This is a genomic window from Dyadobacter sp. CY261 (assembly GCF_021440085.1).
Lineage (GTDB): Bacteria > Bacteroidota > Bacteroidia > Cytophagales > Spirosomataceae > Dyadobacter.
This window is the reverse complement of sequence record NZ_JAKCPW010000009.1, coordinates 57,672-173,014: the sequence shown is the minus strand read 5'-3', so window position 1 is coordinate 173,014 and position 115,343 is coordinate 57,672. Positions and strand designations below refer to the sequence as shown.

Genomic DNA, 115,343 nt, shown 5'->3' with positions numbered 1-115,343 from the left:
TGAAATATCGACCACATGCATCAGAATGTCGGCCTCGCGAACCTCGTCCAATGTCGATTTAAATGACTCGATGAGTGTCGTTGGCAGTTTGCGTATAAAACCAACAGTGTCGGTCAGCAGGAAAGGGATGTTCTCCATGTTAACCTTGCGGACCGTAGAATCGACGGTCGCGAATAGCTTGTTTTCCGCAAAAACGTCGGCCTTAGACAGGTGCTGCATCAATGTCGATTTACCTACGTTGGTATAACCCACAATGGCGACGCGCACCAGCCGATCTCGTTCTTTCCGGCGGGTAGTACTCTGTTTATCGACTTTTTCGAGCTTTTCTTTCAGGAACGCAATCCGGTCTTTGACAATCCGGCGGTCAGTTTCGAGTTCCGTTTCACCCGGGCCACGCATCCCTACGCCAGCACCCGACTGGCGGCTAAGGTGTGTCCACAAGCGTGTTAGCCGCGGGTACATATATTGGTACTGCGCAAGTTCTACCTGCAATTTCGCCTGTGCCGTTTGGGCGCGCATAGCGAAAATGGAGAGGATGAGCAAGCTTCGGTCGATGACCTTGATGTCCTTGAAAACGGCTTCGAGGTTACGCACCTGCGAAGGCGAAAGGTCATCGTCATAAATGATCATGTCCACTGGATTGGCAGTGACGTAGATCATGATTTCTTCGAGCTTTCCTTTGCCGGTATAAGTGCGGATATCCGCCCGTTCAAGGTTCTGAGTGAAAGTCTGGACAGTTTCCACGCCCAGTGTTGTCGCCAGAAATGCGAGTTCATCCAGGTATTCCTTCGTTTTATCGGTCGATTGTTTCTGGGTGCTTACAGCTACCAGTACGGCAGTTTCCTGTTTGGCAGCTGTGGAATATAATTTTTTCTTATCAATCATGCATTGGTGTTTTATGACGCGTTCCGGCTAAAATCCTGCAAAAAGCATACCCGCGCGCCGGAAAAGGGGCAGAGTTGCAACGGTTGGCCGACAGCAAAAGTTCATAACAGGATTCGTGAAATTACATTTACCATTTAACAAATCCTTTTTTTTATTTGATTGTTCGAAAAAGTCTTTTGTATCTTTGCCGAAATTCTTTAAGCCTATGTTGGTGCTCATCTTCGGCTAATACTTAGCCACAATTCATTCTCCGCCTTTTAACAGGCAACTTTTTGCAGCCCTCGCTGGCTGTGCAAATTTCTATTTATCCATTATTGCAAATTTTTATTATCCATGAAAAAGTGGTTTCAACTACTTCGTCAGGCTATTCGTGGCTCCGAAGAAAGTTTTACCGAAGGCAGCATCAACCGCGCTATTTTCCTTTTGTCTGTACCCATGATCCTCGAAATGGTCATGGAGTCACTTTTCGCGGTTGTTGACATTTTCTTTGTTTCCAAAGTAAGCACCGAAGCCGTCGCTACGGTAGGGCTTACCGAATCCGTTATCACGCTGGTCTATTCCCTCGCAATCGGTCTGAGCACGGCGGCCACGGCCACTATTGCCCGCCGAACAGGCGAAGGCAATATGGACCAGGCACGTCACGCCGTCGGTCAGGTTATATTTATTTCGCTTGCGATTTCCTCTGTTACCGCACTGCTGGGATTCTGGCTGGCCAGCGATATTCTTCGGGCAATGGGCGCCGACCCCAAAGTAATCGAAACAGGTACCAATTTTGCGCGTATCCAGTTTTTGAGCAGTCCGGTAGTTGTGTTGCTTTACTCGCTGAGCGGTGCATTACGTGGTGCCGGCGCTGCCGCCACGGCCATGCGTTCATTGATGATCGCGAATGGTTTCAATATGATTTTAGGGCCAATCCTGATCTTCGGTGTTGGACCATTTCCTGAACTGGGCGTGACCGGCGCTGCATTGGCGACGGCGACGGGGCGCTCGATAGGTGTTGGTTATCAGCTGTTTTCGCTGGCAAAAGGCGACCGTGCATTAGGATTACGCTGGGCGGATCTTCGGCCGGATATGGAAATGATCACTGCGATTATCAAGGTCGCAACCGGTGGTACTGTCCAGTTCCTGATCGGTTCGGCGAGCTGGATTTTTCTGACACGCATTCTCTCTGAATTTGGAAGCGATGTTGTTGCAGGCTACACCATCGCCATCCGCGTGATCATGTTCACTTTGCTTCCTGCTTGGGGTTTGGCAAATGCAGCGGCTACCTTGGTAGGGCAAAACCTGGGTGCCGAAAAGCCTGAAAGGGCAGAAGCTTCGGTGTGGAAATGCGCTTCATTTAACTTGATATTCCTGTTGGGGCTTTCGGTGTTCATGTTTATCGGCGCGGGAGATCTTATCGGCTTTTTCAGCTCGGAGAAGGAGGTGGTCGAAACCGGTACACTGGCACTGCGTGTGCTGTGTCTGGGATATGGGTTCTATGCTTATGGTATGGTGGTGATCCAGTCGTTGAATGGCGCTGGCGACACCAAAACGCCAATGGTTTTGAACCTGATCGGATTCTGGGGTATCCAGATTCCCGTTGCGTATGTACTGGCCGTTATCCTGAGTTTCGGACCGGTCGGGGTTTTTGCCGCAGTACCCATTGCAGAAGCTGTATTGGCCATCATGGGCATATGGCGGTTCCGTCTTGGGGGATGGAAAGTTGTAAAAGTGTAAATATGCCGACATTTATCCGAGGTGGTCATGTTTTGATTGCATTGGTCAGGCACTGTCTGGTCGTGGTAAGGTATTGCCTTGCCGCGACCCAGCGGTTCCGCCGATGATCGCTCGAAACGAAAAGATATTTATCTTGGTTAACCATTACATATTTCACCCACAATCCGCATGAAAATAGAACAGATATATACCGGATGCCTTGCGCAGGGCGCTTATTTTATTGTTTCAAACGGTGAAGCCGCCGTCATAGACCCTTTGCGTGAGGTGGTTCCCTACATTCAGAAAGCAGAGAAGGTCGGAGCCCGGATCAAGTATGTATTTGAGACGCATTTTCATGCGGACTTTGTTTCTGGTCACATCGACCTTGCAGAAAAAACCGGAGCGGAGATCGTGTACGGCCCTGGTGCTCAAACCGGTTTCAAAGCATATATTGCCGAAGATGGTGAGGATTTCAAACTTGGCGATGTTACTATTCGCGCATTGCATACACCGGGGCACACATTGGAATCGACAAGTTATCTGCTGCTCGATATGTCGGCTAAACCCGTCGCATTGTTTAGTGGCGATACCTTGTTTATAGGTGATGTCGGTCGTCCAGACCTGGCGCAGAAGGGTGATCTGACGATGGAAGACCTTGCGGGTATCCTTTACGACAGTTTGCGTTCGAAGATTATGCCGTTACCCGATGACGTGATCGTGTATCCCGCACACGGGGCTGGTTCTGCCTGTGGTAAGAACATGAGCAAGGAAACCTCCGACACGCTGGGTAATCAGAAACTTTTCAACTATGCGTTGCGTGCGGATATGACAAAGGAAGAGTTTATCCAGGAGGTTACAGCAGGCCTCCCCGAGCCGCCGCAATACTTCCCGGGAAACGTTAAAATGAACCGCGACGGTTATGAAAGCATCGACGACGTGCTCGAACGCGGTGATGAGGCATTATCGCCGGAGGCATTTGAAGCAAAAGCCAATAACACCGGGGCATTGATCCTCGATACGCGCAAGCCGGAGCTATTTGCTCAGGGTTTTATACCCAATTGCATCAATATCGGCATCGACGGCAGTTTCGCTCCCTGGGTAGGTGCATTGATACCTGATTTGAAGCAGTTGCTTTTGATCGTAACAGAGCCAGGTAAAGAAGAGGAAGTAGTTACAAGACTTGCAAGAGTTGGGTACGACTATACGATCGGCTATTTAAATGGCGGTTTTGAAGCCTGGAAAGAGGCAGGGAAGGAAATCGATATGGTAGAATCTGTTGATGCCCGGCAGTTCGCGGACCGTTTCGAGTCCGATGGTTTGGAAGTAATTGATGTGAGGAAGCCGGATGAATTTGCTTCCGGTCACATTGAAGGAGCGCGAAACCTGCCGCTGGACTACATTAATGACCTTATGCCTGAATTTCCAAAGGACAAAAAGCTATACATTCATTGCGCCGGAGGTTACCGCTCCATGGTCGCCGCCTCGATCCTCAAATCCCGTGGCATCGACGACGTCGTAAACATCGAAGGAGGCTTTGGGGCAGTGTCCAAAACGAATGTTCCAGTTTTGACAGAGGCATGATTATTTGACTGAGCTTATTATTTATGCTACACCCTGTTTGAAATTTTAGTATATAAAATCGATATAATTAATATTTTAGAATGGACATCATCGAATATCTAAGAAAACCCTGGCCCTGGTACGTCGCAGGTCCGCTAATCGGCTTAACAGTCCCGATTTTGCTTTTGCTCGGCAATAAGTCTTTTGGAATTTCATCTTCGTTCAGGCACATCTGCGCGGCGGTAATTCCGGCTAATTTGCCTTTTTTTAAATACAACTGGCGGAAGGAAGTTTGGAACCTGTTTTTTGTAGCGGGAATCGTGATTGGAGGTTTCGTCGGGAATTTTGTTTTGGGAAATCCCGAGGCGATTGTAGTTGCGGATGATACGCGGCAAAGTCTGGCCGCCTTGGGCGTCACAGATTTTTCGGGACTGATGCCGAATGATATTTTCGCATTCAGTAACGTATTTTCCTTAAAGGGATTGATATTCTTCGTATTAGGAGGTTTTCTCGTTGGATTCGGGACTCGTTATGCGGGCGGATGTACTTCGGGACACGCAATAATGGGGCTGTCCAACTTACAATGGCCGTCACTGGTAGCGACGGTCAGTTTTATGGTCGGCGGCTTTGCGAGTACGCATTTGTTACTTCCGTTTTTGGTGGATCTGGTTAAGTAACCGGAAAAAGCATCCCAAATCATTCTATTTAACTCAACAATGGAAAAGTCATTTCAAAATAGCGGCCTCGCGGGGCAGCACGTTGCCGAGCCGGATGCCATTCAAATGGACGGTTGCGATGGCGCAAACGGCCAAAAAAAGGCGGAAGGATTTACCGGAAACGTAAAATACCTGCTTGTAGGCGTCGTTTTCGGGATCGTTTTTGTGAAGGCGGAGATCGTTTCCTGGTTCCGGATTCAGGAAATGTTCCGGCTGGATTCGTTTCACATGTACGGCGTGATAGGCTCGGCAGTGGTGGTAGGTTTGCTCTCTATCTGGTTGATCAGGAGGTTCAATATCAAAACATTATCCGGCGAACAGGTCAGTATTGCCGATAAAGTTTTTGACAAAGGTCAGATTTACGGCGGTGTGCTGTTTGGTATCGGCTGGGCCATTACCGGAGCTTGCCCCGGGCCATTGTTTGCACAGATTGGTGCAGGTTATGCGGCGGTGGCGGTTACGCTGCTGAGCGCCATTGCAGGAACCTGGGTTTACGGGTTGATCCGGGCGCGCCTTCCACATTGATCATTGCTTGCGCGCCACAAGGTATAATTGTTCGTCGCCCAGCATAAAAGGATCCGCTTCAAGGTTGCCGAATGTGCCGACTACGAGCAAACCAGCTTGTTCAAACATGTAAGTAAGCTCTCCTAATGTGTAAATGTGCTGGCGGACATTGTGCCTCACCTTTTCGGAGCCGGAAATAAATGTTTGTTCTGCTTCGATATAGCCTCCTTCTGCCCGGTAATCGTTTTCGGCCAGGTAAATAATGTCGTTCTGCACGGGCATCCAGTTGCGTGTCTGGAAATTCGGAAAAATACTTTCGGCCAGGTTTTCGGTGTGAATGGCCGCGTGTGCACCGGCTTTCAATGCTGCGGCTATCTGATTGATAAATTGCTGCATTTCCGTCCGCGGGAAAAAGCTGAAACTGTTTCCAAAGCAGTATGCGGCGTCGAACTGTGCTGCCGGCAACTGATAGTTCAGTACATCGGCACAGATCACTTCGATGGATAGCTGCTGTTCGCTGCTGACGGTTTGCAATTCTTCACAATATTCCTGGGAAATATCGATGCAAGTTAACGCAGTGCCCTTTTCCGCGAGCGGGATGGCGTGCCTGCCGTAGCCTGCGAGCACATCCAGTACCTTACTTTCTGATGTAATTTCAAGTACGTCCCGCAGGAAATCGACTTCATAATCGGTATATTCTTCGTCCTGATTCAGTTTCCAGGCGCGTTGCGGAAGTCCTTTGAAATAGGTATGGTACCAGGCCACGGCTATGATTTTGTTTGGGTTAAAATCTAAAACTACTAAAAAAGGGCGCTCACATACGCATCAGTCCGGGCGTAACACGAAGATAAACCTGTGCGGATAGCGGCGTTTTGCCGTAAAGGTCTTCGAGGTCGCTATTTACCTTATATAAACTGAGCTGCCCGCCAGCCTGTAATAACGTATTTCCGAAAGAAGCGATCTGACGATTCGCGCCGAGCGAAAACATGGAAACAGGTAGTTTTATTGGGACGCCTTCGTAAGTAGATAAACCCAACTCCCCGGAGCTTTTCTGGACCCATTCATACCGGCCATAAAATGCCCATTTATCGAATTGCAGGTTGGTTTCTGCCAGCGCCGAGTTTTCCTTGTGATGCTTACCGGCGTCGTTTAGTCCCCAGGCGATCGTCGAAGATACCCATCTATTTTTTCCACCTAAATTACCCGAATGCTGCACGGAGGCCGTGGTACGGTTCACGTCTTCATCGGGTTCTCGGGGCTCGGGGCTTTTGATAAAACCTCTCGACACCTGTAATGCCCAGTTGGCCGACGGGTTAAAGAGCAGCCGGTAGCTGTAAGAATCGAAGCGGGGTTTATCAAAATCAAACCTGTTTTCATCGGGTTCGCGGCCGGTGAATGACGAGCCCTCCAATTTGAATTTGCCATAACGAACGCCAGCCGTGACCACGCCAAATGTAATATGGGTAGCGTCCTGCCAGTGGTGCCCGAGCACGGCATCGGGATTGTTGAATGCCGACATCCGATGCATAAATGCGGTAGGGCCCAGCGCAGGTTCGCCGGGGTATCCGGCATATATTGTCAGGTCGACTTTCTCATTGATCCGTTGTGTATAACCTATCGAAAGTTCAGAGAAAAGGTCATGCGGATGCTGGCGGTCGATCAGCGGCTGGCCTTTCCAGCTCTCGCCCGATTGGAAAAGGAGCGGATAACCTGCGCCGCCATCCAAAATCCGGTCGAGCGAAACCATTGCACGGAGGTTGAGCAAGCCATTTTTCCCGACTTGCCGTTGCGCCATTCCCATAAACCAGTTGGGTACGCTGAATTTAGAATTGGAGCCTTTTTTGCCGTCGTTATTGAAGTTTTGGCTTGTGTAGCGCAGGTAAATGCTTCCATGCAGCATGTAATTCCATTTGCTGCCGTGCTTCATGTAGGCGTACATAGGCGTAGCATCCGGTTGCCAGCCTGTACCGGATCCGTTGCGTGTCATCGGCAGGCTCAATGAAAAACTGTGGGTCATGTGCGCCGGGCCATTGTGGCCCATTTTAGCATGATCCATGCTTTTCATGTCATGCATTTCGTGGCTAACAGTGTCTTTCGCAGGCTCGTGGTGCTCGTGCTGGGCAAATGCGGGGCTGACGACGGCCACCGGAATGGTGGCTGTCATCAAAATAAGTTTGTTGAGAAGCATGATGATGTGATTTCCTGACTAATGCGCCGCGGCGGTTTTGCGGCAGCAGCTAGGGAGTTTGTCGTGCGCTTTCTGGCTGGCAGGCAGCTCGTCAGCATCGTAGCCGATATTGATAATCGTCGCTTTAATGGCTTCCGGCGTGGTTTTTTCCGGATTGTATTTCACGGTTACCACTTTGTTGGATAGATCGAGATTGGACTCTTTCACCCCTTTCGAAAGCCCGAGGTTGCGTTCGATGCGCGCTTTACACATTTCGCAAATGGCCGAGGTTTTGATCTTTACCTCTTTGCTGCCGTCAGCAAGGGCGATGTTGAGCCCCAGGAGCAGGACGGTTACGAAACTTAAAATCGTTGTTTTCATGATGTTATCAGATTAAGATCATTGTTAATGAGCTGGTGAATCCGTTTCGACCAGCGCTACTTCTTCCAATTCCATTTTGCAAACCGGGCATTTGCCCGCTTCTGCGTAAGTTTTTTCGCCTTCGCATTTCATAGGACAAGCATACTTCTTATCGCTCACGGCATGCGTTTCGGTCGTCTCCGCTTCTTTTTCGGATTTGTTTCCGGTACAGGCCACGGAAAGGAAAAGCAGGGAAGCAATAATGACTTTGTTCATACAGTTGAAGTTTAGTAAATTCCTGATAATGTATTATTTATATTAATTTAATGACTAATGCAAATGACCGACCTGGTCGAGTGCGGTCCGCTGTAATGCACCTTTTTTAAATTCGCCGGGCGTCATACCGGTCACTTTTTTGAACTGGTTGCTCAAATGCGCCGTGCTGCTGTAAGAAAGCCGCCATGCGATTTCGCTTAATGTCAGTTCGTTGTAAGAAAGCCATTCTTTCACTTTCTCCACTTTCTGGGCAATGATATATTGCTCAATCGTCTGTCCGGTTTCGGAAGAGAAAAGGTTGCTTAAGTAAGAATACTCATAACCGATCTTCTCCGACAAATAGTCCGAGAAATTCATCTGCGCCGGTTTATTCCCTTTCAGATTCTGCACCTCGTCGATCACGAGTGTTTTAATATGCTCCACCATCGCCAGCCGACGGTCATCCAGCAACTCAAATCCATTTGCTTCTAGCACCGTTTTGACTTCCGTCAATTTATCGGCATCTACTTCCGCCACCGTCTCCACCTCGCCCAATTCCACGAAAGTCAAGTCAATGCCCAGCCCGTTCAATTCTTCCCGCACCACCCGCTTGCAGCGGTCACAAACCATATTTTTGATATATAATTTCATAATCTAAAAGTCTAAGCCCTTTCCTCCTTCCTCCATTCTCCTATCTAATAATCTTATAACGCATTCCCGCATAAATCATTCGTCCTACCACCGGCCCCCAAGCCATTCCTGCATCGAAATGCTGCCCGAAAGGTTCACTGGCACCCATGATCGGGTCTTTCTGGCGGAAGTTGGCGAGATTTTCGCCGCCCAGGTAAATGTCCCATTTCGGGAATGTACGCGTGATTTGTGCATTAAAGTTATAAAACGATGGTGCCATCGTAGAGCCAAGGTTGTCCGGCACGTGGTGATCGGGGACGTGGCCCATGTAGGGAAGGCGTTTTTTGCCATTCCATTGCACCGTGGCATCGAACTTCCATTTGTCGTAAGGCAATGCATAACCCGCATTAAAAAGCACCCTGTCGCGGCTCACCATCATTCTCGGTAGCAGCACATTGTCGTCATACACATTGCGGATACTCTGCTTTACATCGAACAGGCGATAGGCCAGTTTCAGGTCGAAGCGTTTGATGGGCGTGAGGTTCGCCTCGGCCTGGAAGCTGTTCGCATAAGCTGTCCCTTCCAGGTTATAAAAGCGGATATAGCGTGGATCTTCCATATCGGCCACCAGTTGGTTTTCAGAATCAGTACGGTAGAAATCCAGGATAAAATTACCGCTCATTTCCCCGATTTTAAATTCCTGCGTCACGCTGGCTCCGTAGTTCCACGAAACTTCGGGACGAATAGCCTCACGGAACATCACACTACGCGAGCTCACAAGGTTGCCATAATATTCAGCCAATGGGTTGGCGACTCTAAAACCACGTCCTGCGGAAGCCCGCAAGGTTGTTTGGCCGGTAAGGCTGTATTTCAAATGAAGGCGGGGCGTCCATTGCGTGCCGTAGAGATTATGGAAATCGACACGGCCGCCGGCCACCATTACGAATTTGTCGAGGTGGTTGTAGGTGTATTCAAAGAATGCTCCGGGGACGGATTCATTGCGTTTTAGGCGGATGTCCTTATATAGTTCATCATAATGATCGAGTATGTAGCTCACACCGGCTTTATAGTTATGATTGGTATTGCCGATGATCGACTGGTAGATGAGGTTCCCGTATAATGTCTTTTGCGTTCCGTCGTAGTTATTCAGTCCAAAATAGGATTTGGAATCATGCAGAGACGCATTCAGGATTAGCCCTAGCCCTTTGTAAGGCTGGTCGGGAAACAAGCGTGCGATTTTGGAGAAAAATTCGTAGCGGTTCACCCTCGCACCAAAGCCGTAAGCTTGGGTTGTGCCTTTCATTTCGCGCTCAAAGTCCTTCTGGCCGCCGAGACGATCTTCATATAACGCTTTTATGCCGAACTGCGCCATGAGCTTGTCGCCCTGGTATTTCCAACGGTTAATGGCATTATATTGGGTGTAAAGCGGCAGGTCGAGGAAGCCGTCGCCATTTTTATCGATGCGGTTGCGCAATGTGCTTCCGTGTGTAAGCAGACCGGTGCTCCATTTGTCGCTGAGCTTATGCGCCAGGTTCAGGTTCACTTCCCCGCGACCGAAATTGTTGACGTAGGTATTCAGGTAAAGTTTCTCCTGCGTATCCGGTTTTTGTAGTTCTACGTTAATCTGCCCCGTCATCGATTCGTAACCATTCACCACCGAACCGGCGCCTTTACCTACGTCGATCGATTGAATCCAGGTGCCTGGAACGAAATTCAGCCCGAACGTCGATGCAAGTCCGCGGATGGAGGGAATATTTTCAACGTTCGTCTGAATGTAAGTCCCGTTCAACCCGAGCATCTGAATTTGTTTGGAACCTGTCACGGCGTCGCTGTACGAAACGGATACAGAGGCATTGGTTTCGAAACTTTCGGAAAGATTACAGCAGGCTGCTTTGGCCAATGCGCGGGTAGTAATGATTTCGGTTTGATGCGGAGAAAGGCGGTCAATGGACGTGTTACCGGCGCGTACCGTCACCTCTTCGAGCGTCTGATCGCTTTGCAGAACCACTTGTAACTCGCTTTCCTGTCCGATTTTAATGGTATCGTTCTGGAATCCTACAAAGCTGACGACGAGCAGTGCCGATTGTGCCGATCTCGGAATGCTGAACCGCCCATTCCCGTCGGTAGCTGTTGCATTAGCAGTGCCTGCCCAGTATACGTTAGCACCCGTAATGGGTTTCAAGCTCTTCGTTTGCGGTTCCTGTTCATTGACCGAACCGGTTATACGTTGTGCGTAAATGCAGGAGGATATCAGCAGAAATAAACCTCCCAAAAGGTATTTGTTCATGATTTCATGGATTCATTGGAATAAGAGATGCATTATCAAAATCGCGACCAATTCGTGCGGTTTTGCATTAAATGACTGTTATTCAATAATATCAAATCAGGAACGACTGGATAAATGAGAGCATGCTTCGCCCATGGAAGCGGGAGGAGAAGGAGACGTCGGGAGAATTCGGGGATGAAGGTAGTAGCCATTCCGCCTGAATAAACTGGAAGCTGGTCACTGTCCAGGTAAGACCCATTGCCACCGATTTGAGTAGTTTGGCCAACACATGCGAATTCGCCGAAGCGACGTCGAGCTTTTCGAGTTTCTGGCTTTCCTTACAGCAGGCGGTTTTTTTGAGGGATGTACCCTTGGCCATTTTCATCGCAGCACTTTTCGCACAGCAGGAAGAAACGACTTTCGGTTTGCAGGAATTGTCTTTGGGTTGGCCCACCAACTGCATCGATTTGCCCGCCATCATCGCGCAATGGCGCTCTGTAAGCACGAATCCGGTGCTGCTCAGCAGAACCAGAAGGGCCATCAGGATGGTGATCGATCGATGTAGTTTGTTTTTCATTTGAATGCGTTTGGCAATGGACTTCAACCAATTGGCTTGGCCCGAAAGCTGGCTTCCGGGCCAAAAGTACTAATTATCAGGCGATTTCTTCTGCTACGTAACCAGCCTTTTTGATCAGTTGCTGGATTTCTTCCGGAGAATGGCTTGTATCAACTTTTAGCACGCGATCCGCACTTTCCAGGTCCACCGACCATTTTTCAACATTTTCATCAGCATTCAGAAAGGGAGTGACAGTAGCGACACATCCGCCGCATTTGATATTGGTTTTGAATTGCAAAGTTTCCATGATTACTAATCAGGGGCAGTCGCCCGGTGTTATGTGTTAATTGTTTTACAAATATCGGTTGTTGTTGCCGGGCAAATGTTACAGAATTGTGGGGAGGTGTTACAGAGTTTTTGGGAGATGGCGGATTCTACAAGCCGTGACCAACTCGAAATTGTAGCGTATCAACGGGTGGAACTTAAACCCAAAAGCACCCATGGACGCAGCAATATCCTCACCACGTGGCGAAATTTTTCTTTATGAATCGGAAGAAGGCAAAATGACGATTCAAGTACAACTTCAAAATGACACTGTCTGGCTCACGCAGGCGCAAATGGCGGAACTGTTTGGCAAGGAAAGGTCGGTGATTTCAAAACACATTTCCAATGTGTTCAAAGAGGGAGAATTGGACGCAAATACAAATGTGCAAAAAATGCACAATTGGCAATCCGTGAAACCAACCGCGATTTTTAGCCTCGATACAGTCATTTCAGTGGGTTATCGTGTCAAGTCGGCACAGGGCACTAAGTTCAGGATTTGGGCTAACCGAATTTTGAAAGAGTACCTGATCAAAGGCTTTGCGACGCAGGAAAAATTGAAATTAAATCAGCTGCAAAGTTTGAAGAAAACCGTTGCGTTGCTCGCGAACGTCATCCAAAATAAAGAACTGACCGCTGGTGAAGCTACCGGGCTTATTCAGGTGGTTACGGATTATGCCTATGCCCTTGATATCCTCGACCGATACGATCATCAGACCCTACCCATTGATGGCGTCTCTGAAAAGGAGCTTTTCGTAATTAGCTACGAAGAAGCCATGTCAGCAATCCAGGGCTTGCGAGATAAATTTGGCGGACACAGGTTCTTCGGAAATGAAAAGGATGAATCCTTTAAAAGTTCCATTAATACGATTTACCAGACATTTGATGGAATTGAACTCTATCCCAGCGTTGAAGAAAAGGCTGCTCAGTTACTCTACTTTATCATCAAGAACCACTCGTTTACGGATGGTAACAAGCGGATAGCGGCATTAATGTTTGTTTGGTTCATGGAACGGAACGGTATTCTCTACAGATCTGATGGTTCCAAACGGCTTGCAGATAACGCATTGGTAGCACTCACGTTGATGATCGCGGAAAGTAACACGTCCGAAAAGGAAATAATGGTAAGGGTAGTAGTGAGCCTAATTAATCAGAAGAACTAGATTAGCTTTTACAACCGCGCACGCTTCAACCTCAAACTATTCATCACCACCGAAACCGAACTCAGTGCCATCGCAGCACCTGCGATCATCGGATCAAGGAGGAATCCATTGATGGGATAGAGCACACCGGCGGCGATGGGGATGCCGATCATGTTGTAAATGAATGCCCAGAACAGGTTTTGCTTGATGGTCATCACGGTTTTGTGCGATAGGTTCAATGCTTTGGGTAAAGCAAGAAGATCGGAAGTAATTAATGTCATTTTCGCGACATCCATGGCAATGTCGGAACCTTTGCCCATGGCTACGCTCACATCCGCCTGGGCGAGCGCCTGGGAATCGTTGATGCCGTCGCCGACCATCGCTACGGTTTTGCCTGCGGCTTGGAGATTTTTGACAAACTGCATTTTGTCGTCTGGTTTCACCTCCGCCTGGTAGCTGTCGATCCCAACTTGCGACGCAACGGCCGCGGCGGTTTGGGCATTGTCACCAGTGAGCATATGTACTTCAATGCCTCGCTCGCGCAATTTTTCGACGGCCTCTCGGGACGTCGGTTTCAACTGGTCGGCAATGGCCACAAGCCCTGCGTGCTGGCCGTTGATGGAAATGCCGATAACGGTTTTGGCCTGTGTAGTGAGGACGTCGTAGGCAGGCTGCATTTCATCTGCGATTTGGATGCCTTCATTTTCAAGGAATTTAAATGTCCCGACGATGTACTCGTTGCCATCGACAAGGCCTCTTATGCCGCTTCCCGTTAATGATTTGAATTCCGAAACTTCGGCTTTGCTATCATCTACAATAAACTGAACGATAGCAGCAGCCAACGGATGCTCCGAACGCGCTTCGAGGGCCTTTATGGCCGCTAAATGGTTGCTCACATTTTCAAGGGACGTTACCCATTTCCAGTCGGTTACTTCCGGACGGCCTTCGGTAAGCGTACCGGTTTTGTCGAGGATAACGACATCCACTTTGTAGGCTTTTTCGAGGCTTTCGGCATCGCGGATCAGAATGTTGTTTTCAGCCCCTTTTCCTACACCTACCATCATGGCCGTGGGCGTAGCCAGTCCCAGTGCACATGGACAGGCGATCACGAGTACGGATACTGCCGTGAGCATGGCATGTGTAAAAGCATTTTCGGAGCCCAATACGATCCAGGTTGCAAATGTCAGGATAGCGATACCGATCACGACCGGAACAAAGATCCCGGCGATCTGGTCGGCAAGCCGTTGTACCGGGGCTTTGCTGCCCTGCGCTGCCTGCACGGTTTTGATGATTTGAGCCAGCACGGTTTGTTTACCCACCTTTTCAGCGGTGAATGTAAAGCTGCCGGTCTGATTGATCGTTCCGGCAAACACATTGTCCCCTGCTTTTTTCTCTGCGGGAAGCGGCTCGCCGGTCATCAGACTTTCGTCCACAAAAGAGCTGCCGCTTACCACTTTTCCATCTACGGGAATTTTTTCACCTGAGCGGATGATCACCTCATCGCCTAACCGCACTTCGCGCACCGGAATTTCCATTTCATTGCCTTCGCGATATACTCTTACAATTTTAGGTTGCAGGCCGATCAGTTTTTTCAATGCATCCGAGGTGTTCGACTTGGCGCGTTCTTCCAACAGTTTGCCCAGCAAAATAAAAAAGATAATAACAGCCGAAGCTTCGAAGTAGACATGTGGATGCAAGCCCCGCTCATGCCAGAATTGCGGATAAAATGTGTTGAATGTGCTGAAAAGAAATGCGACCCCGGTACTAAGCGCCACCAGCGTATCCATATTAGCTTTGCGATGGCTGGCTTGCTTCCATGCATTGACAAAGAAATCCTTCCCCAAAACAAACAGAACCGGGATTGTGAGCGCGAACATGATGTAATTGGCATAGGCCCAATCCATCAGGAACATACCCAATATTACGACCGGTACCGTCAATATTCCGGTGTAAATAGCCTTGTTTTTCAGTTGTTGGTAATGTTCGAGCTGGATTTTTTCCTGTTCGGCGATCGCGTCTTCCTCATTTTCTTCAATAATGAGCCCGTAGCCGATACTTTGCAGCACGCGGTCCATTTCGGGAAGGTCTACAAGGTCGGGGTCGTAAGTGACGGATACCGACTGGTTGGCGTAGTTGACGCCTGCATTCACGACGCCTTTAGTGTGGCCGAGCATCGATTCCACGCTCACTGCGCATGCCGCACACGACATACCAGTGACCGGAAGTATTATATTTTTTGTATCAGTGACAGTTTCCATCATCTTTCAAATTAGTATGCAAAGATAAAATCCCAGCATGCTGGAGCCGTTACACAATTCTGGCTGTGGTTTGCAAGATTCAAGGAAAAGCCGCTGCACATACATTAAAAATACCTTTGCCGGCTCTTTACCTTGCATTCACACGTTCCATTCCAAACTTACATATGAGAAAACTGCTCTTATCCATTATATTGGTTTCAGTCGGGTTGCAAGCTTTGGCCCAGGACCGTAGCATTACTTTCTACGTGGGCACGCAGGACAAGGCGGCTAATTCCTCGATTACCCGCTGTGAACTGAATCTCGTTTCGGGCCAGATTACAATGATCGACACGATCAACCGGTCGGTAGGGCCGGGATATGTTGCCATTTCGCCTAACAAACAGAACCTGTACGCAATTTCATCTGACAACAAGGTTTCTGCTTACGCCATCGGATCCGATCGAAAACTTAAATTCCTGAATAGCGAGCCTTCCGAAGGCACAGGGCCATGCCACGTTTCTGTGCACTCGACTGGGAAAATGGCTTTTGTTTCGAATTATGGCGGAGGCAGCTTTTCGGCGTATAATATCGTGGATGGAGGCAAATTGAGTGCGCCGGTTTATAAAGAGCAGTATACTGGCACAGGTCCTAACGCAAAGCGTCAGGAAAAGGCACACGCGCATTTTGCGACAGCCAGTCCCGACGGTCAGTATGTGTACGTGACGGACCTGGGAAGTGATAAAGTAATGAACTACTCGGTCGATGTAAATTCCGGCAAACTTGAGCCGAATAAGGCGCAGCCGTTTTTCTCAGGCAAAGCCGGCGCCGGGCCGCGCCATTTGGTCATTCATCCGTCGGGGAAGCGATTGTTTCTGCTCAACGAGCTCGATGCTACGGTGACGGCCTGTTTGATCGGCAAAAAGGGTGTCATTAAGGCCATTAAAACGTACCCGACGATCCCCGCCGATTACTCTGGGCCTACTAATACAAGTGCCGCGATCCATCTGCATCCCAACGGAAAGTTTGTCTACGTTTCAAACCGCGGGCATAATTCGATCAGCGCATTCAAGATCCTCGGGAACGGCGAACTGGAAATGGTCGACCAGCAAACCAAATCCATCGCCACCCCTCGTGATTTCAACATTGATCCTACCGGAAAATACATGATCGTCGCCAATCAGTCCTCGGACAACCTGGTGGTCTACGATGTGGATGCCGCAACGGGCAAGTTCACGTTCAAGCATGAGAGCATTGCTGTGAAAACGCCCATTTGCGTGGCATTTTTATAGGGTGCAGCTTTCGCAAAACGGTATGCAGGATGGTCAGAGTTTTCTGGCCATTTTGTTTTTGTAGTAATTCAAAAAATCTTCGATCTGTTCCACCGGCATTTTACGCGCGATGATCTTTTTGTTTTTATCGAGAATGTAGATCGTCGGTGTGGTTACTACGTCGAACTTGCGGTTGAAATCGATCTGGTTCAAAGCATCGAAACCATTGAGCAGCTCTTCGAGGTGGTAAGTTTTAACAAATGTCTTCCATTCTTCGATATTATGCTCGGTCGAAATAGCCATTACCTTGATACCCTCAGCTTTGTTTTTGTCATAAAATGCTTTGAGCAGCGGTGAAGCCTCTTTGCAATGCCCACAGGTGGGCGCGAAGAAAAATAGCACGGTGTAATTCGCATCGATGGCCTGTACGCTCACTTTCTTGCCAGTGGGGTCTGTCAATGTCAGCGGCGGGAAGGTTTTGTTTACCAGCAAATCCTTCATGGTAGCTACCTTTTCGCCAACGCGCTTTTTGACATCCTCGGCAACGCCCATTTCACCTGAGAGGTAATATTTATTGGCCATATATACCCAAACAGCCTCGGTACCCACTGTTTTGGGGTTTTCATATTGATTGGTAATGTAAAAAACCGTCCAGGATTTCAAGTCTTTATTCGCCGAAACTTTCTTAACCATCAGATCCGCGTCCTTAATGATCGAATCGGGAACCTGCACGACGAGATTTTTAAAGTAACGCTCCATTTTGGGTTCAATGAAGGGCGTGTTGACGATCCGCGGGTCGGAGAAATCGAAGGCGTCCCAATAATGCGCCTTATAGTAATTGAAAACCCACGTAGAATCGGTCTTACCGTTGGCTAATTTAGGTGCCTGAGGGATTTCCGGGTCTGCCGACATTTTCAGAAGCTGCGCGGTAAAGCTTCCTGCATTGTCGGCCAGTAATTTCTTGCGATAGGTACCGAATCCTTCCTGAATTGTTTTGAGGCGTGCCTGTGCTTCCGGAGTAGCCTGCTTGCTAAGCGCTTCAATCTCCTTGCTGCCGCTGGCTAATTCTTTTCGATAGTTGTAAAACAGCTCGTTTTCTTTGGAGCCGGTTACTTTCATGGAGGTGTTTAAATCGGTGGTGTCGACTTCCAGGGAGAAGTTGGTTTCCTTGCCCGAGTAAATGAGTTCGACCATTTTCTGGTTTCCGGGGAAAAGAATCATATATAGACCTCCCGGAAGCGGTGTTTTGCCTTCAAAAACCATTTTGCCATTGGCGTCGGCCCTGGCAGTGTCTTTGGGAACAAACTGTGAAGCATTGCGATTGTAGTGCCCGATTACGAACGACGAATCCCGCATTCCCTTAACGGTTGCCTCGATGCGGTAGCCTTGCGCGTGCGCTTTGGAAAAGAGGCTGAAAACGATCAGCAAAATCGGCAAGCAAGTGCGGGTATAATCTCTCATCAGGGTATGGAAAGTTTGCTTTAAAGCGGTTTATTGGATTATTTCAAATCTTGAACAACGTAAAATTAACTTCAAAACGCTAACATCAACCGGGTTCTTATCCAAATGTTTTATTTTCTCTCCAAAGCCGTCGACTTCCTGATCATGCCTATGAGCATGCTCTTTTTGTTGTTGATCTACGCATTCATTGTTAAAAATGCACGAAAGCGGAAGCTAACAATTGGTTTGGTGATTTTGCTGCTCTTTCTTATGTCTAATTCATTTCTGGTACGGACTGCTCTCAATCTGTATGAAGCACCGCTGGTGAATATCAGCGATCTCAAAGAAACTTACGATGTAGGTATACTACTGTCCGGAGGACTGATCAATACAGATATGCCGGAAGCCGACCATGCATTAATGGGCGATCGCGGGGACCGTGTCTTGCAAACTTTCTTGCTCTATAAGGCAGGGAAAATCAAAAAGATTCTGATAACTGGGATCAGCAGTGACGATGCGATGGTTGCCGCAAGAGGAGAGACAAAAGTGGCTGCATCGCTGCTGGTAAAATGGGGAGTTCCGGCTGGTGATATCGTGTTCGAAGAGAAAGCGAAGAACACGCGCGAGAATGCGCTGTTTTCGGCGAGGATCCTCAACAAAATGTTTCCCGGCGGAAAATACGTCCTGATCACCTCCGCATTCCACATGCGCCGGTCGGTTGGGTGTTTCGAAAAAGCGGGAATCAAAACAAAGCCCTTCCCGGCCGACTATTACGGAGGTTATAGTACATGGAGCTTTCGTAAAGTCGTTCCTGAACCAGTCGCGTTGTACGATTTCAATGTGCTATGGCACGAACTGGTCGGATTGGCTATTTACAAAATCATGGGTTACTGCTGAATGGTAACCGAGCGCACTAAACGCTCAGGATTTTTACCATTCTCAGCAAGTCTTCATTGATTGGTTTCGGCAGACGGATCGTGTCTTCGAAAGGTGTATAAACCAGCTCATTGTTGATAATGCCGGCCATCACGTTGCTCTGCCCTGCAATGAGGCCTTCCAATGCGCCCAGTCCGAGGCGGCTTGCCAGGATGCGGTCGTAGGCCGAAGGCGTTCCTCCGCGTTGAGTATGGCCCAGCGTGGTTACCCGGATATCCGCGTTCTCGTCGACCTGCACTTTGATCTTATCGGCAACTTCCTGTGCGCTTCCTTCCTCGTCACCTTCTGCCACGATGATAATGGAAGATGATTTGGAGCGGCTCCAACCCTGTTTCAGAGTCTCCACCACTTGTGAAATAGGCGTCAATACTTCGGGAACCATTACGAGTTCGGCTCCGCCTGCAATACCCGATTGGATAGCAATATACCCTGAGTCACGGCCCATTACCTCAATAAAGAAGATACGGTCGTGTGAGCTCGCGGTATCGCGGATGCGGTCAATGGCGTCCAATGCGGTATTTACCGCGGTGTCAAAGCCGATGGTGTAATCGGTTCCGTACAAATCGTTATCGATGGTTCCAGGAGCACCTACGGTAGGAATGCCGTACTCGTTACCGAAGATCATCGCACCGGTGAAAGTACCGTTACCGCCGATTGCGATAAGCCCTTCAATACCCAACGCCTGCAAGTTGTCATACGCTTTCTTGCGGCCTTCGGGTGTCATAAATTCCTTGCTTCGTGCCGATTTGAGGATCGTACCACCTCTTTGCACTATATTGCTAACCGAGTGAGACTCCATTTTGTAGACATCACCGGCAATCATTCCGCTATATCCTCTTCTTATTCCAAATACTTCAATACCATGGTAGCATGCTCCCCGTACTACCGCCCGGATGCAGGCGTTCATACCAGGGGCATCTCCTCCTGAGGTAAAAACTCCAATTCGTTTCATTTAATAATTTCGGGTTACTTCTATTCTTTCTATGTACAGCTCGATTTGAACCTTTAAGGCACAATTTCCGCAAATTTATCCGGTATTTTCTTAAAATATATGCCCCGATTCTTAATTATGTTAAAAAAATGCGCGAACAAGAATCATTTTTAACGTCTCAAACATATACCAATACTCCTATATTTGCGCCTGTTAATGGAAATTTAATATCCCTTAACCGGCCTTCGTTGCTACTATTACTGTTTGAAAAGTCATATTCAAAGCGGACCATGGGGGGTCTTGCTTTCACCTGAAACCAACCCGTAGCTTAAATTATCAAAATGAAGAATCTGTTCTCCTGGCAACGTTTCTGGCCGCATCTGGTAGCTGTCATCGGCTTTATGATTTTGTCCATTGCTTATGTTTCACCTGTTCTGGAAGGCAAAAAGTTAAGTGCTACAGACGAAATCCAGGCGAAAGGAGCTGCGCGGGAGGTACTGGATTATCGCAAGCAAACGGGCGAATGGTCGTGGTGGACCAACGGCATGTTTGGAGGAATGCCTTCTTACCTGGTAGCGGCCGATTACCCCACGAGTATCCCGACGAAGATCGGGCAGGGTGTCAACAAGATTTTGCCTGCTCCCGCCAGCTATTTCCTGATCGGCATGGTGAGCGCCTATGTGCTTTTTCTCGTGCTTGGGGCAGGGGGCTGGTTGTCGGCCATTGGAGCAATAGCCTTTTCATTCTCTTGTTTCAATGTTATTAACCTGGAAGCTGGCCATATTTCGCAGGTGCTGGCGATCATGTATGCGCCCGGCGTGCTGGCAGGTGTGATCCTGGCCTTCCGCAAAAATTGGTTGGCTGGAGCAGCACTTACCGCATTATTTCTCTCACTGGAATTATATGCCAACCACGTGCAAATCACCTATTACCTGGGCATTGGTGTAGTGATACTGGTGATCGTTGAATGTGTTTCTTATATTAAAAAAGGAATGGCGAAGGACCTGGTGCTGATCCTTGGCGGGTTGGCATTAGCTGCCGTAATAGCGCTCGGAACGCATACTACCCGCCTTTGGAATGCTTATGATTATACCAAGGAAACCATCCGCGGCAAATCGGAACTGGTGACAACGGGCAAAGATGCTGCCGCTAAAAAAGGGACTGGTCTCGACAAAGAATATGCATTTGCATACAGCTATGGCATAGGCGAGTTGCTCACGCTGGTGATCCCGAATGCCTATGGCGGTGCTAACTACGGCCCTGTTTCCAACACTTCCGAAACCTATAAAACGTTGACGGGGCGCGGTGTTGACGCCGCGGCAGCGCAGAGTTTCGTACAGCAACTCCCACTCTACTGGGGCGATCAACCGATCATGGGTGGGCCGAATTACATCGGTGCGATCGTGTTCTTTCTTTTTGTTCTAGGGCTGTTTATTGTTAAAAACCCGTTGAAAAACTGGGCAGCGGGCGTGATCCTGCTCTATGTGATCTGGGCGCTGGGAAAAAGTCTGTCGGGAATTAACTATCTCTTTTTTGACTATTTCCCGATGTTCAACAAATTTCGGGCGATGACAATGGTGATTTCGCTCGCTCAGCTGCTTATGGTGCTTGTGGGCGTTCTGGCGCTCTCGACGATCGCTCAAAGGAAAATAACGGTCAAAGAATTCCAGAAACCATTCCTGATATCCGTGGCTATAACCGGCGGCTTAATGCTGATTATGGCATTGTTACCAGGGCTGTTTTTTAGCTTCAAGGGTACTAACGACTTACAATTTGCACAGCAGTTTTCGCAAATGGTGCAGAATCAGGAATTTGGTCAGCAAGTTATGAACTCCGTCATACAAGACCGTGAGGGCCTTATGAAGAGCGACGCGATCAGGAGCCTGATCTTTATAGCTCTGGCTGCCGGATTAGTTTGGTTTTTTGTGCAGGATAAACTCAAAATCGCATTGTTCTATGGCGTCATGCTTGCTCTGGTTATTTTCGATTTATTTGGGGTAGATAAAAGATACCTCAACAACGAAGATTTTGTAAGCGCTTATGCCGCACAGGGCCCAACGACGCCTTCTCCCGCCGATGAGCAGATTATGCGCGATCCTGACCCTGATTACCGCGTGTATGACTTAGCTGCGCAGGGAGGACCGTTTAACAGCGCGCTCGCATCGTATTTCCACAAATCACTGGGTGGATATCACGCCGCGAAAATGCGCCGTTACCAGGAGCTATTTGAAAACCAGTTGAATTCCGACAAGCCTAATATGGAGATTTTGAATATGTTGAATACAAAATACTTCATTACGCCGGATCAGCAGGGGAATAAAGCCGCTCAGCCAAACCCGCAGGCTTATGGGCACGCTTGGTTTGTTAATTCCTACAAAGTCGTTCCCAATGCGGATGCCGAAATGGCTGCGTTGCGGACGGTAAACCTGCGCAATGAAGCGGTGCTCGACCAGCGGTTCGCATCGAAACTGAACGGACTCAAAATTGGTACTGACTCGACATCCAAGATCAGCCTTATTTCCTACAAACCCAACGAGTTGGTTTATGAAACAAATTCGAATGGCGACGGTCTCGCTGTGTTCTCGGAAATCTATTACAATGTCCGGGATGAATGGCAGGTAACGATCGACGGCAAGCCAGCGGACATGCTCCGCGCCAATTATGTGTTGCGTGCAGTGCAGATACCTGCTGGTAAGCATACAGTCAAATTCCGTTTTGAGCCGGTTTCGGTGGCAACGGGCTATAAGGTTGACCTGGTAAGCTCATTACTCCTGGTCGGGCTGATCGCCGGGGCTGTTTTTGTTGAATCTAAAAGAAAGAAAAGCGCCTGACGATGACAGACCGCCGCTATCCGATTGGACTATTTGAACTGAAAGACACTTATTCGGACGACGAGGTTCGCGAGTTTATCCGGATCATCGCCGAGATTCCGACCGAATACCGGAATCGTGTTGCCCGCCTTTCAGACGAGAATTTGTTAAGAACTTACCGAGAAGGAAGTTGGAACATCCGTCAGCTCATTCATCATGTCGCGGATTTGCAATTTGTGCATTACCTGCGGATGAAGAAGGCCATTACCGAGCCGGATTACACCGAGGTTACGCTCATTGATATGAATGCATGGGCCGGGACACCCGACTCCCTGAATGTTCCCATTGAGTCATCATTAGCCATTTTCGAAGGCACGCATGCACGTTATGCTTATCTGGCGGCCTCGTTGAATGAAGAGCAACTCGCAAAACGTTACTATCATCCGACGCGTAAGTTTTGGTTTGATCAGAAGCAAGCGCTGGCCATGTCGGTGTGGCATGTAAAGCATCATTTGGCGCACATCGATCTGGCGTTGAGTAATACGGAATAATGTCGCAGGCAACAGGAAAATATCTGATCATCATAGGCGTGCTGGTGGTGCTGGTGGGTATTATTGTTTATTTCCTCAGCGATAAACTTCATTGGTTGGGAAGGCTGCCCGGCGACATCCGTATTGAAAAAGAAAATTTTCGTTTTTATTTCCCGATCACAACCATGCTTCTGCTCAGCGGGTTGCTGAACCTGCTGATATGGCTGTTCCGAAAACTCTTGAATTAGCGAACGAAGTGCATACCGTGTATGATCTAAACCCCAATTTGTCAATGAAATTCAAAACGCTCGTAGCGGCCTTTTTGCTGCTGATATCGCTTAACACATTCGCCCAAACCAAACTCAGCATTGTTTTTATCGGTAACAGCATTACTCAGGGGAAAGGAGGCGATGATGGCTTTCCACCGCCTACCCATGCGGTAAATTATCTGAAAGCAAAAAAAGGTGTCGACGACGTTTCGTTTATCAACGTGGGACGGAGCGGTTCCACTACCGTCGATTGGCTGCCCGCAACGGGCAAATATTTTACATTGGCAACCACCGCTGCCGATAGTCTTTATCTCCAAAAGGACCATCAGTTGCTTTTTTCAATGAAGTTAGGCACCAATGATAGTGCCATTCAGGGGCCTAACGGTGCTCCTGTTTCCAAAGAAGATTATAAAAGGAATGTCAAGACGATTGTTTCGGAGTTGCTGAAACGTTATCCTGGCAGCAAAGTGATCATTCACCATCCGATTTGGTACAGCACCAACACCTACAATCGTTCGAAATACCTGGCCGAAGGATTGGAGCGGCTTCAAACATATGTTCCTGAGCTCGATGAGCTGATCAAAGAAACTAAAACTGCCGAACCCGGGCGTGTTTTCAAGGGTGATACAAAAGCATTTAAATACTTCAAAAAGCACTACCTCGAACTTTTTAAACCCGAAAACGGACAGCAGGGTGTGTTTTATCTGCACCCCAATGTCGAAGGCGTAAAAGTGCTGGGCGAATACTGGGGAAAGGCTATCGCGAAGAATGTGCTTTGATGGTGGGAACCGGCTTCAAACCCCTCATCGTTTGTGTCCCGATTGCTGTACTTTTGGCGGGTATTGACAGTAGTTTCTCTTCCGTTTCCGGCTCGATGTATTCACGGTGGCCAGCGAGATAGCGGTTGATAATGAAGTCTTCCTCCCTTTCGAACTGGACCGCGGGCTGGTCGATGAATGCGGAAATGTTGTAGAGCTTTTTGTGCCAGATGGCAGCGTTCAGGTTGCCATCGAAATGGTAATGATTTTCAAATCCGCGGTCGAACTTGAAGACAATAGGCTTACCAGCATTCGCCAGCAGGCTTTCGGGTGTGCCCGTGAGTGTGATGGGGATATAGGTTTCCTTTTCGTAAATAAATCCGCCGTGGGTGTTTTTGATATATTCCCGCATCTGTCTCGGAGCGTTGCCGACCAGCAACACATCAACCAGCAGAATGTGCTCAGTGGCGTAAAATTGTCCCGAATTTTGGATTAGCGGGAGTTGGGAGATTCGGATCATATTGTTTTATCTGTCGTGTCCAGTTTTCAAAAAGTATTGAACATCATGCAAAAATGTGTCCATTTTTTGAAAGAGGCGTAGATACGTTGTTTTTTGTATTAAATGCTGAACATATCTTTAACTTAAAACGATTGCAAATTTCTCCCTATTTTTCGGTCCTGCGATTGGCGGAGTTGTGAACAATCCTCTAAATTGGCTTTTATGGCACTGTTTAAGAATTTAAAAATACGTTAATGGTGAAAACATATAGATTTATTGCCCTCCTAGGCGATGGTCGCGAGCGTTTTAGCGACAAGGAACTGGACGCAGAATGGCCCACCGAACCGATTGTGATCGATGCGTTTGGATTTTCAGACGTTTACAGATATTCGGGAGTGGTTTTCCTGAATGAGGAATGGTTTACGAAATACAGCAAGAACTGGAAGAATGACACGACGATTATCGACAAGCTGTTGATAAACCTGATCAAATATTCCGCCAAGGATGCACATTCTGAGAACTTTACGAAGATTAAAGATTATCTGGCCTCGCCTCCCGAGACGGTAGAGGAAGCAGTGGCGCTCTGGAAAAGTTTCTACGACCCGGCTCTAAAAGTAATTTAACCATATGCCTTCCCTGATCCCGGGTTTCAGCCCAGGGCAAGAGAAGTGGAGCGCCGTAGGCACTTTTTGTGGCCAAAAGCAAGTCTTGATCCCCGGGTTTTAACCCGGGGATGAAAGGTTTTAGTTGTATCCTGGATTTTGTTTGAGCAATGCTGAGCCGTTCGTCACGCTCATATCGATCTGGTATTGCGGGATCGGGAAGTAGTTGTTTTTGCCTTCCAGGTATTTGCCGCCAGCCAAATCGGTAGTGATTTTGGATTCATAGCCGAAATAAGCGTTGATAGCGGTGTTGGCTTTCCCCCATCTTACAAGGTCAAAAAAGCGGTGACCTTCCATGGCCAGTTCGATGCCGCGCTCGTAGTAGATCGCATCCAGCACGCCATCTTTGCCTTTGGCGGCCAATGTGCCGGTTGGGTAAGGCTTGATGACGTAGTTCGCTGCGGGTGTGGCCGAGAAGCCGCCCAGCGGGTTCGAATTATTGACATATTTGTACAGCCAGCCGGTTTTGTCTGCGGCCCGGCTTCTTACCCGGTTCACATATTCTTCGGCTTTTGCCAGACTTCCGCCATTTGCTTCCGCTTCTGCGGCCATGAGCAGCACGTCTGCAAAACGGATTACTAACACGTTGATTGCATTACCGGGTGCCCAAGAGCTGAGGTCGGCGTACAAATCCTGCGTTTTCTGGCGGTGAATGTTCTTTTTCGGTGCATACGGGCCACCATAGGGCTGGTCGCGAACCCAGTTCATGCCTGGGTAAATACCCCAGTCGTGGTAGGGAATGCCGCGGCGGCCTACTGTCCAGTCGAGTCGGGGATCGACGTTGCCGGCATCGGGCGTAAATGCAGCCGCGGAGGTAACGCCCATATCGTTTTTGACAGCATGGTTATTGAAATCCGTCAGATAAGGCAGACCGTTCGGGTCGGTGCGGTACATATTGACGAGCATTTGGGTAGGTTGGAAAAATCCGCAGCAACTGAATGGCGCACCGGTTCCATAAGGGAAGTTCAGCATTCCACCCTGATTGGCATTCGTAATGTCCAGTGTACCGTCATTCGCCACCATTTGAATCGCGAAAACCGATTCAGCATTGTTTTTGGTAGCCGCGTCGAAATTGTCCTTGAACGATACTAGGTCGTATTTCAAGCCATTCGTAGTCACACCATTGCTGATGACCTGGGCGAAAACAGTTGCTGCATCGGTGTATTTTTTCTCGTACAGATAAGTCTTGCCCAAATAGGCGCCGGCTGCCCATTTGTTGGCCCTTCCTACCAATGACTGGGTCGCTGGTAATTGCTCGTAAGCTGCTTTGAAATCCGCTTCGATCATCGGCCAGATATCCTTATCGTTTGGTTGATTGTAGTCGGTAGTAGTCTCGTCTATCCACGGCACCATGTTCCACATTTTCTTTAGCTCAAAATAATAATGTGCCCGGAGAAAGCGGGCCTGGGCCTCGATATTGGTTTTATCTTCCGCCGAAACATCTGTCGCCAATGCGAGTACTTTCAGCACTGTGTTAGAACGGGAAATGCCTTCGTACAATGCCTTCCATTTGCTGTTGAAAAAGCCATTGTCCGCACCGGTAGCGAAGGTCGCAATGGCGTTGATAGGCGTCTGGTCGCCGCCGTCGCTACCTTTGTGCGCGTCGCCGCCGGGGATGGCACCGTACACCCAGTTGTCGGGAGGCGACTCCCAGCCGTTGCCACCGGTAAAGTCACCCTGGCCGTCGAGCGCGGCATAAGCACCGGTGAGTAGCCCGTCGATGCCTTTCGCATTGGCGAGCACATCGTCACCGAGGGCACCCTGGACCGGTTTATCCAGAAAGTCATCCTGGCAGGCCTGCAATATTGTAAAACCGCCGATCCAGCAGATAACGGCCATATATTTCATGAACTTCTTCATATCGCGTCGCTTTGGAAGTGGTTAAAAGGTAAGGTTCAGGCCAACGGTGTATTGTCTGGAAGACGGATACGAACCTTCGTCGATGCCGAACACCGTCGGATTTCCATCGGCGTTCCGGCTAACCTCAGGATCGAGGCCCGAATAGCCCGTGATCGTGAACAGGTTGGTCGCTTGCAGGTACACGCGGAATTGCTGCGCCTTGATCTTCGAAATGAATGGTGCCGGGAACGTATACCCGATTTGCAGGTTTTTTGCGCGCAGATAAGAGCCGTCTTCAACGAAATACGAATTGGGAACATTGATAGTGCTGAAAGAACTGGAATTCTCCTGGATCGGTGCTTTCGCGTTGTGGTTTTCCGGTGTCCAGGAATCGTACAATGCAGTTTTGCTTTTGGCACCCGAGCGTGAGGAGTTAAAATCGCTCCACCAGAGAGTCTGGTTCCAAAGCTGGTTGCCCTGAACACCGTAAAGGAATAGGCTGAAATCGAAGTTCTTGTAATTTAAACCAATATTCAGGCCATAACTGAAATCCGGGTTTGGGTTACCGAGCATCTGGCGGTCGGCGGCGGTAATCTGGCCGTCGCCGTTGATGTTTTCATAACGGAAACGTCCTACCGAAGCGCCATCCTGATAAACCGCATTCGCATCGCCTGTCTGGCGCGCAGCTTCCGCATTCGCCGTTGCAATCTCCTCCTGCGAATTCCAGAAGCCGGTCACTTTATAGCCGAAGAATTGCCCGATAGAACTGCCTACCTGGTTGCGGACAATGGAGGCGCCATCGAACCCGCGGCCTTCGAGGTCAAAGTAATTGGTGCTGTTGGTAACTTTCTTAATCTTGTTGTTGTAAGTCGTGAGCGTCAGCGTTGTATTCAGTTTCAAGTCACGTGAAAGCTCGAATTTAGAATCGATTTGCAGGTCGATACCCTTATTTTTCATCTGACCGATGTTGACATAAGGCACTAAGCCACCCCCCGCCGTTCCGATTAATGCCGGATTGAAGAGCAGATCTTTGATTTCTTTTACATAATAATCCGCGATCACATCCAGCCTGCCTTTGAAGAAAGTAGCGTCGATCCCGATGTTCGTACTCACATTCTTTTCCCAAACGGCATTGGGGTTTCCGATCTGGCTTTTTTCAAAACCTTCCAATGCACCCGAGCCGCTGGTTCCGCCGAGGTCGTAGTAAGAGCTTTTGCGGTTGGAGCTGTAAGTGGTGAATGCGTTGCCGGAGGTCACGTTGATCTGATTACCCATGATGCCGTAATTGGCACGGAGTTTCAGGTCGTCGATCCACGTCACGCCGCGCATGAAATCCTCTCGGGAGATCCGCCAGCCCGCGCTCACGGCAGGGAAAACGCCGTAGCGCTCGTTGATGAATTTGGATGAACCGTCGCGGCGGATAATGGCACCGAAAAGGTATTTGTCATTGTAAATATAATCCAGGCGGCCGAGGAACGAATACAATGCGTCGGCAGACCGGCTGCTTGAATTAGTGCGGGTGCCCGAACCGGTGCCCAGGTCCATGTAGTTGGGGTCAAAAGAAAAATAACCCTGCGTGCTGCCGCCGATCTCATAGTATTTGCCACTGTAAGCCTCAGTTCCGGCCGCAACGGTCAGATCATGTTTGCCCATGGTTTTGTGGAAAGTCAGCAAATTGGTCCAGGTCCAGTTGAAGCCCGAGTTGGAGCCTTCGGAATAAGTGTTCGTGTTGCTGTTCTCTTTATTTTCGTAGGAAGGGAAGGCGAATGAATTCCATCTGCCTGAATAGTTCTCGCCCCCAAAGCTGGTGCGGAATGTGAAGTATTTAAAGAGATCCACCTCGGCGAAAACGTTACCGAAAAGACGGTTATCCAGTCCTTTGTCGTAACGGGTGCGGTCGCGCATCGCTACGGGGTTGAATGCGTCACCCATACCCGAAGCGCGGCTGCCCGCGTAATTGCCCATAATGTCGTGTACAGGTACGATAGGCTGCATACGGAACGAGAATGCAATGGCCGAACCGCCGTCGGACAGGCGGCTTTTTGGGTTATCAGAAATGGAATAGGCCAGGTTTTCGCCGATACGCACGTGTTTGCCGATATTATACTGGCTGTTAGAGCGGAGCGTGTAGCGTTTTAGGTAGGTGTTGGTCAATGCGCCCTGCTGGTTGAAATAATTCAGAGAAAACAGGTAGTTACCCTGGTCGCTGCCACCGCTGAGGGAAACATTGTGGCTCGTCGATGGTGCCGACTTGAAAATCTCGTGAAACCAGTCTGTGCCCGCCTTGTTGGCTTTGACAATCTGGTTGAATGTATTAAAATCATCCACCGACGTGTAGTTCGGATTCACATAATACAGATCGGGATTGGTGCCCGGATCGCCCTCTTTGGCACCGGCGGGTAGGATATAATCAGGCAAAACGGGCGTGTTGCCATAACCGTACTGGTCGTCACCTAAGCTAAGTCCCGAATTTTTCTGCACCTGGAATTTGAGCTGTGCCTGTTCAAGTGGCGTCAGGGTGTTCCATACATTGCCCCCCGGAGGCGTTTGTACCCCGAACCATGCACTGTAATTGATTTTGACCTTGTTGGCGCCCTTTTTAGTGGTGATAATGATAACGCCATTGGCCGCCCGGGAACCATAAATCGATGCAGAACCGGCATCTTTCAATATCTGAATAGAACCGATGTCGTTCGTATTAAGATCTGTGATGGAAGTGGTAGGAACACCGTCGACCACATACAACGGGGAATTATTGCCAAATGTATTCAACCCGCGAATACGGACCTGTGGTGCTTCTCCCGGCTGGCCGGAGCTCAGGATCGTAACACCCGAAGCCCGGCCCTGTAATTGGTTCGCAACCTGACCGTCGGGTGTTTGTTTCAACTGTTCTACATCCACCACCGAAACGGCACCAATGAGGTCTTTCTTGCGCTGTGCGCCATAACCCGTCACGACTAGCTCGGTCAATGTCGAAACGTCGGGTTTCAGGGCTACGTCCACGGTTGTACGTGCGCCGACCATTACTTCCTGCGCGGAAAACCCGATAAAGCTGAATATCAGAATAGATTCGTCGCCGGCAACGTCGATGGTGTAATTGCCGTCCACGTCGGTCATGGTACCTTCGTTGGTGCCTTTGACACGGATCGCTACGGATGGCAGAACTTCGCCCTTTTCGTCGGTTACCTTGCCTTTTACGGGCCGCGCGAGCGCCTGCATCACGGGCGCGATTTCACGCTGGATTTCCATTTTGGGCCGCTCGGTAATCCCGATCATATTGCCGACCTGCCTGAATTCCAGGCTGGTTTGCTTCTCGATCATTTTCAGGATCATCGGCACAGGTTGTCCGAGTGCATAAATGGTGATTTCCGGTGCCTTGCGTACCAGCTTCTCGTCGAATGCAAACGTGAGACCGGTTTGTTGTTCGATCTGCCTCAGGACGGTCTTTACGCGGGATTGCCTCACATCCATGCTCACATGCTGGGCTTCGGTCGGTCCGGCCATCAGCAGAGCGGTTGTCAGGACATTAATACCCAGTATTAGCGTAGAAATGCGCATACATTTTTTGAACAAGGGGAGCCCCTTATGGTAATAATTCACCATATTTGTCTGATGTTTAATGGTTAAGCTGTTAAACCGCGTCCTCCCGTCATTCATGGTTCCAAGCATTGCCTGGCGGGGGACATCCGATACCGGGGACATTTGCAGTGTTCCCGGTATTCACCAGACCAGCCTTCCTGGAAAGCCAGCCTGCATTTTCTGATCTTCCTATTTGATGACTACCGTGCTATCGTTTAGTTGTGAATAATTAAAATTCTTGGAGAATCCCAGGACTTTCAGTACATCAGGCATGGGCTGATTGTCGAGGGTAAGTGATATTTTTTCGGATGAAAGCCCTTCTTTTTCTATGATAATGTGCTGATTATACTTCCTTTCTAACGCGTGTAGCACCTCTACGAGCAACTCATCCTCGAACACCATGCGATTGTCCTTCCAGGGCGCAATGGCCGGCTTGCTAATCTCGTTGACGTGAATTTTCTGCGCTTTTTCGACTACTACTGCTTGTTCGGCAGGTAGCAGCATCAAGGCCGGCTGCCCGGGCTTGTCGCGCACCTGTACCCCTACTTTTCCAGTCTTGACCGTCACCTTAATATCGGGGTCATTTTCATAAGCTTTCACATCGAAGGACGTGCCTAGTACCGTAATATCCAGCGTTTTGGCATGCACGATAAACGGCCTGGTAGTATCGCGTGAAATATCGAAGAATGCCTGTCCCTCGCGCAGCACCACTTCGCGGGTTTTGCCCTTGAATGCAATAGGATAAGTAAGAGCCGAACCCGCATTGAGCCAGATATGTGAGCCGTCGGGCAGGTTTACCCTGATGGTTTTACCCAGGGGCGCTTGTACGAGCCTGATGTCCGACTCAACGGGCCTGCGCTCATTGGTCCAGAGCAAAAATCCAATGATAATGACTGCCGCGGCGGCCGACGACCAGGCAGTAAGCCTTCTTACCCAGCCAAAGCGCTTTGCCGGATTTTGCTGCTCCTGCCAGCTTTTCAGATTGGTATGCATGCGGTCACGTATTTCAGCGGCGGAGGACTCTGTGAAGACAGTTTCCGAGGTTTCGTCTTCGATAAGCCGGTCGTACCACTCGTGCAATAGCTGTTTTTCTTCTTCCGAAGCCGTCCCTTCAAAGAATTTTCTGGCAAGCAATCTGATGTATTCCTGTGTCATCGCAAAGCGGATTGGCCCTTTGGAGCACATAGAGGGGAATTGGCGGCAGGACCCCTTAGTGGGATGGTAAATATTTTTTGACCGCCAACGGCCGACCGTTGACCGCCGATTGGATCGCGGTTAGGATAATCGACCATGGACCATAGACGATCGACCATGGTTCGTTTTTTTTGTACTGAAAACTAGTCTTTTATGGGTAAAGCGAAGTTTGCCATCAGCGGTCAGCGGTCAGCGGTCAGCGGTCAGCGGTCAGCGGTCAGCGGTCAGCGGTCAGCGGTCAGCGGTCAGCGGTCTATCGTCCAGCCACAGTCCCTCACAGCAACAGCGCCACCACATTACTCAAACTCGCCCTGACAATCTTCAACGCTTTCGTCAAGTGGGCTTCGGCGGTTTTGGGGGAGATATTGAGCTCTTCGCAGATGTCGGGCAGGGAGCGATCCTGTAATTTATTGTACTGGAATACAAGCCGGCATTTCTCCGGCAGGCGGTTGGTGAGGTTGGTGATGATTTCGAGCAGCAGGCGGTTTTCAATTTCCTGGTCTATCGACACTGAAGGTGTAGCCTCGTGCCTAATCGACTGCTCCATTTCGTGCGCCTGTTTGGATTTGGCCAGATAGCGGTAAACCTCATATCGGAGCATCGTAGCCAGGTAGGGCTTCAATGACTGAATTTCGAGCGTTTGCCGCTTCATCCAAAAAAGCATAAATGTATCCTGCGTGATTTCTTCCGCCACGGCAGCGGATTTCACCATCCGGTGGGCAGCGAAGTAAAGTTTGTCCCAATACCGATTATAAATCTCATCGAACGCACCTTCCTCGCCTTCCTTCACCAAAGCGGTAAGCTCGTCATCGGGAACAGTACGAAAGTGGTTCATCGGGTTGTCAGGCTGGTCTGAGAATGAGCATTCTTTTACCAAATATAAAATAAATTGACAACCCTTACTTCGTAGTTTAATGAAAATGCAATATTAAAAACTGCATTTTTGGCTAAATAGTTGATTATTTGATATTAATGCGTAGAATTTCAATATTTTATTCTGATGTGCAAATGCGTGGCAGAACTTCCGCCACGCATGGCTGTAAAATCAATGGTTCACCATTTTCATTGCGCCTTCGCTGTACCGCTCTCCGGTGTCGGGATAACGTGCTATCAGTTCATCGATAATCTTCAAATCTTCGGTAGAAAGGATTACTTCTACCCCGCCAGCGTTTTCTTCCAGGTACTTGCGCTTTTTGGTACCTGGAATCGGGATAATGTCGTCGCCTTGTGCGAGGACCCACGCGAGTGCGAGTTGCGCCGGGGTGCATTCTTTGCCCGCCGCGATTTCGGCGAAGCCGTTTACGAGTTTGGTATTGTTGTCGGCAACATTGTCCTGGTAGCGGGGGAGTGTTTTGCGGAAATCGTCATCGGCCAACGTTTGGGTGTTCAATGTGTTGGTAACGAGTCCTCTCGCTAATGGCGAGTAGGGTACCAGCGAAATGCCTAGTTCGCGAACGGTGTCTAAAATGCCATTTTCTACATCACGTGTTATCACCGAATACTCGCTTTGTAACGCGGCGATCGGGTGGACGGCATGAGCTTTGCGGACCGATGCGGCGGAGGCTTCACTCAGACCCAGGTAGCGCACTTTGCCTTCCTTTACGAGCTCGGCCATAGCGCCAACCATCTCTTCAACAGGTATATCCGGGTCGATGCGGTGGGCATAATAAAGGTCGATCGTATCAATTTTCAGGCGTTTCAGGCTGTTTTCGACAGCTATTTTCATCCATGCGGGCGAACCGTCGAACCAGGCACCGGCGGAGTTGCGCGGCGCATCGACGTTTTCCCCATAACGGAAACCGAATTTGGTAGCAATAAATATCTTGTCGCGGTTGGGCACGAGTACCTTTGCGATTAGCTTCTCGTTTTCGCCATTGGCATACATATCGGCGGTATCCCAGAAATTGATCCCGAGATCGAGCGCGCGGTGCAGGGTGGCAATGCTTTCGGCGTCGTCCGTAGGGCCGTAAGCAAAGCTCATTCCCATGCAGCCTAATCCGATAGCTGATAATTTTTCTTCTGTTTTTCCAAGGCTTCTGTACTGCATTTGTTTGCTGTTTGTCGGCCATCCGTTGGCATCGGGCGACCGGGATTGATCATGCATTTTGTCAGGATCGTCCTGATGATACAAATGTACCTGCCGGAGCCAGCGACCGGTTTATAGTTTTCAAACAAATCTTTATAAATATCACATAACCCGGGTGCGCACATTACCGGGGGTAAGGCCGGTTTGTTTTTTGAAAAAGATATTGAAATAGGCCGGATATTCGAAGCCGAGGCTGTACGCGATCTCCGATACATTCCAGTTGGTATGGTTCAGCAATGCCTGTGCTTCCTTGGTAATGCGCGCCGAAATGTGCTCAGTAGTGGTTTTGCCGGTGATTTCCTTCACAGAGCGGTTCAGGTGGTTGGCGTGGACCGAGAGGTTTTGCGCGTAGTCGTTGGCTGTTTTGAGTTTCAATGCATTTTCGGGCGTGTCGATCGGGAATTGCCTTTCGAGCAGCTCCATAAACAGCGATGTGATTCGGGCAGATGCATTCTTTTGTCGCTCAAACGTTTCCGCGGGCTGCATTTTCATGGCCTCATGGATAATCAGGTGCAGGTAATTACGCAGCATGCCGTATTTGTGCGGGTAGTCCGAATCGATCTCAGCCATCATCTTTTTGAAGATCATTGAAAGCTCTTTCTGTTGCTGTTCATTCACAAAAAAGACAGGGTTTGCGCCGATTTTGAAAAGGGGCGAATCCTGCAAAAAGTCCTTCCGCTCACTGGAATGCACGAAAGTTTCGGTGAACAATGCGAACCAGCCGAGTTGCGTGTCCGAGATCGCTTCCCAAGAATAGGGTACCATCGGATTCGAGAAGAGCAATGCAGGGCGGTCAATCTCGATCCATTTGTCGGCATAATGCAGTCGCCCGGTACCGATAATGAAGGATACTTTGTAAAAATCACGACGGCTGTACGGGGTCTTTTTATAACATGAATTTCTTTCAAAGACATTGAAGTGTCCGATGCCGGCATTGTTCAGCGGTAGGTCTGCCGTATTGGGCAGTGGCACGCGCCGGTAAAATTCCTGGATTGATTCAGTCTGGTTCATATCTCAATATTATAAAATTCAAATAGCAGAAACATCTGTTAAAGTTTCAGAATCCCCGCATTTAATTGCTTTTTAATTTCGAAGTAGATCACATTTGCCGAAGATTGGACTATGCGGAATGTAGTGGAATGGATCACACGAGCGGCGGGAGGAGGGTTAATTTTGAATGATTGAATGATTGAATGAGTGAATTGTCAGGTGTGGTCAAGGGTAGTGGTAAATAAACATAATTTTGACCTGCCCTATTCAGTCATTCAAAATTCACTTATTCATTATGATTACCTACGTTGTCACTGTTAAACGCTGCGCCGAGTTATGTTCAATAGTCGTTCGATCCGAATGAGCACTCAATCCGAAAAGGCGGATCTGCTTAAAAAACTACACCATAGTGGTAAAATGCTCGTGCTGCCCAATATATGGGACGCGGCAGGGGCGGTTATGCTCGAAAAGCTCGGCTATGCAGCTGTGGCCACAGCCAGCGCTGCCGTTTCCCGCGCACATGGCTATGAGGATAGTGAGCATATCCCGTTTGATTTCTTGCTGACCATTGTTTCACAGATCGTAAAATCGGTGGATGTGCCGGTGACAGTGGATATGGAAGCGGGTTATGCCAGTGATCGCGAAACCCTGAAATCAAATATCCGCCGCCTGATCGCAGCGGGCGTAGCGGGGATCAATATCGAGGATACCGACGTGCGAAGCCGCGAACTGGTGCCTGTTGCGGAACAAGTGGAAAAGCTGAAATTGATAGCACGGGTGGCTGAGCGCGAAAATACACGGTTGTTTGTCAATGCCCGTACGGATGTATTTTTGGTCAAAACCGACTTTTCGGAAGACCAAAAGCTGGCGCTCTCGATCGAGCGGGCGCGTGCGTATGTGGATGCGGGTGCAGATTCGGTTTATCCGATTTTTGCGACGGAGGAGACTACGATCAAGACTTTGGCAGGGGCATTGAAGGTGCCTGTAAATATCCTGGCGAAGGCGGGGGTGCCCGACCTGGACGTTCTTCAGAGACTCGGCGTAGCAAGAGTAAGTTTTGGTCCCAATGTGCACCGGGCAACCTTATTGACGATGGAATCGGTGCTTCGGGACCTCAGGGACTTCCAGAGCCATCGTCCCGTCACCGGGCTGCTTGGCTGAACGCATGATCACTTTAAGTTTGCCTCAGTAATCTCCCGGCCGCCGCAACCGGGAGATTTTCTGTTTTTAGATGAAAATTAGGATTTACTTTGTAACTATATTCAACCAAAGTAACCGGTTATCACGCTCAGCAATATGCAGGAGGATATTCTTTTTCAGATCAGCAATAAATTAAAGGAAGTCAGAAAAAGTAAAGGGGTGACCCTTCAGGAGATCGCCGACGAGGCTGGTGTTACCAAGAGTCTGGTTTCTCAGATCGAGAACAGCCGAACGATCCCCTCATTGCCTGTGATGCTGGGGCTGATCAAGGCATTGGATATTGACCTGAACGTTTTCTTCAAAGATATCATATCAACCGCTCCGGGTGAAAATGTGCTGATCCGGCGGAAGGAGGAATATCAGCCTTTTACAAAGGAAAACGCGAAGGGTTATTTTTATCAGCGGATATTCAGCAAGCAATTCAAGGATAACCACATCGACGTGGTGCTGCTACGGCTTGAAAAAGATGCAAAACGGCCGATGGTGCGCACCAATGCCTTTGAATTCAAATATGTATTGTCGGGGGCTGTCGAGTATACCGTCGGGAAAAATAAATATATCCTGAACGAAGGGGATTCGATGTTTTTTGATGCCAACGAGTTACACAACCTCAAATGTAACGACTGTGACGAGGCAGTGTTGCTGGTAATCTACTTCTTCAACGAAGCGCAATAGGGTAGGGCGCTTTTCTCTTTTCTGTGTTAAATATTAATTAACATTTCCTTAACCTTCGGGAATATATCGTTCGCTACTTTTACAGCATTCGAGGCATTACTATGTCGAATTTTTAATATAAGTTAACTTTTTCTTGTGTTTGAATTAGTTTTCTGATATTTTGGAGCTGTAAATCACAACTGGAAGTATTCGTGAACGTTTGCTGGGTTTAATCTTACTTAACATTTGTAGGTCGAAACCCTGGAACTCGGATGACCCGCGAGTGGTTGACAAAAGTTCAGTATTAGTTCACCAATTTATACCAATCGGAATGTCGATAGAACTGGTAGTTTTCGATATGGCAGGCACGACTGTCAGAGATAAGAATTTTGTAGGGGTCGCGTTTCAGCAGGCGATGCAATCGCAGGGCTATGATATCGCGATCGGGGACGTAAACCCGCTAATGGGTTACGAGAAGCCGCTGGCTATTAAAATGATGCTCGAAGTGCGCGAGCCCGACAAGGCGAAGATCACAGATGAGCTGGTGGATGCGATTCACACACATTTTGTGAAAGGAATGATTGCTTTTTATAAAACAACAACCGAGATCGGCCCTTTGCCGCATGTGGAGGAGACTTTTGATATACTTCGCGCGGAGGGTATTAAAATCGCCTTAAATACAGGTTTCTCGCGTGATATTGCCGATGTGATCATCGGACGCCTGGGTTGGGAAAACAAAATAGATCACCTCGTAGCCAGTGATGAAGTGCCGCACGGACGGCCTTATCCTGATATGATCCGTAAAATTATGACCGCACTGGGTATTGAGTCTGCCGAGCGTGTTGCGAAAGTGGGGGATACCGAAGTGGATATCAATGAAGGTATCAATGCCGGCTGCCAATATTCAATCGGTATCACGACCGGCGCATTTACCCGCGAGGAATTATTGCCATACAACCCCACGCATATCATCGACGACATCGCTGAGGTGCCCGGTATTATTGCAACGAGCCATGCGCTGGCGGCGAAAAGTTAATCTGTTCACATTTTTGACTGATAAGGAATGAGCAAATCTGCGATTGTCATCGGCGCAGGCATTGTGGGCCTGGCGACGGCAAGGGCTTTGGCCACGCGCGGTTATCAAGTTACGGTTATCGAACGCTCCTCAAAGGCTGTGGGTGCTTCGATACGAAACTTCGGCATGGTATGGCCGATCGGCCAGCCGGAAGGAAAGCTTTATGAAAGAGCATTGCATGCAAAAAGCATCTGGAAGGAAGTGTTGGCGGGTGCCAAATGTTGGGCGTACGAAGGGGGGAGTCTCCATATGGCTTATCATCAGGACGAGTTGGAGGTGATCCAGCAATTTGTGGAAGTGAGTGCCTACCGGCCCGTAAGTTTCCTGAATGCGGCTGAGACGCTCGCAAAGTCGCCAGCCGTGAATGGTCAAAATTTGCTGGGTTCGTTGTATTCGACAGATGAAATGATTGTCGATCCCCGAGAAGCGATCGCGGCCATTCCGGGTTACCTGGAAGCGGCGTTCGGCGTTACGTTTATTTGGAATACAGCGATTTCGAAGGTGGAATATCCGTCGGTGCATTCCGGAAATAATAGTTGGTCGGCGGATGAAATATTTGTTTGCAGCGGTCAGGATTTTGAAACGCTCTATCCCGAACATTTTTCCGCTGCGCCATTGACTAAATGCAAGTTGCAAATGATGCGTCTCGAAGCGCAGCCGGACGACTGGAAAATCGGGCCGGCGTTGTGTGGCGGCTTGTCTTTTATCCATTATCATGGTTTCAAAGCGGCGGCTTCCCTGCCCGGCCTGAAAGCAAGATATGAGCGCGATTATGCGGAGTATCTCAAATGGGGCATTCACGTAATGGCGTCGCAGAATGGTCTGGGGGAGATTACGGTGGGTGATTCGCATGAGTATGCACTTACATTCGACCCTTTCGACCGGGAATTTATCAACACCATGATCCTGGATTACCTGGGCACATTCGCGCAGTTTAAATCGCCGAAAGTGTATCAGACCTGGCACGGGATCTATCCCAAAATGACCAATGGCGGAACGGAAATCGTGATGAAACCGGAAAGCGGTGTGACGATTATCAATGGTCTCGGCGGAAATGGAATGACGCTTTCCTTCGGGCTTTGCGATGAAGTGGTTGGAGGAACCTACCAGTCGGAAATGTACTAATCCTAAATCCTGAATATATGTTTGCGAGAGTTTTCTGCGTGTTGGCAGCGGCAATGATGCTGTCGGCGTTTCATCCTCAATCCGACGACAAACCTGCGGGTATCGAGCATGTGATCGTGATCGGGGTCGACGGGCTGAGTCCTGACGGCATTAAAAAGGCCGAAGCGCCCAACATCGGCAACATGGTCACAAATGGGGCCGTGAAATGGAATGTACGCACTGTGCTCACCTCTGCAAGCAGCCAGAACTGGGCGTCGATGATCATGGGTGCGGGGCCGGAGCAGCACGGAATTATTAATAACGACTGGGAAATGGACGACCACACGCTCCCGCCCATTACGCAGGAGGCTGACGGTCGCTTTCCGACCATTTTCAGTATTTTACATAAGGCACAACCCAATGCGGAAATCGGTGCCGTATACCACTGGGGTGGTTTTGGAAGACTTTTTCAAAAGAACGCGGTGAATTATGACAGGCATTTCTCGACCGAAGACTCTACCGCGACCGATTTTATTCAATATATCAAAACCAAAAAGCCCAAACTCGGTTTCGTGCATTTAGACCATGTCGATCACGCAGGGCATCATGGCGGGCACGGTTCAAAGGAATATTATGAATCGGTAAGCAAAGCTGATGCGTTGATCGGCAAAATTCTGGCAGGTATCAAGGAAGCCGGAATGGCTGAGAATACGCTGGTCATACTCTGGGCTGATCATGGCGGAATTGGTTATGGGCATGGCGGTGCTACACCCCAGGAAGCCGAAATTGCCGGTGTATTTTATGGGGCTGGGGTGAAAAAGGGTTATCAGATACAGCAGCAGGTTTATACTTATGACCTGGCCTCAACCATTGCATTTGTTTTGGGGGTGGAACAGCCTTATGCCTGGATCGGCAGACCGGTGAAACCAGCTTTTACGGGTTTTGATGAACCCCAAAACCTTTGGCTCGGCGAAAAAACCGTGGATGCGCCGGTAATTCATCCCGAAAGGAAGTTGTATCAGCAAGCTGGTGGATTGTTTGTGGATAAAACTGCGACGGTGAAGATCGATACCAAAGCTGAAAAAGGTACGACGCATTACACTGTTGACGGCTCCGACCCGGGCGCAACTGCGCCTGTATACACACAGCCATTTACTGTCAGCAAGACTACCGTCGTGAAAGCCAGAACTTTTGATGCAAAAGATAATTCCAGTATGCTTTCGACTGCGTATTTTAGGTTAGTAAAATCCGGGCAGGGTAATGGCATTACCGCCACGTTTTACGAGGGTAAGGATTTGAATAAAATACCTGATTTTACGAAGCTCAAAAAAGGCAAGTCGTGGGTAGCTCCTGAGTTTGGGATGGTGAAAGAGGAGGTTGAAAAAATGCTTGGAGCAGAAGGTAAAAGCTTTGCTATTCAGTTCGAGGGTTTTATTCAGATCGATCAGGACGGGAAATACCAGTTTGCGACGCAGTCCGACGATGGCAGCAAGCTTTTTGTGGACGGCAAGGAAGTGGTGAACAACGACGGTAACCACGGTGTGGAGGAAAAAACAGGCTCCGTTGAGCTGAAAGCCGGTAAGCATCCGATTAAAATACAATATTATAACAATGGCGGAGGGTTCTGGCTCGACGCTTTCTATCGCGGTCCGGGTATCGCCAAGCAACTCATTCCGGCCGACAAGCTCTTTGTAAAATAACATCCTGAAACCCTGCATATGGCAGCTGTACACAACCGAACGGAAGGCGACATTAATCTATCATCCGCGCGTCAGGACTGGTATGCGGTGATCAGCGATCCCGAAACGTCGGGTTGGCTGCACGAGGATGCGGAGCATTTTCTGCACCAATCGCTCTCCACGCCCTGCCTCGATGTGCTTGTTTCGTGCGAAGGCATTTACCTGACCGACGTGCAGGGAAAGCGCTATATGGATTTCCATGGCAACAATGTCCATCAGCTTGGTTACCGACATCCGTATGTGATCGAAAAGCTGAAAGAGCAGATGGACATCCTGCCGTTTTCTCCGCGCAGGTACACCAATATTCCCGCCATTGAGCTGGCCAAAAAGCTGGGCGACCTTATGCCTGGCGACCTGAACCGTGTACTTTTTGCGCCGGGAGGGACTTCGGCGATCAGTATGGCGCTCAAACTCGCCCGCATCGTCACGGGCAAGCATAAAGTGGTTTCACTCTGGGACTCGTTTCACGGTGCTTCTCTGGATGCTATTTCAGCAGGTGGTGAGCTGGATTTTAGAAAAGATATGGGGCCTTTGTTGCCCGGTGTGGAGCGCATTCCGCCGCCGATGACCTATCGGGGGCCTTTTGCGGCGGCAGATAATGGCGATTTGCCCTATGCTGATTATCTCGAATATGTGATTGAAAAAGAGGGTGATATCGGGGCATTTGTGATCGAAACGATTAGGAATACCGATGTGCAGATCCCGTCACAAGGCTATTGGGAGCGGGTTCGACATATTTGTACCAAACATAAAGTGCTACTCATCCTCGACGAAATACCCATCGCATTCGGGCGCACGGGCAAGATGTTCGCATTTGAGCATTATGGCTTCGAGCCGGATATTGTTTGTTTGGGTAAAGGGCTGGGCGGTGGTGTGATGCCCATGGCCGCCATTGTGGCGCGTGACGGCTATAATGTAGCCCAAAGTGTATCGCTGGGGCATTTTACGCATGAAAAAAGTCCGTTGGGTAGCGTTGCGGCGCTGGCAATGCTGGATTTCATCGAGCAGAACGGCATTCTGGATAAAGTGAATGCCGACGCGGAGTTTATGCGGGAGTCATTGGAAAAACTGAAAGAAAAATACCCCCTCATCGGCGAGGTGCGCGGGATCGGTCTTTTGTGGGGCGTGGAATTGGTAAAGGACCGCGGGACAAAGGAAAAAGCTGTGCAGGAGGCCGAAATTGTCATGTATGAATGTCTCAAAAACGGTTTAAGCTTCAAAGTGTCGCAGGGGAATGTGGTACAACTTTCTCCTCCGCTGATTATTACCCGCGAGCAACTCTCAGAAGCATTGCAGATTCTGGAAAAGGCCATTGAAATGGCTTCGGTTTTGGTATAAAAACTCAACAATTTTGACCATATGCGCCTGAAAGAAGCACTTACGCGATCGAATACGTTTTTTATCAGCTGGGCTGTCATTGCTTCCTTTGGGGCTTATTTCTGTATGTATGCATTCCGCAAGCCATTCAATGCAGGGCTTTACCAGGGCTTGGAACTGGGCGAGGTAAGTTACAAGGCGATCCTGATCATTTCGCAAGTGGCGGGTTACACACTTTCCAAGTTTGCGGGCATTAAAGTGATTTCGGAGTTGAAGCACAATGCACGGGTCAAGTTGGTGATCGGACTGATCCTCGTGGCGGAACTGGCGCTGCTATTTTTCGGGCTCGTGCCTTATCCCTATAATTTTGTATTTCTATTCATGAATGGCCTGCCACTTGGAATGGTCTATGGCGTGGTATTCAGTTTCCTGGAAGGCCGCCGGTTTACCGAAATGCTGGCGATGGGTTTAAATATCAGCGTGGTAGTGGCGTCGGGGATTCTTAAGACGACGTACCTCGAAATTCACGGCATTTTTCCCGGTATCTCGGAGTTCTGGATGCCGTTTTTTATGGGTTTACTTTTCCTGCCCCTGTTTTTAATCTGCGTCTGGATGCTTTCGGTGATCCCCAAACCGACGGCCGAAGATATCGCATTACGCACTGAGCGCGTGCCTATGACGAGCGGGGACAAGCGGTTAGTCATGCGACGGTTCGGTTTTCCGATCGTATGCCTGGTCATCTTTTATGCCACCCTTGTAGTTGTGCGCGATTTCCGCGACAATTTCACGATCGAAATCTGGAACGAAATCGATTCGCACTGGGGTAGCAGTGTGCTCACGACCACCGAAATGATCACGGGTGTCGTTGTGCTGGTCATCATCGGGGCATTGGCTTTTGTGCGGGATAACCTCGCTGGTTTCCGCCTTGCTTACCTGATCCTTTTTGGCGGTATAATCCTGATCGGCGTAGGTACATTATTGTTTGAGAAATCGGTCATCAGTGGCTTTTACTGGATGCTGCTGGTGGGGCTGGGGCTTTTCCTGGCCTACACGGTGTTGCAAACTGTCGTTTTCGAGCGGATGATCGCATTGTACCGCATCAAGGCCAATGCGGGGTATTTTGTCTATATCTGCGAAAGTATCGGCTATATGGGCAGCGTAGGATTGCTGCTTTACAAGGAGTTTTTTATGAAAGACCTGAGCTGGTCGCGGGTGCTGATGCAGTTCTCTTATCTGCAATTTTGCCTCGGGCTGCTATTGCTTGCGGCAAGCAATATTTATTTCGATAAATGCCGTTCGGACCGGTCGGCCGAGAAGAGCGGTCCACCACTCGCTGCGGCCTGATCTCCTGTTTGTAGGGACATAAAAAAAAGGAGGTGCAATTTGCCCTCCTTTTTAACATCTCAATTTCACCTTTCAATTTTGTAAAAACTATTTCGTGGTTTTAAGCTCCACGATCGCCGCTTTCTGAGTCGGGGTATACGTAATGTACGTGTTTGTGCTTTTCGCTTTTGGCGGTGCCGGAGTTTCTACCGCTGGGGTTGATGCTGGCAATGTATTTTTGATGGTATTGGCTGATTTATTGTCGTCTGCAAAAGCAACTGAACTGGTCAATGCGATAACACTTACGAAGGTTGTGATCAAAGTTTTCATAGCTCTATTTATTTTTTGTTTCTTGTCTTTGTCTTATTTGATGATGCAAATATAAATGGGATTTTAGGAATGATTGCATATTTATTGAATGAGTGATCTAACGGTTATGTGAATGGTTTTTATTGGTGATGAGTGATTTAATGGCATTTTGAGTGTTCTTGTGTTTTGAAATATTCAAATATGTGCTAGCTCATTAATAATCTGGTTTTTACTGAAAAAGTGCAATTTTCTGAATGCATTCTATTTTGGGCGGATTTACTATATTGCCGGCATGACTAAAATGATCAATCTTAAACCGTTCAGAGAATTTGTACAATCGGAGTCGCTGGGTGGCAGTATCCTGATCATCTGCGTAGTTATTTCCCTTATCATCGCCAATTCACCCTTGGCCGGAGCCTTTGAAAATTTGCTCGGTATTGAACTGGGCGTCGATACGGACACTTTTCATTTGCGCTATCCAGTCTTGCTTTGGGTCAACGACGGGCTAATGGCGGTCTTGTTTCTGCTGGTAGGACTTGAAATCAAAAGGGAGCTGGTGGAAGGCGAGCTGTCGTCGTTCAAAAAAGCGGCATTGCCTATTTTTGCCGCGCTAGGAGGTGTGGTGGCCCCTGCAACGATTTATTTTTTACTCAATAGCGGCACGCACACCGCCGCAGGCTGGGGAATCCCCATGGCGACCGATATTGCCTTCGCTATTGCCATTATCACCATGCTGGGTAGCAAAGCACCTGCATCGCTTAAAATTTTCCTTGCAGCACTCGCTATTGTCGACGACCTCATGGCGATATTAGTGATCGCTATTTTCTATTCGTCCGAATTACACTACACCTATTTACTTTACGCAGGAGGGATTTTCGCCGTGTTACTGGCTCTGAACCGGCTTGGCGTGAAGAGTCTGGCTGCTTATCTTATTCCCGGCGCGTTCATCTGGTATTTCATCCACCATTCGGGCGTTCACGCCACCATTGCAGGCGTACTCACGGCCTTCGCGATCCCTACTACACCCAATGCGCAGGAATCGCCGTTGGAAAAGTTGGAACACATGCTGATGAAACCGGTGAATTACGTCATCATGCCGGTTTTTGCATTATCGAATACTAATATCACCTTCGAAGCAGGAATGGTCGAGGGTCTTACAACCACGCTGGGTATGGGTATTATCCTCGGATTAGTAGTAGGAAAGCCGCTGGGTATCAGTCTTTTTTCCTGGCTTACCGTTAAACTGGGAATAAGCAGCATGCCCAGCCAGGCTGGCTGGGCGCACATTGTTGGCGTGGGAATGCTTGGTGGGATCGGCTTCACCATGTCCGTCTTTATTGCACTGCTATCCTTCCCGGGCGAGCATACGATTCTCTCCGAAGCAAAATTTTCAATTCTTACCGGCTCGATTTTATCCGGAATTCTGGGATATGCGATGTTAAGCCGGGTGAGCAAAAAGTCTGCGCCCTAGATATCATTCGGTTTTACTTTTAATGAGGATGTAATCGACATGGCCTTTTTTGGAGAATGCGGCTATCTGTGTGTATTTCTGATAATTATCCCATCGTTTCAGGCCGTCTTCATCCACTTTCGGGGGAATGTTTTCGGATAGATTAAGCAGGCCCAGGATGACCCGGTTTTCAAATTCGAAGTCGGAGAGATTGTTAAGCCTGATCTGATCGGCAATATCGTTGATGTAAATGATCTCTACTTTACCCTCGCGGTAGGAGACTTTCGGGCATTTCTCACAGCCGGCCTTTTCGTCATTGTAGAAACTTTCGAGCTTGCCGTCGCCGAGAATGGCCGCCACTTCCTGCTGATTGCGTAACGCGACCTGTGGGAGATCGAGCTCTACGGTCACCACCGCGTTTTCGTCGTGTTCGTCGAGTACATAGAATTTAACAAAGATGGCGATCAGTATGACAACGAAGGAAATGAATTTCCAATTCGCCCATTTGCGTTTGACGGAGGTGTGTTCCATGAAAGTGGCCTGGTTTTTGATTATAGCTGGGTAAAGAACTTTGATATGCAATCAGGAAATATCATGCCAGACGATTTGAACCGAAGCTTGGTCACTCCCGAATTCAATTATGATCAATTGACGATCGGTGAGGCCACGCTCATTCAGCAACAACTCAGAAGCCATCTGAATTTGCAACCACTTCAGAAAGAGATTAAAACCATTGCAGGTGCCGATATCTCGCTAACGCTGTACAGTGAGACAGTATATGCAGGGCTGGTAATCCTGAGCTACCCTGAGTTGCAACCGATCGCCTGTTCGCTGGTTAAAAGCAGCACGATATTCCCCTATGTGCCGGGTTATCTCGCATTTCGCGAAATCCCAGCCATTCTGAAAGCCTACGAGCAAATACCGGTAAAACCAGATGTGATCATGTTCGATGGCAACGGCATCCTGCATGCCCGCAGAATGGGCATTGCTTCCCATTTTGGAGTCCTTACAGGTGCAGTTACGATGGGTTGCGCTAAAAAGAAACTCGCCGGGCAATACACAGAGCCCGGCGAATCGAAAGGTGAGTACACGAATGTTACCGACAAAGGTGATGTGATCGGCTATGCAGTTCGCACCAAGGATGATGTCAAACCTGTGTTCATTTCACCAGGCCATCAGATGAGTCTCGAAGACAGCCTGACACTCGCCTTGAGATGTACCGGCAGGCACCGCTTGCCCGAACCCACGCGAAAAGCGCATGAGATAGTGAACAAGTTCCGGACGGGCGAACTAACCGAAGGCTACCACGAGCTAACCGAATGGCGACTTTTCTAACCTCTAATCGGCCAGCCCGAAAAACCAGTGCCGCAGGCACGCCCCACTTCCCAACCAGGGTTTATACCCTCTGCAATGGAGGATAGATGTCACTTTAACGACCTGTCGATCTCGGTGAGCAAATACTTTTTGGGATCGGAGTCGTACTCCCAGAACATCACGCCTCCCAGTTTGTTGGCGAGTACATATTTGCATTTTTCCCGCACGGACTCTTCATCCTCATAGCTCAGCACGTCGCCTGTCTCCGCATTGAGGAGGTAAGGTGCCTTGGCGACCGTATCCCGATATTCTTTATATCCTTTTTTATTGACTAAGCTATCTTTGATATAAGTATAGCCATCAATATACTGTTGCTTGATTTGCTTCTGCCCAAGACCCTTGTCAAGTTTCGTGACCGTAAACATCCGACCATAAAACGGCAGCCCCACTACCAGTTTCTCCATCGGAACACCCGCCGCGTGGAAGCCTTTTACGGCATTATCCACTGATTTGGCTGTTTTATAGATGTTTGAAGGGTATAAACTTGCATGGTGAACAGCTGTGTCGCCCTGGAAAAGATCATAGGTCATTAGGTTTACGTAATCCAGGTATCGCTGCGCCTTACCCATTTCGGTGGCGCTGAGGAACTCAACCCAGCCTGCCACAGCGGTGGTAAGTAATTTTTTCTTGCCGGTTTCCTCTTCCAGCAGATCCAGTTCGTTGCGGATCGCGTGAAACATTTCGGTGAAGTTCTGCTTGTCTTCTGGGCGGAATACATTTCCTTCTTCTCCCGGCAGGCCAGGATATTCCCAGTCAATATCGACGCCGTCGAGGTTGTATTTTTTAATGATCTCGACACTGCTTTTTGCGAAAATTTTGCGGGAAGAATCGGTAAGGACCGCGTCGGAGAAGTTCTCACTCCAAGCCCAGCCGCCGATCGAGATCAGGATCTTCAGATCAGGATTGTCGGCTTTCAGCAGGTTGAGTTGACGGAAATTGGTCGTGTCGGTCTTTTCGTTGTCCAGGAATGCCTTGCCATTTTTGATATTGACAAAAGCGTAGTTGATGTGCGTAAGCATTTTGGCTTCGATGTTGCTGGTATTCAGCAAGCCGTGGAAGCCGCCAACATAGCCGATCACGACCGGACGTTTGGTGGAGTCGGAAGCGGCTCCGTCTTTCTTTTCGGACGAACAGCCATTCAGAAAAAGAAATGGGGTGAGTAACGCCACAAGCAGCAATGCCGTGCCGATGTTCTTTTGAGTAGGGATTAGGCGCATGGTATTGGATTTGGTTTGAAGGGTTAAAATAAACACACCTTCAAATCATCTCCTAATCCTGCTCCGTTACCGACAACTTTTGTAAAATTTTATCCAGATTAATGCCCTTGCCAAGTGCGCCTTTGAAAAGATCGCCCTTCTTGTCAAGCCGGTCGAATATGTTTTTGATCGTAAAGTCTTGCGGGCTCAGGCCATGTTGTACTTCACTCCATTCCAGCGGGGTCGAAACCGTTGCGCCGGGCTTTGGGCGGGCGCTGTATGCGCATGCGAGTGTCTGTCCGATCCGGTTTTGCAAATAGTCGACGTAAATCTGATTTTTCTTACGCTTCGCCAATGAGCGTTCTAATGTCGTAAGCTTGGGAAGCCGCTCGGTAACCATGTGGGCCAGCATTTCAGCAAAATCGCGGGCTTTATCGTAGTCATATTTCTTCCCAAACGGAATGTAAACATGCATTCCGCTGGCTCCTGATGTTTTGCAAAAACCTTCGGCGCCCATTTCGTCGAGCAATTCCTTGACGGTCAATGCCACGTCTATAACATCATTGAAAGTATTTTTGTCGGAAGGATCAATGTCCATTACCACATAATCGGGATGGTCGAGCTTGGTGATCGTTGAATTCCACGGATTCATTTCGATACAGCCCAGATTGGCGATATAAAGCAGGCTTTCGACGTCATTAGCTACATAGTAGTTGACCATTTTTCCCGTCGATTCAGCCAGTATTTCAAAGGTCTTCATCCATTCCGGTGTCGAATCGCTCGCGTCTTTTTGGAAAAAACCTTCATCCTTCACGCCATTAGGTTGTCTGCGTAGCGAAAGCGGACGGTTTTTTATGTAGGGTAGAATGTAAGGCGCTACGTTACGGTAATAGTCGATCAGCTCGCCTTTGGTAATGTGCTCGTCGGGCCAGTATATTTTCTCCGGATGGGTGATCTCCGCTTTCTTTTTCATGATGCTTTTCGTTTGGGCGTTGACAGACTTTCCTTCAATTGCGCCATCAAATCACGGCTCTTCGAGTGCACAACTTTCATCTTTGTGCCAGCCGGTTTCTTGCCTTTGGCTTTGGCCATGATTAGTTTCAGCAGTTTTTCATTGTAAGTATCTTTATAATTTGTGATGTCAAATTCGGTCGTGAGCTGTTCGATCAACTGCACAGCCATGTTCATTTCGGCTGGTTTGATGTTGACGTCAGGGATGTTCAGCTCATCGGTGTCGCGGATTTCTTCTGCGAACCGGATTTTGTTGAGGATCAGGAGCTCGTTCTGGGGTTTGATGAGCACCAGACTTTCGCGGTTTCTCAATACATAAGTTCCCAAGCCGCATTTGCCGGTTTTTTTTAATGCGTCTCGCAGTAATGCGTAGGGTTTCGCGCCCGATTTTTCGGGTTGGAGATAATACGGAGTTTCGTAGTAAATGCTGTCGATCTCCTTTTCATCGACAAACTCGGCGATCTCGATGATTTTCGACTTTTCGGGACTGGCTCTTTCAAAATCGGATTCGTCGAGTACCACATAACTGTCGTCAACCTTGTAGCCCTTGACAATGTTTTCCCACTTCACTTCACGGCCGGTATTGGCATTAACGCGCTGGAAATGAATGTTAGCGTGATCTTTTTTGTCCAGCATATCGAGATCGAGCTCGCTGCCTTGCGTGGCGCTGAACAGTTTCACAGGTATATTAACGAGGCCGAACCCGATCGCCCCGGACCATATTGCTCTCATATGATTTTTGTTGAAAATGAGAGGTTAGCAAAATCTGTGCCTTAGTGGCACTAAATCATTGTCCGAGCCAATTCTTAAACGCCCCCATCCGCTCCCGGGATATCAGAATATCATTATCTGCACAATTGGAAAGGTGCACCTTTAAACGGCTATTGGAGTAAGTAAAAACCTCCTTGACAGCTGAAATGGCGCTAATATACTTCCTGTTTAGTCTGAAAAACGTCTCCGGTGAAACCATATCCTCGACCTCGTCCAAAGTATAGTCGACAATGAACTTCTTCCCTGCCGCAGTTTTCAGAAACGTTACTTTATCTTCGCTGAAAAAGAATCCAATATCCTGTACATCTATGGTTTGAATGCGCTCGCCAATCTTTACAAGGAAACGGTTTTTGAATACCCTGGGCATGGGCAGAATAAGATTGCGGATTTGTTCCAAAGAAACCACCGGCTCCTTCCGCCCCGATCGGAATTTGTGTAAAGCCTGTTCCAGCTCTTCGGGATCAATGGGTTTCAGCAAATAATCGATACTATTCAATTTAAATGCCCTGATCGCATATTGATCGTAAGCCGTGCAGAAAATGATCGGTGAATTCACTTTGATCTTTTCGAATATTTCGAAACTGATCCCGTCGGCTAGCTGTATGTCGAGGAAGATCAGGTCAGGTTCGGAATGCGTTTGCAGCCATTGTATCGCCGAGGTGATCGTGTCGAGGTTGCCGTGAATCTGGGATCCGGGCATTGTTTCGTTGAGCAATTGCGTCAATCGCCGGGCTGCGGGGCCTTCGTCTTCTATGATAAGGATATTCATGGCGTTAGGATCGGTAACTTGACGGTGAATGTATTGCCGTTATTCAATACCGCTATTTTTTTATCGCTTAAAAGCTCGTAGCGCTTGCTGACGTTTGCCAAACCCACACCCGCCGATTCTTCCGGCAAGCTGGACCTGGGTTGAAGATTGTTTTCGACGATCAATTCATCTCCCACCAGCCTGATTTCGATAACCAAAGGTTGCTGTTTAGAAGCCACGTTATGCTTGATCGCATTTTCAAGCAGCAATTGAAGTGACAATGGAGGCAAACTACCACGTACATTCTCGCCTACATGAATGTGATACACCAAACCCTCCTCAAACCTTATTTTCTGCAATGCCAGATAATTCTCCGCAAATTCCATCTCTTTCTCCAATGGTACCAGCTCTTCCTGCTGCACATCGAGTACATACCGGTAAATGCGCGAAAGCTGCCGGATAAACTTCGCCGAAGTGTCGGGATTTTCGTATACCAGGTTACTCAGGACGTTTAGAGAATTGAAAAGGAAATGCGGGTTTAATTGATCTTTCAGCGACTGGTATTGGCTTGCAAACCGCTCGGCCTTTAACTGTTCGGCTTCAATGGCAGTCTTCCGCCATTCCATCAGGAACGACCGGCTAATGAATATGAATGATACAATGAATGAAATTCGCATCGGAAACTTCGTCCATTGCACCAGTTCCTTCCACGGGATATTGCCAAGCGTGAAAGACTGCCGGACGATCAGCGAATACACGAAGATTACTGAGAAGCTGGCAGCAAATACATATATTAAATAGCAAAGGCATTCGAGCAGGAGCCGTTTCACAGGGTATTCTATCCAGGAAATGCGCTGATCGAAGTAGTCCTCAATCAAAAAACCACCATAGCTCAGAGTTGTAGATAGTATGAAGGAAATCAGGAAATCGTCGGCCAACGCGCTGATGATCTTTTCACCGGATGAGCAGGAAGGACAGATGAACAGTGTGATGAGCAACGCGATCACCGCATTACCCGCAAGAAACCCTCGCGAAAAATTCCAGAATTCGCGCGAACCTTTGGAAGAACTTCTAGCGCACATTGGGTGGCTGGTTTAGTGAAAATAATGACCGCCGACCGCCGACCGCCGATGGCCGATGGCCGATGGCCGATGGCGAGACCATGGACCGCGGACCATGGACGATGCTTTTGTTTTGATCCAACTCTCTGACACCATGGTCCATGGTCCATGGTCTATGGTCTGTGGTCTATGGTCTATGGTCTATGGTCTATGGTCTATGGTCTATCGTCCATGGTCTATCGTCATCAGTCCCTGCGGCCCCAGACCACGTCACTTACAGTTCGCAACCATCCCTTCGGCCTGGTTTTTTCCCCACGTGGGCTGAATAGCAGCTTTCAATGCCTCCTCGTCTTGACTGCTAAATATAGCCAAACTTTGTTTCGCAAGTCCGCAAGCCTTTTCCGTTCCCGATCCGAAGAATCGCGCCATGCCATATTCCATTTGTGCCATCAGGAGCAGTGTGCGCGGGTTTTTGTTGTCCATAGTCAACGATTTACCCAATGTCTGCATGGCCACGCCCGACAAGCTCTGTCCGCGACCGGCCGGATCGGCGCTGAGTTTTGCGATCGTTACAAAGCCTTGCATCGTCATGATTTCCGGGTTGTTAGGGGAAATAGCATCGGCTTTTTTAACCAGTTCGTCGGCTTTCGCTAATGCCTCGTCCTTTTTGTCAATGGCCAATGCCATGTTGAAACTCTGGTAAATGTAAGCCAATGCCTGATAGTAGGCGGGCTGCCATTCTGAGGGGTTCAGTTCGGCAATGCGGGCAAATGCATTGGCCGACCGTTGCAGTTGCGGCAGCGAATCGGTGGTAATCAGCGAGGCGATTTCCTTCTTCATTGCTTTCTGATAAGGCGAATCCTGGGCCCAAACGGCAGGTGAAATGAATAGTATAAGTGTGATAATTCGGAAAATGGTTTTCATGGTCTGAAATGATTGATGGTTATAGATTATTTAACTGATTGGCACTCTTGTCTTTGGAAAGGGTGATGAAGAGGGCGATGAACGCAAACCGCCTGGCACCCTGGCCTACTGGCAGGCTGGCGTAGGTGCCGGTCTCGTCGGGTTGCGTCGCGTACCGGTAGCCGAACACGTTGTTCCGGCCCAGCACATTCGAGCAGGCGGCGTGGATAATGACGTTGGGCCTGGGCAAATAGCTCCAACTCAGGCTCAGGTCGCTGTACATCCCGGTTTTGCGCTGCATTTCGCCGGGTAAGTTTGAGTCGTTATAGGGATAGCCGCTGTTCCACGACCACGACAGGCCCAGCTGTGATTTCAACCCGGTCACAAAATGCTTGGCCACCACCGAGGCATTGTGTCTTGGGGCAAATGAGGGCTGAATGCGTGTGGTATAGGTTGCATATTGCCGTTTGCTGTCTATAAAGCTATAAGTGATCCAGAAATCGGTGGATTTGAGGGATTTCTTGTCGCGGTAAAAAAGGTCGAACCCACGTGCGTAACCGGTGCCATTTTGGGCGATGTCGAATGGCTCGGAGGCATTGCCTTGCCACGTTGTGAGGTGGTTATAATTCTTGTAAAATGCTTCGGCGCGGAGCGTTCTATTGTTGTTGACAATGAAGTAATTGAGTATGTAATGCGTAGCCGAAGTATTTTTCAGATTAATGTCGTGAATGCGGGTCTTTTCCTCGGGTAGTTGGTTAAACCGGCCCGCGGCGAAAGAAACCTGACCTTCATTTTCAAACTTGTAAGCCATTGAAAACCGGGGATCGATCCAGACCTGGCGCGCCAGTGAACTGTACCCGGTGCGTACCCCGCCGACCATCACCAGCCGGTTGCTGAAATAGTACGAGCCTTCGGCGAAATGGTTGAGCTGGTGGTCTGTAAAGTCGCGGCGGAGGTTTTGGTCGGTCAATGCTTCCGAGTAGGTTTTGATATACCACTCCAAACCATTCTTTAATGAAAAACGTGACGAGAAATCTCTGACGGCCACAATTTTGGTGTGGGAGAGTGTGGTAACCTGGCGTACCGGATCGAAGTTCAGCTTCCAGGCATCCTTGTTGTAGGAATAGGCCGCACCTCCGTACAAAAGCCATCCATTACTATTGGAATGGCGGAATGAAAGGTTTCCGTAGTGGTAGTTATTCCGGAGCTGAATGCGATCGCCACGGCTGTCGCTGCCCGGAATCTTCTGCCAAATGGCCATCCGGTTGCCTTCCGAGTGAAAATAGGCTTTGAGCATTCCCGAACGGCTCTTGGCTGCATTGCCCCATTTATGCCGCAACGAAATCTCCGAATCCCAACTCGCCGGAGCCTGTTCCCAGTCAAAATTTTGTTTGATGATCGATTGATAAGGAGCCAGATTGTAGTAGTTGGCCGAGGCGGTCAGCGACTGCTGTTTTCCTACGAGCGTCTGCGTGTAACCGCCGCCAAGTGCCATGATGCTGAGATCGCCCTGGTTGCGCAGGGGCAGGTCGAGGGTGTTCAGGGCCAAAGCGGAGGATAAAGCCTGCCCGTATTCCGCCGAATAGCCGCCGGTGCTGAAAAACGAGCCTTTGAATAGGTTAGGACTGAACCGGGTGCGCGTCGGGACATTGGACGCGGTGGTGCCAAAAGCATTACCTACCTGCATACCGTCGACAAAAATGGCTGTTTCGGATGCGTCGCCCCCGCGCACGAAGAGCCGCCCGTCGTTTCCGACCGTAGACGTGCCGGGTAACGTAAGCAGTGCGGCGGTAATGTCGCCCATCGCGCCGGACGTCGTTACGATATCAAGCGGTTTCAGTACGACCGATTTCTTTTCGTCGCTGGCTTCCATTGCACCGGCTGTGATGGTTACCGCCGTGAGGACATTGATGCTTTCCAAGAGTTTAATATCATGGCTGACGAGTTGTCCATTGCATCGAATACTAATCTGTTGTATTTCAAAGCCCAATGCTTGAACAGTGAGCAGCTGGTTGCCCGTTTCGTCTGTTTCGAATGCGAATCCGCCCCGCGCGTCGCTCGAAGTGCCGTCGTAAGTGCCTTTGAGATAAACATTAACGCCCGGGATGGCGACGCCTTTCGCGTCGGTAACCTTGCCCGTGATGTTCGTCTGCGCGAAAGTTGCGGTGGTGACAAGCAGTGTGATAAATGTAAACGTTGCTTTCATGTGCCATAGGATTTGAACCAAAGTTGGCAACGGCGGCGTGGACGCGGAAACGAAGTTAACCGAAGTTGAGGACGGGGCGGATGAAGTGCAGAAGTTGGGGAGCGAAGCGTTTTTAGAGGGCGATCAAAAAGATAGGCTGTTCCTCAAAAATCGCACAAAGTGCCGCCGGTCTGTGTGACTATTTTAATAACCCATATAAATTTTTTATAAAATTTTACAAGATGCTTGTAATCAACCTTTTGAATTACTATATTCCTATATAGTTACCGCGTAAGCCTCGCTAAAATATCCTTATACGTTAGTTGAATCCGGGAATCTGGCATATTTCTTTAATGATGCTTCCTGAAAACAATTTCACACGAAGACTAACTCTTAAATCGGATATATAGCTATGGTAGCGACACTAGGTAACAACCCAGCGAAAAGTTTGAAACCCGGCGCAGTGCTTGCCGTTTCAGGTGCGAGATCTGAATCGGAAGCGCAGAGAGAAGTGGCTGATTTTCTGCAATTAAGTAACAGGACCGACCTTGGTTTTTTCCTGATCTCGAAGGATTATTTCCTACTTTACATGAAATCCGGAAATTCGATTAGTGGAATTGCATAAGCACTAAGTTTTTCATTAAAGAAGCATTAAGAAAGGACATGGTACAGAAGGGTACATTTAAAATGTTTGGGCAAAAGCTCATTAATATTATTATCCACAGGGAAGACGTTCTGAAAATTACTCCTAATAAGAGAGGGCAGGGTTGTATTATCTATCTCAAAAACAAAGTCCCCTACGCAGTAAGTGAGAGTGAAAGGGAAGTCCAGAAAAAACTGAACTGGGTCGCAGCATGATCTTATTCGGTCTGTTGCCATGAAAATAAAAGTGGAGCTCCGGTATACAACCGGGGCTTTTTTTGTGGGCGGCGTTGACTGCCGACCGCCGACCGCTGACCGCTGACCGCTGACTGCCGACCGCTGACCGCCGACCGCTGACCGCTGACTGCCGACTGCCGACCGCTGACCGCTGACCGCTGACCGCTGACCGCTGACTACGGCTTCCGAATATAAATTGCAATCGGCCGTCGGCCGTCGGCGGTCAATTAAATTCCAGGCGGCCGAACCGATAGGGAGCTAACAGTGTTACCAAAACACCCAAATCTCCACACCACAAAATTCCCATGTCCAAAAAGACGTATTTTTTCCTGATCCTCATTTTGGGGAGCCTGACTGCGCTTGGCCCTTTTTCGATTGATATGTATTTGCCGGGTTTTCCGGCCATCGCCCGTGACCTGAACACCACGGCGGCCAAGGTTTCGCTGACACTGTCGGGATACTTTGTCGGAATATCCCTCGGTCAGTTACTATACGGACCATTGCTTGACCGGTTTGGACGTAAAAAGCCTTTATTCATCGGGTTAGCCGTGTACATTCTGGCTTCTGCCGGATGTGCGATGGCTGCTACCGTCGAACAACTGATCGTGCTTCGGATTATACAAGCCATTGGCAGCTGCGCGGCAACTGTCGCTTCAGTGGCGATGGTGCGTGACCTTTTTCCGGTGAGCGAGAATGCGAAAGTATTCTCGTTGCTGTTGCTGGTTGTTGGCTTTTCACCGATGATCGCCCCTACCGCCGGTGGTTATGTGACCGACGCATTCGGCTGGCATGCCGTGTTTATGATATTGACGGTAATGGGCATAGCGATATTCATAGCAACGGCATTATGGCTGCCCGACAGCTACAAACCCGATAAAACGCTATCGCTGAAACCGAAGCCAATTATCAAGAACTTTCTGGAGGTGCTTCGTGAACCTCAGTTTTATACCTATTCCATTACCGGCGCTATTGCATTCGCGGGGCTGTTTGCTTACGTTTCGGGCTCGCCCATTGTCTTTATGGAGGTGTTTCATATCGAAGGAAAAGTGTACGGCTGGATTTTTGCATTCCTCTCGATCGGTTTTATCGGTTCCGGGCAGGTCAATACGCTGATGCTCCGAAGGTTTACCAGCGAACAGATCGTGAATGTGGCACTGATTTGCCAGGCGATTATTGGGCTCACATTTCTGGCTGCGGCGTTAACGGATGTGCTTACATTGACTTCGACCCTGGTGTTTTTATTCTTGTTCCTTTGCTGCGTCGGCTACACTTTCCCGAATGCGGCCGCGCTTTCACTCGCACCGTTCACGCGTAATGCTGGGAGCGCATCAGCGTTAATGGGTGCCTTCCAAATGGGTGCGGGTACGTTGATTTCCATCGCGATAAGCCTTTTTGAAAAGCCTTCTATCCTACCCATGGTGACTGCAATGGCCGTTTCGGCCACGTTGGCACTGATTGTGCTGGTAGTAGGCAAGCGTTTTATTACCGACAAAGTGGAAGTGCAGCAAGGTGCCGATGCCGTCATGCATTAAGGGCGGGGTTTATTTAATTTGTAGATGGATTACTTCAAGGGACTACTCGAATTACTAAAAATAGAAAGGGAGGAAGACAAGCAATCGTATATGCGGTTGATCGAAAGGTCTTCTGTTTCCGAGCGCCGGGCGAATGGATTGGCATGGTACCCGATTGCGATTCGCGGCCAGGAAATAGGCCGGGGCGATTATCTGACCGTGGAAGTGGAGCGCACTACGCATCAGGATGTGCCGCACCAGTTGCGGTTTGGGATGCCCGCGGTATTGTTCAGTAACCATGAGCCGCAAAAAGACCGCGTCGAGGGTGTGATCTCGCACCAGGGCGGTAACCGTTTGAAAATCACCTTGCGGACCGATGAGTTGCCCGAATGGTCGCGCGACGGCAAGCTTGGTATCGACCTGCTTTTCGACGACAACAGTTATGACGAGATGCAGAATGCCCTGAAAGCGGCGGATTCGCTGGCTTCCTCGGAAAAGGACGGGCATTTGATCAAAGTATTGACAGGCGACAAAAAGCCTTCATTCGATCAGGATATTTACCCTGTTATCCTCCCCAAACTGAACCCATCGCAGCAACGTGCTGTGCAGCAAATCCTTTCCGCGCAGGAGCTCGCGATCGTGCACGGGCCTCCTGGTACGGGCAAGACGACCACTTTGGTACAAGCCATTAAAACGTTGGCGAAGAATGAGGGCAAGCCGATACTCGTAGTAGCGCCGAGTAACACTGCAGTTGATCTGCTTAGTGAAAAGTTAAGCGAAGAAGGTTTGAATGTGCTGCGGGTAGGAAACCCTGTGCGTGTTTCGGAGCGATTGTCGGGATTGACGCTCGATAGCAAAATGGCCTCACACGCGGGTGTGAAGGACATTAAGGCATTGAAAAAACAAGCCAACGAATACAAGAACATGGCGCACAAATACAAACGCCATTTTGGGAAAGCGGAGCGTGATCAACGGAAGGCGTTATTCGACGAAGCACACCGCATTATGAAGGACGTCGCGCACATGGAGCAATATGTGATCGACGATTTGCTGGCCAAAACGCAGGTGGTTGCCGCCACGCTGGTAGGAGCCAACCATTTCACCGTCCGGAATATGAAGTACCGTACGGTGGTGATTGACGAAGCGGGGCAGGCCCTGGAACCTGCGTGCTGGATACCGATCCTGAAAGCGGAGAAAGTGGTGCTGGCCGGAGACCATTTACAATTGCCGCCGACGATCAAATCCGAAACGGCAGCCAAAGGCGGATTAAGCAAGACTTTGCTTGAAAAATGCGTCGCATTGCATCCTGAATCAGTCACATTATTGGAAGAGCAATACCGGATGAATGAGGCAATTATGGGCTATTCGTCCAAAGTTTTTTATGGTGATAAATTAAAGGCGCACGAATCGGTGGCGCGTCGCCTGCTATTTCCCGGCGAGCCGCCATTGGCATTTATCGATACGGCTGGATGCGGTTTTGATGAGAAACTGGAAGGGACCAGTTCGACGAACCCGGAGGAAGTGGTATTTCTTTTCAAACATTTGTCGCAGTTGGCAGCGGATTTTATCAAGGCCAATGCCAAACCGGAGGATTTTCCCAGCATCGCAATTATTTCGCCCTATAAAGAACAGATTAATATCCTCAAATCCCAGCTTACTCACGTTCCCGAGCTAAAACCTTATCTCGATAAAATTGCCGTCAACACGATCGACAGCTTCCAGGGGCAGGAGCGGGATGTGGTGTACATTAGTATGACGCGCAGTAATGCTGAGGGACAGATCGGCTTCCTCGCCGACATTCGCCGCATGAACGTGGCCATGACCCGCGCGCGGAAGAAACTCGTCGTCATCGGTGATAGCGCTACGCTTTCAGTACTGCCATTTTATGAAAATTTTATCGCCTATTCCGAAAGCCTGGATGCCTACCAGAGTGCCTGGGAGTTTTCGGATTTGTAACTATATGATGAGTGGATTTTGATTTCAAAGCAACCGGATTATCTTTAAAACCATCTAGCCTGAAAAGATATTCATCCGACCTGCCTGAAACCTCATGCTCAAACACTACGTTCTCGCATTTTTCCTTGTTCTCCTAACATCCTTCATTGCCCTTGCGCAAGCGCCCGCAAGCGGCGTTCGGGGTACCATCAAGACAAAGAAAGGGGAGCCGTTGCCATTCGCGGCCATCATCGTCAAAGGCACGAGTATTAGTACCATTTCCAACGAGGAGGGCCGCTACCAGCTCGATCTGAAACCGGGGTACTATGAGGTAATCTTTCAATATCTCGGCTACAAGACAGGGCAGAAGGGTTTTACAGTCGAAAACAAAGTGCAAACGTTCGACCTTGTCATGGAGGAGCAGGCACTGAATCTCGGCGAAGTGCGCATTGGAAGCAGGGATGAGGATCCGGCTTATACCATTATGCGCAGTGCCATTGCCAAAAGCCGCTATCATTTTCTTCAGGTGGATGCCTACACCGCCAAAGTATATTCCAAATCATCCTTTGTGATTACCGATTTGCCGATGGAATTTCTTTATAAAAAGGAATTGAAGGAAATGGAGAAGGAAACCAATTTCAAAAAGGGCGTTCCGATGCTGAATGAGACAGTTTCGGAGGTGACGTTCAGGCAACCCAATGCCTATAAACAGCGAGTGATCGCGACGCGGAGCAGCATGGACAAAAATATCGCCGATCCGAATATGTACCTGTTGGCGAGTTTTTATCAGCCAGAAGTCGTGAAAGCTGTTTCTCCATTATCGCCCCGCGCATTTGCCTATTATAAATTTGAATACCTGGGGGCATTTCGGGAGAATGGCATTGAAGTGAACAAAATTAAGGTCACACCCCGCTCTTGGGGAGAGGGTGTTTACCGCGGGACTATCCAGATTATTGAGGACGAATGGAGTATTTATAGTCTGGATCTGCAAACCGTCAACACAGGTTTTCGGCTCGATATCAAGCAGGTTTATAGCCCGGTACAAGGTGTGTGGATGCCGGTTAACCAGCAATTTCATGTGCAGGGAGGCATTTATGGTCTGAAAGGGAAAGGCGATTTTGTGATCTCGCAGTCGTTTACGAACGTGAAGATCAACCCGGCATTCAAGCCGGATATCGTGGTGATCGACGACAAAAAATACGCGGAGGAGGCCAAGAAAGTGCGCCTGACCGGCCGGGAGATCAAAACGCGGAACATGGAAGAGGTGGTGAGCAAGCAAAAAGAGTTCTCGGCTAAAAATCTGCGGAAAATGATCAAGGAGTACGAAAAGCAGGATTTAAAAGAAAAGGAAAAGAAAGGCGAGGATATCGATCTGAATTTCAGCAGGGAAGATTCAACGCAGGTAGATTCCATGGCTACACAGCGCAATACGGCATTCTGGGATTCGCTGCGCACGGTCCCGCTTACGGTCGCGGAGGTGAAAAGTTATACGCGGTTGGACAGCCTCGTCGTCATCCATGAAGGGACAAAGCAGCAGCAGGACAGCGTAAAGGCAAGCAAGGACGATACTACCAAATCGAAGAAAGGCGGCAAGTTTGGCCTGGGCGATTTGCTGGCCGGGCGCAATTTCCCCCTGGGTAAGGAAAGTCCGTGGCGACTGGATTACATCGGGCCGTTGCCGGGCATTCAGGTTAATACAGTGGAAGGATTGGTGTTGAATGGTGCCGGGTTGAAGCTGCGACATTCGGGGGATGGGAAGCGGGAAGGTAAGGGAAAGTCAGGAGCGGTTAGGGATGGTCGGGAGTGGTCGGTTGGAGGATTGACCCGGTATTCCTTTGGCAGGAATAAATTGTTGGTTACAGGTGTGGCAGATTACGGTTGGGCACGGAATACGATCAATATTTCGGGCGGTCGCGGTGTTGCCCAGTTCAATGGGGAAAATCCGATGCATCCGTTGCTGAACACTTTCACGACCCTGTTTTTGGAGCAAAATTTTATTAAAGAATACCAAAAGGATTTCTTGCGGGCAGACTTCAAAACCAGTCAGGAAAATGAGCATTTCGAAATAAAAGCAAGCATCGAATACGCTGATCGTACGGCATTGCCTAATCTTGAAAAGACGTCGCCCTACCGCTGGATCGACTGGAATCGACGGGAATTTACTTCCAACATTCCGGAAAATATCGAAGGAAAAACAGATGCAGCAGTAATGCCGGCGCCAATGCCCCGGCATCAGGCGTTGACGGTCGGTATTTGGGCAAGCTACAAACCCTGGCAAAAGTACCGGACCCGCAGTGGTAAAACCAGCTTCTATGATGATGATTCGCCCAAACTTTCGATCAATTTCCGGAAGGGAATCCGCAATGCATTCGGCAGCGATGTCGATTTCAATTTTGTGCAAATCGGCATTCAGCACGGTTTCGACATTGGTATCCGCAGCAAATTGCGCTATAAGCTGGCTGCAGGTAGTTTCCTGGGCAGCGACACCATTCAGTTTCCTGACTTCCAGCATTTCGCAGGCAACCGATTCTTTTTCCAGCTTGGCGACCCGGTCGGCACATTCCGGATGCTCGATTACTACAAATACAGCACCTCGAAGAAATTCTTCGAAGCCCATGTCCTCACCGAACTCCGCCAGTTTCTGCTAACTCAAATCCCTTGGTTCCGCATTCTGGGCGTCAAGGAAAACTTCTTCCTGCATTACCTGGCCACGCATGATTCGGATAACTATGCTGAGTTGGGTTATGGGCTTGATATTGGCATCAGGTTCCCGCTTCGCGTGGAGGTAGCGAATAGTTTTGAAGGGTTTAAGTATAAAAATACGGTTTTCCGGGTCGGGACTACGATGAATATTGGGTGGGGGAAGAATTAGAGAATAAACTCATCAAAGTTACCTGGATGTATGATCTGGAAATCGCTGCCGGGATATGCCTTACTGAATGTTTTGGATAATATGGCTTTGGCCTTTGCATTCCATTTGAACTCGTAGGCATGTAATTTCCCGTTGATATCTTCCAGATAGTCGATTTCGTTTTGCTCTTTGGTGCGCCAGTAATATTGATTTGCCCAAATTCCGTTATAGCTTGTGAACTTCATCCGCTCGGAAATAATGAAGTTCTCCCACAATGCACCAATGTCGGTACGTAGTTCCGGCTGGCTGAAATTGGCGATCAATGCATTTCTGATACCATTGTCATAAAAATAGATTTTACGGCTGCTTTTGAGCTCGTTCCGCAGGTTGCGGCTGAATGAACCCAGACGGAAAATGATAAAAACCTGTTCGAGCAGATTGATGTATTTCTCGACTGTTTTGTTATCGAGACCGCACATAGTACCTAGCTCATTGAATGAAACCTGTGATCCGACCTGAAAGGCCAGCGCTTGCAATAAGCGGAGTAGTTTTTCTGGTTTTTGGATGTTTTCCCAAGTCAAGATATCCTTATAGAGATAGCTATCGGAAAGCTGTTTCAAAATGTCTTTTTCCTCGCCAGGGTGATTTACAATGTCGGGGTAGTAGCCATAGAGCAATCTTTGCGGTAGCAATCGCCTTTCTTCGATCAGTCCGTGGTGGTTTACCATTTCACCGAAGGAAAGAGGGAACATCCGGTATTCCCATTTGCGGCCTGTGAGTGGTTCATTAATTTTATTGGCAAATTCAAATGAAGAACTTCCCGTAGCAACCAGCTGTATCCCGGGAATGTTGTCGGTGATGAGTTTTAATTTTATGCCAATGTCGGAAATACGTTGCGCTTCATCGATGACAATGTTTTTTTTGCCTGCAAAGAGGTTTTTTAATCTCGTCGAGGTTGCATTCTCGAACAGCGCCCTGACATCGGCTTCGTCACCGTTTAGCCAAATTGTTTCGTCCGAATTGCCAAATAGCGAATGCAGTAAAGTCGTCTTACCAACTTGCCGGGCTCCCGTCAGTATGATCGCCTTTCCATCATATAACTTAGTTTCTAATGCTGTTTGAAGGTTTCGCCTGATCATACGCTGCCTGTTGTTTATTCTAATTTACAACTTTTCAGGAATGAATTCCTAAAAAGTTGATATTTTTTAGGAATCTATTCCTAAAAAGTTGACATCTATGTTTTTTTTGATGCCAACTTTGAATTGCAAACTTCGGTTACTTATCTTCATGCTATTAAAATCTCCTGATAAAAACACCGCATCACCCACAGAATCGAGCGATGTTCTTCTGTGAAACCCCGGACACTTCAACCGGGATCATTTGCTATATCCGAAATTTTATCAGAGAGAAATGGAAAGAATACAAAAAATCGCTGTGATTGGCGGCGGCGGGCGTACAGGCCAATATCTTGTCAATCAACTCATCGAAAAAGGTATTTCGCTCAAACTGCTGCTCAGGCATCCTGAGAATTTTACCATCCAAAGTTCGTTAATCGAGATCGTGCATGGCGATGTGCTGGATGCACAGGCTGTGGATAAATTAATGGAAGGCTGCAATGCGGTACTGAGCACGGTAGGGCAACGAAAGGATGAGCCGCTCGTGGCTAGTCAGGCTTGTATCAATATTTTGAACGCGATCGGTGACAAGCCGGTCCGTTATATTGTGCTGGCGGGTTTGAATGTCGATACGCCGTCGGACCGAAAGGGCGAGGAAACGGCGAAGGCGACAGAATGGATGCATGCCACGTTTCCTGCTATTCATGAAGACCGCCAAAAATCGTATTCGATACTCGCCCACAGCAATGCCGAATGGATTATGGTGCGGGTTCCGTATATCGGATTTAACGGAAATCGGGCCGAAGTGAAGGTGAACGAGACCGATTCGCCTGGTTCGAAGATCGACGCTGCGGATATTGCCGCATTCATGATCGGGCAACTTGCGGATGATACCTGGCTGAGGAAAGCGCCATTTATTTCCAACTAAATGAAGAAGGCCGGCAAATTTCGTTTGCCGGCCTTTTTTGAATTATACAAAGATATTTTAAACCAATGCATCCCAAAGGATTTCTGCCGGGTGCAGCGCCTTTCGGCCGGTTCCGTCGTGTATCTGGTGGCGGCAGCTGGTACCCGGTGCGGCGATGATCACATCTTCGGGCTGCTGGCGAACAGTCGGGAAGAGCACCAGCTCACCGATTTGCATTGAGATATCGAAGTGTTCTTTTTCGTAACCGAATGAACCCGCCATCCCGCAGCATCCCGATGGAATGAGCTGCACGGTGTAGTTTTCAGGAAGCGAGAGCATTTTTTTAGTTGGTATAACACTCGAAATGGCTTTTTGCTGACAATGTCCATGCAACTTGATAAGCCGTTTTTCTTTGGTAAACTGGTTTTTCGAAATGTTCTTTAATTCAATTTCACGCGCTATGAACTCGTCGAATTGCAGGGCATTTTGCGCGATCATTTTGGCGTCTTCCAGCAACTCGTCGCTTACCAGGTCAGGATATTCGTCACGGAATGTGAGGATTGCCGACGGTTCGATGCCAACCAGCGGTGTATTGTGCGAGATAATATCTTTCAGCAAACGGATATTCTCTTCTGCGATCTTCTTGGCATCCCTTAGCAGCCCTTTGGAAAGCTGTGGCCTTCCCGACGGCCCGTGATTGGGAATTGTCACTTCATAGCCCAGTTTTTCCAAAGTGAGAACGGTGGTTTTACCAATTTCCACGTCGTTGTAATTGGTAAACTCGTCGCAGAAGAGGTATACCTTCCGATCCGATTTCGGTGCGTTTTTTTTGCGCTGGTCATACCACTTTTTCAATGTAGTGCTGTGCAGCAACGGCATCGTGCGCTCAGGGTGGAAGCCTACTACGGTGTTGGCGATCTTCCGTAGCGGTGCATTCTTATAAATCAGATTATAAGCCCATGGTACATAGCTTGCCAGACCCGTCATTTTGGAGAAATTGCCAACCAGCCAGGAGCGTACGGGAATGCCGTTCGCATCGTGGTATTGTTGCAAAAACTCCATTTTCAGTTTCGCGACATCCACATTGGAAGGACATTCGCCTTTGCAGCCTTTGCAGGCAAGGCAGAGGTCGTACACTTCCTTGATTTCCTTATTATCGAAACGATTTTCCTTGGGCGAGCGCGTGAGCATTTCACGCAGGATGTTCGCGCGTGCGCGTGTGGTGTCCTTCTCATTGCGCGTCGCCATGAAGCTGGGGCACATAGTACCGCCGCTCAAATGCGTTTTCCGGCAGTCGCCCGAGCCATTGCATTGCTCGGCATGTTGGAGAATATCCTGGTCGTGGAACCGGAAATTCGTTTTGAATTCGGGCGTTTTGTGATCGGCTTCGTAGCGCAGGAACGTATCCATTGGCGCGGTATCGACGATCTTGCCGGGATTAAAGATATTATTCGGGTCCCAGGTTTTCTTAATGTCCTTGAAGAGCTGATAATTATGCTGGCCCACCATTTTCGGGATAAATTCCCCGCGGAGGCGGCCGTCGCCGTGCTCACCGGAAAGGGAGCCGTCGTATTTCTTTACGAGGTCCGCAATCTCTTCGGCGATCATCCTGAACTGGCGGTGTCCTTCGCTGGTTTTCAGGTTGATGATCGGGCGCAGGTGCAGCTCGCCGGAGCCCGCGTGTGCATAATGCACGGCCGACATTCCGTTTTTTTTCAGGATTTCGTTGAACTCGCGGATATATTCGGGCTGGTCGTACACGTCTATCGCAGTATCCTCGATCACCGCCACTGCCTTTTCATCGCCTGGAATGTTAGCCAGCAAACCGAGTCCTGCCTTGCGCAGCGTCCATATTTTCTTCGTATCATCCCCGAATAGTAGCGGGAAATGGAAACCGATACCAGCTTCCTTCATCTCCTTCTCCATGTCGGCAGCCAGCTGTTCCACTTCTTCTTTCGACTCTCTCGACAGGTCGACCACCAGGATTGCCGGAAATTTGCCGTCCGGTTTATTTTTTACAAAGAATGCATTCTTACTCTGTTCAGGGTTGGTAGCGGCACATTCGAGAACGTATTCATCAATGAGTTCCACCGCGTGCGGACCGTATTTCAAGCTAATAATGGTCGCCCGCAATGCCTCGTCGATCGTATCGCAATGCACGCAAACCAGGCCTTGCGTTTTGGGAGGCAGAGGCACCAGATTTACCTTGATCTCCGTGAGGAAACACAAAGTACCTTCCGAGCCGGCGATGAGGCCGCACATATTGAACTGCTTTTCCGAACCTGTGCCCGTCGTGTAGGGTGCCATATTCAGCAGCATATCGAGCGCGTAACCGGTATTCCGCCTTTCAACCGAGGGTTTTGGAAAGTTTTTCCGGATCTCCGCCTGGTTGTCGGGCGAGGCCAGGATAGCGTCCGTTTTAAGGTATATCTTATCTAAAAGTGAAGCGCTGCCGTTTTTCTGCCGGGCATTGTTCAACAGCGATTGCAATTCGGTGCTGCTCACGTTCTTGAATTCGGCGTCGGTGCCGTCGGCCAGAATGGCCTTTACTTCCAATAAATGCTCCCGCGTGCTTCCGTATACGATCGAATTGGAACCGCATGAGTTGTTACCGACCATACCGCCGATCATTGCGCGGTTGGCAGTGGAAGTTTCTGGGCCGAAATAGAGTCCGTATGGTTTCAAGGCCATATTCAACTCGTCACGCACGACGCCCGGTTGTACGCGTACCCAGCGTTCTTCGGCGTTGATTTCGAGAATTTTATTAAAGTTTTTCGAAACGTCTACTACTATACCGTTACCGACTACCTGGCCGGCAAGCGAGGTCCCGGCGGTCCGTGGGATCAGCGAAATCTTTTTTTCCGTGGCATAAGCGATAAGTGCTTTCAGATCGCTGATGGACTTTGGAATAGCGACGGCCATCGGCATTTCGCGGTAGGCGGATGCGTCTGTCGCGTATAACGTCCGCATGGTGTTGTCGTAAAAGAGTTCACCTTCAAGGCGTTGCGCAAGCAAAGTCAGATCTGCATCTGATACTGGAGACAGGGATGTCATAAATGCAATTAACTGAAATAATAACGGATTCAAAGTTACGCACAACGCGGAAGGAATTCCAGCAAAATATTGGGGAAGTAAGAGGGGTCAATTAAATCTTGATTAAATTATCTTTGGCGACATCTCTGAAAAAATATTATCGGTTCGATGAGTTTAAGCTAATGACCATATACCACTCTGCCGCCTGCCGGGCGCTCATTTTGATAGCGGGGATTTGCGCGCTGTTTTCGTGCAAAGACTCCGAAAATAGTGCCGATGCATTGTTCGAGGAGCTCGATGCATCCGACACCGGCGTTGACTTTGTGAACAAAGTGGTGGACACAGAAGAGGTCAACATTTTTAACTACCGGAATTTCTACAATGGCGGCGGCGTGTCGATCGGAGATATCAATAATGACGGTTTGCCGGATATTTACTTCACCGCCAACATGGGTGATAACAAGCTCTATCTAAACAAAGGAAACTGGAAATTCGAGGATATTACCGATAAAGCCGGAGTAGCCGAGCCCGACAAATGGAGCACCGGCGTGGTTATGGCGGATGTGAACGGTGATAATCTGCTGGACATTTACGTTTGCAATGCGGGTTACCAGAAGTTTGTGAATAAACAGGGCAACTCCCTGTATATCAACAATGGTGACCTTACTTTCACAGAATCGGCCAAAAAATACGGCCTCGACGAGGCGGGCTATACAACACAGGCCGCATTTCTCGACTACGATCTCGACGGCGACCTGGACTGTTACATTCTCAACAACAGTTTTATTCCAGTCAATACCCTCAATTATGCCAACGATCGTAACCTGCGCGCCAAAGACTGGCCGGTGAAGGATTTTCTGAAAGGAGGAGGCGCTAAGTTGATGCGCAATGACAGCGGGCATTTCGTGGATGTAAGCGAAGAAGCAGGGATTTACGGCAGCCTGATTGGCTTCGGGCTGGGTGTGACGGTAGGTGATATCAACGGCGATATGTATCCCGATATTTATATCTGCAACGACTTTTATGAACGGGATTACCTATATATCAATCAAAAAGACGGGACGTTTTCCGAGGAGCTCGAAAAACGCATCAAGCACACGAGTCTGGCCTCGATGGGGGCGGATATGGCGGATGTTAATAACGATGGCTACCCGGAGTTGTTCACCACGGATATGCTCCCGCGTGACGAGTATCGTTATAAAACGACCACATCTTTCGAGAACCATTATCTCTTTAACTTGAAAAAAGAGAAGGGTTTCTATAATCAATACATGCAGAACAGCTTGCAACTCAACAACCAGGACGGGACATTCAGCGAGATCGCGAATTACTCGGGCGTGGCGGCGAGCGATTGGAGCTGGGGTGCGTTGCTTTTTGATGCGGATAATGATACCCAAACCGACATTTACATCTGCAACGGCATTTACCACGACATTCTCGACCAGGATTTTATCGATTTCTTCGCCAACGAAGTGACGCAGAAAATGGTGCTTTCCGGAGAAAAGGAGAATATGCAAGATATCATCGACCGGATGCCGTCGACGCCCATTTTCAACAATTTTTTCCACAACGAAGGCAATCTCCGGTTCGCGGAAAAAGGAAAGGAATTCGGGTTCAATAAGGCATCGTTTTCCAACGGGGCGGCTTATGCCGACCTGGACAATGACGGCGACCTCGACCTGGTCGTCAACAATGTGAATGAGCCGTGTTTTATATATAAGAACAGATCGGACAGCCGGAAGAACCGTGGGCATTACATCAGGTTCGACTTGAAAGGAAAGGGAATGAATACGCATGCGATTGGCTCGAAAGTGGAGGTATATGCTGGCAATCAGGTTTTTACTAAGCAGGTCAATCCGTCGCACGGGTTTCAATCGAGCACGGAATATCCTGTCACGATTGGTTTGGGGACGATCGGTCGTATCGATTCGGTGCTGGTGCGGTGGCCCGATCATAAAATAACCGTTCGGAGGGATATCAGGCCGGATACGACATTGCAATTTGAAATGAAAGCGGCCAAGGAATCCGTGATAAGTGCTAATTCAAGCCAACCAACATTGCTGACGCTGATGAATGTAAAGGGACTTGAGGGGCATCAGGAAAACAAATACGAGGATTTTTACAATGAAAGAAATATCCCGGTAATGCTGTCCCGGGAAGGGCCTAAGGCGGCTATCGGCGATGTGAATGGCGATGGCGCCGAGGATATTTATATCTGCGGAGCCAAAGGCCAGGGCGGGCAGCTTTATTTGCAAAAAAATGGTCAGTTTTTAAGATCAATTCAGAAAGCATTCCCCGATCTCCCCGGAATTGAAGATACTGCTGCATTATTTTTCGATGCAGATGGGGACGGAGATTCCGATCTGGTAGTAGGCGGTGGCGGCAACGAAAGCACCAAAGCAAGTCCCGACCTTCCTACGAGACTTTATCTGAATGACGGGAAAGGCAATTTTGCCCTTGATAGCAAGGCTTTCCCTGCTAATGCGATGAATACGGCCGTCATTATCGCTCATGATTATGATAGCGACGGCGACCTGGACCTGTTTGTGGGTAGTCGTAGCGTGCCGCGCGAGTATGGCTCTAACCCCGTCAGCTATATCTACGCGAATGATGGGAAGGGAGCATTCAAGGAAATGGGCAAGTCTGTTGCGCCTGAACTGTCGAGAGTAGGGATGGTTCGGGACGCAGCCTGGACGGATGTGGATGGTGACAAAACAAAGGAGCTGGTCCTCGTTGGAGATTGGATGGCCCCGGTGGTTTTCAAATATGCAAATGGCCGTTTTATTAAGTTGAAATCGGGTCTGGAAAATTACTCCGGATTCTGGGGCGCGCTAAAGGTTACGGATTTGGATGGTGACAGTGACGTGGATTTTGTCCTGGGCAATATCGGGGAAAATTTCTCTTTGAAAGCCAGCACCACGACGCCGCTTAAAATGTGGATCAATGATTTTAACAAAAACGGTACCATTGAAAAAGTCATTTCCAAGAGCGTCGATTCCAAAGACCTGCCCATTTTGCTAAAACGAGAATTAACAACACAATTTCCATTTCTGAAAAAGAAGAGCATCAAACACTCCGAATACGCCGTGCTGACCATCCAGGACTTGTTTCCAGGCGATCTGCTGCAATCGGCGGTGGAGAAATCGGTCAATTACGTGCAGTCGGCGGTGGCCGTGAATGATGGCAAAGGGAATTTTAAAATAGTCCCTTTGCCCCACCTGGCTCAGATCTCCTGCCTGAATGCCATCCAAAGCGAGGATGTAAACGGAGACGGCAAACCCGACCTGATTGTTGGCGGTAACTTCACGCACTTCATCCCGCAGCTAGGTGCGCTCGATGCTTGCCGTGGTAATGTGTTGATCAATAAGGGAAATATGCAGTTCGATGTGCTGCTCGGAAAACAGAGCGGCTTTGCCCTGGACGGCGAAGTGAAACAGATCAGCCCGATCAGTATTCAAGGCAAGCCTTACCTGATCAACCTCGTTAATAACGCTGCGCCGGTTTTATTCAAAATCAATAAAATGTAATTCCTGATTATAAACTCTCCGTTCTGCCGCCGTCGACAGCCAAACTTACGCCGCTAATGCTTCCCGCAGCGGGGCTCGTGAAAAACGCCACAGCCGCAGCCACTTCTTTCGCCTCGCTGAAACGCCGGATGGGAATGCTGGCCTTCAATTCGTCGGCGACCTGTTCCTTCGTTTTGCCCTGGCTTTTGCTGCGCATTTCAAAAACGGAATCTAAACGAGCCGTTTCGGTGTAGCCAGGCAGCACATTGTTGACAGTAATCCCAAACTGCCCGAGTTCGAGCGAAAGCGTTTTTGCCCAGCTTGCCACCGCCCCTCGAATGGTATTGGACACGCCGAGCCCGATGATAGGCTGCTTTACAGACGTGCTGATAATATTGACAATGCGCCCGAAACCTTCTTTTTTCATCGACGGAACCACGGCCTGCACGAGAAACTGGTTATTGATCACGTGCATTTGAAAGGTTTTTAAAAACTGATCGGTCTCTGCTTCGATGATCGGACCGCCCGACGGGCCACCCGTGTTATTAACGAGTATATGGACGTCCGGACATAGCCGAAGGTAATTTTCAATGGCCGATTTAACATTTTCGTGATCCGAGAAATCGGCCACGATGTACCGGTGAAGCTGACCAAGAGAAGTGTCCAGATCTTCGACGGCCTCGCGGAGTTTTTCTTCGTTTCGTGCTACAAGGGTCACATTGGCACCGAGCAATGCGATTTCTACGGCGGATGCAAGCCCAATGCCTTGGGTACTTCCGCACACAAGCGCTGTTTTTCCGGTCAGGTCGAGGTTCATAGTCGTATTTTTAAACTTGGTTTCAGAATGATAACGTTTTGATTTTCGTGCGCTCCGCTTCTTACTTCGTTGATTTTTCGGCTATCTTTGCGGTTTATTTTTCAACATGGGACGAGCCGAAATACCGAAAGTAAGCAAAATCCCGCATTTGTAATCTTAGAGCAAACATTGCACAATGTCTAAAAAAATCCAATCCGCGCTGATTTCTGTTTACTACAAAGACGGACTTGAGCCTTTGGTTCGCCTCCTGCACCACAACGGCGTGAAGCTGTACTCGACTGGGGGAACGCAGACTTTCATTGAAAATCTCAACATTCCCGTTACTGCTGCCGAGGAGCTGACAGGCTATCCTTCGATCTTCGGAGGTCGTGTCAAAACACTGCACCCGGCGATCATGGGTGGCATCCTTTACCGCCGCGATGACGCCGGTGATGTGGCACAGGCGGCACAATACAATATCCCTGCCATCGATATGGTGGTTGTGGATCTTTATCCTTTCGAGGAAACAGTGGCATCCGGCGCAAGCGAGGAGGATATCATCGAGAAAATAGACATTGGCGGTATTTCCCTGATCCGCGCAACGGCCAAAAATTTTAAAGATACATTGATCGTTTCTTCGCGCAGCCAGTATGCCGAGGTTGTTGAGCTGCTCAATGCTAAAGCAGGAGAGACTGACATCGAGGACCGCCGCTATTATGCAGGCCTGGCTTTCGGCGTTTCGTCGCATTACGACGGAGCGATCAACAGCTTTTTCACTGCCGGAAAGGAAACGACCGATAAAGAACTCTTCGATTTCACCAACCTAACTTCTCAAACACTGCGTTACGGCGAAAACCCGCATCAAAGCGCAAAATACTATGGCGACCTCGCCGGTATTTTTGATAAACTGCACGGAAAAGAGCTTTCATATAATAACCTCGTGGACGTCGACGCGTGCGTGAGCCTGATCGACGAGTTCGCTGACGCGGAGCCTACATTTGCCATTATCAAGCATACCAACGCATGCGGGATAGCCACAGCGCCCACCGCTAAGGAAGCATATGACAATGCGCTGGCGTGCGACCCGGTTTCTGCTTTCGGAGGTGTGGTAATCACCAATGCAAAAGTCGATCTGGCTACTGCTGAGGAGTTGAACAAATTGTTCATGGAAATCCTGATCGCGCCTGCTTATGATGATGAAGCATTGCAACTGTTGAAATCCAAAAAGAACCGCATTCTGTTGAAGCGCAATGCTGTGGAATTGCCTCAGGTGATGTTCAAAACCATTTTGAATGGTGTTTTGGTGCAGGATAAAGACCTGGCAACGGAAGTGGCTGCGCAATTCACTACTGTAACCGAAAAGGCGCCTAGCGCCGGTGAAGTGACAGCGCTTGAATTTGCATTGAAAGTTTGCAAGCATACGAAATCCAATACCATCGTTTTGGCAAAAGAAAATCAATTGCTGGCGAGCGGTACGGGGCAAACTTCACGCGTGGATGCATTGCGTCAGGCGATCGAGAAAGCGAAAGCATTCGGTTTTGACCTGAACGGTGCGGTAATGGCTTCAGATGCATTCTTCCCTTTTGCTGATTGTGTAGAAATTGCGCACCACGCCGGCATTACTGCCGTGGTTCAGCCGGGCGGTTCTATCCGTGATAAGGATTCGGTCGATTATTGCAATGCGAATGGCGTAGCGATGGTTACTACGGGCGTTCGCCACTTTAAGCATTAATTTGATTGCCACGAAGAACGCCGCGATGGTGTTCTTCGTGGCGAAAAATACTCTTCTTTTGAACTCCCAGCCCATCCGGAAAGTCACCAAATTTCTTCTGACCGGATTAATCATCCTGTTGGGCAGCCTCTTTTTCCTTTACCCTCAAATACTCTATTGCGAGTTAATCTCGCTGTCGAGCTTCAAATCTGAAAATGGAAAGCTTTATTTCAGCCCAGGCATTTCCAGCAAGAAATATAGCAGCCTCAAAAGCAGCGTAGCCCAGGCTGAGGCAAGGGTCGATTCATTTTACAACGGCAGGAAATCCAACCCGAAGATCATCATCTGCCAAACCCCGCAGGAATACCAGACATATTGCAGCAGCACCGAGGGGGCTGGATGCAGCATCGGCACACCCTGGGGAAACTCCTATGTTATTCTTAATGCGCAGGACATGAACACCGATGTGGTCGCCCATGAAATGAGCCATATCGAACTGCTCGGGCAGATCGGCTGGTGGAAAACGACCACCGACATCCCCCAATGGTTCAACGAAGGTCTCGCACTTATGCTCGACAGGCGTTTCGTGTCCGAAAAGGAGCCGAAAGAGCGCTATAAGGCCTACCGTTACGAATGGCGTTACTACACCCGCAACGGGCGTGACCTGCTTTTACTCAAAGACATATCGACCATGCGGGAGTTTTTTGAAGGTGACCAAAAGCACGTTATGGCTGCCTACATGACGGCTGGGATGGAGGTTTCTTACTGGTTGCTTTTTCGTAAAGATGCTGGCTTGCAACGGTTTATTTCCGAAATGCAGCAAGGGTCTTCGTTCGGGAAAGCCTACGGTCCTGCGAACCCGCACCATTTTAAAGATTCGAAGAAAATATCAGAGTAAAGCATTACGAATAGGTGCTTGTAGGCTATATTTATGCGCTTCTTTTCAGAACAAGAGGCGTTATTATCGTATTCTTTTTGATTTTGTACTATTTTCGGAAAATAATGTACGTTTCATTCCAAGCTGATCAATCTCAATCATTCATCTATTTTATTATTTGAAATGCAACAATTACAAACACTGGATTATGTCGTTTTCTTCTTTTACTTCATTGTAGTCTCCGGTTACGGTTATTGGATTTATCAGCGGAAAAGATCAAAGGTTGAATCAACAAAGGACTTCTTCCTCGCGGAAGGCTCGCTTACCTGGTGGGCGATCGGTGCATCGCTGATCGCTTCTAACATTTCAGCGGAGCAGTTTATCGGGATGTCCGGGAATGGTTTCTCGATGGGGCTCGGGATTTCGACCTATGAGTGGATGGCAGCAGCTACATTAGTGATTGTGGCTGTTTTTTTTATGCCTATTTACCTCAAGAATAAGATTTACACCATGCCCCAGTTCCTGAGCCAGCGATATAACAAATCGGTGAGCTTAATCATGGCCGTGTTCTGGCTGGCGCTGTACATTCTTGTTAACCTTACTTCGATCCTCTATCTGGGGGCTTTGGCGGTTTCGGGTATTTCGGGGCTTGATTTCCAGTTTTGTATGATTGCGTTAGCACTCTTCGCGATCATCATTACCATCGGCGGGATGAAAGTAATTGGCTTTACAGACGTAATTCAGGTATTCTTCCTGGTGATCGGTGGATTGGCCACTACCTACCTTGCTATCAATCTTGTGTCTGATAATGCAGGTGTGGAAGGTGTTGTGCAGGGTTTCAAAGTAATGCGCGACAATCACGACGATCATTTCCACATGATCTTCCCCAAATCGAGCCCTTTCTATATGCAGCTTCCCGGTTTGGCGGTTTTGCTTGGTGGTATGTGGATCGTGAACCTGAACTACTGGGGCTGTAATCAGTACATTACGCAACGTGCATTGGGTGCGGACCTGAAAACCGCACGTAACGGTATCCTTTTCGCCGCGTTCCTCAAATTATTGATGCCGGTAATCGTGGTATTGCCCGGTATCGCTGCTTACGCGTTGTACAGCAAAGGCATGTTTCAGGCCGAAATGCTCGGTGAAGATGGTCTTATCAACGCAGATAAGGCTTATCCCGTACTGCTGAATCTGCTTCCCACAGGTCTTAAAGGGTTGTCGTTCGCCGCATTAACCGCCGCAGTAGTTGCGTCGCTTGCAGGTAAAGCGAACAGTATTTCGACGATCTTTACACTGGATATTTTTAAAAACTATATTGGCAAAAACGCCGACGAGAAAACACTCGTACGCATTGGCCGCGCCGTGGTAGTCATCTCTATGATCATCGCGATTATCGTTTCCCCTTACATGGGAATCGATAAAAAAGGTGGCTTCCAATTCATTCAGGAAATGACCGGTCTTTTATCGCCGGGTATTTTTGCCTCGTTTATCATGGGCTTTTTCTGGAAACGGACCAACTCTGCGGGCGCCTTGTTTGCGATCGTGGGTGGCTTCCTCATCGCCCTGGCAATGCATAACAACTACTTTCCATTCGCCGACTGGACCCAGGTGCCGTTCCTCGACCGTATGGGCCTCGTGTTCCTGATATGTGTGGCAGTGATGATCGTCCTTGGCCTGGTAATGCCTGACGAAAAGAAAGGCCTTGCTATTGACGCGTCGATGTTCATGCCGCACCGTACCTTTGTGATCGGTGCCGTAGTTGTACTCATAATCATTGCTTTTCTGTACGCACATTTCTGGTGAGATGGCCGTGATAACAAGCAAAAGGGGGCCGGAATCAATATTCCGGCCCCCTTTTGCTTTATTGTGGTGACTTACGCCTGCTCTTCGATGATCGTGATCTTCTGGATCTTGTCGCCCTGACGGATCAAATCAACCGTATCCACTCCTTCTACCACGCGGCCGAAGCAGGTATGGTTCCTGTCAAGGTGCGCAGTATTGTTACGGCTATGGCAGATGAAGAACTGTGAACCACCGGTATTACGTCCGGCGTGTGCCATCGAAAGCACACCGCGGTCGTGATATTGATTACCGCCGGTCAGCTCGCAATCGATTTTGTAGCCAGGTCCTCCGCGGCCGGTGCCGGTAGGATCGCCACCCTGAACCATGAAGTCAGGGATGACGCGGTGAAAGATCAGTCCGTCGAAAAAGCCTTTTTTGGAAAGGTCAACAAAATTTTTCACCGTATTCGGGGCATCTTCATCATAAAATTCGATGAGCATTGTCCCTTTGTCGGTGATCATTTCCGCTTTTGTCATGTCTTAAAGTGAGTATTTAAAGTAAAGAACGTTTTCAGGGGGCGCTAGTGTGCCCGTGTCGTAACAACACAAAGAAAAGGATAATGTATCCGTTTCTTCACATGAACTTTCAAATAAAATGAAGGAGATTATGATCCGGTTTCCGATGTGGTCTCGGCCTTGGCCAGCTCTGCCGCTTTTTTCTGCTCTGTCTTGAATGCAGCTAGTCGCTCTACCACGTCGCCGCTTCCCCATTCGCGGCTTCTTTCGGGATTGGAGAACCATTCTTTCACAGCAAGGATTTTGTAGAGATATCTTGCTGTTTCCGAGTTGAGTCGGAGTTTGAAATAATCATCTTTATTCTGCGAGTCCATCCGGTTTTGGATGTGCGTCGGGCCTGCATTATATGCAGCAGCTACTAATGTCCAGGAACCCAGTTGCTTATACAAGTCACGCAAGTATTTACCTGCCGCGTGGGTCGATTTGACCAAATGTTTGCGGTCGTCCCTGGTTTCATCTATTACCAGCCCGAGAGATTTTGCGGTGGAGGGCATGAGCTGCCAGTATCCGCCTGCGCCGCGACGGGATGTTACCTCGTCTTTCATGGCGCTCTCTATCAATGGAATATACTTAAAATCGGCTGGTACTCCGTACTTCTTGAGAATGGGTTCAATAATCCGCATTCTCTTTTTTGTCGTGGTCATCAGCTTACGAAAAGTGGGATTGTCGTAATTTCTGATCATGTTTTGATATCGCTCGGCGATTCGAAGCTCTGATAATGGAATGGCTTCGCCACAGAAGTCAATAGCAAGAAGATCTGAATTAATGATTGTTATTTCTTTCAGTTCCTTCTTTTCCACCTCCACCTCGCTCACCGGGGATTTCCCAAATATCGCGATTGAGAAGGCCATAAAGATAAGTCTAATCATGCATTTTGTATTTCGTGAAACATCATTTTAGGCACATGGCCGAAGTGCAAAGATAACGGTATTGAATAAATAAAATTTGAAATTGAGGTAAAAAACTGATTTATAGGGGTTTGGTAAAAGTAATTCTAGGATAAAAATAAGATCGCTACATTTTGTCTTCGGTAATTGATTCTGAATAAAAACCAGGCCATCGCCTTAGAACGTAAAATTTTAATTGGTAGAAACCACTTAGTACCAAATGCAAGTTTCGGTAATGAATGTAATTTTAGCAAGAGAGGCAGTTTTTAGTGAAAGTTATATATATTGATGGTCAACTGGTTACAAATAGTCAGTTGTAGGGATAATGGTATTATTGTGGAAAATGTCGGCAATTGTATGCTAATTTGAAATCCAGCGACATTTTTGGCCTTCCCGAATGTGTTAACTTGCGTTCTCGAATGGTATTTCAAATATGGTCACAGTCAACGAGGCGAAACAGAGAATTATTGCGAATTCCAACACACTGCCGACGGTTACAGTGCCGCTGGAGAAAGCTGGGGGCGGTTTCCTTGCGAAGGACGTGATTGCCCCCATAGCTTTGCCGCCGTTCCGGCAGTCGTCTATGGATGGATATGCGATCGTGCACTCGGATATTACCCAACCCGGCACGGAGTTGCGACTTGTCGGCGAGTCCAAAGCCGGACAGGTCGATCTTCCTGTGGTCAACATTGGTTTGGCAGCCCGTATTTTCACAGGAGCCCCTGTACCTGACGGTGCCACGGCCGTTGTGATGCAAGAAAATACGTCGGCGGCGGATGGAATCGTGATGATTAACGAGTTCCCTGTGCCCGATGGTAAGAATATCCGCCGGGTGGGGCAGCAGATCGCAGCCGGCGCCGTAGCATTGCCGGCAGGTACGCTTGTTTCTCCGGGTGCCATAGGCTTTTTGAAAGGAATGGATGTGAACGCCGTGACGGTATATTCAAAACCCCGGATCGGTTTGCTGGTTACTGGCGATGAACTGCTGAAAAGCGGAGAGTCACTTAGGCCCGGCAAGATTTATGAATCCAATTCCGCCATGCTGAAAGCCGCACTTAATCAGATTGGGATTGACAGCGTTACGATCAGCTATGCTTCTGATGAACTGCATGCAACAATAGAAGCCTTGAAGGCACTGTTGGAGGAAAATGATGTAGTGCTCGCTTCCGGCGGGATTTCGGTGGGGGATTATGATTTTGTGGGAAAGGCATTGGAAGCATTGGGTGCGGAGACGATCTTTTATAAGGTAAGACAGAAGCCTGGCAAGCCACTGCTGTTTGGCAAAAAGAAAGAAAAGCTGATCTTCGCGTTGCCTGGTAATCCGGCATCTTCGCTTGTCTGTTATTACGAGTATGTGCTGCCGGCTTTGCAAAAAATTATGGGTTCCAAAGAGCCATTTTTGAGATCGGTCCAATTGCCGATCCGGCACGCTTACCGCTTCGACGGGGAACGCGACGAGTTTCTGAAAGCGAGGGTTGAGGGAAACGAAGTTGTATCGCTCGACGGCCAGGAATCGTTCGTGATTGGGTCGTTCGCGATTGCGAATGCATTGATCTATCTGCCGGTTAGCCAAAATCAGGTGGCGGTTGGCGAACTTGTAGAAGTGCATTTGCTGCCAGTCTGAACCTGAACAGCGATGTGCGGGTTATTGGGAGAGAAAAGAATTGACCATCGATATAAATGAGCTTTCAAGTCAAATATTTCGGGATGCTGGCCGAAATCGCCGGATTATCGGATGAAGTCTGGAATGCAGGCGGTGAGCTGACGGTCGGGCAGTTTCGTGCGCAAGTGCTGGATAAGTATCCGGCCATGCGTGATAAGAAATTCAAAATAGCGGTCAACCGGAAAATTTCTGAGGATTTTGTACCTATCGAAATCCCGGCGGAGGTTGCATTGCTGCCGCCATTTGCAGGAGGATAACAGGAGGACCATGGAAAAAACACATAAGCCTAAAAAGGTATTTATAGAAGGGCCGATAAATCCCGAATTTGTGGCCAAGTCTATCGCGAGCCACCAATCTAAGACGGGCATTGGTGCCCATGCCATTTTCCTCGGACAAATCCGTGCCGATCAGAAGGAAGGCGGTGCGGTGGCGGGTATCGATTACACCGCATACGAGGAAATGGCCGAGCAGGCGTTCCACGACATCAGGGAGGCTGCTTTTACCAAATTCGAGCTGACCTGCATGCATATTTACCATAGCCTGGGTGTAGTGCCAACCGGCGAGATCAGCCTGTTTGTTTTCGTTTCCTCCCCGCATAGAAGGGCGGCATTCGAAGCCTCAGAATATATAGTAGAAGAAATCAAAGCCAAAGTCCCCATTTTCGGTAAGGAACTGGTTGGCGAAACGGGGCAGCATGTTTGGAAGGAGAATAGGTAAATGTTAATGAGTGAATTTTGAATGACCGAATGATTGAATGACGGAATTGAATAAGTAAGGTGTTGACAGGTGTTGTTTAATATTATTGATTCTGATTTACAAGAAATCACTACTGACCTAATGACTATTCACTCATTATGACTATTCACTCATTCAAAATTCACTCTCACTCAAAATTCGATCATTCAATCATTCAGTCATTCAAAATTACATATGGTCGACATTACGCATAAAACCAATACGCTCCGCATTGCTACTGCACAGGCTATTGTGCAGGTGAGCAAGCAGGAAACCGTGGAGGCGATACAAAACCGGTCTGTGCCGAAAGGCGATGTTTTCGAAATGGCGAAAGCGGCGGGTTTTTTAGCAGTAAAGAAGACGCCCGATCTATTGCCGGATTGTCATCCCATTCCGGTGGAATACACGGGGGTGCAATACAAGATTGAGGATCTGACAATCGTGATAGAGCTGACTGTCAAGACGATATATAAAACCGGTGTCGAGGTAGAGGCTATGCATGGCGCGTCGGTGGTGGCGCTTACGATGTACGATATGCTCAAACCGATTGATAAGGGTGTCGAAATAAAGCATATTCGTTTGTTGGAAAAGAAAGGAGGCAAAAGCGATCGAAAAGCTGCTCCCGAGGGTTTGAAAGTGGCGGTTGTCGTATGTTCCGACAGCATTTCGAAAGGAATTGGTGAAGATAAATCGGGCAAAAAGATTATTGAGAAACTCGGTGCATTCCAGTTGGAGGTAAGTGATTACAGCATTGTTGCGGATGAGAAGGCCGGCATTCAAGCCAAATTGCGGGCGTTGCAGCGTGCGGATTGTGATTTGGTACTACTCACAGGTGGTACCGGACTCTCGCACAGAGACGTAACACCTGAAGCAGTATCCGAGCTTTTCGACCGGGAAATTCCCGGTATTGCCGAGACAGCGCGTCGATATGGGCAGGAACGTATCCCTACTTCAATGCTGTCGAGATCTGCGGCGGGATTCATCGGTGAAATGCTTGTGATCGCAATGCCGGGCAGTACCGGAGGTGTCACGGAATATATTGATGCGCTCTTTCCGCATGTTTTACATGTTTTTAATGTTTTAGAGGGAAAGAAACACGACTAGGGACAAACATGGCATTACCGATTGTAGATACATTTGGTCGCAAGCACACTTATCTGCGCATTTCGCTTACGGATAAGTGCAACCTGCGCTGTACCTATTGTATGCCTCAGGAGGATATGCAATTCATGCCGTCCAAATGGCTCATGCAGGCCGACGAAATCTCCCATCTGGCGAGATTATTTGTCGAAATGGGGGTTGAAAAAATAAGGCTTACCGGCGGAGAACCTTTGGTCCGGAAAGATGCCGGGGAAATCATCTCGAATTTAGGACAACTTCCCGCCTCTCTCACGCTCACCACGAACGCTGTTTACATCGATCAGTTTATTCCTCAATTAAAGCAGGCTGGTGTTACTTCGCTGAATGTCAGTCTGGATACTTTGAGTGAAGACCGTTTTCGTGCAATTACCAAACGTGACCATTTTACGAAGACACTGGATCACATCCGTTTGCTTTTGGATGATGGTTTTGTCGTAAAGCTCAATATGGTCGTAATGCGTGGCACAAATGATGACGAAGTCAACGATTTTGTCAGAATGACGTTGAGCGAGCCTAACCTGCATGTTCGTTTTATTGAGTTTATGCCGTTCAAGGGCAATCAATGGGATCTTTCCAAAATTGTCTCCTATGCAGATCTGTTGGTAAAAGTCAGTCAGGAATTTGAATTTCAACCTGTGGCTGGTGAGTTGCATGATACCGCAAGAAGGTACCAGGTGAATGGCGGTGCCGGGACTTTTGGTATTATCGGGACAGTTACCCATCCATTCTGCGAGGGCTGCAACCGCATTCGCTTAACCGCCGACGGCAAGCTGAAAAACTGCCTTTTCGACACTTCCGAAGTGGATCTGCTCACCCCATTACGCAAGGGCGAAGACGTCCGTCCACTCATTTATGCCCATTTTCAGAAAAAGCATTTCAGGCACGGGGGCCACGCCGGCTTTTCCGAAGATCAAGCCAAATCAGAATACGAACAGAACCGGCAGATGATTGCGATTGGGGGGTAGTCTTGAAAACCTTTTCAGAATTTCATCGAATTTCTGAAAACTTCGCCTTCGTCTACCAGCAAATCAGGCTGGTTTTCGTTCTTTTTGATACGTTTGCTGAGCTTCGGTAATATGCCACTCCGGTAAGACTTTTAAGCCACAAACCACTCAACCGCATTTCCAACCGTCTAAACTTTGTGTGCAACAAAGGCCTGAACGGTTACCTCATTGGTGCAAAATCATTTAAAAAGTACCAATCTGTAACCTTCAAAAGCCATGAAGAACATCTTAAAAACCGCCGCTGCTTTCGTATTATTTGTAATCGCCTCCAATGTAAAAGCAGATCCGATCGTGTCACCCAAGGCGGAATGTAAAAACAATACCTGTGAGAAATTCCGGGTGGGAATGTACCGCGTTCGCGACACGATGTCGATGAATTTGATGATGGAAAAAGACAAAGGCGAAAAAGTGACTATCCGGTTGCTCGACAGCAAGGGTAAGCTGTTGCACGAAGAATTTGTCGCCAAATATCTTACTAAACTGGGGCGCAAGATAAATTTCGAGGAAATGAGCGACGGCGTCTATACCATTGAAATCTCCGACGACTACGAAAAGATTGTGAAGAACGTTTACTTGTCGACCAAAGAGGTGCGCGAGGTGAACCGGACGCTTCTGGGGGGAAATTGATTGAAAGAATTTGAATTCGGGCGTTACAGGTTGCAGCCGCAGCATTCCTGTAACGCCTTTTTTATTCGATAATTTCCACAGCTGTTGGGCGGGGAAGCAGATCGGTCACGAGCAGATCATAAACAATTTTGCCCCAAATAAGAATACATGGCACAGCCTTGATCACATAAGGCCAGAAAAATTCGTTCCGGATAAACTTCGGAAAAATATCTGTTGGCGACAATGTCGTGAACACAAATGCCAGCACAAGCAGCACATAATTGAGTTTGTTGGGGGCTTGCATATAATACCAAACAGCCACGCCCGCTATGCAAATAATAAACGTCGGTGACTCGGCCCGATGGTTAAAAATCACCACCCAAACAAGTACCGAGGCGAGCATTAATGCACGGAATGCAAAGTTTCCGTAAGACTTGATTTTCAATAATGGAAGGCAGAAAATCGCCATTCCGGCAATGTTGACCCATGTTTTGTCCACAGGCCGGCCAAACCACGTTTTAAGCCAGCCTATCACCGACAGTCCGTCCGAAATCGAGCGGTCCTCCGTCAACATCCGCCCCCAGCTTTTGTAAAGGAAAATGAGTTGATCGGGACCTGTGACGATCACGGGAATTATTGTAAACACCAGGAACCAGGTAGCCGTGGTGTAGGCCAGTTTCAATTTGTTGGGATATAGCAGGAACAAGGCCAGCGCGACAATACCGAACAATTTGATATAGATCGTGCAGACAATGCACAACGCCGCCAGCCAATATTTGTCCTTTTCAAGAAAACTGAATGCAAACAATAACATCCCGGCAATCAACGCATTGCTTTGCTCGTTCTGCGTGGCGGTCAATAGCTCCACGATCATGAACGTGAGCATTAGCCCTTTGGTGCGGAGGTCGATTTTAGGTAAGTAATAGATCGAATAAAAGAGCACCAGTACATTCACGAGATTCCAAAGGAACAAACCGATCGCATCCGGTGTGAAGGCCATTACTCCGAAGGCGAGGGCAAACGTGGGGCTATATTTAAACAAATCCCAGTGCTCGGTCGGGTGCAGAATGTACAGATCCTTTCCCTCGATCAGGTGGAAGAAGGATTGTTTGAAAATCAGGTAGTTGTTATAGGCGGTGTAAGGTTGTATTCCGCCCGGGAAGGTCTTGGTATGCGACAGGATCGACTGAATGGTCGAGAATGCGGCGATAAATAGCACAATAAATAGCAAATATCTCCGATTGCCCAGGAGGCGGTTAAAAGCATGCATAAAAAGCGAATCCCTAGCGTTGAAATTTTTTTCAAAACTAGGGATTAATTTATCGTGGCGTCAATTTTTCTGGTATCCCATAGCTTTCAGCCAACCTTCCATGGCAGCGGGCCAGTTGGCTAGTGAACCTTTTCCCTCGGTGCGCATGCCGTAACCATGTCCGCCCTGGGGATATAAATGCATTTCTGCCGGGATTTTCTTTGCTTTCAGGGCGAGGTAATATTGGATGCTGTTTTCAACCGGTACTCCGGTGTCGTCCATCGCATGTACCAGGAATGCAGGCGGGGTCTGGTCGGATACCTGCAATTCGTTCGAGTAATATTTGATCAGCTCTTCCGATTTTTCCGGCCCGAGCAAGTTGTCACGAGAACCTCCGTGCGAAATGACAGGCTGGAATGAAATCACCGGATAAATCAGGACCGAGAAATTCGGTTTACCGTCAGGCGACGCTTTCTCTCCCATATTATGATGCGTAGAGAGTGTCGCAGCAAGGTGCCCACCGGCCGAGAAGCCCATCACACCGATTTTGTTCACATCTATATTCCATTTGGAGGCATTCTGACGAATCAGCTTCATGCCCTGCATGGCGTCCATCAGCGGTACTTCATGCTGGTGCGTCATGGCCTTTTCGTTGGGAAGGCGGTATTTTAGTACAAATGCGGAAATGCCCCTGTCATTAAACCATTTGGCAAAATCACTTCCTTCATGTGACGCAGCCAGAATGCCATAGCCACCGCCGGGACAGATCATCACCGCCGCGCCCGTAGCCTTTTCTTTTGGTGCAATGTACGCGGTAATGGTCGGGATCGTTACGCCGCTGATACGCAGGATGCCCTGGGCGTCGGTGGCCGATTTTTCTTCTACGTCGCTACTTTTAAAATTGGGGACTTTGCCTTCCGGCCAGAGTGTAATGGTTTCTGTTTGTGCCATAGAAGGTAACGATAACGCGAGCAGGCTCAAAATGGTGAGGATACGTGCTGTTTTTTTCATTGATTATCCGATCTTTTCCTCGAAAAGACGCTCTCTGATGCAATATACCCTCAACTTGCCGGTAACCATCGTTTTACTTCTTTTTCAAGTCGGTCGGCATTGTCCGACGTTACATTGATGAGTTGATAATGCCGATTTTTAGCCAGACATCGCCAACGCCAATCTAGTTGACCGCTGGTGGCGTCAAGTCCGTCTGAAAACCACCAAGCTGTAAACAGTTCCTCTTTTCCTTTTTTGAGAGTGCCAATGTAAACCGTGCTTCCGCCGACGACCTTCCTGGAAACCCGGCCGAGATGATAACCCGAGCCTGTCCAGCAGGTGGCCGGGCTATGTTCGGTAGAATAGAATGCAGGGATAGGTTTTACGTAGACCAATGCGTCTGAATTTTTGAACTGAACGACCCCGCTGGCAAGCTGGTTTGTTTCATAGTCACCTGGCGGCCGGATTTCCATCGCCCGGATAGGGCGTACATTAAAAGGTGGTTTTGGGAAACACAAAAAGGCGCAGCTAAGTAACAGGCCGGTATGCACGGCCAGCCGATAGGCAGAAAAACGTCGTGGGCTAGTCGGCCGTTGTGAAGTCGGTTCGGCAAAGCGCTGGTAAATGTACCGGCTTACAAAATATAGTGGCATTACCACGTAAACCAGCAAGCAGATGATCCCCGTCATATCGTGCATTGGATTGCTGGGAGCGATTTTCAATAACACCAGCATGATAATGCGAATGAGGTTTCCCAGGATGTTGAGAACAAAGGCCAAAGCGATGAAGCCAGCCTGAAAGACCGCATTCAATGATCGCTGATAGCGCTTCCGCCCGTCGGTAAGGAGGAAAATAGCTGAGAATATCGCGAAGCCAGTCATTTGTAAACCCATACAGGCCGGATCGACGGAAAATTCAGACCCATTCAGGAGGATGCTGTTCCCTTCAGTGCTTGCCGGTATGCGTGCTTTTTGTAATAGCCAGCCTGTCCAGGCAGTGATTTGCAGCCGGATCGGAAAGGTGAATACTTCGGTAACATATTTGAAAATCGGAGATGCTACGAGAAGTGTCAGAAAAAGCAGCGGATTCAGTTTTCCGAAATAGGTCTCGGTGACTAGGAGACACGCGCATATTAGCAACAAAAACCGAAATGACGTTTCGCCCCGGAAGCAGCAGATTATGATGATCAATGCTACCATAGGCGCCATTCGCCAGCTTTTTTGGCCGGGCGGGAATGCGCTGAACAAAAATGGAATCAGTATCATACCCATCCAAAAGGTGGCATCGCCGGTGACATATCCCCGGATAAAAAAGAGGATTGAAATGCCTGCGTAGCCTGTCAGAAAAGCGACGCCGGATGTTCTTTCACCAGACATATCGGCGAATTGTGAAAATGCTGATGATTAAGACGAAAAGACCTATGAGTATCCATTCATGCGGCTCTGGTACCGCACCGAACCTCTTCAGCGTTGCATTGTCGAGGCTGTTCTTACTCTTTCGGATATCGAAACGGTCATAATCTCTTTGACTTTCCAGGACGACCATGCTCGAAACCGGCGTAACAATATGTGCCGCTTCTGCCTCGCCAACGAGTTTTGTATTCAAAATGGAATCGGTTTAGAAGGATTGGTCGAGGTAATGGCCGCCAATCTGTTTCATGATGTGGTTGTAAGCAAAAAGCCGTAGCAGATGGTCGGGTGCCTGACCGTTCGCTACACCGTCGATTTCGCGGATCAGGGTTTTAGATTCGTCGATACGGATTACCGACGGGTCTTTTTCGGGATCGGCAGGGAATTGGTGCTTGGCAATAAATCCTTTCAGTTTTTGCCAGTCGGTTTTCTCTCCGCGGATTATCCGTAGTTCGTCCAACGACTTAATATAGGGTGAAGGCTCATCTCCGATGATAAAAGCGCGTACGGCAGGGCCATTGCTGCGGCTGAGCATTTTAGCAAAAGGACTTTTGTCCAGTTCATGGAGTGTAGGCGACAACGGACCGGATTTCGTCACGAGCAACGCAGTTTCCGGATGAGGGATTTGGTGTGTCGGGAATATCGAAAAATGGAATGTCGACAAGGTTTTGAAGAGCTCGTCTTTATTGGCGCTGGTGAGCCTGATGAGCCGTTCATCGGCAACAAATACGGGTCGGTCTTTGACTAGGGGCCACAATGTATCGAGATCATCTTTTGTCCAGGATTGATTGATGTCCAGATAAAATGCTTCTGCTCTGAAATTATCGGGCGTTTGCACCAGCGGTTCCAAAGCATAACTTTTTCCGTCAAACGAGAAAATGTCGTGTGTGAGTGGCATTAATTTAAACCGGACATTCCAGGAAGACTGGTATTTGCCTTCATACACCATAAAGCCGGAACCGGAAGTCGTTGTGTCGAAGGGAAGTTGAGGCGGAACGGTGTTTTCGGGAAATTCAATCCGGATCGTTTCATTGGCGTCGCTCGCTCCGGGGCCTTTGAACCAGCTATTCTCGTAAACCAGACTTTCTCGATCCAGTTTCAGCGGTGAAGTAATCCCAATCTTGAACTTGCGATTTTCTCGGGAAGTGCAAGGGAAGACTTTGACTTTAACCGTATTTCCTTCCTGCCAGTGCGCCACCGAAGGGTCACGGGCCTCGCGGCCGACGATCGTGCGGTAGGCAGAATCGGCTTTGCTTCGTGTTGTCAGGTAACTTTTTTCCTCCACTCCATTGATCCACAACGAAAGCGAGCTCACCACCGATCCCTCAGGCAAATAAAACGTATAAAGCGCTTCCTCTTGCCAGAACGATGAGCTCGACTGGTTGGCTATGCTGATCGTCTTTTCTGTGTAGGCGACCCGCACGTCCGGATATATACGTGCCTGTGTGAGCACATTGGCCGTACGCAAACTGCTCCCTGACCACAGGCGTTCCTGGGTTTCGTGCCGGGTATCATAAAGTACATCCATGATCTTAATCCGCTCAGCTTTCGATATGGCAGCTTGCTGGTGAAAGCGGAGGCAATGAGCACGAGCGGGTCGTGTCTGATGAGCTCCGTGCTATTGAATGCGTTATCAAGCAGGGAATTGTTTCTGCTGTCGATGACCTGATAGGCCAGGTCACTCATGATGACACGGCGGGCTATCCAGTTATTCTCCAAATCACGGGCAAAAATGACCCAATCGGGCAGGTCATCGGTGGCCCGACTGGCAATGGAATTGACCCGATAGCCAATGGAAGTGTTAATAGAATACCAGGTAGCAGAGAAATAAATCACCACGGCCACCGGCAACAATGCGCCGATAACGATGGCGGGTTTAGAGTCATTCCACCGTAAATAGAGAAGGCGTAGGTAGGTAGACGATAGCAGGAGAGGTATGAAAGAATGTATAGATAGCCCGAGCGCAAGCAGGCCTATCACGCTTAAAGGGTAGAGCGGCAGTAGGTAGATCGAATAATAAACCCACAGCATGAGCGAGCTGCCGGTTACTACAAAAAGCACACGCCGAAAAAAGAGCGGGAGAGATTCCTCCCAAGTGTAAACAATCGCCGAAAGCCCGCTTACTGCAACACATATCAGCAGCCAGGACGCAGACGGGCGGAAAATATGCATGTCCTGGTTCAGAGCAAAACAACTTACCAGCCATACGTAACCAAGTAGCAGCCTGTGATGAATGAATTCGGCGTGTTGTTTCTTCCAAAACCAGCGCAATTTACCGGAGCCGAGTAGCCAGGCCGTGTAAAACAAGGCCGTTAAATACGACAGGGCAAATACCGCTCCGCCCGCTGTCGTCAACGCCGTTTTGAAAGTGGTGACCAGGAAGAGCGTAGCGCTGAACAGCAGACATCCGAGCCCGATCTGGTAGTCAGAATCAAACCGGGTGGACTTGTCTTCGATTGAAGCATCGTTTTCTTTTAAGGGTAAACCTTGGATTACGTCAAAGTCGGATGTTATAGGCTTATTCATGGTGATTTTTAAAAGTACTTTGTTTTACAAAGTAAAATTGCAAAATCCATTAATGCAATGCTTTCTCACACTAAATTTTTAATGTAGAAGCATTGATTATCAAAAGGTAAAAACCAGCGGTTTTACGGTTTAGGCGGATTGATCATAATGTGCGCCCGGTGTGTGCCTGGGTCCATAATCCACGGCATACCCGGAACGTCCGGTTTCAATGGTAGCCCCGTGCTCTCGGAGGTCGCGAACGGAATGTAGACGACATAGCGTAAATAACCGTTTTTGAGTGTGCCTGCCGTGGCGTCATAGTTATCCTTTGATCCGGACAAAACGTATAAAGTAGATGATTGCTTCGGCATTTTTAATTTGCCTTCTTTCACCTCTTTTTCCCTGATATCGAAAATTTCCTTGGGGCTTTTGCCTTCTTTCGCGAGAAGCCGGCCACGTTCCATAAACGGATCGAGTTCAGCCAGGTAGCATGATACACCAATGTCTTCCTTCTTTGGATCGTCGGCCAGGCATACAAAGTCGTTGCTGCCTTCGCGGAGTATCTTGAACGTACCATCTGACCCATAGCCATAAACCTTTGCACCTGCCTGTTTATCAGACGGTGCGGCCATGACGGCGGTTTTGATCTGGATGTCGGAGGACGGGATATTTTGTGCGGAAATCTCTGCGGTCACACAAAGGGCCACGCAGGAAAAAAAAGTCTTTTTCATGATAGTAAATATAAGTCGGTGGTCTCTTATACACTTTATTAAATTTATTATTGTTAAAATGACACGTTTAGGGCTTCGTATCAGTGTAATACTTTCTGATTCAAGGCCTAAAAGCGCCCGATTTACCCTATGAACTTTAAAAAATCGTTTCTCCTCTTTCCCGCCGGTTGCTTGCTGGCGGGCATGATGCTCGCCTCTTATCAGCGCTCGAATCCCAGCACGCTCGACGCCGCAAGAGCCGACACGCTTTACAAGGACCTTTCGGATTCTCAAAAAAGGTCGTCGCGCTACGCGGTGGCCGGTCTGACGGTCGCCAATGGACTCGAGGCTACCCTTTTTGCATCGGAGCCGACGATTACCAATCCCACGAATATCGACATCGATCACCTGGGACGGGTTTGGGTTTGCGAAGCATATAATTATCGTCCGAAAATCAACGGTAACCCCACGAAGGAAGTGGGCGACCGCATTATGGTACTGGAGGATACCAACGGCGACGGCAAGTCCGATAAGTCAACGGTGTTTTATCAAGGAGCTGAAATCAATGCGCCATTGGGAGTTTGGGTGATGGGGAATAAGGTCATCGTTTCGCAAAGTCCGTATGTCTGGCTTTTCACGGATGAAAATGGTGATTTGAAGGCCGACAAAAAGGAGGTCATTTTCGAAGGCATCGGCGGTGACCAGCACGACCATGGTATGCACGCATTTGTGTTCGGGCCGGACGGTAAGTTGTATTTCAATTTCGGGAACGAAGGCGAGCATTTGCTGGATGGAAAGGGTAATCCGGTTGTCGGAAAAGACGGCAAACCTATCGATTTTAAGAAACTGAAACAGGGAATGGTGTTCCGCTGTGATCCTGATTTTACCAATATCGAGCCGCTTGGAAATAACTTCCGGAACAATTTCGAAGTGGCAGTTGACAGCTACGGCACGATGTGGCAGTCCGACAATGACGACGACGGCAACAAAGGTGTGCGCATCAACTATGTAATGCAATACGGAAACTACGGCTACACCGACGAGGTGACCGGTGCAGGCTGGCGTGCCAACCGTACCAACGTGGAAGATTCGATCCCGTATCGTCACTGGCATTTGAATGATCCGGGTGTAGTGCCAAACCTCCTTCAAACGGGTTCTGGTTCACCCACGGGAATGGTTCTTTATGAAGGTAAACTGCTGCCAAAGGAATTTTGGGGACAAATGATCCATTGCGAACCGGGGCATAATGTGGTACGCTCTTACCCGGTCGAAAAGGCCGGTGCAGGTTACACCGCCAAAATTGTGAACATCGTCGATGGCAAGCGTGATCAATGGTTCAGGCCGTCGGATGTGTGCGTGGCACCGGATGGCTCCCTGCTGGTATCCGACTGGTACGATCCGGGCGTAGGCGGTCACCAGGCTGGCGATCAGGCCAAGGGCCGTATTTATCGCGTTGCGCCTGTTAATACACCTTACCGCATCCCCAAAACCGATTTTAAGACCGTCGCCGGTGCGGTGGAAGCATTGCAAAGCCCTAACCTTTCGATCCGCTACCACGCCTGGAATGCATTGAACGGTATGGGTGCGAAAGCTGCCCCGACTTTGGAAAAGCTTTTTGCAAACAAAAATCCGGAACCACGAATGCGTGCGCGGGCGCTATGGCTGCTTAGCAAATGGCCATTTACAGCCAAAAAGGCCGTTGATCTGGCAGTGAAAGACGCAAATGCCGACTTACGTATTGCCGGGCTTCGTGCGGCGAGTGAGTCGAAGCACCTGGATGTGATTCCATACATTAAAACATTGTCGAAGGACGCCGACGCACAGGTCCGTCGTGAATGCGCGTTGCTCCTGCATCATAATCCTTCACCTGAGGCGCCGGCATTGTGGGCAACACTTGCACAACAATATGATGGTAAAGATCGCTGGTATCTCGAAGCATTGGGTATCGGGGCTGATGCGCAATGGAACACGTTCTTTAAAGCCTGGCTCGACAAGGCGGGTGCAAATCCGGTTGGCACACAGGCTGGCAAGGATATCGTGTGGCGCTCGCGTGGAAAAGAGTCTGTTACATTGCTTGCTTCGCTGGCGGGTGATCCCACGGTGGATCTGAAAAGCAGGTTGCGCTATTTCCGCGCTTTCGACTTCAATGAAGCAGGTCATGAAAAATCACTCGCTTTGTTGAAACTCATGAACGGGGCTGGCGCCGACCAGGATAAAGTGAATGAATTGGCCATGCGCCATCTCGACCCGGCATTTGTGAAACAGAGCCCTGAGGCAATGGCTGCATTGAAGAAGATGCTCGATATATCCTATGGCACCCAGACTTACCTTGAATTGGTAGCGAAATACGAACCGGTTTCTGAAAACCAGCGGCTCCTAACGTTGGCATTGGATCAATCGGTTAGCCGGATAGGGTCCGGGGCGGCTTCCCAGTTGATCAAACAAGGCGGGGCACCGTTGCTTTGGAATGTGGTGAAGGGAGGAGATGAAAGTAAAACGGCCAGCGTTTTGACTGCTTTGAAATCCGTCGGAAGCAAGGACGCCCTTGAAATACTGAAGGCCGTCGCTTCGGGCAGCAATTATTCGGAAAACCTCAGAACGATAGCTGTCAAATCGCTGGGTGGTACCATGAGCGGCGAGGATCAGGTATTGGTGTTGTTGAAAGAGGGTCAATTGAATGGCGATTTGAAAACTGCTGCTGTTCAAGGGCTGAATGGAGCTTGGCGGAAATCTGTCAAACTGGAAGCTGCCAAATATCTCGACGGGGCGGTAACTACCGCCAGTAAACATCCGGAAGTAAAGCAACTCGTCGGGATGAAAGGGGACATTGCCAAAGGCAAGCAAACATTCACATCCTATTGCTCGGTATGTCACCAAGTCAATGGCGAAGGAATGGATTTCGGCCCGAAACTCTCTGAAATCGGCAGCAAATTGCCTAAGGAAGCCCAGTACTCCGCCATTTTCGAGCCGAGCGCGGGCATTGGTTTTGGCTATGAAGGTTTTGAAGTGACATTCAAGGATGGTACAGCAGTATCCGGCATTGTGTCCAGCAAAACTGAAACAGACCTGATTCTCAAATTCCCTGGCGGCTCCACACAGGAATACAAAATGTCACAAGTCAAATCCATCAAACAACTCAAAGATTCGATGATGCCATCCGGCTTGCAGGATGCAATGAGTACGGAGGAGCTGGTGAGTTTAGTGGACTATTTGAGTAATTTGAAGAAGCAGTAAAGTCAAAAAGGAGCCGAAAGGCTCCTTTTTCGCTATTGTTGTTGATTCGCTTCGAGGTTAATGGCTTCGACTTCGGCCATGAATTTCTTGAATTCTTCCCGCGACTCTTTGGATTTTGCAAGCAGCCACTGACTGTATTCGACCATCGCATTTCCCATGTATTCTTTGTCTTTCTCCGATGCCGCTCCATAGAATGCAAGCCATTCATTGTTGGCTTTTGTGAGGGCCGGTAGTGTTTTCGCGTCATACAAGGCTTGAGTCAATTCTTCCTTTCTCATTGCTTTCATGATCATTGTTTCGATTGTCTTAATACCTTTTCTAAAATCTCGATATCTTCATCAAGCAAGCGCAGCTCATCCAAAAGTTGATTCTGAGCTTGCTCTGTTAGTTTGTCGACTACAAGCAGATTGCTTAAAGCTAACTTGATTTCAGCCTTTTTGTAAATCTTGAGTGCAATTAGATACCGTACTTTTTCCTTCATAAATACTGATAGTGCATGTAATCCTTCCCTAAATTTAACCACGTTTCACTTCTAAATCAAGCCACTCCAATTCGTCGAAAGGTTACATTTCTTAAAACTCCATTTCGTAAATCCCCAAACATGAGGTATTTTTATAACGTCTTTTGAAATCATTTGCCTCATCAAAAATTCGTTTTGAAACAATTTCGTATCGTGAGATCTGCGTGGTGTGCTGCGGTTATTTTTACTTCCTTTTCTTTTCAAGGTTTTAGTCAAGTTTCTGATTCATTGGTAGTTGTTAATCCGGATAGTGCCTATGCGGCATTGTCGGAAACCGAACGCCGGTTCTCGCGCAATGCGGTGGCGGGCGTGCAGGCTGCCGACGGGCTCGAAGCGACGCTCTTTGCCTCGGAGCCGAACGTGATCAACCCGATCAATATCGACGTCGACCATAGAGGGCGCGTGTGGGCGTGTGAGGCGTACAATTACCGGCCGAATGTCAATGGCAAGTCCGAGCTCGGCCAGGGCGACCGCATTGTGATCATGGAGGATAAGGATGGTGACGGCAAAGCGGATGTAACCAAAGTTTTTTACCAAGGGCCGGAGCTCAATGCACCACTCGGAATATGGGTGATGGGCAACAAGGCTATTGTTTCGCAAAGCCCTTATGTGTGGCTTTTCACGGATACCAATGGCGACGATAAGGCGGATACAAAAGAAATCCTTTTCAAAGGCATCGGCGGGGTACAGAACGATGCGGGTGTCCATTCATTTGTTTTTGGGCCGGATGGTAAGTTTTACTTCAACTTTGGTAACGCAGGCAGGCAACTTGTAGATGGCCAGGATCGCCCGCTGCTGGATAAATATGAAAGACCCATTGATTTCCGCCAGTATAGGCAAGGTGTGGTTTTTCGCTGTGAGCAGGATTTTACCAAAGTAGAGATCATGGCCGAAAACTTCCGGAATGGCTGGGAGGTAGCTGTGGATAGCTATGGTACCATGTGGCAGTCGGACCAGGAAGAGCCGGGTAATGGTGGCGACAGGGTGTCTTATGTGATGGAAAATGGGAATTTCGGTTATATCGATGAAATGACCGGTGCAAGCTGGCGTTTGAACCGGACTAACCTGGAAGACGAAATCCCACGTCGCCATTGGCATCAAAATGACCCTGGTGTTGTCCCCGATTTGCTGGAAACGGGTTCTGGCTTTCCTATGGGGATGACGATTTATGAAGGCGACTTGCTGCCCCGGCGTTATTGGGACCAAATCCTGCTGGCTGATGCCGGGCAGGGCTATGTGAGCGCATTCCCGGTACAAAACGATGGTGCAGGCTATAAATCAACAGGCATTATCCCTGTTATCGAAGGCAAACGCGACAAATGGTTCAGGCCGACGGATGTTTGCGTTGCTCCCGATGGCTCGCTGATTATTTCCGATTGGTATGATCCTGTGATCGGTTCGCATAAGATGAAAGACCGCAGCCGTGGCCGTATTTTTCGCGTCGCACCGGCCGGTGTTACCTATAAAATCCCGGTTTATGACCTTTCTATACCTGAGCAGGCAGTAAAAGCATTACAAAGCCCTAACTTATCGCAGCGCTACCTGGCCTGGAATGCTTGCGTAAAGCACGGCTGGGCGGCCGAGCCATTTCTGGAAGACCTTTTCAGATTGTATAATGGCAATCCAAAACTCCGCGCCCGGGCATTGTGGGTGCTCAACCGCATTGAAGGTTTTAATTACCGAAATTTGGACATTGGTTTCCGCGAGTTGAACCCGAACCTGCGCATCACGGCATTACGTGCCGTGCGCCAGCGTAACAGCGACCCTACCGAATACATTAAACGTCTCACGTCCGATCGCGATCCACAGGTAAGACGTGAATGCGCGCTAGCCATTAACCACAATCACACCTACGAAGCTTTGGATGTGTGGCTGCAATTGGCTAAGCAATACAAAGGCAACGACCGTTGGACCGTAGAAGCATTAAGCATTGGTGCTTACGATCAATGGGAGCGCCTCTTCCCGGCCTGGCTGGAAAGGGCCGGTGCGAAACCCTGGGCCACCGACGCCGGAAAGGACATTATCTGGCTTGCACGTACGCGCAAAGCGATTCCTTATCTAAGTGAACTGGCAGCCGACACGTCCGTCAGCTTTAAAAGCAGGCTGCGCTATTTCCGTTCTTTTGACTTTTTTCATGCGGGCTATGAAAAAACGCAGGCACTGCTGAATGTGCTGAATGTTCCCTCATCTGATCGCATTGAGGTGAGCAAACTCGCATTGCTGCATTTGGATAAGTCATTTGTAACTAACTCCCAACAGGGACTGACGGCACTCAATAAGCTGCTTGATGAAACCTATGGCAGCGAGCATTATATCGACCTGATGACCCGCTATGAGCTGGAATCGGAAAATGACCGGCTTTTGAAACTGGCTTTGGATAAATCCGATGAGGTAATAGGCCGCGATGCGGGCGGACTGTTGCTCGAACAGGCGGGCATTAGCTACTTGACTCAGAAACTTGCGGGAATGAACGACGTGAAGAAATCGGCATTGCTGGCCTCGGTTCAAACAGTCGGTAGTTCTGAATCGATATACCTACTGCGTTCGACGGTTTTGAATAGCGGTGAATCAATAACTGTCAGGAAGAATGCAGCCAGGTACCTTGGCGCGAGCTGGCCGGGCGAAGAGGCGGTCGTGAAGCTGCTGACGGGCAGCCAGATCGACGGTGAAGTGAAGCAAGCCGCATTGGAAGGGGTAAAGAATGCGTTCCGGGAGGAAATCAAAGTGCAGTTAGCGCCGTATCTGCCCAAACCGCCTGTTGAGGAGGTGGCCACGACGCCTGCGGAAGAACCAAAAAGTGGTAAGAAAGAACGCCGGAAACGCAGAAGGAACCAGTAATAGCAAGATTCCGGAGCGATCTTGGGGTATATTTCCGGACTGTACATCTTTACCATCTGAAACGAAAACATCAAGACATTTATGCTCCGCAGAAATTTTGTAAGATCTACCCTTGGTTTGGCTGGTGCCGCAATCGCAGCAGGAGATGCATTTGCCGCCGCTCCTATGGCCAAAAATAAGTTTAAGCTTAAATATGCATCGCATTTCGGCATGTTTCAGAACAGCGCCGGAAAGGATTTGATCGACCAGCTTAAATTTATGGCAGATCAGGGGTTTATGGCTTTGGAGGACAATGGTATGATGGGCCGACCGGTGGAGCAACAGGAAGCCATTGCCAAAGAAATGAGCCGTTTGGGTATGGAAATGGGTGTGTTTGTGGTGGACAAAGGCGGTAATGGTGCCAATACTTTAGCCGCAGGCAAAAAAGAATATATCGATATCTTCCTCAATGGCTGTAAAAAGGCAGTTGAAGTGGCAAAGCGGGTCAATGCCAAATGGATGACGGTTGTTCCCGGTGATTTTGAAAGAAATCTCCCGATTGGCGTGCAGACTGGCCACGTGATCGATGCATTACGCCGTGGCTCCGAAATCCTCGAACCGCATGGATTGGTGATGGTGCTCGAACCGCTGAGCGATTCACCTAATTTGTTTCTGAGAACTTCGGATCAGACCTATGAAATCTGTCGTGGTGTAAACAGCAAATCGTGTAAAATTTTATACGATATTTATCACATGCAGAAAAATGAAGGTCGCCTGATCTACAACATCGACCAGACTTGGAGCGAAATCGATTACTTCCAGATTGGTGACGAACCGGGCCGGAAAGAGCCAACAACTGGTGAGATTAACTACAAGAATATCTTCAAATACATTTACGACCGTAGCAAGAAAGAAGGCAAGTCGTTCATCATGGGCATGGAACACGGAAACTACAAACAAGGAAAAGAAGGAGAAGATGCCCTGATCAAAGCTTACGTGGAAAGCGACAGCTTTACGATCTGATTTTAAGTCATTACAACATAAAAAAACCGGATGGCAGTGATGCTTTCCGGTTTTTTGTTAATGTCAAAACTGATTAAAGAACTACCACCGAGTTTTCAGTAGCATCTACGCCAGCAGGAACATATTTGTCTGCTTCCCAGTCGTTTTCCCATTTCTCTCCGTCCAAAATGTAACGGAACTGGTATTCGCCGGCTCCCAGTTCGAGGCTGGTCTTGAATGAGCCATCTTTCTGTTTTTTCAATGCAATGGCTTCTTCCGGGTTCCAGCCATTGAATTCGCCTACGAGGGCAACCTTCGTCACTTCTGATGCCGCCTCAGCAGGAACTGTAAACGTTACTTTGTAAACAGATTTACTTTTTACAAACTGTTTTGTTAATGCCATAATTAGTAGTGTTAATTGGTTGATGGCTCAAAGATACAATCAAAAATTATTCAAATCAATGAATATCAATATTCTAAATGTTTTTGATCTTTGAAAAGTTATATAATAAACTTCCAGGCGACATTTTTGGCCATCATACCAATTCTCTAACGAAGCGTGTAACGAACTCCCAAAAATGCCCTGATGCCCTGATTAGGCGCAAAAACGTAACTCGGATCGAACGTCAGCCGATAAGGATTATCGGGCGTCGCAATGACCTGTCCCTGATTGTCAAATTTTACGTTTTTGTCGAAAGGATCGTTCGCGCGGGCGATCGAGTTGGCGGGAGGAGTGAAGTTGAGCAGGTTTTTGACGCCCCCGTAAATATCCAATCCATTGTCAAATTTTTTGGTAATCTGGATATTCTGCAAAGACCATACCGGAGAGTTTGCCGAGCGTGGATCGTCTTCGCTAAGGATAGGCAGCCGCATAGGACCGTAAATGTTACCGGTGTAGTCGAATGAAATGCCGGCCTTCTGGATTTCGTACGAAACTGACCAGGTGCCGGTGAATTTCTCAGTCAGCACAGGTCTGAACCGGACGCCATTTTCTTTTTGAAAATTATCCATATAAGTTCCGCCTGCTATAATTTTCAACGGGAACGGGAAATTGAAATCGAGATTAAGACTGATTCCCTTGGACACTGCATAACCATCGAGGTTATTATAAATGATCTCGTTGGGGTTGGTGTCGTAATCGGGAAGAATGCGGTTAGTAAAATAGGTGTAAAAAACCGATGCATCGATTCCGACAAATGAGTTGCCGGTGACGATTTTCTTGACAAAATTGATATTCGCATTCCAGCTTTGCTCCGGTTTCAGTTCTTCTTCCAAAATCACCTGGCGCGAACCGGTCAATGCCGCGTGGTCTTCCGTGAACAGGTTCACGATCCGGAAACCACGACCAATGTTTAGCCTTACCACGTCGGTCTGGTTGAATTTGTATTTGTAAGCGGCTCTCGGTGTGAAAATGCTTCCGTGGCGGCTGTTATAGTCGTAGCGCGCGCCGAGTAAAATTGCATGCGGACCGCTCTTGATCTCGTCCTGTATGAAGACACCCGGTAGATAAATCTTGTCGGCATGGTCTTGCCCGTCGGCATAACGCGTGGCGGTAGTGTTATCATTATAGAATGTGTAGCGGAAGGGCGTGCCCATCAACAGGCTGTGCTTCCCGATTTCCTTATCCCATAAAAACTGCACAAAAGCGATCTTCTGGTCCGCATTGAAGGGCACATGTCCGTAGGCCGAATTCTGATTGTGGGAGCTGAAAGAATATTGCAGCGTGACTTTTTCGGTCAGTGGAAGCTGGTAATTACCGAGCACTTCAAAGCGTTTGGTATAAATGCTCTCGCCATAAATCTGATCACCACCACGGTACGACCTGTTCCATTGCATTTGTCCGCCCCAGCGGTCTTCATAATAATAGCGCGCCGCGATGTTCGCCTGCCGGTCGTTTTTCAGGCTAAATGACCATTTGTTGAAAATAGAAATGCGTTTCTGTAAAGTGACATCAGTGAAGCCGTCCTTATTATTGTCAATCGGATTCTGATAATTGAAATAGTTTATCCCCAGCAAGGAACTGCTTCTTTCACCTGGCGTGAATTTGACGCCAAAATCCACATTATAGTCGCGCCAGGCTGTGCTGAAAACGTCGGCTGAGAGCAACGGTGCCTTCGACGGATTTTTCGTAATAATATTGATCAAACCGCCAACCGCTTCTGAACCATAAAGTGTAGACGCAGGCCCTTTTACGATCTCTACTCGCTCAATCAGGCTGTTTGGAATGCCTGAAAGGCCATAAACGGTGGAAAGCCCGCTTACCATCGGCATGCCATCGATCAACACCATTGTGTAAGGCCCTTCCAGTCCGTTAATGTGAATGTCGCCAGTGCTACAGACGTTGCAATTGAGCTGTGGGCGCACGCCGTTTACATAGCTAAGTCCCTCAAAAATGCTCGGTACTGGGTTTTTGTAGAGAAATTTTGACGTGATAATGTCGACTGGCACCGGGCTGTCGAGCTTCGATACTTCCTTCATCGTGCCGGTTACTACTACTTCATTGAGGGCGTTGGCACCCGATTTCAGCACGAAATCCTTAACGGTATTGTGCTCAATCTTCAAGTTTTTCTGAGTAATTGTGGGCATCGATACGAAACTGACCTTCACCGTGTAGGCACCTTTCGGAATGCCGGTGATGTGATAATTCCCGGCGGTGTCGGCCGTAGTGCCTGTTTTAAGTTCCTGAATATATACCGACGCACCAAAAGCAGCTTCGGCCTTGTCTTCCAGCGATACTTTGCCCGAAAGCGTGAATTGTGCAAAAACGTTAGAGGTTAAGAAACTGAGCAATAATAGTATGTATAATTTCATAGTATCGCCGAATTATTAATTTTTTATTGTCTGAATATAAATTTAGACAAACCTAAAAATAAAACATGATATATGGAAATTAAAAAATCGGTTACAAAAACTCTTTGCCGAAACTAGCCCCGGCATGGCATTGGTTAGTAAGCATAAATGCAAATTCATTTATAAATCATTTTAACTCACTATGCTTAAAAGATTTCTGAGACCGATCGAGTTGCCCGCGTCGGTCGACTGGGCGGTACTGATTCTTCGGGTTGGTATTTCATGCCTGATGCTCACACACGGTTATGCCAAACTAACTGGTTTCCTCAGCGGTGACCATTCTTTTGCTGATCCGATCGGTATAGGCGAGGAGCTGTCCTACTTTTTGACGATATGTGCCGAGTTCGGCTGCTCTATCTTGGTTATTCTCGGGTTTGGAACGCGCCTGGCATTGCTTCCACTAATATTCACGATGTGTGTAGTGGTATTGATTGTGCACGCGAAAGATGCATTTGATATGAAGGAGCACGGGTTGCTGTTCCTATTTTCCTACATCGCGTTATTTCTGACCGGCCCAGGACGGTTTTCGGTCGATAGCAAATTATGTCGTTAGGTTTTTTAGTTATTCTAAAAATAAAAGCCTTCCTGATGTTCGGGAAGGCTTTTATTATCACGCTATTGCGACCATTTCGTCGGCTGGCGATCCCAGCGGTGGGCTTTCAGCGTCTCGGCTACGGCGGCATCCAGTTGCACGCCATCGCTCACGGCCACGTTAGCACGCACGTTGGGAAGCCTGCGCATGCCCGGAATCGTTGTGTGCACGTCAGGATTATTGAGGATGAAACGCAATGCGAGTTCTGCCATTGTCATACCCGCAGGAATGTCTGCCCGTAGTGCTTCTGCGTGGTCGACACTGGCATTCAGGTTATCAGGTACGAAATAGGTCGAGCGCCAGTCGTCGGCCGGGAAGGTGGTTTCCTTCGTCAACGTGCCGGTGAGTGTTCCTTCGTCGAAAGGCACTCGGGCGATCACTCCGATATCGAGTTTCCGGCAAAGCGGGAAGAGATTATCTTCCGGTGCCTGGTCAAAAATGTTGTAAATCACCTGGACCGCGTCAATCAGACCAGTTTCGAGCGTTTTCAGTACATTATCCGGCTCCCAACGATTGACGCTAATGCCCCAGGCAGCTACTTTTCCGTCCTTCGTTAGTTTCTGAACCGCTTCTTTCCATTCATCTTCCTGTGCCCAGGCATCTTCCCACACGTGGAATTGCAGCAGGTCGATTTGCTCGGTACCCAGGTTTTGAAGGCTTTTTTCGGTGTATTCGACAATGTAATCGGCCGGGAACACATCTCTCAATGCATATTCGGCGCGTGACGGCCATTGACGGTTTTTGGGCGGGATCTTTGTGGCCGCGTAAAGCTTTTTATCAGGATTCCGTTTGAGGAGCTCGCCGAGGATGCGCTCGCTCAGCCCCTCGCCGTAACCCCAGGCGGTATCGAAGAAGTTTACACCCGATTCGACGGCCAGGTCGAGTGAGTCGTCCGTTTCCTTGCGGTCGGAGCCAGTCCAGCCCGCCAAGCCCCACATTCCATAACCTATTTCGCTGATTTCCCAGCCAGTGCGTCCAAAACGGCGTTTTTGCATTGTAATTTGATTTTAGTGTTAGACCAATAAAGAACTTCTGTGCATTTATTTAATATAGAACGGATACCTTTGCACGACTTTTTTATTAGTGAGTTTTCGTGCCAGCGTTTCTCCAAAACAGGGTTTCAGTGAAAGATAGGGGGTTGATTAATGCATTGTTGATGACAGTCAAAAGAATTGCCGGGATCGTGTTGGTGATCTGTATTTCCGGTTTGACAAACCAGAGTGAATCTTCCGATAAAATTGCAGAATATTGCCGGGCTTTCCATCAAATCCAGATCGATATCCGGGATAGTGCCATCTCGCCCGACTCGGCCCGTGCCGCTTTCGGGGCGGTCATGCGGGGCATTCGTGCTGAGTACAAGCGGGATACCTGCCGTGCGATCGACTCTTCTTATTTTGTATATCCCGTTAAATCTTACATGCCCAGGGAGTCGATCGGCTCACGGGGCCGAGGTTACCGTCCCAATGGTTTCGATCTTTTTGATATGAATGTGACGGGTAGCCATCCCGCGCACGACCTTTTTGTACGTGATAAAGACCAGGATGTCCTCGATGATCGTACCTGGAAACCTATCGAGGTACTTGCATTCACGTCGGGGCTTGTGGTAGCCACCGAGACGGCCTGGAAATACGATAGCGAATACCGTGGTGGCAACTGGATATGGATTTACGATCCGTGCCTGGACGGATTGTTCTATTATGCGCATAACAACATCGTGGAAGTGCAGCCTGGGCAATGGGTGAATGCAGGTGATAAGATTTCTGAAATGGGTCGTTCGGGCTACAATGCCTACCAGAAACGTTCGCCTACACATTTGCATTTGATGTACCTGGCGCTCGACGCCGACGGACTGCCGATACCTGAAAATACCTACGAATGGTTGAAGCAATCGATTGTGAAAGAGGGTTTGGAGGCGGAGTGATTGGGATTGAAGTAGATATTCAATATATTGTACTTCACTCCATTACTATTCCTTTAACGAACTTTTATGAACAACCGCCGTTCCTTTTTTCGAAAGAGTGCTGCATTGGGTATGGGCGCTTTCGGGATCAACAGCCTATTCAACCAGCTCCATGCGGAGCAGTTTCTCGAAGCGGAAAAGCTTTGGGACCACAGTAGTGAAAGCAACGAAGCATACTGGTCGGTAATCCAGGACGCTTACACCGCCAGCAAAAGCGAGATCATTATCCTCAACAACGGAGGCGTTTCGCCTTCTCCGATCGTGGTGCAGGAAGCTTTGGACAAATACAACAAAGCCGCCGCGCAAGGCCCATCCTATTATATGTGGCGAATTATGGACAAAGGCCGCGAGCCGCTCCGCCAGCGCCTGGCCAAGCTCGCTGGCGCCGATGCCGAGGAAATCGCAATCAACCGGAATGCCACAGAGGCTCTAAATACCATCATTTTCGGCCTGCCACTGGAAAAAGGCGACGAGGTGATCGGCACGTTGCAGGATTATCCTAACATGGTGCAAGCTTACAAGCAGCGCCAAATGCGGGACGGCATCGTTTATAAACAGCTTTCCTTTGATTTTCCAATTGAAAACAAAGAACAGATCGTGAAAGCCTACGCAGACGCTATCACGCCGAGAACCAAGATTATCCATGTAACGCATATCATCAATTGGGTCGGGCAGATTATGCCGGTTAAGGAGATTTCGCAAATGGCGCATGCAAAAGGTATTGAAGTCGTTTGCGACGGCGCGCATACATTTGGTTTGCTGGATTACAAAATCCCTGATCTGGAATGCGACTACTTTGGCACGAGCCTGCACAAGTTTCTGAGTGCGCCGGTGGGCAGTGGAATGATGTGGATTAAGAAGGATAAGATCGAGAAAATATGGCCGTTGCTCTGTAACAGTGAGCCTAAAAGCGCCAATATCCGCAAATTCGAAACGCTGGGGACCCGCAGCTTCCCGATTGAGCAGGCAATTGGTGAGGCCCTCAATTTTCAGGAAGGTATCGGTAATAAGCGGAAGCAGGACCGGATCCACTATCTGAAAAAATACTGGGCTGAAAAAGCGGCGCAGATCCCGGGTGTGAAAATCCATACTTCATTAAAACCGGAATTTTCCTGCGCCATTGCCGGGGTGAGCATTGACGGTATGAAACCCGAACAACTCGACGGCAAGCTTATGAAGGATTATCAGATCCATACGGTCGGTATTAATTGGGAAAACATTCATTGCGTGCGTGTTACCCCGCATGTGTACACAAAAACAAGTGATTTGGATAAACTGGTAGGAGCAATTGAGAAGATTGCTAAAAAAGCGTAATCCATTTGAATAGCAATGTGCATGGAGCATGATCGGATTAGCTTCCGGTCATGCTCATTTTTTTTACCGCCTATAAATTCCCATGTTTGGATATCCGCCGCAAGAACCTTTGGCATAATTCCTTTCGATAAGCTTCTGCGTGTGCATTACTTTTGAAAAATCCCCAACAGAAGACCAACAATATGACACAGTTACGAAAGGGCTCTTTTATCAAAAAGGTAAAAGACATCAGTATGGGCGGCGCGCTGGCGCTCGCCTTGTTGTCGGGCACTACGCTTGTCTCGTGCTCTTCGAACGACGACGAGTCGGATTATAGTTACGAAGAAACATCTTACGGAAAAGGCATTCGCTCACATATTAAAGAAGTGAGTGCGGGCGAATTCAAGATTGTCAGTGAGGAGAGCGTTCCTACGGACAGTTCCATGGCGATTGTTTCGTATCTCGATGGCCACAAGGACACATTGAACCCGACGGCTGCCAAAGCATTGATCGACCAGGAAATCCGGACCAACCAGCATATGGGTTATCATAGTGGGCTCTCGAGTATGCTGCTTTACGGTGGAATGGGCTATTTGCTAGGTCGCAATTCGGGTTATTCTTATATGAACAATTACCGAGATAGGATGGGCGCAGAGCGAAGCCGGTCGTTTTATGCCAATTCAGGGGCATGGGCGAGCTCGCGCACCGCAGTTCAAAGTGTGGATGCCTCGCGTTCGGTCCGCACGGTAAAAGCAAGGCCGTCCGGCGGACGCAAAGGGTTCTTCGGCAGATCCTCCTCGGGACGAAGCGGCGGGTAGAGGAGTTTCAAGTTCAAAGTTTATGAGCTTTTACGCATCGACTCTAAACTCATCAACCTTAAACTCTTATGGTAAAATTAAAATCATTACCCAATCCGCCCCAGAGCGCATTAGAGAAAGCCGGCTGGGACTGGGCGCTGGGCACCGACACTACGCCCTATGTGGTGAACGACATGGTGGTTGTAAGCGAACCGCAAGCGGAAGACTATTATGAAGCTGCCGGTACATTATATGATATGTTGATCGAAGCGGGTCAGTATGCGATCGATCATGATCTATACAAGGAAATGGGCATTCCGGAAAACCTGGTGGAGCTCATTAAGCTCTCGTGGAGCGACGACCGGCAAATTCATTTGTACGGCCGCTTCGACTTCGCAGGCGGCTTTGGCGACGAGCCCATTAAACTGATCGAATTCAATGCGGATACTGCGACCTGCATTCCCGAAACGGCCGTTGTACAGTGGGCACATTTACGGATGAACGGCCTGGACGAATCCAAACAGTTCAATACTTTGTTTGAAACGCTCGTGGGGCAGTTTACCTATCTCAAAGAACAAAACAGCGATCTTACGCCGTCTATCCTGTTCTCGACCATGCCCGGCTATTCCGAAGACGACACGAACGTGGCCGTATTGATGGGTTCGGCGAAAGAGGCTGGCTTCGACGTGGAATTCGCTTATGTCGATGATGTCGAATTTTCAAATGGAGAAGGCATATTTTATCAGGAGCCTGAGCACGGAGATTTCGTCCGGTTCGATTTCTGGTTTAAGCTCGTACCCTGGGAATATATTGGGACGGAAGAGGCGGAGCTTGCAGGGATGCTCACGGAGATCGTTAAAAACCGCAAAGCAGTTGTTCTCAATCCGGCCTACACATTGTTATTTCAATCGAAGTACATCCTTAAAGTTCTGTGGGACCTCTATCCTTACCATCCATTGCTGCTCCAGACGGAGCGCTATATTCTGCCGCATAAAAAGTCAGTGAGTAAGGTGTTGCTGGGCCGCGAGGGAGCTAATGTGACGATTCACGAAAAAGGCGGCGAGGTTCTCGAGGCCGCTGCGGGAGAATACGGTGACCAGCCGCGGATTTACCAGGAATATGCCTCCCTTCCGACCGACGCCGACGGCCGGACTTATCAGGCAGGTGTATTCTTTGCCGGCGAGGCATGTGGGCTGGGGTTCCGGCGCGGTGGGAAGATATTGGACAACACCGCGCAGTTTGTGGGGCATGTGATCGATTAGTGGACTGCGTAATTTTACTTGCCTCTGCATCAAAAAGTTACCGAAGGATCATTGAATCTGCCGTTTACTAATCAATTTGCTGAAATATCCTGGTCAGCAGCGAAGTTTGCAAAGGTTTTAAAAGCGCTGCTGGTATAAAAGTTTAAGGAAGCCGGGAACTTCGTCAGCAGTCCAGCATATTCATCGATCCTTAATACTTTAAAAAAGTCATGATTCACGAGAAAATTTTCCAATTGAAAAGTGGGAGAGAGGTCAAGGTCGTCGTTAAAAGTTACTTTCTCCACGACAATCCGCAGCGCGACACAGATTGCGAGATCCTGATTCGGGAACCCAAAGAAAAATATTTCCGAACGCCGATCGGGATCAATCACCCGCAGTACTGGAAAATGAAGCGATCCAGCGCACAACAGGCTAAGATACTTCTGATGGAATACAGTGGTATCACGCAGCGGCAGATTAACCAAACCATTACAGAGTTTAATCGGATCCTCAGCTATCCGCCGGCGCAAATAGGCCTGCAATATGAAAGCGAACTGGTTTAAAAAAGGTTAAGTCTTCTATATCCACATTATATAGGCAATTTACGCACACACTGACGCCGGGCATGGTCGGACTACAAAGTCTGATCATCGCCCGGTTCCTTTTTTATAACAAGGTGCCTGTCTCTTCCTGCGGACGGTCTTTAATTGGATTGACTTTTTGCTTACCTTACTCGCCCAGCCAGTTCTTCGCGGTCCGGACATGGCTTCCTGCTAGAATACCCTTTTCGGTTTCTTATGCCAAAGATTGGATAGAAGGATTTGGGATGTGTTGAATGATGAAATATGGGAAATTAAGTCGCGGTAAAGAACCCTATCGAAAGCGTGATACAGAACGGCAAAAAAAGTACATTTAAAGTCGGCAAGCTAAACTCATTAACAAAAGTGCTGGCAAAATGAACATTTTCGATAACCAGGTCGCCATCATTACCGGCGCTGCCTCCGGACTAGGCCTCGTAATTGCTCATAAAATGCTGAACGAAGGTGCGAAAATCGGTCTGCTCGATCTCAATGAGAAGGCGTTGAACGAAGAATTTGTAGGTAATGCCGAACGCGAGGAGCTGATCGGTGTGGATGTGACGGACGAATTGAGCGTGGCCAAGGCCATTGACCGCGTGGCGAACCGTTTTGGGAAGATTGACATTCTTATCAATTGCGCCGGAATTACCGGTGCAACGAATATCAAAAGCCACGAGGTCGATACCGCTAATTTACAGAAAGTGTTCAATGTGAACTTCATGAGCAGTTTTTATACCTCCAAGGCGGTGTTGCCTTATATGCTTCAAAACAACTACGGTCGCATTCTCCACATTGCGTCCATTGCAGGGAAAGAGGGGAATGCGGGTATGCTAGCCTATTCGGCTTCGAAAGCGGCTGTGATCGGGATGACGAAGGTGCAAGGGAAAGAATATGCCGAAACAGGTATTACCATCAATGCGCTGGCACCCGCGGTGATTCAAACGCCGCTTGTGGACGCGATGCCAGAAACTCAGGTAAAATACATGACAGACAAGATTCCAATGAAACGCTGCGGTACGCTCGAAGAAGCAGCCAACATGGCCGCGTTTATCGTTTCGCCAGAAAATAGTTTTACTACCGGCTTCACGTTTGATCTTTCAGGGGGTAGGGCGACTTACTAGCAATTCCAGGTCGATAAAATCCTGTCGGGCAGGTGTAAAGCAATCGATCACCTTACATTGCGTATGCGCGGTCGCCGAATGCGGTGCGTTTGGCGGAATGTGGGCCGTCATCCCGGGCGTCAGAAGCATGGTCTCCCCATCAATCGTAAATTCCAGCTCCCCTTCCAGCACATGGCACCATTGTTCATGGAAATGACTGTGCTCCGGCAACATCGTCCCGGCGTCGATCGTAAAATGCCCGAATGTCTGCTGTTCCGAATGGCCCAGCGTGCCGTGAATGCCGTCCCAGATTTTGACTACTTTATTGGTTTTAAAGTTGACGAAAGGCATTGGTTTCGTTGCTTAGTTTGTATTAATAATTGCAAATGTAGGTGTTTGGGCGCTAAGGCGGCAAAATTTTTCACTAAACGGATCATACATTTCAATGCCATTTCATACATTTGTGTATGCTGCTTAAAATTTAAATATTTCAACATTGCGCAGGATCATTTCCATATTGCTGCTGGGGCTATTGCTTTACAATATGGTGGGCTATTCGATAGTTTACCTGACGGAAGGGCGCTATACCATCAGTGCTGCGGGAAAGGATTTTGTGGAGCAGGCAGCGGGTTCCGCGAATATCGTGATTAAGGTGCCGGTGGCGGTCCCTTACCAGAACAATTGGGATGCGCCGGAGGCGGTGCAAGGACAGATCGAGCACGAGGGGCTGTTTTATCAAATGAAAAGCCAGCAGCTAATCAACGATACCTTATACGTACAGTGCGAATTTGATCAGAATGCGAGAGACCGGTTCTCGGATCTTGTTTCGAAAATCACAGATCAGGTGACAGGACAGTCGTCCGAACCACAAAAAGATGCTCATTCGAGCATTTTAAAGCATTTCCTCAAAGAATATATGACCGCTGGTCGTCAGCATGTGTTCTACGTGCTGGAATGGGAGCCGTGCCTTGTGGCTCCGCAAATGTCCATCAGATCTATCCTGCCTGAAAGATATTCTTCTATTCCGTCCCCGCCGCCGGATCTGGCTTAGTGCCTTCTTTTACTTCCCCGAATAGCTGCCACCAGGCAGTTAGGACGCTGCGTACACATGAGTGAATGCATATCATGTGGCTTTACGCTGGCTCACGGGAGGAATGACCGACTACTAACCAGATATCTTCCCTCAACATGGCGCATATTGCTCTACCTGACGAATCGCTGCCCGGCATTGTCGGTCTATTTAACTTCCGGCCCGAAACGGCCGGCCCGCTTCAATTGCTGGCGGAAACCCTGCTGCGCGGCGAGTCGCCCCTCACTAGCGGCGAGCGCGAGCTGATCGCTTCCTACGTGTCGCACCTCAATGACACGCACTTCTGCCATTCCTCGCACGGTTCCGCGGCAATGGCGCATTTTGGGTATGACCTTAACTTGATCGATGACATCAAAAATGGCTTCGAAGTGATCGAGGTGTCGCCGAAACTTCGTGCATTGCTCCACATTGCAGGCAAAGTGCAGAAAAGCGGCAAAGCGGTGACCGACGAGGACATTGCCGCTGCCCGTGCTGAAGGTGCCGGTGACAAGGATATTCATGACACGATACTAATCGCAGCTGCGTTCAGCATGTTCAACCGATACGTCGATGGACTCGGGACCTGGGCGCCGCAGGAGAACGAGGCGTACCGCGAAATGGGCCAGCGCATGGCTTTTACAGGCTACGTTCGGTATTCTGTGCAGGCGGACGCCGAGGAAGTTTAGTGAAGTGGTTAATTATTGTCAATGTAGTTAGGTGTAGTCAAGTATTGTAATCGGCGACCATTGCGATTCTATTTCCTGACCTCCATGACAACCACTGACTATTCGTGAGAACTTGTGAAAAAGAACCCAAATCATTAGCAACAAGAACAACGTACCAATGCCCCACATCCCATTACCGGAGCATTTGCCCGGAATTACCGGCTTGCTGGAATATAGTAGGTTAACCGCCGAACCTATACGTCAGTTGACGCAGTTCATTTTGAGGGGCGAGAATTCGCTCACACCAGCAGAGCGTGAGCTGATTGCGACGATCGTGTCGCATAATAATGAATGCCGTTTCTGCACCGCGGCGCACACGGCTGCTGCTGATGCGCTGCTCGGCGAAACCGAAACCTGCGAGATTATGAAGCGGGATATCGATGCTGCGCCGGTGAGCGACAAAATGAGAGCATTGCTCAAAATAGCCAAGCAAGTGCAGGTGAGCGGCAAGGCGGTGACGCAAGAGGCTGTTGCATTTGCCAAAGAACAGGGTGCTACGGATGTAGAAATTCACGACACGGTGCTGATCGCCGGGTTGTTCTGTCTCTACAATCGCTATGTCGATGGGATGGCAACCGTCGCGCCGACTGATCCGCAATTTTACAAAGGCCTCGGCCAACGTTTAGTGGATTACGGTTACAATCGCCTGCCTAATGGTTACGATCATTTGAAAAGACAAAACCAACCAACCTAACCTGACAATTGAATCGAACTGTATGAAAAAACCTTTACTCATTTTCCTCCTCATCATGAACCTGTGTTTCACGCAGACGGCCGAAGCACAGACAACCAAAATTTCGGGTCATATATTTGATAATGACTCCCAAAAGCCTGTTTCCGGCGTCTCGGTTTCTGTAAAGGGCAAGAATACCGGCACCATGACCAATGCGGAAGGTTATTTTGAACTGAAAACCAATCCCCCTGCGACGTTGATCATCTCATTGGTGGGCTATGCGCGGCAGGAAAAAGAGGTAACAGCGTCAGAAAGTTTGCGGATCAACCTGGTGCCTGCCATTGAGGAATTGAACCAGGTGGTAGTAACCGCTTCCCGTGTGGAAGAAAGCATCCTGCGATCGCCGGTGAGCATCGAAAAAATGGATATCCGTGCTATTCAGCAGACGCCTTCGGCCAATTTTTATGATGGTTTGGTAAACCTTAAATCGCTCGATATGGTGACGAGCAGTTTGACTTACAAACAAATCAACACCCGTGGATTTAACACAACGGGCAACAGCCGCTTTTTGCAATTGGTGGACGGCGTCGATAACCAGCCTTCCGGGCTTGGTTTTGCGATGGGTAACCTCTTTGGCCCACACGATATCGATGTGGAAAGTGCAGAGCTGATCCCCGGTGCGGCTTCGGCCTTGTATGGGCCGATCGCTTTCAACGGAATGCTCAATACACGTACCAAAAACCCATTTGAATACCAGGGCCTGAGTGCGCAAACGAAGTTTGGTGTAAACCATATCGGCGACGGTACGGATCTTGGCGCCAAGCCGCTTTACGACCTGGCTGTTCGTTACGCCAAAGCATTCAATAACAAGTTCGCATTCAAAGTCAATGCCGCTTATCTGAAAGGAACCGACTGGTATGCGAACGATTACACCGACATTGACCCCAATACGAACCCGGAAAACCGTGGGCCTAACAATCCGGCCCGCAATGCGCTGAACATTTACGGGGACGAAGTGGCTCAGACATTGCCGAACATTGGCCGGGTTTCGCGCACGGGTTATGAGGAGAAAGACCTCGCTACCTACGGTGTTTACAGCCTCAAACTGAATGCTGCGTTGCATTATCGCATTACTGATAAGCTGGAAGCCATTTATCAGGGCAATTACAACCAGGGGACAGCGCAGTATACAGGTAGCAACCGGTTTGTGATCAATGATTTCAAATTTGTACAACACCGTTTGGAATTACGCGGCAGCAATTTTTACGTACGTGCCTATACGAACCACGAATATTCGACCAATTCCTACAATACCCGTGCATTAGGCCAGCAGATCAACCGGACCTGGGTAAAAGACCTCGCAGGTAACACCGTAGCGCCTAATAAGGCTGATTCGACCTGGTTTGCAAGGTATGCGGCAGCTTATACGGGTGCAATCACAGGCGTAACGCAACAAAGCCATACAGCGGCGCGCACATTCGCGGACGAGGGGAGGGTCGCCCCCGGCTCTCAGGCGTTCGATATGGCCAGGGAACAGTTGATCAAAACGCGTGGCTTGGCCGGTGCGGGCATTCTCAGCCAATGCAGCTTGCGCCATGTGGAAGGAATGTACGATTTTAGTTCGCTACTTAAAGTGGTCAATTTCCAGGTGGGCGGCAACTATCGGAAATATTACCTGAACACGGGCGGGACACTGTTCGATGATAAGGACAAAGATCTTACAAATGAAGAATATGGTGTGTTTGCACAGGCTTCCAAATCGCTTTGGAAAGATCATTTAAAACTGACGGTTTCGGGCCGTTATGATAAGAATGAGAACTTCGATGGCCGCTTTACACCGCGTGCATCGGCTGTTTTTTCGCCTAATGAAAACCACCATTTTCGTGCTTCGTACCAGACCGGCTTCCGTAACCCGACAATTGGTGACCAATACATCAAGCTGAATGTGGGCCCGATCATTATCCTCGGAGGCGCCCCTGTCAATTCGGTAGGTTTGAATGCCTATTCGAATTCGGTGACGATTGCGTCGTTCTCCGAATTTGCCTCGGCATTCAGTGCCGATATGGCGAAAGGGATCCCATTCCCGCAAGCTGTGGCTAATAATAAACAGCGGCTGGTCAAATCCAATGTGCCGTATATCAAGTCGGAGAAAGTGAAAAGCTATGAGGTGGGTTATAAGGGTTTGATAGCTAAGCAATTGCTGGTGGATGTTAATTACTATTATAGCCAGTATACCGACTTTATGATCAATACCGTAGTGGCGGCTGCACCATCGAATATTCTGGCAGCGGATGGGTCTGTAAACCAGGCGGCTGCAATGGAGTTGCTGGGTCCGGGCAGGCAGTTGTATCAGTTGTATACCAATGCCAAAGATGAAGTGTCGATACAAGGTGTAACCGCCGGCTTGACTTACTCTTTACCTAAAAACTACAAGGTAACAGCCAATGCGACCTGGATTGATTTTAACATCGGCGATGCTGATGCGAACAATATTCCGGCATTCAACACGCCGAAATGGAAAACGAACCTCCTATTTGGCAATGCGCGCCTGACCGACCGCATCGGGTTCAACGTGGCGTGGCATTGGCAGCAGGCGTTCGACTGGTACGGCACATTCACCGAAATGCGCCCGGGCAAAGTGAATGCATACAGTTTGCTGGACGCTCAGGTTAGCTACCGCATTCCCAGCCTGAAAACGGTGGTGAAGCTGGGTGGTTCCAATATCACCAACAAATACATCGTGCAGGCTTACGGCTCGCCGGCAGTTGGAGGGTTATATTATGTAAGTCTGAATTTTGACGAAATATTCCGCTAAAATTTATGGAAACATTAGAAATAACCCGCGTAGAACCTATCAACGTCAGTCGGAAATGGCTTGCATTCGCGCTTTGCGTGGTGGCTTACACGCTGAGCGGAACAGTGTCGACGCTGATGTCGGTGTACCTGCCGGTGGCGATCCCTGAGTTGAAAGGATCGGCTGTGACGCAGGCGGAGCTTGGCGAAATTGGGGCTTATGTGAGCGCTATTTACCTGTATGGCTGGATGTGCGGCGGGCTGCTGTTCGGTATCGTCAGCGACCGTATTGGCCGGAAAAAGTCTCTGACACTCGTGACGGCATTGTATGGTTTGTCGACCTGCCTCGTGACGATCATTCCCGACTGGTATTCACTGCTTGCTATCCGTTTCACAGCCGGAATGGGTGTAGGTGGTGTGTTGCTGATCACGACAGTCTACATTTCTGAAATTTGGGACGAGCGTGGCCGGGCTGTGATCCTGGGCGTGCTGGCGGTTTGCTTTCCGATCGGGATTGTAACTACCGGCAGTTTGAACCTGCTATTCTCGGACTGGCGCACGGCATTCGGCATAGGCTTGATCCCGCTCGTGGCAGCCTTGCTGATTTTCTTGTTTTTGCCTGAATCTGACCGGTGGAAGGGCATCAGGGAAGTCAGGAATAATCAGCAAAGTATTTTTAATGCTCAAAACAGGCCCAATTTAATCAGAGGCTCATTGATTTTCGGTGCGGTGCTTATCGGGCTTTGGGGGATATTCTCGTGGCTTCCTACCTGGGCGCAGACGTTGCTCGTAAGCGGGCAGGACGGCCAGAAGGAGCGTGGTTTGCTGATGATCCTGCTTGGTATGGGCGGTATTACGGGTGGCGTTTTATCGGGAATCCTGATCAACCGTTTCGGCAAGAGAAATACATTGATGGCGACATTCGCTACCTGCGTGGTCATGTGCGGTATACTGTTCGTGACAAACCAGGCATTTTCCAATATCATTTACATTGAAACGGCAATGCTCGCATTCTGTTTCGGGATCAGCCAGGGCGCATTGTCCAGCTACATCCCGGAGCTGTTTCCTGTGGTGGTGCGGGGCACGGCCACAGGTTTTTGTTTTAATGTCGGTCGGTTCTTTACCGCGACGGCGGTGTTTTTTATTGGCTCGCTGGTGACTGTGCTGGGTGGGTTCGGGAATGCCCTGCTGGTGTTCTCGCTGCCTTTTGCGATCGCACTATTGGTCACATTCAGAAGCAAATGAGTTTAGTTTTGCGTATTATCATAGGTTAATATATTTGGCAAACGGGTTCGCCGCCTGGCGGACCCATTTCTTTATTATGAGAAAACTCTTCTACTTAGGCATTATCGGCATCATCCTTTACGAAATCGCGAAAGTCTATTTTATCATGCCCATGCCGGGCAGCCAGCGGATGAATAGCATCGATGTCGCTTATCTCCTGCATACCTGGCGCTGGCCGTTGAGGATTTTGTTCTGGGCGATGATCCTTGCTGGTTCACTTTCAGTATTTTCAGGTAAATTGAAATGGTTGCCAGCTATTTTCCTGCTGCTCGCGGCAGGCATTACTTATGCTACAAACTACGAAATGGCCGCGGATACGATGTTCTACCAACCTTCACAGGTGATCCAGCACGATGCGGCGACCAACAAAGTGGATATGGACAGGCTGGTGATCGGCGTGGAGGCGAATGGCGAGGCGAAGGCTTACCCGATCCAATATATAGGCTATCATCACCAGGTACGCGACATGCTCGGTGGCAAACCCATTATGGTTACTTATTGCACCGTATGTCGCACAGGCCGGGTTTTTGAGCCGAACGTAGATGGCAAACCGGAAGTTTTCAGGTTGGTTGGAATGGACCATTTCAATGCCATGTTTGAAGACGAGGAAACCGGAAGCTGGTGGCGACAAGCGAATGGAGAAGCGATCGCGGGCCCATTGAAAGGTAAAATGCTCCCCGAGCTCGCCAGCACCCAAACCTCGCTGAGCCAATGGCTGAAATTGCATCCAAACAGCAAAGTAATGCAGCCAGATCCGGTGTATCAGGCTAAATACGATTCCATGAGCCGCTATGAATCCGGTCGCGGGAAATCGGCATTGACCCGTACCGACACATTATCCTGGAAAGACAAATCCTGGGTAGTAGGCATCCAGGCAGGCGGCGGCGCCAAAGCATTCGACTGGAACCGGCTCAAAAAAGAACGCATCATCAACAACCAGGTAGGAGCAACACCGGTTGCATTGGTGATCAGTGCCGACAACAATAGCTTCTTCGCATTCGATAAGGAAATTAGTCAACCATTTACCCTGAAAAACGACACCATTTTCACTGAAAAAGGTTCCTACAACCTTCTTGGCAAACGCCTCACCGGAACTGGTAACGATCTGAAACGCATCAACGCTTACCAGGAGTTTTGGCACAGTTGGCGTACTTTTCATCCGTCCACGGAGCAATATTAGTATCAGTTAATGCCCGCAATTGCGGAGCCTTTGTGGCATTTGAAAGACCCCAATGTAAACGCTTGCAATGAAACAACGCTACCTAGTAATCATCCTCCTCTGCACACTTTTGGGCATCCGATGTGCTCAGGCGCAAACCGATCATCCAGACAAAAAGAAAGACTATGACAAAGTCTTCGACCTCAACGAAGTCACGGTAGGAGAACGCAAAAATACGATCCACACGGAACGCATGCCCGACGTCCACAATACCTACATCACCGCCGGTAAAAAGAGCGAAGTGGTTCAGGTCGACGGCGTCAATGGCAACATTGCCGAAAAGACAGGAAGGCATATTTTTGCCAAAATCCCCGGTGTGTTCGTCTACGATATGGACGGCAGCGGCAATCAGGTCAACATCTCCACCCGTGGCCTTGACCCACATCGCTCCTGGGAATACAACATCCGGCAGAACGGCATTATCACCAACTCCGACATGTATGGCTATCCTGCAAGCCATTACAGCCCCGCCATGGAATCGATCCAGCGTGTAGAGCTTGTGCGCGGGACCTCGTCACTGCAATACGGTGCGCAGTTTGGCGGGATGATCAACTACGTGACCAAAGGGCCTGATACCACCAAAGCATTCACATTCGAAACCATCAACTCCGGAGGCTCTTTCGGGCTTTTCAGCTCTTATAATGCCATTGGCGGGAAAGTCGGCAAGCTTACTTACTCGGGCTATTACCAGAAGCGCCATTCCAACGGCTAC

98 protein-coding genes (2 of these 98 cut by a window edge) are annotated in these 115,343 nt (G+C 48.8%); 52 read left to right on the top strand and 46 right to left on the bottom strand.

All coding sequences use genetic code 11. The features are described 5' to 3' along the window. Positions 1 to 885, bottom strand: the 5' portion of a protein-coding gene (gene hflX / locus LZD49_RS24165; RefSeq protein ID WP_234670255.1) for a GTPase HflX. Its footprint begins 351 nt before the window's first position; only the first 885 of its 1,236 coding nucleotides appear in the window; the start codon lies at positions 883 to 885; its stop codon lies beyond the left edge, outside the window. A 333-nt stretch (positions 886 to 1,218) separates the two neighbouring features. Here hflX and LZD49_RS24160 point away from each other — a divergent pair, with 333 nt between their 5' ends. The 4 genes from LZD49_RS24160 (at position 1,219) to LZD49_RS24145 (ending at position 5,384) form a co-directional block, all read left to right on the top strand. Further along, on the top strand, positions 1,219 to 2,604 hold the full coding sequence (locus LZD49_RS24160; protein ID WP_234670254.1) for an MATE family efflux transporter: 1,386 nt from the start codon (positions 1,219 to 1,221) through the stop codon (positions 2,602 to 2,604). Positions 2,605 to 2,772: 168 nt separating this feature from the next. Beyond that, the gene (locus LZD49_RS24155) at positions 2,773 to 4,164 is read left to right on the top strand and encodes a rhodanese-like domain-containing protein (protein WP_234670253.1); all 1,392 of its coding nucleotides are present in this window, start codon (positions 2,773 to 2,775) and stop codon (positions 4,162 to 4,164) included. Between the two features lie 80 nt (positions 4,165 to 4,244). Further along, positions 4,245 to 4,820: a YeeE/YedE family protein gene (locus tag LZD49_RS24150; RefSeq protein ID WP_234670252.1), complete on the top strand. Its 576-nt coding sequence runs from the start codon at positions 4,245 to 4,247 to the stop codon at positions 4,818 to 4,820. 105 nt (positions 4,821 to 4,925) lie between these two features. Continuing rightward, entirely contained in the window at positions 4,926 to 5,384 is a 459-nt protein-coding gene (locus tag LZD49_RS24145) for a DUF6691 family protein (protein ID WP_234670391.1), read from the top strand. Here the strand turns inward: LZD49_RS24145 and LZD49_RS24140 are convergent, their stop codons facing one another. The 8 genes from LZD49_RS24140 to LZD49_RS24105 all read right to left on the bottom strand — a co-directional run bounded on the left by LZD49_RS24140 (position 5,385) and on the right by LZD49_RS24105 (position 11,904). Then, complete coding sequence (locus tag LZD49_RS24140) at positions 5,385 to 6,128, bottom strand: class I SAM-dependent methyltransferase (RefSeq protein WP_234670251.1); 744 nt, start codon at positions 6,126 to 6,128, stop codon at positions 5,385 to 5,387. It lies immediately after the preceding gene. A 49-nt stretch (positions 6,129 to 6,177) separates the two neighbouring features. Continuing rightward, the gene (locus tag LZD49_RS24135; protein WP_234670250.1) at positions 6,178 to 7,551 is read right to left on the bottom strand and encodes a hypothetical protein; all 1,374 of its coding nucleotides are present in this window, start codon (positions 7,549 to 7,551) and stop codon (positions 6,178 to 6,180) included. An 18-nt stretch (positions 7,552 to 7,569) separates the two neighbouring features. Continuing rightward, positions 7,570 to 7,911 (bottom strand): heavy-metal-associated domain-containing protein, encoded by a 342-nt coding sequence (locus LZD49_RS24130; RefSeq protein ID WP_234670249.1) that lies wholly within the window; start codon positions 7,909 to 7,911, stop codon positions 7,570 to 7,572. 24 nt (positions 7,912 to 7,935) lie between these two features. Continuing rightward, on the bottom strand, positions 7,936 to 8,166 hold the full coding sequence (locus LZD49_RS24125) for a heavy metal-binding domain-containing protein (protein ID WP_234670248.1): 231 nt from the start codon (positions 8,164 to 8,166) through the stop codon (positions 7,936 to 7,938). A gap of 54 nt (positions 8,167 to 8,220) precedes the next feature. After that, positions 8,221 to 8,796 carry an AraC family transcriptional regulator gene (locus LZD49_RS24120; protein ID WP_234670247.1) on the bottom strand — a complete coding sequence of 192 codons (576 nt, stop codon included), beginning with the start codon at positions 8,794 to 8,796 and terminating at the stop codon, positions 8,221 to 8,223. Between the two features lie 40 nt (positions 8,797 to 8,836). Continuing rightward, positions 8,837 to 11,062: a TonB-dependent receptor gene (locus LZD49_RS24115; RefSeq protein ID WP_234670246.1), complete on the bottom strand. Its 2,226-nt coding sequence runs from the start codon at positions 11,060 to 11,062 to the stop codon at positions 8,837 to 8,839. Positions 11,063 to 11,153: 91 nt separating this feature from the next. Further along, the gene (locus LZD49_RS24110; RefSeq protein ID WP_234670245.1) at positions 11,154 to 11,618 is read right to left on the bottom strand and encodes a hypothetical protein; all 465 of its coding nucleotides are present in this window, start codon (positions 11,616 to 11,618) and stop codon (positions 11,154 to 11,156) included. Between the two features lie 76 nt (positions 11,619 to 11,694). After that, entirely contained in the window at positions 11,695 to 11,904 is a 210-nt protein-coding gene (locus LZD49_RS24105; RefSeq protein WP_234670244.1) for a heavy-metal-associated domain-containing protein, read from the bottom strand. Positions 11,905 to 12,097: 193 nt separating this feature from the next. Here LZD49_RS24105 and rhuM point away from each other — a divergent pair, with 193 nt between their 5' ends. Beyond that, on the top strand, positions 12,098 to 13,081 hold the full coding sequence (gene rhuM, locus LZD49_RS24100) for a virulence protein RhuM/Fic/DOC family protein (RefSeq protein WP_234670243.1): 984 nt from the start codon (positions 12,098 to 12,100) through the stop codon (positions 13,079 to 13,081). An 8-nt stretch (positions 13,082 to 13,089) separates the two neighbouring features. On the opposite strand, the gene LZD49_RS24095 is transcribed toward rhuM, so the two are convergent. Further along, entirely contained in the window at positions 13,090 to 15,318 is a 2,229-nt protein-coding gene (locus tag LZD49_RS24095; protein WP_234670390.1) for a cation-translocating P-type ATPase, read from the bottom strand. Between the two features lie 164 nt (positions 15,319 to 15,482). Here LZD49_RS24095 and LZD49_RS24090 point away from each other — a divergent pair, with 164 nt between their 5' ends. Further along, complete coding sequence (locus LZD49_RS24090) at positions 15,483 to 16,586, top strand: lactonase family protein (protein ID WP_234670242.1); 1,104 nt, start codon at positions 15,483 to 15,485, stop codon at positions 16,584 to 16,586. Positions 16,587 to 16,619: 33 nt separating this feature from the next. Here the strand turns inward: LZD49_RS24090 and LZD49_RS24085 are convergent, their stop codons facing one another. Next, on the bottom strand, positions 16,620 to 18,026 hold the full coding sequence (locus LZD49_RS24085; RefSeq protein WP_234670241.1) for a TlpA family protein disulfide reductase: 1,407 nt from the start codon (positions 18,024 to 18,026) through the stop codon (positions 16,620 to 16,622). 105 nt (positions 18,027 to 18,131) lie between these two features. On the opposite strand from LZD49_RS24085, the gene LZD49_RS24080 reads away from it, so the two are divergent. Next, positions 18,132 to 18,902, top strand: coding sequence for a YdcF family protein (locus LZD49_RS24080; protein WP_234670240.1), 771 nt, complete (start codon positions 18,132 to 18,134; stop codon positions 18,900 to 18,902). Positions 18,903 to 18,918: 16 nt separating this feature from the next. Here the strand turns inward: LZD49_RS24080 and pfkA are convergent, their stop codons facing one another. Next, positions 18,919 to 19,893 carry a 6-phosphofructokinase gene (pfkA, locus tag LZD49_RS24075; protein ID WP_234670239.1) on the bottom strand — a complete coding sequence of 325 codons (975 nt, stop codon included), beginning with the start codon at positions 19,891 to 19,893 and terminating at the stop codon, positions 18,919 to 18,921. A 320-nt stretch (positions 19,894 to 20,213) separates the two neighbouring features. On the opposite strand from pfkA, the gene LZD49_RS24070 reads away from it, so the two are divergent. The 4 genes from LZD49_RS24070 to LZD49_RS24055 are packed head-to-tail and all read left to right on the top strand — an operon-like array spanning position 20,214 to position 24,260. Then, positions 20,214 to 22,703, top strand: coding sequence for a YfhO family protein (locus tag LZD49_RS24070; protein WP_234670238.1), 2,490 nt, complete (start codon positions 20,214 to 20,216; stop codon positions 22,701 to 22,703). A gap of 2 nt (positions 22,704 to 22,705) precedes the next feature. After that, complete coding sequence (locus LZD49_RS24065; RefSeq protein WP_234670237.1) at positions 22,706 to 23,233, top strand: YfiT family bacillithiol transferase; 528 nt, start codon at positions 22,706 to 22,708, stop codon at positions 23,231 to 23,233. Further along, positions 23,233 to 23,460, top strand: coding sequence for a DUF2905 domain-containing protein (locus LZD49_RS24060; RefSeq protein WP_234670236.1), 228 nt, complete (start codon positions 23,233 to 23,235; stop codon positions 23,458 to 23,460). Before LZD49_RS24065 ends, LZD49_RS24060 begins: the two co-directional genes overlap by 1 nt. A 44-nt stretch (positions 23,461 to 23,504) precedes the next feature. Then, positions 23,505 to 24,260 carry a GDSL-type esterase/lipase family protein gene (locus LZD49_RS24055; protein ID WP_234670235.1) on the top strand — a complete coding sequence of 252 codons (756 nt, stop codon included), beginning with the start codon at positions 23,505 to 23,507 and terminating at the stop codon, positions 24,258 to 24,260. On the opposite strand, the gene LZD49_RS24050 is transcribed toward LZD49_RS24055, so the two are convergent. Next, positions 24,238 to 24,759 (bottom strand): hypothetical protein, encoded by a 522-nt coding sequence (locus tag LZD49_RS24050; RefSeq protein ID WP_234670234.1) that lies wholly within the window; start codon positions 24,757 to 24,759, stop codon positions 24,238 to 24,240. The genes LZD49_RS24055 and LZD49_RS24050 overlap by 23 nt on opposite strands. Before the next feature lie 233 nt (positions 24,760 to 24,992). Between LZD49_RS24050 and LZD49_RS24045 the strand changes: the two genes are divergently transcribed. Further along, positions 24,993 to 25,361, top strand: a complete 369-nt coding sequence (locus LZD49_RS24045; protein ID WP_234670233.1) for a hypothetical protein — start codon at positions 24,993 to 24,995, stop codon at positions 25,359 to 25,361. A gap of 120 nt (positions 25,362 to 25,481) precedes the next feature. On the opposite strand, the gene LZD49_RS24040 is transcribed toward LZD49_RS24045, so the two are convergent. The 6 genes from LZD49_RS24040 to LZD49_RS24015 form a co-directional block, all read right to left on the bottom strand. Next, the gene (locus tag LZD49_RS24040; protein WP_234670232.1) at positions 25,482 to 27,260 is read right to left on the bottom strand and encodes a RagB/SusD family nutrient uptake outer membrane protein; all 1,779 of its coding nucleotides are present in this window, start codon (positions 27,258 to 27,260) and stop codon (positions 25,482 to 25,484) included. Between the two features lie 21 nt (positions 27,261 to 27,281). Beyond that, positions 27,282 to 30,842, bottom strand: a complete 3,561-nt coding sequence (locus tag LZD49_RS24035; protein ID WP_234670231.1) for a TonB-dependent receptor — start codon at positions 30,840 to 30,842, stop codon at positions 27,282 to 27,284. Positions 30,843 to 31,007: 165 nt separating this feature from the next. Then, positions 31,008 to 31,973, bottom strand: coding sequence for a FecR family protein (locus tag LZD49_RS24030; protein WP_234670230.1), 966 nt, complete (start codon positions 31,971 to 31,973; stop codon positions 31,008 to 31,010). A 313-nt stretch (positions 31,974 to 32,286) separates the two neighbouring features. Continuing rightward, positions 32,287 to 32,847, bottom strand: a complete 561-nt coding sequence (locus LZD49_RS24025) for an RNA polymerase sigma factor (protein WP_234670229.1) — start codon at positions 32,845 to 32,847, stop codon at positions 32,287 to 32,289. A 210-nt stretch (positions 32,848 to 33,057) separates the two neighbouring features. Beyond that, complete coding sequence (locus LZD49_RS24020; protein ID WP_234670228.1) at positions 33,058 to 34,059, bottom strand: aldo/keto reductase; 1,002 nt, start codon at positions 34,057 to 34,059, stop codon at positions 33,058 to 33,060. A gap of 141 nt (positions 34,060 to 34,200) precedes the next feature. Next, positions 34,201 to 35,109, bottom strand: a complete 909-nt coding sequence (locus LZD49_RS24015) for an AraC family transcriptional regulator (protein ID WP_234670227.1) — start codon at positions 35,107 to 35,109, stop codon at positions 34,201 to 34,203. 339 nt (positions 35,110 to 35,448) lie between these two features. Between LZD49_RS24015 and LZD49_RS24010 the strand changes: the two genes are divergently transcribed. From LZD49_RS24010 to LZD49_RS23980, 7 genes are all read left to right on the top strand, one after another. Next, entirely contained in the window at positions 35,449 to 36,249 is an 801-nt protein-coding gene (locus LZD49_RS24010) for an isocitrate lyase/phosphoenolpyruvate mutase family protein (RefSeq protein WP_234670226.1), read from the top strand. A gap of 135 nt (positions 36,250 to 36,384) precedes the next feature. After that, positions 36,385 to 36,963 (top strand): helix-turn-helix domain-containing protein, encoded by a 579-nt coding sequence (locus LZD49_RS24005; protein WP_234670225.1) that lies wholly within the window; start codon positions 36,385 to 36,387, stop codon positions 36,961 to 36,963. A 310-nt stretch (positions 36,964 to 37,273) separates the two neighbouring features. Next, positions 37,274 to 37,978, top strand: a complete 705-nt coding sequence (locus tag LZD49_RS24000; protein ID WP_234670224.1) for an HAD-IA family hydrolase — start codon at positions 37,274 to 37,276, stop codon at positions 37,976 to 37,978. 27 nt (positions 37,979 to 38,005) lie between these two features. Then, complete coding sequence (locus LZD49_RS23995) at positions 38,006 to 39,142, top strand: TIGR03364 family FAD-dependent oxidoreductase (protein WP_234670223.1); 1,137 nt, start codon at positions 38,006 to 38,008, stop codon at positions 39,140 to 39,142. Positions 39,143 to 39,159: 17 nt separating this feature from the next. Next, positions 39,160 to 40,821 carry an alkaline phosphatase family protein gene (locus LZD49_RS23990; RefSeq protein ID WP_234670222.1) on the top strand — a complete coding sequence of 554 codons (1,662 nt, stop codon included), beginning with the start codon at positions 39,160 to 39,162 and terminating at the stop codon, positions 40,819 to 40,821. A gap of 18 nt (positions 40,822 to 40,839) precedes the next feature. Beyond that, positions 40,840 to 42,198, top strand: a complete 1,359-nt coding sequence (locus LZD49_RS23985; RefSeq protein ID WP_234670221.1) for an aspartate aminotransferase family protein — start codon at positions 40,840 to 40,842, stop codon at positions 42,196 to 42,198. A 21-nt stretch (positions 42,199 to 42,219) separates the two neighbouring features. After that, entirely contained in the window at positions 42,220 to 43,521 is a 1,302-nt protein-coding gene (locus tag LZD49_RS23980) for a DUF5690 family protein (RefSeq protein ID WP_234670220.1), read from the top strand. A gap of 87 nt (positions 43,522 to 43,608) precedes the next feature. Here LZD49_RS23980 and LZD49_RS23975 read toward each other — a convergent pair whose 3' ends face one another. After that, positions 43,609 to 43,830, bottom strand: a complete 222-nt coding sequence (locus LZD49_RS23975; protein WP_234670219.1) for a hypothetical protein — start codon at positions 43,828 to 43,830, stop codon at positions 43,609 to 43,611. 271 nt (positions 43,831 to 44,101) lie between these two features. Here LZD49_RS23975 and nhaA point away from each other — a divergent pair, with 271 nt between their 5' ends. Then, the gene (gene nhaA, locus LZD49_RS23970) at positions 44,102 to 45,280 is read left to right on the top strand and encodes a Na+/H+ antiporter NhaA (RefSeq protein ID WP_234670218.1); all 1,179 of its coding nucleotides are present in this window, start codon (positions 44,102 to 44,104) and stop codon (positions 45,278 to 45,280) included. A gap of 3 nt (positions 45,281 to 45,283) precedes the next feature. Here nhaA and LZD49_RS23965 read toward each other — a convergent pair whose 3' ends face one another. Continuing rightward, positions 45,284 to 45,790, bottom strand: a complete 507-nt coding sequence (locus tag LZD49_RS23965) for a hypothetical protein (RefSeq protein WP_234670217.1) — start codon at positions 45,788 to 45,790, stop codon at positions 45,284 to 45,286. A 63-nt stretch (positions 45,791 to 45,853) separates the two neighbouring features. Between LZD49_RS23965 and nfi the strand changes: the two genes are divergently transcribed. Beyond that, a complete protein-coding gene (nfi, locus tag LZD49_RS23960) occupies positions 45,854 to 46,594 on the top strand; it encodes a deoxyribonuclease V (RefSeq protein WP_234670216.1) in 741 nt (246 codons plus the stop codon). Between the two features lie 89 nt (positions 46,595 to 46,683). Here nfi and LZD49_RS23955 read toward each other — a convergent pair whose 3' ends face one another. The 7 genes from LZD49_RS23955 to LZD49_RS23925 form a co-directional block, all read right to left on the bottom strand. Beyond that, positions 46,684 to 47,850, bottom strand: coding sequence for a glycoside hydrolase family 18 protein (locus LZD49_RS23955; RefSeq protein WP_234670215.1), 1,167 nt, complete (start codon positions 47,848 to 47,850; stop codon positions 46,684 to 46,686). A 52-nt stretch (positions 47,851 to 47,902) separates the two neighbouring features. Beyond that, entirely contained in the window at positions 47,903 to 48,802 is a 900-nt protein-coding gene (ligD, locus tag LZD49_RS23950) for a non-homologous end-joining DNA ligase (RefSeq protein WP_234670214.1), read from the bottom strand. Continuing rightward, the gene (locus tag LZD49_RS23945; RefSeq protein ID WP_234670213.1) at positions 48,799 to 49,572 is read right to left on the bottom strand and encodes a Ku protein; all 774 of its coding nucleotides are present in this window, start codon (positions 49,570 to 49,572) and stop codon (positions 48,799 to 48,801) included. Before LZD49_RS23945 ends, ligD begins: the two co-directional genes overlap by 4 nt. Before the next feature lie 55 nt (positions 49,573 to 49,627). Beyond that, positions 49,628 to 50,380, bottom strand: a complete 753-nt coding sequence (locus LZD49_RS23940; RefSeq protein WP_234670212.1) for a LytTR family DNA-binding domain-containing protein — start codon at positions 50,378 to 50,380, stop codon at positions 49,628 to 49,630. Next, complete coding sequence (locus LZD49_RS23935; RefSeq protein ID WP_234670211.1) at positions 50,377 to 51,441, bottom strand: sensor histidine kinase; 1,065 nt, start codon at positions 51,439 to 51,441, stop codon at positions 50,377 to 50,379. Before LZD49_RS23935 ends, LZD49_RS23940 begins: the two co-directional genes overlap by 4 nt. Positions 51,442 to 51,690: 249 nt before the next feature. Then, a complete protein-coding gene (locus LZD49_RS23930) occupies positions 51,691 to 52,344 on the bottom strand; it encodes a hypothetical protein (RefSeq protein WP_234670210.1) in 654 nt (217 codons plus the stop codon). A 19-nt stretch (positions 52,345 to 52,363) separates the two neighbouring features. Then, complete coding sequence (locus tag LZD49_RS23925) at positions 52,364 to 54,529, bottom strand: TonB-dependent receptor (protein WP_234670209.1); 2,166 nt, start codon at positions 54,527 to 54,529, stop codon at positions 52,364 to 52,366. Positions 54,530 to 54,920: 391 nt separating this feature from the next. Between LZD49_RS23925 and LZD49_RS23920 the strand changes: the two genes are divergently transcribed. The 4 genes from LZD49_RS23920 (at position 54,921) to LZD49_RS23905 (ending at position 61,705) form a co-directional block, all read left to right on the top strand. Next, complete coding sequence (locus tag LZD49_RS23920) at positions 54,921 to 55,133, top strand: hypothetical protein (RefSeq protein ID WP_234670208.1); 213 nt, start codon at positions 54,921 to 54,923, stop codon at positions 55,131 to 55,133. Between the two features lie 559 nt (positions 55,134 to 55,692). Next, positions 55,693 to 56,919 (top strand): multidrug effflux MFS transporter, encoded by a 1,227-nt coding sequence (locus LZD49_RS23915; RefSeq protein WP_234670207.1) that lies wholly within the window; start codon positions 55,693 to 55,695, stop codon positions 56,917 to 56,919. 24 nt (positions 56,920 to 56,943) lie between these two features. After that, positions 56,944 to 58,854: an AAA domain-containing protein gene (locus tag LZD49_RS23910; RefSeq protein ID WP_234670206.1), complete on the top strand. Its 1,911-nt coding sequence runs from the start codon at positions 56,944 to 56,946 to the stop codon at positions 58,852 to 58,854. Positions 58,855 to 58,948: 94 nt separating this feature from the next. Then, entirely contained in the window at positions 58,949 to 61,705 is a 2,757-nt protein-coding gene (locus LZD49_RS23905; RefSeq protein ID WP_234670205.1) for a DUF5686 and carboxypeptidase regulatory-like domain-containing protein, read from the top strand. Here the strand turns inward: LZD49_RS23905 and LZD49_RS23900 are convergent. Then, on the bottom strand, positions 61,702 to 62,823 hold the full coding sequence (locus LZD49_RS23900) for an ATP-binding protein (protein WP_234670204.1): 1,122 nt from the start codon (positions 62,821 to 62,823) through the stop codon (positions 61,702 to 61,704). The genes LZD49_RS23905 and LZD49_RS23900 overlap by 4 nt on opposite strands. Before the next feature lie 271 nt (positions 62,824 to 63,094). On the opposite strand from LZD49_RS23900, the gene LZD49_RS23895 reads away from it, so the two are divergent. Further along, on the top strand, positions 63,095 to 63,727 hold the full coding sequence (locus LZD49_RS23895; protein WP_234670203.1) for an NAD(P)-dependent oxidoreductase: 633 nt from the start codon (positions 63,095 to 63,097) through the stop codon (positions 63,725 to 63,727). 57 nt (positions 63,728 to 63,784) lie between these two features. Here LZD49_RS23895 and LZD49_RS23890 read toward each other — a convergent pair whose 3' ends face one another. Continuing rightward, complete coding sequence (locus LZD49_RS23890; RefSeq protein ID WP_234670202.1) at positions 63,785 to 66,760, bottom strand: FAD-binding and (Fe-S)-binding domain-containing protein; 2,976 nt, start codon at positions 66,758 to 66,760, stop codon at positions 63,785 to 63,787. 161 nt (positions 66,761 to 66,921) lie between these two features. On the opposite strand from LZD49_RS23890, the gene LZD49_RS23885 reads away from it, so the two are divergent. After that, positions 66,922 to 70,266 (top strand): VCBS repeat-containing protein, encoded by a 3,345-nt coding sequence (locus LZD49_RS23885; protein ID WP_234670201.1) that lies wholly within the window; start codon positions 66,922 to 66,924, stop codon positions 70,264 to 70,266. 7 nt (positions 70,267 to 70,273) lie between these two features. Here LZD49_RS23885 and LZD49_RS23880 read toward each other — a convergent pair whose 3' ends face one another. Then, on the bottom strand, positions 70,274 to 71,062 hold the full coding sequence (locus LZD49_RS23880; RefSeq protein WP_234670200.1) for an SDR family oxidoreductase: 789 nt from the start codon (positions 71,060 to 71,062) through the stop codon (positions 70,274 to 70,276). Between the two features lie 175 nt (positions 71,063 to 71,237). Here LZD49_RS23880 and purH point away from each other — a divergent pair, with 175 nt between their 5' ends. The 3 genes from purH (at position 71,238) to LZD49_RS23865 (ending at position 75,432) form a co-directional block, all read left to right on the top strand. Next, positions 71,238 to 72,773, top strand: coding sequence for a bifunctional phosphoribosylaminoimidazolecarboxamide formyltransferase/IMP cyclohydrolase (purH, locus tag LZD49_RS23875; RefSeq protein ID WP_234670199.1), 1,536 nt, complete (start codon positions 71,238 to 71,240; stop codon positions 72,771 to 72,773). Between the two features lie 58 nt (positions 72,774 to 72,831). Beyond that, entirely contained in the window at positions 72,832 to 73,650 is an 819-nt protein-coding gene (locus tag LZD49_RS23870) for a hypothetical protein (RefSeq protein ID WP_234670198.1), read from the top strand. Positions 73,651 to 73,812: 162 nt separating this feature from the next. After that, a complete protein-coding gene (locus LZD49_RS23865) occupies positions 73,813 to 75,432 on the top strand; it encodes a sodium/sugar symporter (RefSeq protein ID WP_234670197.1) in 1,620 nt (539 codons plus the stop codon). A 71-nt stretch (positions 75,433 to 75,503) separates the two neighbouring features. Here the strand turns inward: LZD49_RS23865 and LZD49_RS23860 are convergent, their stop codons facing one another. Continuing rightward, a complete protein-coding gene (locus tag LZD49_RS23860; protein WP_234670196.1) occupies positions 75,504 to 75,947 on the bottom strand; it encodes a peptidylprolyl isomerase in 444 nt (147 codons plus the stop codon). 128 nt (positions 75,948 to 76,075) lie between these two features. Continuing rightward, positions 76,076 to 76,855, bottom strand: coding sequence for a lytic transglycosylase domain-containing protein (locus LZD49_RS23855; protein ID WP_234670195.1), 780 nt, complete (start codon positions 76,853 to 76,855; stop codon positions 76,076 to 76,078). Positions 76,856 to 77,306: 451 nt separating this feature from the next. Here LZD49_RS23855 and glp point away from each other — a divergent pair, with 451 nt between their 5' ends. The 6 genes from glp to LZD49_RS23825 all read left to right on the top strand — a co-directional run bounded on the left by glp (position 77,307) and on the right by LZD49_RS23825 (position 82,042). Then, positions 77,307 to 78,497, top strand: a complete 1,191-nt coding sequence (gene glp / locus LZD49_RS23850; RefSeq protein WP_234670194.1) for a gephyrin-like molybdotransferase Glp — start codon at positions 77,307 to 77,309, stop codon at positions 78,495 to 78,497. Between the two features lie 56 nt (positions 78,498 to 78,553). Then, on the top strand, positions 78,554 to 78,793 hold the full coding sequence (locus tag LZD49_RS23845; RefSeq protein ID WP_234670193.1) for a MoaD/ThiS family protein: 240 nt from the start codon (positions 78,554 to 78,556) through the stop codon (positions 78,791 to 78,793). A gap of 10 nt (positions 78,794 to 78,803) precedes the next feature. Then, positions 78,804 to 79,253 carry a molybdenum cofactor biosynthesis protein MoaE gene (locus LZD49_RS23840; RefSeq protein WP_234670192.1) on the top strand — a complete coding sequence of 150 codons (450 nt, stop codon included), beginning with the start codon at positions 78,804 to 78,806 and terminating at the stop codon, positions 79,251 to 79,253. Between the two features lie 213 nt (positions 79,254 to 79,466). Further along, positions 79,467 to 80,375 carry a bifunctional molybdenum cofactor biosynthesis protein MoaC/MoaB gene (moaCB, locus tag LZD49_RS23835; protein WP_234670191.1) on the top strand — a complete coding sequence of 303 codons (909 nt, stop codon included), beginning with the start codon at positions 79,467 to 79,469 and terminating at the stop codon, positions 80,373 to 80,375. A gap of 8 nt (positions 80,376 to 80,383) precedes the next feature. After that, entirely contained in the window at positions 80,384 to 81,376 is a 993-nt protein-coding gene (gene moaA, locus LZD49_RS23830; RefSeq protein ID WP_234670190.1) for a GTP 3',8-cyclase MoaA, read from the top strand. Positions 81,377 to 81,631: 255 nt separating this feature from the next. After that, a complete protein-coding gene (locus LZD49_RS23825) occupies positions 81,632 to 82,042 on the top strand; it encodes a hypothetical protein (RefSeq protein WP_234670189.1) in 411 nt (136 codons plus the stop codon). 61 nt (positions 82,043 to 82,103) lie between these two features. On the opposite strand, the gene LZD49_RS23820 is transcribed toward LZD49_RS23825, so the two are convergent. The 6 genes from LZD49_RS23820 to LZD49_RS23795 form a co-directional block, all read right to left on the bottom strand. After that, positions 82,104 to 83,252: a glycosyltransferase family 87 protein gene (locus LZD49_RS23820; RefSeq protein WP_234670188.1), complete on the bottom strand. Its 1,149-nt coding sequence runs from the start codon at positions 83,250 to 83,252 to the stop codon at positions 82,104 to 82,106. 99 nt (positions 83,253 to 83,351) lie between these two features. Next, positions 83,352 to 84,281, bottom strand: coding sequence for an alpha/beta hydrolase (locus LZD49_RS23815; RefSeq protein WP_234670187.1), 930 nt, complete (start codon positions 84,279 to 84,281; stop codon positions 83,352 to 83,354). 50 nt (positions 84,282 to 84,331) lie between these two features. Further along, a complete protein-coding gene (gene xrtN / locus LZD49_RS23810) occupies positions 84,332 to 85,636 on the bottom strand; it encodes an exosortase N (protein WP_234670186.1) in 1,305 nt (434 codons plus the stop codon). Beyond that, complete coding sequence (locus tag LZD49_RS23805) at positions 85,626 to 85,865, bottom strand: hypothetical protein (RefSeq protein WP_234670185.1); 240 nt, start codon at positions 85,863 to 85,865, stop codon at positions 85,626 to 85,628. Before LZD49_RS23805 ends, xrtN begins: the two co-directional genes overlap by 11 nt. Before the next feature lie 12 nt (positions 85,866 to 85,877). Then, positions 85,878 to 87,197 carry an XrtN system VIT domain-containing protein gene (locus tag LZD49_RS23800; RefSeq protein ID WP_234670184.1) on the bottom strand — a complete coding sequence of 440 codons (1,320 nt, stop codon included), beginning with the start codon at positions 87,195 to 87,197 and terminating at the stop codon, positions 85,878 to 85,880. 1,120 nt (positions 87,198 to 88,317) lie between these two features. Then, on the bottom strand, positions 88,318 to 88,905 hold the full coding sequence (locus tag LZD49_RS23795) for a hypothetical protein (RefSeq protein ID WP_234670183.1): 588 nt from the start codon (positions 88,903 to 88,905) through the stop codon (positions 88,318 to 88,320). Positions 88,906 to 89,034: 129 nt separating this feature from the next. Here LZD49_RS23795 and LZD49_RS23790 point away from each other — a divergent pair, with 129 nt between their 5' ends. Continuing rightward, positions 89,035 to 92,118, top strand: coding sequence for a PVC-type heme-binding CxxCH protein (locus tag LZD49_RS23790; protein ID WP_234670182.1), 3,084 nt, complete (start codon positions 89,035 to 89,037; stop codon positions 92,116 to 92,118). A gap of 32 nt (positions 92,119 to 92,150) precedes the next feature. On the opposite strand, the gene LZD49_RS23785 is transcribed toward LZD49_RS23790, so the two are convergent. Both LZD49_RS23785 and LZD49_RS23780 read right to left on the bottom strand, forming a co-directional pair. Beyond that, positions 92,151 to 92,405, bottom strand: a complete 255-nt coding sequence (locus LZD49_RS23785; protein WP_234670181.1) for a hypothetical protein — start codon at positions 92,403 to 92,405, stop codon at positions 92,151 to 92,153. A gap of 2 nt (positions 92,406 to 92,407) precedes the next feature. Next, entirely contained in the window at positions 92,408 to 92,599 is a 192-nt protein-coding gene (locus LZD49_RS23780; RefSeq protein WP_234670180.1) for a hypothetical protein, read from the bottom strand. Positions 92,600 to 92,773: 174 nt separating this feature from the next. On the opposite strand from LZD49_RS23780, the gene LZD49_RS23775 reads away from it, so the two are divergent. Both LZD49_RS23775 and LZD49_RS23770 read left to right on the top strand, forming a co-directional pair. Then, positions 92,774 to 95,476 (top strand): PVC-type heme-binding CxxCH protein, encoded by a 2,703-nt coding sequence (locus LZD49_RS23775; protein ID WP_234670179.1) that lies wholly within the window; start codon positions 92,774 to 92,776, stop codon positions 95,474 to 95,476. 81 nt (positions 95,477 to 95,557) lie between these two features. After that, a complete protein-coding gene (locus tag LZD49_RS23770) occupies positions 95,558 to 96,478 on the top strand; it encodes a hydroxypyruvate isomerase family protein (RefSeq protein ID WP_234670178.1) in 921 nt (306 codons plus the stop codon). A gap of 73 nt (positions 96,479 to 96,551) precedes the next feature. Here LZD49_RS23770 and LZD49_RS23765 read toward each other — a convergent pair whose 3' ends face one another. Beyond that, complete coding sequence (locus tag LZD49_RS23765) at positions 96,552 to 96,860, bottom strand: isoamylase early set domain-containing protein (protein ID WP_234670177.1); 309 nt, start codon at positions 96,858 to 96,860, stop codon at positions 96,552 to 96,554. A 146-nt stretch (positions 96,861 to 97,006) separates the two neighbouring features. Next, entirely contained in the window at positions 97,007 to 99,268 is a 2,262-nt protein-coding gene (locus LZD49_RS23760) for a TonB-dependent receptor (protein ID WP_234670176.1), read from the bottom strand. Positions 99,269 to 99,449: 181 nt separating this feature from the next. On the opposite strand from LZD49_RS23760, the gene LZD49_RS23755 reads away from it, so the two are divergent. After that, positions 99,450 to 99,860: a DoxX family protein gene (locus tag LZD49_RS23755; RefSeq protein WP_234670175.1), complete on the top strand. Its 411-nt coding sequence runs from the start codon at positions 99,450 to 99,452 to the stop codon at positions 99,858 to 99,860. Positions 99,861 to 99,922: 62 nt separating this feature from the next. On the opposite strand, the gene LZD49_RS23750 is transcribed toward LZD49_RS23755, so the two are convergent. Next, on the bottom strand, positions 99,923 to 100,894 hold the full coding sequence (locus LZD49_RS23750) for an aldo/keto reductase (RefSeq protein WP_234670174.1): 972 nt from the start codon (positions 100,892 to 100,894) through the stop codon (positions 99,923 to 99,925). A 161-nt stretch (positions 100,895 to 101,055) separates the two neighbouring features. On the opposite strand from LZD49_RS23750, the gene LZD49_RS23745 reads away from it, so the two are divergent. From LZD49_RS23745 to LZD49_RS23730, 4 genes are all read left to right on the top strand, one after another. Continuing rightward, positions 101,056 to 101,820: a M23 family metallopeptidase gene (locus tag LZD49_RS23745; protein ID WP_234670173.1), complete on the top strand. Its 765-nt coding sequence runs from the start codon at positions 101,056 to 101,058 to the stop codon at positions 101,818 to 101,820. Positions 101,821 to 101,886: 66 nt separating this feature from the next. After that, a complete protein-coding gene (locus tag LZD49_RS23740) occupies positions 101,887 to 103,173 on the top strand; it encodes an aminotransferase class V-fold PLP-dependent enzyme (RefSeq protein WP_234670172.1) in 1,287 nt (428 codons plus the stop codon). Positions 103,174 to 103,355: 182 nt separating this feature from the next. Then, positions 103,356 to 103,970, top strand: coding sequence for a hypothetical protein (locus LZD49_RS23735; protein ID WP_234670171.1), 615 nt, complete (start codon positions 103,356 to 103,358; stop codon positions 103,968 to 103,970). 68 nt (positions 103,971 to 104,038) lie between these two features. Further along, positions 104,039 to 105,211 carry a glutathionylspermidine synthase family protein gene (locus LZD49_RS23730; RefSeq protein ID WP_234670170.1) on the top strand — a complete coding sequence of 391 codons (1,173 nt, stop codon included), beginning with the start codon at positions 104,039 to 104,041 and terminating at the stop codon, positions 105,209 to 105,211. Positions 105,212 to 105,282: 71 nt separating this feature from the next. Here LZD49_RS23730 and LZD49_RS23725 read toward each other — a convergent pair whose 3' ends face one another. Then, positions 105,283 to 105,732, bottom strand: a complete 450-nt coding sequence (locus LZD49_RS23725; RefSeq protein WP_234670169.1) for a hypothetical protein — start codon at positions 105,730 to 105,732, stop codon at positions 105,283 to 105,285. 413 nt (positions 105,733 to 106,145) lie between these two features. Between LZD49_RS23725 and LZD49_RS23720 the strand changes: the two genes are divergently transcribed. Next, a complete protein-coding gene (locus LZD49_RS23720) occupies positions 106,146 to 106,889 on the top strand; it encodes an SDR family NAD(P)-dependent oxidoreductase (protein WP_234670168.1) in 744 nt (247 codons plus the stop codon). On the opposite strand, the gene LZD49_RS23715 is transcribed toward LZD49_RS23720, so the two are convergent. After that, entirely contained in the window at positions 106,866 to 107,219 is a 354-nt protein-coding gene (locus LZD49_RS23715) for a cupin domain-containing protein (RefSeq protein ID WP_234670167.1), read from the bottom strand. The two genes, LZD49_RS23720 and LZD49_RS23715, sit on opposite strands and share 24 nt — an antisense overlap. Before the next feature lie 145 nt (positions 107,220 to 107,364). Here LZD49_RS23715 and LZD49_RS23710 point away from each other — a divergent pair, with 145 nt between their 5' ends. From LZD49_RS23710 to LZD49_RS23680, 7 genes are all read left to right on the top strand, one after another. Next, positions 107,365 to 107,919, top strand: coding sequence for a hypothetical protein (locus tag LZD49_RS23710; RefSeq protein ID WP_234670166.1), 555 nt, complete (start codon positions 107,365 to 107,367; stop codon positions 107,917 to 107,919). Positions 107,920 to 108,056: 137 nt separating this feature from the next. Next, the gene (locus tag LZD49_RS23705) at positions 108,057 to 108,623 is read left to right on the top strand and encodes a carboxymuconolactone decarboxylase family protein (protein ID WP_234670165.1); all 567 of its coding nucleotides are present in this window, start codon (positions 108,057 to 108,059) and stop codon (positions 108,621 to 108,623) included. A gap of 157 nt (positions 108,624 to 108,780) precedes the next feature. Next, positions 108,781 to 109,356 (top strand): carboxymuconolactone decarboxylase family protein, encoded by a 576-nt coding sequence (locus tag LZD49_RS23700; RefSeq protein ID WP_234670164.1) that lies wholly within the window; start codon positions 108,781 to 108,783, stop codon positions 109,354 to 109,356. A 22-nt stretch (positions 109,357 to 109,378) separates the two neighbouring features. After that, entirely contained in the window at positions 109,379 to 112,150 is a 2,772-nt protein-coding gene (locus LZD49_RS23695) for a TonB-dependent receptor (protein ID WP_234670163.1), read from the top strand. A gap of 5 nt (positions 112,151 to 112,155) precedes the next feature. Next, positions 112,156 to 113,373: an MFS transporter gene (locus tag LZD49_RS23690; protein WP_234670162.1), complete on the top strand. Its 1,218-nt coding sequence runs from the start codon at positions 112,156 to 112,158 to the stop codon at positions 113,371 to 113,373. Positions 113,374 to 113,449: 76 nt separating this feature from the next. Further along, positions 113,450 to 114,592, top strand: coding sequence for a DUF3179 domain-containing (seleno)protein (locus LZD49_RS23685; RefSeq protein WP_234670161.1), 1,143 nt, complete (start codon positions 113,450 to 113,452; stop codon positions 114,590 to 114,592). Between the two features lie 67 nt (positions 114,593 to 114,659). Continuing rightward, positions 114,660 to 115,343, top strand: the 5' portion of a protein-coding gene (locus tag LZD49_RS23680; protein ID WP_234670160.1) for a TonB-dependent receptor. 1,542 nt of this gene lie beyond the right edge of the window; the window shows 684 of its 2,226 coding nt (coding positions 1–684); it begins with the start codon at positions 114,660 to 114,662; its stop codon lies off the right edge, out of view.

What these genes read in the sequence shown, in the direction of transcription:
- LZD49_RS23890 (WP_234670202.1), bottom strand. Translation starts at nt 66,760, where the DNA reads ATGACATCCCTGTCTCCAGTATCAGATGCAGATCTGACTTTGCTTGCG.
- LZD49_RS24010 (WP_234670226.1), top strand. Translation starts at nt 35,449, where the DNA reads ATGAGCACTCAATCCGAAAAGGCGGATCTGCTTAAAAAACTACACCAT.
- LZD49_RS23900 (WP_234670204.1), bottom strand. Translation starts at nt 62,823, where the DNA reads ATGATCAGGCGAAACCTTCAAACAGCATTAGAAACTAAGTTATATGAT.
- LZD49_RS23925 (WP_234670209.1), bottom strand. Translation starts at nt 54,529, where the DNA reads ATGAAAGCAACGTTTACATTTATCACACTGCTTGTCACCACCGCAACT.
- LZD49_RS24000 (WP_234670224.1), top strand. Translation starts at nt 37,274, where the DNA reads ATGTCGATAGAACTGGTAGTTTTCGATATGGCAGGCACGACTGTCAGA.
- LZD49_RS24125 (WP_234670248.1), bottom strand. Translation starts at nt 8,166, where the DNA reads ATGAACAAAGTCATTATTGCTTCCCTGCTTTTCCTTTCCGTGGCCTGT.
- LZD49_RS23860 (WP_234670196.1), bottom strand. Translation starts at nt 75,947, where the DNA reads ATGACAAAAGCGGAAATGATCACCGACAAAGGGACAATGCTCATCGAA.
- LZD49_RS24045 (WP_234670233.1), top strand. Translation starts at nt 24,993, where the DNA reads ATGGTGAAAACATATAGATTTATTGCCCTCCTAGGCGATGGTCGCGAG.
- LZD49_RS23995 (WP_234670223.1), top strand. Translation starts at nt 38,006, where the DNA reads ATGAGCAAATCTGCGATTGTCATCGGCGCAGGCATTGTGGGCCTGGCG.
- LZD49_RS24065 (WP_234670237.1), top strand. Translation starts at nt 22,706, where the DNA reads ATGACAGACCGCCGCTATCCGATTGGACTATTTGAACTGAAAGACACT.
- LZD49_RS23930 (WP_234670210.1), bottom strand. Translation starts at nt 52,344, where the DNA reads ATGAAAACCATTTTCCGAATTATCACACTTATACTATTCATTTCACCT.
- LZD49_RS23865 (WP_234670197.1), top strand. Translation starts at nt 73,813, where the DNA reads ATGCAACAATTACAAACACTGGATTATGTCGTTTTCTTCTTTTACTTC.
- LZD49_RS24005 (WP_234670225.1), top strand. Translation starts at nt 36,385, where the DNA reads ATGCAGGAGGATATTCTTTTTCAGATCAGCAATAAATTAAAGGAAGTC.
- LZD49_RS24105 (WP_234670244.1), bottom strand. Translation starts at nt 11,904, where the DNA reads ATGGAAACTTTGCAATTCAAAACCAATATCAAATGCGGCGGATGTGTC.
- LZD49_RS23795 (WP_234670183.1), bottom strand. Translation starts at nt 88,905, where the DNA reads ATGAAAAAGACTTTTTTTTCCTGCGTGGCCCTTTGTGTGACCGCAGAG.
- LZD49_RS23735 (WP_234670171.1), top strand. Translation starts at nt 103,356, where the DNA reads ATGACACAGTTACGAAAGGGCTCTTTTATCAAAAAGGTAAAAGACATC.
- LZD49_RS24155 (WP_234670253.1), top strand. Translation starts at nt 2,773, where the DNA reads ATGAAAATAGAACAGATATATACCGGATGCCTTGCGCAGGGCGCTTAT.
- LZD49_RS24150 (WP_234670252.1), top strand. Translation starts at nt 4,245, where the DNA reads ATGGACATCATCGAATATCTAAGAAAACCCTGGCCCTGGTACGTCGCA.
- LZD49_RS23770 (WP_234670178.1), top strand. Translation starts at nt 95,558, where the DNA reads ATGCTCCGCAGAAATTTTGTAAGATCTACCCTTGGTTTGGCTGGTGCC.
- moaA (WP_234670190.1), top strand. Translation starts at nt 80,384, where the DNA reads ATGGCATTACCGATTGTAGATACATTTGGTCGCAAGCACACTTATCTG.
- LZD49_RS23745 (WP_234670173.1), top strand. Translation starts at nt 101,056, where the DNA reads ATGACAGTCAAAAGAATTGCCGGGATCGTGTTGGTGATCTGTATTTCC.
- LZD49_RS24135 (WP_234670250.1), bottom strand. Translation starts at nt 7,551, where the DNA reads ATGCTTCTCAACAAACTTATTTTGATGACAGCCACCATTCCGGTGGCC.
- LZD49_RS23815 (WP_234670187.1), bottom strand. Translation starts at nt 84,281, where the DNA reads ATGAAAAAAACAGCACGTATCCTCACCATTTTGAGCCTGCTCGCGTTA.
- LZD49_RS23765 (WP_234670177.1), bottom strand. Translation starts at nt 96,860, where the DNA reads ATGGCATTAACAAAACAGTTTGTAAAAAGTAAATCTGTTTACAAAGTA.
- LZD49_RS23940 (WP_234670212.1), bottom strand. Translation starts at nt 50,380, where the DNA reads ATGAATATCCTTATCATAGAAGACGAAGGCCCCGCAGCCCGGCGATTG.
- pfkA (WP_234670239.1), bottom strand. Translation starts at nt 19,893, where the DNA reads ATGAAACGAATTGGAGTTTTTACCTCAGGAGGAGATGCCCCTGGTATG.
- LZD49_RS23965 (WP_234670217.1), bottom strand. Translation starts at nt 45,790, where the DNA reads ATGGAACACACCTCCGTCAAACGCAAATGGGCGAATTGGAAATTCATT.
- moaCB (WP_234670191.1), top strand. Translation starts at nt 79,467, where the DNA reads ATGGTCGACATTACGCATAAAACCAATACGCTCCGCATTGCTACTGCA.
- LZD49_RS24055 (WP_234670235.1), top strand. Translation starts at nt 23,505, where the DNA reads ATGAAATTCAAAACGCTCGTAGCGGCCTTTTTGCTGCTGATATCGCTT.
- LZD49_RS23935 (WP_234670211.1), bottom strand. Translation starts at nt 51,441, where the DNA reads ATGTGCGCTAGAAGTTCTTCCAAAGGTTCGCGCGAATTCTGGAATTTT.
- LZD49_RS23695 (WP_234670163.1), top strand. Translation starts at nt 109,379, where the DNA reads ATGAAAAAACCTTTACTCATTTTCCTCCTCATCATGAACCTGTGTTTC.
- LZD49_RS24145 (WP_234670391.1), top strand. Translation starts at nt 4,926, where the DNA reads ATGGACGGTTGCGATGGCGCAAACGGCCAAAAAAAGGCGGAAGGATTT.
- LZD49_RS23895 (WP_234670203.1), top strand. Translation starts at nt 63,095, where the DNA reads ATGGAAAGAATACAAAAAATCGCTGTGATTGGCGGCGGCGGGCGTACA.
- LZD49_RS23840 (WP_234670192.1), top strand. Translation starts at nt 78,804, where the DNA reads ATGGAAAAAACACATAAGCCTAAAAAGGTATTTATAGAAGGGCCGATA.
- LZD49_RS23920 (WP_234670208.1), top strand. Translation starts at nt 54,921, where the DNA reads ATGGTAGCGACACTAGGTAACAACCCAGCGAAAAGTTTGAAACCCGGC.
- LZD49_RS23985 (WP_234670221.1), top strand. Translation starts at nt 40,840, where the DNA reads ATGGCAGCTGTACACAACCGAACGGAAGGCGACATTAATCTATCATCC.
- LZD49_RS23880 (WP_234670200.1), bottom strand. Translation starts at nt 71,062, where the DNA reads ATGAACCTCGACCTGACCGGAAAAACAGCGCTTGTGTGCGGAAGTACC.
- LZD49_RS24085 (WP_234670241.1), bottom strand. Translation starts at nt 18,026, where the DNA reads ATGAGAGATTATACCCGCACTTGCTTGCCGATTTTGCTGATCGTTTTC.
- LZD49_RS23730 (WP_234670170.1), top strand. Translation starts at nt 104,039, where the DNA reads ATGGTAAAATTAAAATCATTACCCAATCCGCCCCAGAGCGCATTAGAG.
- LZD49_RS23885 (WP_234670201.1), top strand. Translation starts at nt 66,922, where the DNA reads ATGACCATATACCACTCTGCCGCCTGCCGGGCGCTCATTTTGATAGCG.
- LZD49_RS23715 (WP_234670167.1), bottom strand. Translation starts at nt 107,219, where the DNA reads ATGCCTTTCGTCAACTTTAAAACCAATAAAGTAGTCAAAATCTGGGAC.
- LZD49_RS23945 (WP_234670213.1), bottom strand. Translation starts at nt 49,572, where the DNA reads ATGAGAGCAATATGGTCCGGGGCGATCGGGTTCGGCCTCGTTAATATA.
- LZD49_RS23915 (WP_234670207.1), top strand. Translation starts at nt 55,693, where the DNA reads ATGTCCAAAAAGACGTATTTTTTCCTGATCCTCATTTTGGGGAGCCTG.
- LZD49_RS23780 (WP_234670180.1), bottom strand. Translation starts at nt 92,599, where the DNA reads ATGAAGGAAAAAGTACGGTATCTAATTGCACTCAAGATTTACAAAAAG.
- LZD49_RS23975 (WP_234670219.1), bottom strand. Translation starts at nt 43,830, where the DNA reads ATGAAAACTTTGATCACAACCTTCGTAAGTGTTATCGCATTGACCAGT.
- LZD49_RS23685 (WP_234670161.1), top strand. Translation starts at nt 113,450, where the DNA reads ATGAGAAAACTCTTCTACTTAGGCATTATCGGCATCATCCTTTACGAA.
- LZD49_RS23700 (WP_234670164.1), top strand. Translation starts at nt 108,781, where the DNA reads ATGCCCCACATCCCATTACCGGAGCATTTGCCCGGAATTACCGGCTTG.
- LZD49_RS23825 (WP_234670189.1), top strand. Translation starts at nt 81,632, where the DNA reads ATGAAGAACATCTTAAAAACCGCCGCTGCTTTCGTATTATTTGTAATC.
- LZD49_RS24025 (WP_234670229.1), bottom strand. Translation starts at nt 32,847, where the DNA reads ATGAACCACTTTCGTACTGTTCCCGATGACGAGCTTACCGCTTTGGTG.
- LZD49_RS24020 (WP_234670228.1), bottom strand. Translation starts at nt 34,059, where the DNA reads ATGCAGTACAGAAGCCTTGGAAAAACAGAAGAAAAATTATCAGCTATC.
- glp (WP_234670194.1), top strand. Translation starts at nt 77,307, where the DNA reads ATGGTCACAGTCAACGAGGCGAAACAGAGAATTATTGCGAATTCCAAC.
- LZD49_RS24035 (WP_234670231.1), bottom strand. Translation starts at nt 30,842, where the DNA reads ATGGTGAATTATTACCATAAGGGGCTCCCCTTGTTCAAAAAATGTATG.
- LZD49_RS23705 (WP_234670165.1), top strand. Translation starts at nt 108,057, where the DNA reads ATGGCGCATATTGCTCTACCTGACGAATCGCTGCCCGGCATTGTCGGT.
- LZD49_RS23845 (WP_234670193.1), top strand. Translation starts at nt 78,554, where the DNA reads ATGAGCTTTCAAGTCAAATATTTCGGGATGCTGGCCGAAATCGCCGGA.
- LZD49_RS24115 (WP_234670246.1), bottom strand. Translation starts at nt 11,062, where the DNA reads ATGAACAAATACCTTTTGGGAGGTTTATTTCTGCTGATATCCTCCTGC.
- LZD49_RS24080 (WP_234670240.1), top strand. Translation starts at nt 18,132, where the DNA reads ATGTTTTATTTTCTCTCCAAAGCCGTCGACTTCCTGATCATGCCTATG.
- xrtN (WP_234670186.1), bottom strand. Translation starts at nt 85,636, where the DNA reads ATGTCTGGTGAAAGAACATCCGGCGTCGCTTTTCTGACAGGCTACGCA.
- LZD49_RS23910 (WP_234670206.1), top strand. Translation starts at nt 56,944, where the DNA reads ATGGATTACTTCAAGGGACTACTCGAATTACTAAAAATAGAAAGGGAG.
- LZD49_RS24040 (WP_234670232.1), bottom strand. Translation starts at nt 27,260, where the DNA reads ATGAAGAAGTTCATGAAATATATGGCCGTTATCTGCTGGATCGGCGGT.
- LZD49_RS23760 (WP_234670176.1), bottom strand. Translation starts at nt 99,268, where the DNA reads ATGAAATTATACATACTATTATTGCTCAGTTTCTTAACCTCTAACGTT.
- rhuM (WP_234670243.1), top strand. Translation starts at nt 12,098, where the DNA reads ATGGACGCAGCAATATCCTCACCACGTGGCGAAATTTTTCTTTATGAA.
- LZD49_RS23980 (WP_234670220.1), top strand. Translation starts at nt 42,220, where the DNA reads ATGCGCCTGAAAGAAGCACTTACGCGATCGAATACGTTTTTTATCAGC.
- LZD49_RS24070 (WP_234670238.1), top strand. Translation starts at nt 20,214, where the DNA reads ATGAAGAATCTGTTCTCCTGGCAACGTTTCTGGCCGCATCTGGTAGCT.
- LZD49_RS24095 (WP_234670390.1), bottom strand. Translation starts at nt 15,318, where the DNA reads ATGGAAACTGTCACTGATACAAAAAATATAATACTTCCGGTCACTGGT.
- LZD49_RS23955 (WP_234670215.1), bottom strand. Translation starts at nt 47,850, where the DNA reads ATGCGCCTAATCCCTACTCAAAAGAACATCGGCACGGCATTGCTGCTT.
- nhaA (WP_234670218.1), top strand. Translation starts at nt 44,102, where the DNA reads ATGACTAAAATGATCAATCTTAAACCGTTCAGAGAATTTGTACAATCG.
- LZD49_RS24120 (WP_234670247.1), bottom strand. Translation starts at nt 8,796, where the DNA reads ATGAAATTATATATCAAAAATATGGTTTGTGACCGCTGCAAGCGGGTG.
- LZD49_RS23905 (WP_234670205.1), top strand. Translation starts at nt 58,949, where the DNA reads ATGCTCAAACACTACGTTCTCGCATTTTTCCTTGTTCTCCTAACATCC.
- LZD49_RS23800 (WP_234670184.1), bottom strand. Translation starts at nt 87,197, where the DNA reads ATGGATGTACTTTATGATACCCGGCACGAAACCCAGGAACGCCTGTGG.
- purH (WP_234670199.1), top strand. Translation starts at nt 71,238, where the DNA reads ATGTCTAAAAAAATCCAATCCGCGCTGATTTCTGTTTACTACAAAGAC.
- LZD49_RS24060 (WP_234670236.1), top strand. Translation starts at nt 23,233, where the DNA reads ATGTCGCAGGCAACAGGAAAATATCTGATCATCATAGGCGTGCTGGTG.
- LZD49_RS23690 (WP_234670162.1), top strand. Translation starts at nt 112,156, where the DNA reads ATGGAAACATTAGAAATAACCCGCGTAGAACCTATCAACGTCAGTCGG.
- LZD49_RS24130 (WP_234670249.1), bottom strand. Translation starts at nt 7,911, where the DNA reads ATGAAAACAACGATTTTAAGTTTCGTAACCGTCCTGCTCCTGGGGCTC.
- LZD49_RS24110 (WP_234670245.1), bottom strand. Translation starts at nt 11,618, where the DNA reads ATGAAAAACAAACTACATCGATCGATCACCATCCTGATGGCCCTTCTG.
- LZD49_RS24160 (WP_234670254.1), top strand. Translation starts at nt 1,219, where the DNA reads ATGAAAAAGTGGTTTCAACTACTTCGTCAGGCTATTCGTGGCTCCGAA.
- LZD49_RS23785 (WP_234670181.1), bottom strand. Translation starts at nt 92,405, where the DNA reads ATGAAAGCAATGAGAAAGGAAGAATTGACTCAAGCCTTGTATGACGCG.
- LZD49_RS23855 (WP_234670195.1), bottom strand. Translation starts at nt 76,855, where the DNA reads ATGATTAGACTTATCTTTATGGCCTTCTCAATCGCGATATTTGGGAAA.
- LZD49_RS24015 (WP_234670227.1), bottom strand. Translation starts at nt 35,109, where the DNA reads ATGAACCAGACTGAATCAATCCAGGAATTTTACCGGCGCGTGCCACTG.
- LZD49_RS23750 (WP_234670174.1), bottom strand. Translation starts at nt 100,894, where the DNA reads ATGCAAAAACGCCGTTTTGGACGCACTGGCTGGGAAATCAGCGAAATA.
- LZD49_RS24030 (WP_234670230.1), bottom strand. Translation starts at nt 31,973, where the DNA reads ATGACACAGGAATACATCAGATTGCTTGCCAGAAAATTCTTTGAAGGG.
- LZD49_RS24050 (WP_234670234.1), bottom strand. Translation starts at nt 24,759, where the DNA reads ATGATCCGAATCTCCCAACTCCCGCTAATCCAAAATTCGGGACAATTT.
- LZD49_RS24090 (WP_234670242.1), top strand. Translation starts at nt 15,483, where the DNA reads ATGAGAAAACTGCTCTTATCCATTATATTGGTTTCAGTCGGGTTGCAA.
- LZD49_RS23740 (WP_234670172.1), top strand. Translation starts at nt 101,887, where the DNA reads ATGAACAACCGCCGTTCCTTTTTTCGAAAGAGTGCTGCATTGGGTATG.
- LZD49_RS23990 (WP_234670222.1), top strand. Translation starts at nt 39,160, where the DNA reads ATGTTTGCGAGAGTTTTCTGCGTGTTGGCAGCGGCAATGATGCTGTCG.
- LZD49_RS23790 (WP_234670182.1), top strand. Translation starts at nt 89,035, where the DNA reads ATGAACTTTAAAAAATCGTTTCTCCTCTTTCCCGCCGGTTGCTTGCTG.
- nfi (WP_234670216.1), top strand. Translation starts at nt 45,854, where the DNA reads ATGCCAGACGATTTGAACCGAAGCTTGGTCACTCCCGAATTCAATTAT.
- LZD49_RS23720 (WP_234670168.1), top strand. Translation starts at nt 106,146, where the DNA reads ATGAACATTTTCGATAACCAGGTCGCCATCATTACCGGCGCTGCCTCC.
- ligD (WP_234670214.1), bottom strand. Translation starts at nt 48,802, where the DNA reads ATGAAAAAGAAAGCGGAGATCACCCATCCGGAGAAAATATACTGGCCC.
- LZD49_RS23755 (WP_234670175.1), top strand. Translation starts at nt 99,450, where the DNA reads ATGCTTAAAAGATTTCTGAGACCGATCGAGTTGCCCGCGTCGGTCGAC.